Raw genomic sequence first — 113,372 nt, forward strand, 5'->3', positions numbered from 1 at the left:
ATGACCGACCAGCCGGGCGATCTCGGCGCGGTCTGGAACCGGGTCATCGCCGATCTCTCCGGCGCGTCGGCCGAGTCCGGCACACCCGCCCTCTCCCCGCAGCAGCGCGCGTTCCTGCGCCTGACCCGTCCCCTCGGCCTGCTCGACGGCACCGCACTGCTCGCCGCGCCGAGCGAGTTCGCGAAGGACGCCATCGAGCGGATCCTGCGCAGGCCGATCAGCGACGCCCTCGGCCGCCACCTCGGTGTGGCGGTCAACCTCGCCGTCGTCGTCGACGCCTCCGCGGCGTCCGGCGGCACCGAGGTCCCCGACCCGCCCGGGTTCGGCATGCACCGCGGCGTCACCGCGGGGGACAGCGTCCGCGACACCGGCACCGGTGACCGGGCCGGCGACGACCCGGCCGCGTCGGCCGACGGGGACCACGACGCCCGTCCCGCACACGACCGCCCCGCGCGCGAGCACGCCCCCGCCGACGGCGCCGGCCCGGACACCGGGCCGCAGGCGGGCGTCGACGGCGGGTACGGCAACGGCTTCGCCGACGGGGCCCGCCGCGACGACGCCGGCCCATCGGGCATCGACCGCGGCTGGTCGGCCGAGCCGGCGCCGTCGTCGTCCGGGGGGTGGGCGCCGCAGCCCACCGGGCGCCCGGAGCCGGGCTCGCGCGAGGGCCAGACCTCGTGGCCGGCCTACACCGCGCCGCAGGCGGGCGACCCGGTCGCGCCGCGGTCGCAGACCCGGCTCAACGAGCGCTACACCTTCGACACCTTCGTCATCGGTGCCTCGAACCGGTTCAGCCACGCCGCCGCGGTCGCGGTGGCCGAGGCGCCGGCGCGGGCGTACAACCCGCTGTTCATCTGGGGCGAGTCCGGGCTGGGCAAGACCCACCTGCTGCACGCCGTCGGGCACTACGCCCAGCGGCTGTTCCCCGGGATGCGGGTCCGGTACGTCAGTACCGAGGAGTTCACGAACGACTTCATCAACTCCCTGCGCGACGACCGCAAGGTCGCCTTCCAGCGCCGCTACCGGGACGTCGACGTGCTGCTGGTCGACGACATCCAGTTCCTGGAGGGCAAGGAGGGGACGCAGGAGGAGTTCTTCCACACCTTCAACACCCTCCACAACGCGAACAAGCAGATCGTCGTCTCCTCCGACCGGCCGCCCAAGCGCCTCGAGACCCTCGAGGACAGGATGCGCACGCGGTTCGAGTGGGGTCTGATCACCGACATCCAGCCGCCCGAGCTGGAGACGCGGATCGCGATCCTGCGGAAGAAGGCCGCGCAGGACCGGCTCGCCGTCCCCGGTGAGGTCCTGGAGTTCATCGCGGAGCGGATCGAGCGCAACATCCGCGAGCTCGAGGGCGCGCTGATCCGGGTCACGGCGTTCGCGTCGCTGAACCGTCAGGCCGTCGACACCCAGCTCGCCGAGATCGTGCTGCGCGACCTGATCCCGGACTCCGCGGCCTCGGAGATCACCGCGCCGACGATCATGGCGGTCACCGCCGAGTTCTTCGGCCTCACGCTCGACGAGCTGTCCGGGCCCGGCAAGACGAAGGCGCTCGCCCAGGCCCGCCAGATCGCCATGTACCTGTGCCGCGAGCTGACCGACCTGTCGCTGCCGCGCATCGGGCAGACCTTCGGCGGCCGGGACCACACGACCGTCATGCACGCCGACAAGAAGATCCGCAACGAGATCTCGCTCCGGCGGAAGACCTTCGAACAGGTGCAGGAGCTGACCGCGCGGATCAAGCTGCGCGCCCGGCACTGACCTTCGCCGGTGGTCCGCCGAGGCGGGTTGTCCACCGGTCGCACCGCTTCTCCACAGCTCCGGCAGGCCCCACCGTGACCAGGCAGGACGCGTTCCCGGCGGTCACCGCGCGCACCGGGACCGATCCCGTGCAACCCACAGGGGCCACGGCCCCCAGATCGCCGCTGCGGCGCGTTGCGGGCCGTCCCCGGGTGATCGGCACCCCCCGCTGCCGCGGACGCCCGGGACGCCGGGACCGTCCGGCGTGGTGCCGATCGGGTCCGGCATGGCGTCACCCGCGTGTCGGTCCCACCACTCCCGTTCGTCGTCCGGTAGTGAGCACTCGGCGCTTCACCACTCGTCCCGGTGATCGCTTGCGCTCATTCGCCGGTCACGCTCCGTCGACAATCCTGTGACGGGTGGGACGTCTGTGGGTTCATCGTGCAACGCGGGAGTGCCGAACGGCGTGTGCCCGCCATCACCCTGGGTCCACGATCCACCACGTTTCCACCCACATCTGGGGACAACTCTGTGGATGGATCGTCGCAGCCCCGTGGACGGATCGCCCGGGATCCGTGGACAACTCTGTGGTGAACCCGGGATGAACCGGGGACGGATGGGGGTCGACGCCGTCGGTCCACCGCTCCACCGACCTGTCAACGGGTGCCCCCACCGCCGCATCCCCAGCCGACGCGGCCTGCTGACCAGCGGGGATGCGCTCCATCCACACTGTGCACAGGACTTAGTACTACGACGGTTTGTCTCTCTCTATCTCTTCTTCCCAAGAACACCTGTGTGGACCGACCCCCGGACGGGGTCACGGACGGGGACACCGAACGGGCACCGGGGTGGCGTGGAAACTGTCGGGGCGAGGCTCTACCGTGAGCGTCCCGGCGAACCCCGGCTTCCGATCCCGTTCCGGCCACTCCGCTCCGCAGCCCCTCCGGGCCACGGCGCCGGCCGGACCCGGAGGACGAACCGGCCCGCCGCCGCACCGCCGTCCCGTCGACGACCCGGCTCCGCGCCGTGGTCCGAGCCGGGCGCTACCGGGGAAGGTCTCCAGATGAAGTTCCGGGTCGAACGCGACGTCCTCGCGGACGCGGCCGCCTGGGTGGCGCGCAGCCTCCCGGCTCGTCCGCCGGTGCCCGTGCTCGGCGGGGTCCTCATCCAGTCCGACGGCGAGTCCGGCGAGAAGCTGACCGTCTCCGGCTTCGACTACGAGACCTCGGCGCGCGTCGAGCTCGACGCGACGGTCGGGGAGCCGGGCCGCACGCTCGTCTCCGGTCGGCTGCTGGCCGACATCACCCGCGCGCTCCCGTCCAAGCCGGTCGACCTGACCGTCGACGGCTCCCGCGCCACGATCAACTGCGGCAACTCCCGGTTCAGCCTCCCGACGATGCCGGTCGAGGACTACCCGCAGCTGCCCGACATGCCGCAGCGCGCCGGGTCGGTCGCCGCCGACGCGCTCGCCGCCGCCGTCGCCCAGGTCGCCGTCGCGTCCGGGCGGGACGACACGCTGCCGATGCTGACCGGTATCCGGCTCGAGATCGAGGGCTCGCAGCTGACGCTCGCGGCCACCGACCGGTTCCGGCTCGCCGTCCGCGAGCTCGAGTGGTCCCCGGAGGACGCCTCGATCTCGACCGCGGTGCTGATCCCGGCCAAGACCCTGGCCGAGGTCGCCAAGACCCTCGCCGGGTCCGGCACCGTGGAGATCGCGCTGTCGGCCGGGGACGGGATGCTCGGGCTCACCGGTGGCGGCCGCCGCTCCACCAGCCGGCTGCTCGACGCCGAGTTCCCCCGCTTCCGCCAGCTGATCCCGGCCGAGCACACCACCGCGGTCGAGATCGACGTGGCGCTGCTGGTCGAGGCGATCAAGCGTGTCTCGCTCGTCGCGGACCGGGTCGCCCAGATCCGGATGGAGTTCGGCGAGGACGGGCTGCGCCTGGCCGCCGGCGGCGACGACGTCGGGTCCGCCGAGGAGGAGCTGCCCTGCGCGCTCGACGGCAGCCCGCTGACGATCGCGTTCAACCCGGGCTACCTGCTCGACGCCCTCGGCGCGCTGCACACCGACCGCGCCCAGCTGACGTTCACCACGCCGAACCGGCCCGCGCTGGTCCGCCCGGTGCCCAAGCCCGCCACCGACGACGCCGGCGAGGCGCCGTCGCCGGAGAAGTCCGGCTACCTGCACCTGCTGATGCCGGTGCGGCTGCCCGGCTGACCCCCCGCCGGGCGGGTGTCCCGGCGAGGGGGAAGACTCGTCCGCGGTGTGATCGACGAGGGCCACCGGGTGCCCTGCGGGCATGCCGGCGGCACGGACGCGAAGGGGGCCACTGCCGTGCAGATCGGCATGATCGGACTCGGCCGCATGGGCGGCAACATGCGGGAGCGGCTGCGGGCCGCCGGGCACGAGGTGGTCGGCTACGACCCCCGCCCGGAGGTCAGCGACGTGGCCTCGCTCGCGGAGCTCGCGGGCGCACTGGCCGCGCCGCGCGTCGTGTGGGTCATGGTGCCCTCCGGCGAGCCGACCCGGAACACCGTCGCCACGCTGGCGACCACGCTGGATCCCGGTGACCTGGTCATCGACGGCGGCAACTCCCGCTACACCGACGACCAGCCCAACGCCGCGCTGCTCGACGCGCACGGCATCGGCTACGTCGACTGCGGCGTCTCCGGCGGGATCTGGGGCAAGGACAACGGCTACGGCCTGATGGCGGGCGGCGAGCCCGAGCACATCGAGCGCGCCATGCCGATCTTCGACGCGCTGCGTCCCGAGGGCGTGCGCGAGGAGGGGTTCGCGCACGCCGGGCCGGTGGGCGCGGGCCACTTCGCGAAGATGGTCCACAACGGCATCGAGTACGGCCTCATGCAGGCCTACGCCGAGGGCTTCGAGCTGATGGAGGCCAGCGAGCTGATCACCGACGTGCCCGGGGTGATCCAGGCCTGGTCGCGCGGCACCGTCGTCCGTTCCTGGCTGCTCGACCTGCTGGTCGACGCGCTGAAGGAGGACCCCCGTCTCGACCAGCTCGAGGGCTGGGTGGACGACTCCGGCGAGGGCCGCTGGACGATCGAGGAGGCCATCGCGCACGCGGTGCCGCTGCCGGTCATCTCCGCGGCGCTGTTCGCCCGGTTCTCCTCCCGGCAGGCCGAGTCGCCCGCGATGAAGGCCGTCGCCGCGCTGCGCCAGCAGTTCGGTGGGCACGCGGTGAAGAAGTCCGGGCCGGCCGGTGCCCCGGGCGACAAGGCGGGACCGTCGTCCGGCGGCGGTTCGACGCAGCAGTGACCCGGCGCCGAGCCGGACGGGAAGGGTGACCAGGCGGTGTACCTCAGGCGGTTCTCGGTCACCGACTTCCGGTCCTGGCCGGAGGCCGAGCTGGAGCTCGACCCCGGCGTGACCGTGCTGGTCGGGTCCAACGGCGTCGGAAAGACCAACCTGGTCGAGGGGATCGGCTACCTCGCCACCCTCGGCTCGCACCGGGTCTCCTCCGACGCGCCGCTGATCCGGCGCGGGGCCGAGCAGGCCGTCGTCCGCGGCGAGGTGCACCACCACGGCCGGAAGCTCGGCGTCGAGCTGGAGATCAACAACGGCAAGCAGAACCGGGCGCGGGTCAACCGCTCACCGGTCTCGCGGCCGCGCGACGTCCTGGGGATCCTGCGCAGCGTGCTGTTCGCGCCGGAGGACCTGGCGCTGGTGCGGGGCGACCCGTCGGAGCGCCGGCGTTTCCTCGACGAGCTGCTCGTCGCGCGGTTCCCGCGCTACGCCGGCGTCCGCGCCGACTACGACAAGGTCCTGCGCCAGCGCTCGGCCCTGCTGAAGTCCGCGAAGCCGGCACTGCGCGGGGCCCGTGGCCGGTCCCGGGCGCCGGTGGCCGCGGACCCGGAGCTGCCCGACGACCTGGCGACGCTGGAGGTCTGGGACGGGCATCTCGCCCGTACCGGCGCGGCGCTGCTGGCCGGGCGGCGCGAGCTCGTCGTCGCGCTGGCGCCCTACGCCCGCGAGGCGTTCGCGGCGATCGCGCCGTCGTCGGACCCGATCGGCCTGGACTACCGGTCCAGCCTCGGGACGGCGGGGGTCGCGGAGCTGCCGTCGTCGACCGGGGACCTGGAGTCGCTGCTGCTGGACCGGCTGGCCGAGGTGCGGTCCCAGGAGGTCGAACGCGGGGTCTGCCTGGTCGGCCCGCACCGCGACGAGCTGGACCTCGCCCTGGGCGAGGGACCGGCGAAGGGCTACGCCAGCCACGGCGAGTCCTGGGCGTTCGCGCTGGCGCTGCGGCTGGCGTCCTACCGCCTGCTGCACGCCGACGACGTCGAGCCGGTCCTCGTGCTGGACGACGTCTTCGCCGAGCTGGACTCGGCCCGCCGACGCGCGCTGGCCGGCCTGGTGGCCGACGCGGAGCAGGTCCTGGTGACCGCCGCGGTGGCCGAGGACGTGCCCGCGGAGCTCGACGGGGTCCGGTTCGCCGTCGGCGACCGGAGGGTGAGCCGCGACGGCGAGGTGCCCGCGTGATCGCCCCGGCAGGTCTCGAACGTGTCACGGCATTCTGGGGACAAGGCTGTGGATACTGTGGATAACTCAGGAGCACCGGGGGACGGACGCCGTTCCGGAACCGGAAACCGGAGGACAGGACGCCGGGGACTGGGCACCGACGGCGCCGTGCCTGGGGACGGACGCGACACCGGTCCCGGTCACGACGCGGTCACGGGCGGGGACGTCCCGGGCGGCGGTGTCCCGGGGGAGCAGGGCGACCTGCTCGCCGGCGACCGCGCGAACCTGCGCGGGGCCGACCTCGCGCGCGAGGCGCTGCGCGCGGCCCGCGAGGCGTCGGCCCGCAAGGCCGAGGAGCGGGCGCAGGCCGACCGGCCCAAGCTGCGCGTGGTCTCCGGACGGGGGCGTCGTCGTCGCTGGTCGGGGGCGGGGCCCGACGACCGGGACCCGCAGCCGTTCGGACGTCTGGTGTCGCGGGTGTCGGTGGACCGCGGCTGGTCGAACCGGCTGACCGACGCGACCGTCCTCGGCCGGTGGCCGCAGCTGGTCGGGCCGGACGTCGCCGACCACTGCACACCGGTCTCGCTGCGCGACGGCGAGCTGACCCTGCAGGCCGAGTCCACGGCGTGGGCCACCCAGCTGCGGACCCTGCAGCGTCAGCTGCTGACCCGGCTCGCCGCCGCGGTCGGGCCGGACGTCGTGCGCCGGATCCGGGTCGTCGGGCCGAGCGGGCCGAGCTGGCGGCACGGTCCGCGGCACGTCCGCGGCCGCGGCCCCCGCGACACCTACGGCTGATCCGCGCCCTGCCGCCCGCTCCGCCCGGTCACCGCCCCGGCGTGCTCCCAGGGGAACCCTCGTAGCGCTCTAAGCCACGAAAGTTCCCCTGGGAGCATCGGGCAGGGGAGTGGGTGCCGCCGAACGGGTGGTGGGCGCCGGGGTGCACGTGTAGGCGCGTCACGTCGCCCCGGGGGCCGCGGAGGGCCGGATCGGGTGAGGAGCCGCACCCCACCGGCCCGGTGCCTCTCGTCGGCGGTGAGCGCGGGATGACACGGCCGCCGGTCCGCTCGACCCCGCAGGGGCACGTCCGATCCCGCACCGGACGCCGTTCGCCCGTCTGTGGCGCTTCTGGGTGGGTCCTTCCCGTCTTTCCGTCGGTCCCGACGGGTAGGATCGACAGGTGTTTCCCGGGTGGCTCCCCAAAGACATGACCAGAGCGCCCGGTCGGTGGAACCGTTCCGTCGTCGTCGCACCGGTGGTGCGCGCGTCGCGCGGGCGGTTCACGTGGCGAGGAGAAGCAGCTACCCGTGGCTTCCGACAAGGCAGCGAACAACGCCTACGGCGCGTCGTCCATCACGGTCCTCAAGGGCCTGGAGGCGGTCCGCAAGCGGCCCGGCATGTACATCGGCTCGACCGGTGAGCGGGGCCTGCACCACCTGATCTGGGAGGTGGTGGACAACTCGGTCGACGAGGCGATGGCCGGTCACGCCACGAAGGTCGTCGTGACCCTGCAGTCCGACGGCGGCATCCGCGTCGAGGACGACGGCCGCGGCATCCCCGTCGAGATGCACCCGGTGGAGAAGAAGCCGACCCTCGAGGTCGTCCTCACCAGCCTGCACGCCGGCGGCAAGTTCGACGACAAGTCCTACGCCGTGTCCGGTGGTCTGCACGGTGTCGGCGTCTCGGTCGTGAACGCGCTGTCCACCGCGCTCGACGTCGAGGTCCGCCGCGACGGCCAGATCTGGCGCCAGCACTACGAGTACGCCGTGCCCGGCGAGCTCGTCGAGGCCGGCACCACGAAGAAGGCCGACACCGGCACCACGATCACCTACTGGGCCGACCCGAAGATCTTCGAGACGACCAGCTACACGCTGGAGACGATCCGTCGCCGGCTGCAGGAGCAGACGTTCCTGAACAAGGGCCTCACCATGGTCCTGCGCGACGAGCGGCGGCCGGAGAAGCCGGCGGGTGTCCCGTCGTCGGACGCGGTGGACTCCGACGGCAACCCGATCGAGGCGCCCGTCCCGGAGGTCGACGCGGACGACGAGCCCGACGCCGAGGGCTACGTGGCCAAGCCCAAGGAGTACGTCTTCCACTACCCGAACGGGCTGGAGGACTTCGTCGCGCACCTGAACAAGTCGAAGGACCCGATCCACCGCAAGATCGTCAGCTACACCGGCGAGGGCCCCGGCCACCAGGTCGAGGTCGCGATGCAGTGGAACTCGGGCTACTCCGAGTCGGTCTACACCTTCGCGAACACGATCAACACGCACGAGGGCGGCACCCACGAGGAGGGATTCCGCCACGCGCTGACCGCGACGGTCAACAAGTACGCGCGCGACAAGAAGCTCATCAAGGAGAAGGACCCGGCGCTGTCCGGCGACGACATCCGCGAGGGCCTCGCCGCGATCGTCTCGGTCAAGGTCTCGGAGCCGCAGTTCGAGGGCCAGACCAAGACCAAGCTCGGCAACACCGAGGTCAAGTCGTTCGTCCAGCGCGTGTCGAACGAGTGGCTCGCCGACTGGTTCGAGCGCAACCCCACCGAGGCGAAGACGATCGTCACCAAGGCGGTCTCCTCGGCCCAGGCCCGTCTGGCCGCGCGCCGTGCCCGCGAGCTCGTGCGCCGCAAGAGCGCCGGCGACATCGGCGGCCTGCCCGGCAAGCTGTCGGACTGCCGCTCGCGCGACCCGGAGAGCTGCGAGCTCTACATCGTCGAGGGTGACTCCGCGGGCGGCTCGGCGAAGGCCGGCCGCGACTCGATGCACCAGGCGATCCTGCCCATCCGCGGCAAGATCATCAACGTCGAGAAGGCCCGGATCGACCGCGTCCTCAAGAACACCGAGGTCCAGTCGATCATCACCGCGATGGGCACCGGCATCCACGACGACTTCGATCTGGCCAAGCTGCGGTACCACAAGCTGGTGCTGATGGCCGACGCCGACGTCGACGGCCAGCACATCCGGACGCTCCTGCTCACGCTGCTGTTCCGCTTCATGCGCCCGCTGATCGAGAACGGGCACGTGTTCCTGGCGCAGCCGCCGCTGTACAAGCTCAAGTGGTCCGGTCGCGGGGCCGAGCCGGAGTACGCCTACTCCGACCGCGAGCGCGACGGCCTGATCGAGGCCGGCCGGGCCGCGGGCAAGAAGCTCCCCAAGGACCAGGGCGTGCAGCGCTACAAGGGTCTCGGCGAGATGGACGCCAAGGAGCTGTGGGAGACCACGATGGACCCGACGAACCGGCTGCTGCTGCAGGTGAGCCTGGACGACGCCGCCACCGCCGACGAGCTGTTCTCGGTGCTGATGGGTGAGGACGTCGAATCCCGCCGGTCCTTCATCACCCGCAACGCCAAGGACGTGCGCTTCCTGGACGTCTGATCCACACATCTGATCCAGACGCACGTATGAACACGCACGAGGAGACTTCGTGACGGACACGATCGACCCCGCCGCCCCCGCGGCAGGCGGCGGAGAGGGTGGGGGCCGGGTCGAACCGGTCGACATCCAGCAGGAGATGCAGCGCTCGTACATCGACTACGCGATGAGCGTGATCGTCGGGCGGGCGCTGCCGCTGGTGGAGGACGGTCTCAAGCCGGTCCACCGCCGCGTCCTCTACTCGATGGGGGAGAACGGCTTCCGGCCCGACCGCGCCCCGGTCAAGTGCGCCCGCGTCGTCGGCGACGTCATGGGCAACTACCACCCGCACGGCGACTCGGCGATCTACGACGCCCTCGTGCGGCTGGCCCAGCCCTGGTCGATGCGCTACCCGCTGATCCAGGGGCAGGGCAACTTCGGCTCGCGCGGCAACGACCCGGCCGCGGCCATGCGGTACACCGAGTGCCGGCTCTCGCCGCTGGCGATGGCGATGCTCCAGGACATCGACGAGGAGACCGTCGACTACCTGGACAACTACGACGGCAAGACCCAGGAACCGGTCGTCCTGCCGTCGCGGGTGCCTAACCTGCTCATCAACGGCAGCTCCGGCATCGCGGTCGGCATGGCGACGAACATCCCGCCGCACAACCTGCGCGAGGTCGGCGCCGGCGTCGCCTGGTGCCTGGAGAACCCCGACGCCACCGACGACGAGCTGCTCGAAGCGGTCATGGAGCGCATCAAGGGGCCGGACTTCCCGACCCACGGCCTCATCGTCGGGCGCGACGGCATCGAGTCCGCCTACCGGACCGGGCGCGGCTCGGTCCGGATGCGGGCCGTCGTCGAGGTCGAGGAGGACGCCAAGGGCCGCACCACCCTGGTGGTCACCGAGCTGCCCTACATGGTCAACCCGGACAACCTGATCGAGTCGATCGCGGGCATGGTCCGCGACGGCAAGATCGCCGGGATCTCCGAGATCGTCGACGAGTCCTCGGACCGCATCGGCATGCGGATCGTCGTCACGCTCAAGCGCGACGCCGTCGCCAAGGTCGTCCTGAACAACCTGTACAAGCACACCCAGCTGCAGCACAGCTTCGGTGTGAACATGCTGTCGATCGTCGACGGCGTCCCGCGCACGCTGCGCCTCGACCAGATGATCCGGCACTACGTCCGGCACCAGATCGAGGTCATCGTCCGGCGGACCCGCTACCGGCTCCGCAAGGCCGAGGAGCGGGCCCACATCCTGCGTGGTCTGGTCAAGGCGCTGGACGCGCTCGACGAGGTCATCGCCCTGATCCGGGCGTCGGCCACGGTCGACGTCGCCCGGGCCGGCCTGATCGACCTGCTCGACGTCGACGACATCCAGGCCCAGGCCATCCTGGACATGCAGCTGCGTCGCCTCGCCGCGCTGGAGCGCCAGAAGATCATCGACGAGCTCGCCGAGATCGAGCGCGAGATCGCGGACTACCAGGACATCCTGGCCCGTCCGGAGCGCCAGCGGCAGATCGTCCGCGACGAGCTCGCCGAGCTGGTCGAGGCCCACGGCGACGACCGCCGCACCCGGATCGTCGGCTACGACGGCGACGTCACCGACGAGGACCTGATCGCGGTCGAGGACGTCGTCGTCACGATCACCCGCACCGGCTACGCCAAGCGCACGAAGACCGACCTGTACCGCGCCCAGAAGCGCGGCGGGAAGGGCGTGCAGGGGGCGCAGCTGAAGCAGGACGACATCGTCAACCACTTCTTCGTGTGCTCCACGCACGACTGGATGCTGTTCTTCACCAACCGCGGGCGGGTCTACCGGCTCAAGGCCTACGAGCTGCCCGAGGCCAACCGCACCGCGCGCGGCCAGCACCTGGCGAACCTCCTGGCCCTGCAGCCGGAGGAGGAGATCGCCCAGGTCATGCAGATCAAGGACTACTCGGCGCGGCCGTACCTGGTCCTGGCCACCCGCAACGGCCTGGTGAAGAAGTCGCGCCTGACCGACTTCGACTCCAACCGGGCCGGCGGCCTCATCGGCATCAACCTGCGCGACGACGACGAGCTGGTCGGCGCCGTCCTCTGTTCGGGTGATGACGATCTGCTCCTCGTGTCCGCCGAGGGCCAGTCCATCCGGTTCACCGCGTCCGACGACGCGCTGCGCCCGATGGGCCGCGCCACCTCCGGTGTGCTGGGGATGCGGTTCAACGAGGGCGACAAGCTGCTGGCCCTCGGCGTGATCCGTTCCGACACCTACCTGCTCGTCGCCACCACCGGTGGCTACGCGAAGCGCACCCCGATCGAGGACTACCCCGTTCAGGGCCGTGGCGGGAAGGGAGTGTTGACCCTCCAGTACGACCGTCGGCGTGGCACGCTGGTCGGTGCGCTCATCGTCGGTATCGACGACGAGCTGTACGCGATCACCTCCACCGGCGGGGTCATCCGGACCTCCGCCCGCGAGGTGCGGAAGGCCGGCCGGCAGACGAAGGGAGTCCGCCTGATGAACCTGGGCGAGAGCTCCACGCTGCTGGCCGTCGCCCGCAACGCGGAGGAGACCGAGGAGGACCCGGGCCAGCAGGCGTAGTGCACGTCGGGTGGCCGGCCCCGCGGGGCCGGCCACCCGGCACACGCCGTGGGACCGGGGCAGTACCGAGCGACGACCAGCGAGGAGAGCTCCCACTCGTGAGCACCGACGACCGCACCCCGTCGCAGGACGAGGCCCGCACCGTCGCCACCGACGCCGACCACGACCCGTCGACGACGGCGGCCCCGGCCGACCACGTCCCCGGCCCGCGCGACGACGCCGAGCCCGCGGCCGACCCGGCCGCGGCCTCGCCGCCCCCGTGGCGCCGGGTGCCCGACACCCACGACGACCGCGACGGCGGCTCGGTCGCGGACTCGCTGCTGAGCGAGGCCCCGACCGCGTTCATGACCGCCCCCGGCGCCGGTGCGGCCGGCGCGACGACCGCCGTCCGCGACCCGGAGCAGCGCGAGAACGGCACGGCCCCGGCGGACACGCCGCGCGCCTCGGTCCGCAACCGGCCCCCGCGCCAGGCGCTGCTGCAGCTCAAGCGGCTCGACCCGTGGTCGGTGCTGAAGATGGCCCTGGCGCTGGCCGTCGTGCTATGGCTGGTGTGGATGGTCGCCGCGGGCGTCCTCTACGGCGTGCTCGGCGGCATGGGCGTCTGGGACCGGCTCAACGGCACCTACGCCGACCTGGTCACCTCGCAGCAGGAGACCGGGGGCTCGCTGATCAGCGTCGGACGGGTCTTCGGGCTCGCCGCCGTCGTCGGCGCGGTGAACAGCCTGCTGTTCGCGGTGGCCATCACCGTGGTCGCGTTCGTCTACAACGTGGCCGCCGACCTGGTCGGCGGCATCGAGGTCACGCTCTCCGAGCGGGACTGACCGGAGCGTCGTCTCGCACCCCGCACGGGGCCGGGTGGAGGGGGACCCCCTCGTAACCCACCCGACCCCGTGCGGTAGTGTTTCTCCTGTTGCACGGGCCTATAGCTCAGTTGGTTAGAGCGCATCGCTGATAACGATGAGGTCGCTGGTTCAAATCCAGCTAGGCCCACACCTTCCCCCTCCGACAGTCACTCGCGAGGAGACCTCCGATGAAGAAGCTGTTCGTGCTGGCCGTCGCCGCCGGTGCTGCGTACTTCGGCTGGTCCCGCTTCCGCGGCGTCGGGTCCGACGACCTGTGGCACGAGGCCACCACCCGCTGACTCCGCTTCCCGGGGTACCGTGATCGGGACCCACCAGGGGACATAGCTCAATTGGCAGAGCACCGCCTTTGCAAGGCGGGGGTTAGGGGTTCGATTCCCCTTGTCTCCACCAGCTGATACGCACTTCTCGCCGGTGTCCGTGGTCGGGGCGACCCGCCGGACGGCCCGACCGCCACTGTGACGCAGTCGTGGCGGTGTCCCGGTGGGCGACCACCCACCACCTGCGGTTCTCCCGGGTGCCCAGCTGTTCCACGTGGAACACGCCGCTCCGGCGCAGGCCCCGTGCCGGTGGCTGCGGGCCGTGGCGCGGACGGGCCGACCGACTCCGCGAGCCGACCGACCCACCCGTCGTCCGGCCTGCTCAGCCGTCCTCGCGCAGCGGGCCGCCGGCACCCGTCTGCTCCCGCTCGCGCTGCGCGCGGCGCTCCAGCTCCTCGTCGTCCGGCGGGTGCGGAGCCTTGGCGTGCTCACGGTGGTCGGGCGTCGCGCCCTCCTCCGGGTCGATGACCTCGTCCAGGCCCCGTCGGCGTTCGTGGTTGCTCATGTCCTGTGTCGTGCCCGTTCGCGGCCGATCCATGCGCGCTCCGGCACCCCGGCAGCGAGCCGAGCACCCGGGACGGTGCTGACGAGTGGGAGGGCGAGGTCGGTCGCGGCGTCGAGGAGTGGTGGCGGCCCGCCGCCGGGGCCCGACCCCCGTGCTCACCGGGCGTCGCGGTGCAGGACGACCGTGTCCTCGGTCGCGACGGTGTCCCCACCGTCGAACGAGACCCCGGTGAGCTCCTGCGAGACGCGCCAGATGCGCTCGGCGTCGTCGGTGCCGCGCAGGGGCCGGTAGAGGCCCAGCTCGGTGGGCGCACCGCCCAGACCCCCGAAACCGTCGGGCCCGTAGAACCGCCCACCGTGTGCGTCCGGGGAGGTCGCGGCGTACAGCGCGGGCAGCCCGGCGCTCTGCGCGGTCCCGACGAGGATGCCGCGGGCCGAGAGCGCGCCGATCACCCGTCGTCCCCGCGCGGGCTGCTCGCGACCGACCTCGGCGCGCGCGGCGAGCAGGCTGGTCGGGGCGATCCCGGGGTGGGACACGTTGCTGGTGATGCCCCAGCGCCCGGCGCGGCTGCGGCGGTCGAGCTCGAGGGCGAACAGCCCGAACGCGATCTTCGACCGGGCGTAGGCGGCCATGCCGTTGCCGTAGCCGACCTGCGCCTGGAGGTCGTCCCAGGCGATCCGGCCGCGGCGGGCGGCGACGCTGAGCTGGGAGGTCACCCGTGCCCGGCCGGCGCGCAGCAGCGGGAGCAGGTGCGCGACGAGGGCCACGTGACCGAGGTGGTTGGTGCCGAACTGCAGCTCGAAGCCGTCGACGGTCGTCGCCCGCCGGGGCGGGGTCATGACGCCGGCGTTGTTGACCAGGATGTGGATCGGGCGGCCCTCGCCCCGCAGCATGACGCCGAGCGCGGCGACGGAGTCCAGCGACGACAGGTCCAGCTCGCGCAGGGACACGGTCGCGCCGGGGGTGCGGGTGCGGATCGCGTCGACCGCCGCCTCGCCCTTGCGCCGGTTGCGGACGGGCAGCACGATCTCGGCTCCTGCGGCGGCGAGCCGGGTGGCGATACCGAGCCCGATGCCGTCGCTGGCGCCGGTGACGACGGCGAGCCGACCGGTGAGGTCGCCGATGGTGATGTCGCGGGTGCGGGACATGCTGTCTCCCTGGTGGGTGCGGTGCTCGAGGTCGGGCGGTGGTCAGGCGGCGGTGGCGACGTGGGGACCGATCGCGCGGCGGGCGGCGACGAGGGTGCCCGCGGCGAGTACGGCGAAGGCCGGTACGGCGGCGACGCCGAGCGCGGCCAGGACGGCGGGCCGGTCCGCGAGGTAGGCCACGGCGCGCAGGGTGAGGTTGAGCGCGTGGAGCACGACGCCGGCCAGCGTGCTGACGGTGTAGACGCGCATCAGCCGGGGGTGCCCACGCCAGTCCTCGGGGCCGCCGACCAGCCGGTTGAACAGGGCCCCGGTCACCGGGCGGCGGACGAGGACCGAGCCGAGGAACAGCACGCCGAGTGCGGCCGGGATCAGGGTGGGGAGCAGGAAGAACGCCCGGGCCTCGCCGGAGAACGCGGCGGCGGCGGCGCACACGCCGGCCACCGCCAGACCGACGACGGCGGCCCGCAGCGACTCCCGGCGGGCCAGGCGCACCCCGAACGTCACCGGCGCGGCGACGGCGAGCGCGATGAACGCCCAGGTCAGCCCGCCCGCCGCGTCGGCCGCCACGAAGGCGACCGCGGGCGCGGCGGCGAGGAGGATCCCGACGGCGCCGCCGGAGCGGTCCAGGCTGGTCCGCATCGCCGCGGAGAGCGTGGCGGCACCCGCGGCCCGGGCCGGCTCGCCGGTGCGGTGCTCCTCCGGGCGGCCCGGCGGCACGGTGGTGGTCGGGTCGAGCGGGAAGAGTTCGTTCGGCACGCTGGGCTCCTCGGGTCGGTGGCCGTGTGCCGACCACGTTCGCCCCACCGCCGGCCCGCAACCACGGCCTCCCGATCCACCCTTGGGCCGTGCGGCCCCGACCGGGTGGGGCGGATCGACGGTCCGTGGCTCCGCGCCGTGTGTCCCGGTAGGAACGGACGGAGGCGACCGAGAGGCGGTACGGATGATCGACCGGGTGGGTCTGGCCCAGTTCCTGCGGCGGCGCCGTGAGGTACTGCAACCGGAGGACGTGGGGCTGCCGCGGGGGCGGCGCCGTCGTACCAGCGGACTGCGCCGCGAGGAGGCCGCGGCGCTGTGCCACATGTCGACCGACTACTACGCGCGCCTCGAACGGGAGCGTGGCCCGCGGCCGTCGGAGCAGATGATCGCCGCGATCGCCCAGGGGCTGCACCTCTCGCTCGACGAGCGCGACCACCTGTTCCGCCTCGCCGGGCAGCATCCGCCGGCCCGGGGCGCGACCAGCGACCACATCGGTCCCGGCCTGCTGCGCATCCTCGACCGCCTCGTCGACACACCCGCCGAGATCGTCACCGAGCTCGGCGAGACGCTGCGCCAGACCTCACTGGGGGTCGCGTTGACCGGCGACACCACCGGGTTCACCGGCCCGTCGCGGAGCATCGGCTACCGCTGGTTCACCGACCCCGGCGCCCGTCTGCTCCACCCGCAGGAGGACCACGCGTTCCTGTCGCGCCGCTACGTCTCGAGCCTGCGGGCGGTCGCGGCCCGGCGCGGGCCGGGGTCCCGCGCGGCCCACCTCGCCGATCTCCTGTACCCGGAGAACGAGGAGTTCCGCGCGCTGTGGGACTCCCACGAGGTCGGCGTCCGGACCGACGACGTCAAACGCCTCCTCCACCCCGAGGTCGGCCCACTGGAGCTGCACTGCCAGACGCTGCTCGACCCCGACCAGTCCCACCTGCTGCTGGTCTACACCGCCGTCCCGGGCAGCGAGACCCACGAGAAGCTGCAGCTGCTCTCGGTCATCGGGGCACCGTCCGCCGCCTGGTACCGCCACGGCGAGCCGGTCGGCCCGCGGCCGGACGAGACCTGACCCGGGCAGGACGGCCGGTCAGCGCGGACCGGCGCCGACCCCGCGGACGAGGCCGGACAGCAGCACCTTCGACAGTCCCTTCGCGAGCAGCGCCTCGCCCGCCGGCAGCCGCTTGTCGGCCTCGACCGCGTAGGTGATCTCGGTACCGGTGCCGACCGGGCGCAGCGTGACCTCGCCGCGGTAGTTCTTCAGCGGCACACCGGCCAGCGCGCGGTACCCGAGGCGTCGCCCCGGCTCGAACGCGGTGACCTCCTCGACGATCGGACCGGGCGAGCCGATGCCGACCTTGCGGACGGTGCCGACACCGTTGGGCTCCGGCGTCCCGGCCCGCGTCACGGCCACCTTCAGGCCCGGCGCCCACGCCGACATGCCCTCGTGGTCGGACAGCACCGACCACACCGTCTCGGGCGTCGCGGACACGGTGCGGACGGACGTCGCTCTGATCATGTGCGGAACTTACTGACGGGTAGGAGAAAAATCGAGCGGACATGTCGAGAACGCGCGTCCGGTTCCGTCCCCGGGGTGAACGCGGCCAGGATGGGCCGCGACGAGCACCGAGGAGACCCACCATGGCCAAGTACCTGCTGCTCAAGCACTACCGCGGCGCCCCGGCCCCGAAGAACGACGTCCCGATGGACCGCTGGGCTCCCGAGGAGGTCACCGCGCACATCCGCTTCATGCAGGACTTCGCCGAGTCCCTGAAGGAGACCGGCGAGTTCGTCGACGCCCAGGCGCTGGCGCCGGAGGGCACCTTCGTCCGCTACGACGGCGAGGGCCGCCCGCCGGTCACCGACGGTCCGTTCGCGGAGACCAAGGACCTCGTCGCCGGCTGGATGATCGTCGACGTCGACAGCTACGAGCGGGCCGTCGAGCTGACCGGTGGGCTGTCGGCGGCCCCCGGCGCCGGTGGGGAGCCGATCCACGAGTGGATCGAGCTGCGCCCGTTCCTCGAGGCCCCGCCGACCGTCACGGAGTGAGCGGCGAGGTGGCCGGCGCCGACGCCGCGCTGCTGCGCGGCCTCGTCCCGGAGGTACTGGGGATCCTCGGCCGCCGCGGTGCGGACTTCGCGGCGGCCGAGGACGCCGTGCAGGACGCGCTCGTCGAGGCCCTGCGGACCTGGCCCGCGGACCCGCCGCGGGACCCGAAGGGCTGGCTCGTGACGGTGGCCTGGCGCCGCTTCCTCGACGCCACCCGGTCGGAGACCGCGCGTCGTGGCCGGGAGGAACGGGCCGAGGCCGAGCCGGCGCCCGGCCCGGCGCCGGACCGCGACGACGCGCTCGAGCTGTACTTCCTGTGCGCGCACCCGTCGCTGTCGCCGTCGTCGGCGGTCGCGCTCACCCTGCGCGCGGTCGGCGGGCTCACCACCCGGCAGATCGCCGCGGCCTACCTGGTGCCCGAGGCGACGATGGCGCAGCGGATCAGCCGCGCCAAACGCACCGTCGCGGGGGAGCGGTTCGACCGCCCCGGCGACGTCGCGACCGTCCTGCGGGTGCTCTACCTGGTGTTCAACGAGGGCTACTCCGGCGACGTCGACCTCGCCGCCGAGGCGATCCGGCTGACCCGGCGCCTCGCGGCGTCGGTCGACCATCCCGAGGTCGCGGGCCTGCTCGCGCTGATGCTGCTGCACCACGCCCGACGCGCCGCCCGCACCGGCCCGGCAGGCGAGCTGGTGCCGCTGGCCGAGCAGGACCGCGGCCGCTGGGACATCGCCCTGATCACCGAGGGGGTGGCGGTGCTGCAGGCCGCGCTGGCCCGCGACCGGCTGGGGGAGTTCCAGGCCCAGGCGGCCGTCGCCGCCCTGCACGCCGACGCGCCGGCCGCCGGGGAGACCGACTGGCCCCAGATCGTCGAGTGGTACGACGAGCTGGTCCGGCTCACCGGCAGCCCGGTCGCCCGGCTGAACCGGGCGGTCGCCGTCGGGGAGGCCGACGGGCCACGGGCCGGGCTGGCGGCCCTCGCCGATCTCGACCCGGCGCTGCCCCGCTGGACCGCGGTCAGCGCCCACCTGCACGAGCGGGCGGGGGAGCGGGCCACGGCCGCGCGTCTCTATGCCGAGGCCGCGGCACTGGCGTCCTCCACGGCCGAACGGGACCACCTGACCCGGTGTGCCGCCCGTCTCCACACCGGATCGGCGGGCTGAACCGCATCGTCACAATTGACGATCACCCGGCCTCCGAGGCACACCGACAGGACGCCGGCGCGCAGCGGTGCAAGGATCATGCGAATGAGCCTGGTGTCGGATCCCGTTGCGGTCGCGGCACCGTCGCCGCTGACGTCGCCGGCACGGCTGGCCGCGGTCCGGGCCACCCAGCTGCTCGACACCGGGCCGGACGAGGCGTTCAACCGCCTGACCCGGCTGGTCTCGGTGGTCCTCGGCACCCCGGCGGTCATGCTGACCGTCGTCGACGAGGTCCGGACCTTCCTCAAGGGCACGCCCGAGCCCGCGCAGATCGTCGGGCCGGACGGCGTCTGGTCGGCGCCCGTCGAGGACAGCGGGTGCAAGGTCGTCATCGAGTCGGGCGGCGAGATCTGCGCCGGTGACGTGCGGGCCGACCCACGGCTGCGCGACCTCTCGCTGATGACCGACTTCGGTGCGGCCGCCTGGCTCGGCGTGCCGGTGCGCGACCCCGCGGGCCAGGTCGTGGGCAACCTCTGCGCGATGGACGTGGTCGTCCGTGACTGGACCCCGCTGCACCGCGAGACGATCCGCACCCTGGCCGACGCCGTCGAGGGCGAGATCGCGCTGCGTCTGGCCCTGCGCGAGACCGAGCGGCAGGCGGTCGCCGCCGCCCGCGACGCCGCCGAGATCGAGACGCTGGCCCGGACGCTGCAGGAGTCGCTGCTGCCCGCGCAGCCCCCGCGGCTGCCCGGGGTCGACATCGCGGCCCGCTTCCTGCCCGGCGGCTCCGGCGTGGAGGTCATGGGCGACTTCTACGACGCCGTCCCCACCCCGGACGGCGTCGCCGTGGTGATCGGCGACGTCCAGGGCAAGGGCGCCGGCGCCGCCCGGACGACCGCGCTGGCCCGCTCGGCCACCCGCACCGCCGCGCACTTCGAGAACGACCCGGCCGCCGTGCTGCGCACCGTCAACGACGTCCTGCACGTCTGGTTCGACGGCCGCACCAGCTTCGTCACCGCCGCGCTCGCGTCGCTGCGCCGCGGGCCCTCCGACACCTGGCATGCCGACCTCGCCTCGGCCGGTCACCCGCCCGCCCTCGTGCGACGGGCCGACGGCACCGCGGAGTTCCACGGCGGCGGCGGGCTGGTCCTCGGCATCGGCACCACCCCGATGGTGGCCGACGAGGCTGTCACCCTCGCCGCGGGCGACAGCCTGGTGCTCTACACCGACGGCATCACCGAGGCGCACGTGCGCGGGCACTGGGAGCAGCTGGGGGAGGAGGGCGCCCGGCGCACGCTGGCCTCGCTCGACCCGGGCGCCGACGCCGACACGATCGCGCGCGCCCTCACCGACGCCGCCCTCGCGCACTGCGGCGGTCACCTCAGCGACGACGCCGGGGTGGTCGTCGTGCAGGTCGAGGAGCCCGGCACCGGCGACGTCGACCGGGTCGTCACCGAGCACGTCCCGCACGCCGGGGTCGGCCGGGAGACGCGGCGTTCCGCGGAACGCGTCCTCGTCGGCTGGGACCTCGCTCCCGGCACCCTCGCCGACGCGATGCTGGTCATCGAGGAGCTCGTCGCGAACGTCGTCGACCACGCCCGTACCGCGTTCCGCCTGACCCTGGTCCGGGGCCGGGACGCCCTGCGGATCGAGGTCGACGACGAGGGGGCGGGCGGCCCGCTGCTCCAGCCGATCGACCTGCGGGCGGCGCGTGGGCGCGGCCTGCAGCTCGTCGACGCCGTCGCGCAGTCCTGGGGCTGTGACCCCCGGGGCCGCGGCAAGCGGGTGTGGGCCGAGCTCGCCGCGCGCTGACCCCCTAGGACGCGTCCTCGCGCCAGGTCAGGTCGACCTCCAGCTGCCGGCGACCGTCGGAGGCTGTGCCGGTCGCGGACCGGCGGACCTCCGCGCGGCCGTCGCGCAGGGCGCGGGCGGCGTCCTCCAGGTGCGCGGCGAGGTCGCGCGCCGCGGTCGTCGCGTCGGGCCAGGACCATGCGTCGTCGGATGCGGTCATGCGCCCAGTGTGCGACACCCGCTCACACCCGCGTGAGGACCAACCAGGTCAGATAGGCCGCATAGCCCAGCACCAGCAGTCCGCCCTCGGGCCGCGACAGCCGGGAGCCGGTCCGCATCGCCAGCCCCGTCCCCAGGGTCGCGACGACCAGCAGCACCAGGTCGGCGTCGACGACGTCCGGCGGGACCGCGATCGTCGCGCCGGGTGCGGCGAGCACCGTCGCCCCCAGCACGAGCGCGATGTTCAGGACGCTGGACCCGACCAGGTTCCCGACGGCGAGCCCGGTCTCCCGCCGTGCGACGGCGACCAGCATCGTCACCAGCTCGGGCGCCGACGTACCGAGCGCGACGACCGTCAGCCCGATCACCGCCTCGTCGACGCCGAGCACCAGCGCCCCCTGCACCGCGCCGTCGACCAGCCACTCCGCGCCGAGCACGACCAGCGCCAGCGAGACCACCAGCACCAGCAGCTGCACCGGCGGGCCGCCGCGCCCGTCGCCGGCGTCGGCCTCGGCGGTGACGTCCTCGCGCGGGGAGGTGCGCAGCACCAGCACGACGTAGCCGACGGCGGCGAGGAGCAGCACGACCCCGCCGGCCGGGCCGATCGACCCGTCGCGCGACAGGACGAACAGCAGCAGCGCGGCGGCGACCATCGCGGGCAGGTCGAAGCGCAGCGTGCGCCGGTCGAACGCGACCGGTCGCAGCAGCGCGCCCAGACCGAGCACGAGCAGCAGGTTCGCCAGGTTGGTGCCGACGATGTTGCCGGTGGCGATGCCCGGGCTGCCCGAGCGTGCCGCGTCGATGCCGATCGCGAGCTCGGGCAGGCTCGTGCCGACCGAGACGACCGTCAGCCCGATGACCATCGGGGACAGGCCCAGCCGGGTGGCGAGCCTGCTGCCGGACCGGACGAGCAGCTCGGCGCCGACGAGCAGCAGTACGAGACCGCCGACCCCGAGGAGGACCGCCTCCACCGCCGCTACCGCATCCCGCCGGACACCACGGACCCAGCCTCGCCCACCGGGCGCCGCGTGTCGATCTGAGACAGGTCGGTCCGGCGACGTCCCGGATCGGCCACGCTGGGCCGGTGGAGGACGAGCACGACGTCGTGGTCGTCGGCGCGGGGGTCGCGGGTCTGTACGCGCTGCACCTGCTGCGCCGGCGCGGTCTGCGGGTGACCTGCGTCGACGCCGCGCCCGAACCCGGCGGGGTGTGGCACCACCAGCGTTTCCCGGGTGCCCGCATCGACACCGAGGGTGCCGCCTACCAGTACCTGTTCTCCGACGAGCTGTACCGCGACTGGGGGTGGAGCGAGCGCTTCCCGGCCGGCTACGAGGTGCTGCGCTGGCTGCGGTTCGTCGTCGACCGGCTCGACCTGCACCGCGACCTGCGACTGTCCACACCGGTCACCGCCGCCCGCTGGGACGGCGGCCGCTGGCGGATCCGCACCGGCGACGACGAGCTGTCCGCGCGGTTCCTGGTCCGCTGCACGGGGTCGTTCACCGCGCCCCGCACCGACGCCGTCCCCGGCCGGTCGGACTTCACCGGGCCGGTCGTCCACACCGGAGCGTGGCCGGCCGGGGGACCCCGGCTCGACGGGCTGCGGGTCGGCGTCGTCGGCTGCGGGCCGAGCGCGGTCCAGCTGGTCCCGGCCCTGGCCGGGCGGGTCGGCCGGCTCACCGTCCTGGCCCGGACCCCGCGGTTCGTGCTGCCCGCGGCCAACCCGATGTTCGGCTGGCCGGAGCGCGCGGCCTACCGCGACCGGTTGCCCGCGATGCGCGAGGCGGTTCGGTCCACACCGTCCGGCACCGGACACCCGTCTGTCCACAGAGGACTCCACAGTCTGGGGACGGTCCACGACGAGGACCCGCTGGCGCTGCACCCGGCCCGGCTCGCCGGACTCGCGTCCGACCCGGCACTGCGGGCCGCGGCGGCCGCCGTCGTCCGGGACCGGATGCGGGCGCGGCTGGGCGACGACCGCCTCGCGGCGGCGCTGGTCCCGGAGGGCGACGACTACGGCCTGCGGCCCGTCGCGACCGACCAGGGGTGGCTGGAGTCCTTCCACCGCGACGACGTCGAGGTGCTCCCCGTCGCCCGGAACCCGGTCACGCGGATCCGGCCGGAGGGGGTCGGGCTGGCCGACGGGACCGTCGTCGGGCTGGACGCGATCGTGCTGGCCACCGGGTTCGACACGGGCGCGACCCGGGCCGGGATCGACGTCGTCGGCCGCGACGGGCGGCGGCTGGGCACCGGGCCGGGCCTGTTCGGGATGGCGCACCCCGGCTTCCCGAACCTGTTCGCGCCGCTGGCGCCGACCCTCGGGTACGGCAACGACGCGGCCTGCCTGCAGGGGCAGGTCGAGTGGGTCGACCGGGCGATCGGCGCCCTCGACGCCGACGGCCTGTCGACGATCGAGGCGCTGTCGTGCGCGGCGGAGCCGGTCGCGCCCTACGCGGTGCCCGGCGGGGTCGCGGGCGTACTACGCGCCTGCGACGACGAGGCCGCCGCGGGCTACCCGTCGTTCGAGCGGCGCTGACCGTCCAGGCGGACGTCCGGGTCCGGTACGCCGAACAGCATGTTCCGCGACGAGGCCGGTTCCTCGGGGATCCGGTCGACGACGTCGAACAGGTCCATCGCGCCGGTCACCTGGAGTGCGCGTCGGGCGGGACGGCTCGAACCGCAGTACACCCGGAGCCGTTTGCCCTCGGCGCCCAGCATGTCGCGCGACTGGAGCAGCGAGTTCAGCCCCGCCGTCCCCAGGAAGTCCACGCCGGTCAGGTCGAGGATGAGTTCGGGACCCGCCTCGGACCAGATGCCCATCTCGACCCACAGGTCGGGGGAGGTGTCGTCGTCGATGGAGCCGATCGCGTGCAGCACGGTGGCGCCCGCCGGGTGGCTGGACTGCTCGAAGCGCAGCGTCGGCCCGGGAGCGGCGGCCTGCGTGGCATCCGGCACGGAGCGGTCGTCGTCCGCCATGGTCGGGAACCCCCTTCGGCCACCGGGATCACCGGTACGTCCGAGCAGCATTGCAGCGGGTGGCCGTCACCGCATGTGCTGATCGGCGGCGCCCCGGGCGCGTAGCCTTCGCACCCGACCGCCGACCACCCGCGGGGGCGATCCTCCCGCCGGGACCCGAAGGACCACCGTGAGCGCTACGACCCTCTCCGCCGCCGCGATCGCCGGGATGATCGACCACGCGATCCTCAAGCCAGAGCTGACCCGCACCGAGGTCGACGCCCAGCTCGACCTCGCCGCCCGCTACCGCATCTTCAGCGTGTGCGTACGCCCGTCCGACGTCGCGCACGCCGCCGCCCGGCTCGCGGGGACCGGCGTCGCCGTCGGCACCGTGATCGGCTTCCCGCACGGCACGACCAGCACCGCGGCCAAGGTCGCCGAGGCGCGGCAGGCGATCGCCGACGGCGCCGCCGAGCTGGACATGGTGCTGAACGTCGGCCGGCTGCGGAGCGGCCTGACCGACGACGTCGAGGCCGACATCGCCGCCGTCGTCGGGGCCGCCGACGGCCGCGTCGTGAAGGTGATCCTGGAGACCGCGCTGCTGTCCGACGACGACGTGGTCGCCGGCTGCCGGGCCGCCGAGTCGGCGGGCGCGGCGTTCGTGAAGACCTCCACCGGCTTCGCCGGCGGCGGTGCCACGCCCGAGCAGCTCGCGCTCATGCGCGCCACCGTCGGACCGCAGGTCCAGGTCAAGGCCTCCGGTGGGGTCCGGGACCTCTACACCGTGCTGGCCTTCCACGCCGCGGGTGTCACCCGCTTCGGCACCAGCGGTACGGCCACGATCCTCGACGACGCCGCGGCCCGCGACGCCGGCGGCGACGCGGCGGCCCGGGTGGACGACGCGTCGTACTGAGGGAGCTACCGAGCGGTACACCGGGCCGCCGGATCTGCGAAGCTGACCGAGCACGTTCCCGTGAGCCCCGGAGGAGACCGATGGCGAAGCAGCCCCTCCCGAGCTCCTGGTCGCCCGCGGGCGTCACCGGGACCCTGATCGGCGCCGCCCTCGGCACGGTCGGCGCGGCCGTGGAGATCGGCCGCCGGCTGCCCGGCTGGCTGGCCGATGCCCCGCGCGCGGTCGAGGCGATGCCGTCGGTCGCGGCCGACGTCGCCGCGCTGCCGCGGCGCATCGCCGGTGTCGACGCCGCCCTGACCGGCCTCGCCCCGGTGCTCGACGACGTGCTCGGCCGGGTCGTGACGCTGTGGGACGACCCGGTGACCGTCGAGCGGATCGACCGGCTGACCGCGGCCGTGGTCGAGCTGGCCGGGGCCGCCGGACCACTGCGCGAGCTGGCCGGTGCCCGCGACGACCTGCACCAGCTCGCCGGGCTGCGCGAGGACCTGCACCAGCTGGCCGGCGTGCGCGAGGACCTGCACGAGCTGGCCGGGGTCCGGGAGGACCTGCACGAGCTGGCTGCGGTGCGCGGGGACCTGCACGAGCTGGCGGGGATGCGGGAGGACCTGCGGGAGCTGGCCGCGGTGCGGGGCGACCTGCACGAGCTCGCCGCCGCGGTCGGGCCGCTGCGGGAGCTGGGCGGGGCGGTGGCCTCGCTGCAGGAGCTGGCGGGGGCCGTCGAGGCGCTGCGGGAGCTGGCCGCGGCCGTGGGTCCGTTGTCGGAACTCGCCGGCGCGGTCGAGGCGCTGCGGGAGCTCGCCACCGCCGTCGGTCCGCTGACCGAGCTGGGCACGGCGGTCGAGCCGCTGCGCGAGCTCAGCACCGCCGTGGGTCCGCTGTCGGAGCTGGCGGGCGCCGTGGAGTCGCTGCGGGAGCTCGGCGCGGCCGTCGGTCCCTTGTCCGAGCTGGCCGCGGTCCGGGACGACCTGCACGAGCTGGCCGGTGCCGCGGCGCCGCTGCGCGAGCTGGCCCCCGCCGCGGGCGACCTGGCTGCGCTGGCGGGGGCGGTCACCTCGCTGCAGCGCCTCGCCGACGCCGTCGCCCCGCTCCAGGAGCTCGCCGCCACCCGCGCCGACCTGGCGCAGCTCGCCGGCGCCGTCGAGCCGCTGCGGGAGCTGGCCTCGGCCCGCGAGCACCTGGAGAGCCTGACCGGTGCCGTGCCCGCGGTGCACGAGCTGGCCGCGACCCGGGCCGACCTCGCGCGGCTCGCCCAGGCGGTCGGACCGCTGGAGGAGCTGGCCCGCACCCCCGGCGACCTCGCCGCCCTCGCGGGCGCGGTGGAGCCGCTGCGGGTGCTCGCCACCGTGCGCGAGGACCTTGCGACGCTGGCCGCCGCCACCGGCGACCAGGGCGCCGTCCGGCGGATCGCCGCGGCCGTCGCGGACGCCGACGCGGAGGGGACCCCGCGGCTGGCGGCGCTGGACGTCAACCTCGCGCAGGCCGCGAGCCAGTTGACCGCCGTCGCCCCGGACCTGCGGTCGGTCGCGGCCCGGATCGACGCGCTCGACCGGCAGATCGGGGTGCTGGCGGACGCGCTCGCGCCGCTGCAGGGCACCACCGAGCGGATCGGCCGCATCGTCGACCGGCTGCCGGACCGCACCCGGCGCCTGGTCACCCGTCCGGCGACGGAGGGCTGAGCGCCACCACCCGGCCGGCAGGCGCGCCCCGGACACACGAACGGGCCGGCCCGCCCGTCCGCGGACCGGCCCGTTCGCCGGAGAAGCCGGGCTGTGCCCCCGGACCTCGGGTGTCTCAGGACTGGTCGGCGACCTGGTCCAGGACGGTCTTCTGGGCCTGCTCGGAGGAGGCCTTGTTGCCCTGCTCGTTCGACGAGTCGATCGAGTTGTCCTGCACGATCTCCTGGCCGGAGCCGCCGCGGACGTCCTCGTTCGCGAAGTCGCTCAGCGAGGCGATGCCGTCGACGTTCGCCGCCGGGTTCGCCTGGGTCACCGGGGCGCCGTTGGCGTTGCCCTGGGTGCTCTCCGACGACTGGGTGCCGGTGGCCGAACCCGCGGTCTCCTGGGTGCTGGTCTCGCTGCGGTTGCCGCGCTCGTGGTCGGCGAAGGCCATGCCGGCCGCACCGATGGTCATGGGGACGGCGAGCGCCGCGGCGGCGGCGATGCGGAAGGACTTGCGCATGGGGAACGATCCTCTCGGGGAAGGGTCCCGGCCGACCCGGTCGTAGGGGCCGGCACGGGCGGTAGGCGCCGGAGCGGGTGGGTTGTGCCCGGCGGCCGGGGACGACGGCGGATCAGCCCGCGAGGCCGGCGATCTGCTCGACGACGGTCTTCTGGGCCTGCTCGGTGGAGGCCGTGTTGCCCTGCTCGTTCGAGGAGTCGATCGAGTTGTCCTGGACGATCTGCTGTCCGGACCCCTCACCGCCGTCGTAGTCCTCGTTGGCGAAGTCGCTCAGGCCGAGGACGTCGCTCACGTTCAGCGCCGGGTTCGCCTGGGTGACCGGGGCGAACGAGCTGTTGCCCTGCTCGGTGGCGGCACCCTGCTCGGACGATGCGGTGGCCTCGGAAGCCTGGCCCTGATCGACGGTGTCGTCGGCGAAGGCCATCCCGGCCGCACCGAGGGTCATCGGGACGGCGATGGCGGCGGCGGCCAGAGTACGCACGGACTGACGCATGGAATGCGTTCCCTTCATGTGTTCACTGCTGTCGGCTGCACGCCCCGGAATTCGGGGGACGTACTGCGAAAAAAGGTAACCGGCGTTCTCCCGTAATGCGCGCCGACACCGGGTGACGTCATCGACACCCGTCTCGGTGAACCGTTGACGATGTGTCACACGTAGCGATCCGGCTCTGCCGGACAGTAAGCGATCTTGCCTCTGAGCTGCTGGGACATTGGATCCGCGATATCACCCCTTCGAGTGACATCCGACTCGCATCTGCTCTGCGAATAACGCGCGCGAATGCCGTTGCGCGCGGACACGGCGGGGTTACGGTCCGATTTCCCTCTCTTGTGGTGATGATCGTGACCCGGTGATCAATTTCACGACGATCGATTTCCCGGCGGAAGGAACTACGAGCGCAGCAGGGCCAGCCCCGGCCACACCAGCGCCATCAGCGTCGAGGCGAGGTCGTCGGGGTCCCCGCCGTCGCCGGCCCAGTCGGCCAGACCCTCGGCCGCACCCGCCAGCGCCGCCGCGATCGGGGTGGTGACCGTCGCGGGGTCGACCCCCTCGGGGGCGACCAGCTCGGCGGCCAGCAGCTGTGCTACCCGGTCGACGATGCGGGTGCGCGCCGCGTGCACCTCGTCCGCGAGTGCCCCGGTGCGGGCCTGGCGGTAGAGCACCGACCAGCCGTCGCGGTGGGTGGTCACGCTGGCGAAGAACGCCCGGAGTCCGCGGTGCAGGCGCACCTCGGCGTCGGCCGGTGCCCCGGCGGCGGCGCCGGAGACCGACTCCAGCAGCCGGTCGGACTCGCGGCGGATGCACCGCCGCAGCAGCTCCTCCTTCGAGCCCCCGCCGTGCGTGTAGACCATCGGCTTCGACAGCCCCGCCTCGTCGGCGACGGTGTCCATCGACGCGTCGTGGAACCCGTCCCGGGAGAACACGCGCACCGCCGCGTCGAGGACCTGCTTCTCGCGCTGCGCGGCAGGGAGCCTGCGGCGGGGTGGGGGTGCCATCTCGACAGCTTAGCTACTGCTGCGTAAAGTACGCCCCGTCCGAGCCGGTACGGCGAGTACCGGACACTTGTGTGAACCACGGCGAGGTGGAGCGAGCGATGGCCGACACGGTCGACATCAACGAGCTGGGTCGCAGCGTCGACCCGAAGTCCCTGTCCGACGAGCAGCTGATCTCCACCCTCGGCACGGCCCTGCGTGACGGGAACGCGAAGGACGTCGACCCGTCGCTGTTCGCTCGCCTGGTCAAGACCGCGTCGAAGCAGCAGCTGGCGACCGTGATGTCCTCCGAGGTCCGCCGGCCGGTCCTGGAGGCGATCTTCGGCCGGATGAGCGAGTTCTACTCGTCGAAGGGGGCCTCCGGGAACCGGCAGGTCGTGCACTGGCACATCAAGGACGGCTCGACGACCGACAGCTTCCAGACCGTGATGCAGAACGGGACCTGCACCGTCACCGAGGGCACCGACGAGGAGGCCCGGACCGCGCTGACCATGCCGGGCACCGAGTTCCTCAAGGTCGCCACGAACAACGCCAACCCGGTGACCCTGTTCATGACGCGCAAGCTCAAGGTCTCCGGCGACGTCGGCTTCGCGACCGCCCTGCAGAAGATGTTCCAGATCCCGTCCGCCTGACGAGAACCGCGACCGACCAGCGGAGAGCTGAGATGACTTCCTTCGAACTGTCCGAGGAGCACCGCGAGCTGCAGGAGTGGGTGCACGGCTTCGCCGCCGACGTCGTACGCCCGGCCGCCGCCGAGTGGGACGAGCGCGAGGAGACCCCGTGGCCGATCCTGCAGGAGGCCGCGAAGATCGAGCTCTACAACTTCGAGACCCTCGCCTCCTTCTGGGGTGACGAGACCGGCCTGTCCATGCCGCTGGTCAACGAGGAGCTCTTCTGGGGCGACGGCGGCATCGGCATGGCGATCTTCGGCACCACCCTCGCGGTGGCCGGCATCTTCGCCTCCGGCACGCCCGAGCAGATGGTCGAGTTCATCCCGCAGTGCTACGGCGACGCCTCCGAGCCGCAGGTCGGCGCGTTCTGCTCGTCCGAGCCCGAGGCCGGCTCGGACGTCTCGGCGATGCGTACCCGCGCCGTCTACGACGAGGCGAAGGACGAGTGGACCCTCACCGGCCAGAAGGCCTGGGCCACCAACGGCGGCATCGCGAACATCCACGTGGTGCAGGCCGTCGTCGACGCAGACCTGGGCAGCAAGGGCCAGGCCGCGTTCGTCGTCCCGCCGAACACCCCCGGCCTGGAGTCCACCCGCAAGATCAAGAAGATGGGTCTGCGCGCGTCGCACACCGCGGACGTCTTCCTCGACGACGTGAAGCTCCCCGGCTCCTGCCTGCTCGGCGGCAAGGAGAAGCTCGACGAGCGGCTCGCCCGCGCCCGGTCGGGGGAGAGGTCGAAGGGCTCGGCCGCGATGCAGACCTTCGAGCTGTCCCGCCCGACGGTCGGCTCGCAGGCGATCGGCATCGCCCGCGCCGCCTACGAGTACGCGCTGGAGTACGCCAAGGACCGCGTCGCCTTCGGCCGTCCGATCATCGAGAACCAGTCGATCTCGTTCATGCTCGCGGACATGAAGACCGAGATCGACGCCGCCCGGCTGCTCGTGCACCGGGCCGCGTGGATGGGCCGCAACAACGTCCCGTTCACCGCGGGCGAGGGGTCGATGTCCAAGCTCAAGGCCGGCCGGGTCGCGGTGTGGACCACCGAGCGCGCCATCCAGATCCTCGGCGGTGCGGGCTACTCGCGCGAGCACCCGGTGGAGCGGATGCACCGCGACTCGAAGATCTACGACATCTTCGAGGGCACCGAGCAGATCCAGCAGCTCGTCATCGCCCGCGCGATCTCCGGGAAGCACCTGGCGTGACCCCGGCGGGCCGGTCCGCTGCGACGGTCAGCGGGCCGGCCTCGCCGGGCGGGGCGTGGCTCCCGCCGCGGGCGACGCGCCGCTCTTCCGGGACGCCGCGGCGGCCGCCTCGCCGGCCGTCGTCCGGGCTCCGGCCCGTCCGCCGGAGGCGCACCCGTTCGTCGTCGGACCGACGAGAACGCGTCACCGCAGGCCGCCGCCCTCGTTCACCGATCGAGAAGATCGACAACGGGGGACGACATGGCACGGACGACGAGGTCCACCCTGCTCGCGCTGGCCGTCACCGCGGCCTGCCTGACCGGCGTCGCGGGGGTGGCGGCGGCCTCCCCGGAGCGCGACCCCGACCCCGGGCCCGCGCTCACCGCGCCCGGCCTGGACGAGAGCCTCACCTGCCACGGCGACCTCGCCGGCTCCGCGGGCACCCCGGTCCTGCTGGTGCCGGGGACGACGCTGGACCCCGACGTCAACTTCGACTGGAACTACGCCCGCGCCTTCGCGCAGGAGGGCCGGGCCCACTGCCTCGTGCAGCTGCCCGCGCACGCGACCGGGGACATCCAGGTCGCGGCCGAGCACGTCGTCCACGCGATCCGCACCATGCACGACGAGGCCGGCGGACGGATCTCCGTCGTCGGGTTCAGCCAGGGCGGCATGGTCCCGCGCTGGGCGCTGAAGTACTGGCCGGACACCCGCGGCATGGTCACCGACCTGATCGGGATCGACCCGTCGAACCACGGCACGCTCGACGCCTACCCGGTCTGCGGCCCCGGTTGCGTCCCCGCGTTCTGGCAGCAGCGGACCGGCTCCCGGTTCCTCGCCGCACTCGACGACGGGCCGGAGACGTTCGCCGGGATCGACTACACCGTCGTCTACACGGTGACCGACGAGGTCGTGGTCCCGAACCTGCCGCCCGCGGCGAGCTCGGAGCTGCGTCGCGACGGCGCGGGCCGGGTCGCGAACGTCCCCGTCCAGTCGATCTGCCCGGTGCACGTCGCCGAGCACCTGACCATGGGCAGCACGGACCCGGTCGGGTACGCCGTCGTCGCCGACGCGCTGGACCACGACGGCCCCGCCGACGCGGGCCGGATCGACCGCGCCGTCTGCCTGGCCGACGTCATGCCCGCCGTCGACCGGACGCAGCTCCCGGCGAACGAGGCGCGGCTGCTGGGGCAGGTCGCGACCAGCATCGCGACCGAGCCGCGGGTGGCGGCCGAGCCGCCGCTGCGGGAGTACGCGCGCGGCTGACGACCGGCGGGGTGGGCGCGTACGCCGGGCCCCGGGGAGGATGGAGATCCAACCGGGTCCTGCAGCGGGCCCGTCCGTGCTGTGAGGAGACCACGTGCCGAGCGTGACGTTCCGTGGACGTACCTGGAACCGGGACCGGGCGATGGTCATGGCGATCGTGAACCGGACCCCCGACTCGTTCTACGACCACGGCGTCACCTTCGCCGAGCAGGCGGCCCGGGACCGGATCACCGCGGTGGTCCGGGAGGGTGCCGACGTCATCGACATCGGCGGTGTCCCGGCCAGTCCGGGCACCGAGGTCACCGAGCAGGAGGAGATCGACCGGGTCGTGCCGACCGTGGAGTGGGCGCGCCACACGTTCCCCGACGTCGCGATCTCGGTCGACACCTTCCGCGCCGGGCCCGCCGACGCCGTCTGCGCCGCCGGGGCCGACCTGGTCAACGACAACTGGGCCGCCGCCGACGGGGCGATCCTCGACGTCGCCGCCCGGTACGGCGCCGGCTACGTCAGCGCCCACACCGACCACGTCACCCCGCGCACCGAGCCGCACCGGCCCCGCTACGCCGACGTGCTCCGCAGCGTCATCGACCAGACCGTCGCGCTCGCCGAGAAGGCCGTCGCCGCGGGCGTGCCCGCCGGGGGGATCCTCATCGACCCGGCGATCGACTTCTCCAAGAACACGTTGCACAGCCTCCAGGTCCTGCGCGGCATCGACGAGATGGTCGCGACCGGATGGCCCGTGCTGCTGGCGATGTCGAACAAGACCGTCGTCGGGGAGTCCCTGGCCGTGCCGCTCGAGGAGCGGCTGACCGGCACCCTCGCCGCGACGGCGCTGGCCGCGGACCGCGGCGTCGCCATGGTGCGCGCCCACCAGGCCCGGGCCACCCGGGAGACCTGCGAGATGGTCGCCACCGTCCGTGGCGAGCGGAACCCGTCGCGGGCGGTGAGACTGCTGGCGTGAGCATGATCCACCAGATCTTCCCGGTGGCCGACGCCGGCCCGCTGTCGACCGAGCAGCTCGAACGGCTCTACGCCTACCCGGACGACCGCCTCCGGCTGTCGGTCAACTTCGTGTCCAGCGCCGACGGCGCCGTCGAGGTCGAGGGCAGCTCGGCCGGGCTGTCCACCCCGCCCGACCGCGCGGTGCTGGACCTGGGCACCGACCTGGCCGACGTCGTGCTCGTCGCGGCCGGGACGGCCACCGCCGAGGGGTTCACCGGCGTGAAGCACAACGACCGGATGGACGACCGGCGCCGCCGCTTCGGGCTGTCGGAGCTGCCGTCGACGGCGGTCGTCACCTCGTCGGGGCGCTCGCTCGACCCGTCTGCGCCGGTGCTGACCGACACCGTGGTCCCCACGATCGTGCTCACCTGCGAGTCGGTCCCGGCGGACCTGCGCGGCCGGTGGGCCGACGCCGGCGCCGAGGTCGTGCTCACCGGCGACGAGTCGGTCGACCTCGCCGTCGCCGTCGCCGCGCTGGGGGAGCGCGGGCTGCGCCGGATCAACTGCATGGGCGGACCCGCGCTGTTCGGCAGCCTGGCCGAGGCGGGCCTGGTCGACGAGCTGCGGCTGACCCTCGCGCCGTTCCTGGTCTCCGGCGAGGCAGGCCGGATCGCCCGCGGCGCGGGCATGGACCCCGCGCGTCTCGAGCTCGTCAGCGTCGTCACGGGGGACGACACGCTCCTCATGCGCTACCGGGTGCGCGAGGCGCCGTCGTCCTGACGGGGAACCCCGGAGGGGGAGGTCCCGATCACGCACGGCGACGTCTGGGGCAGGATGGTGCCGTGTCGCGTCCCTCGAACATGCTGGCGGACGGCGTCGTCGTCCTCAGTCCGCTCGGCTGGGACGACGTGACGGCCCACCTCGCGGGTGAGGACGCCGAGATCGTCCGCTGGCTCGGTGGCGCACCCGCGACCCCGGCGACCGCCCGCGCCCACGTCCGCCGGGCGATCGAGCGCTGGGCCGACGACGGGCCGAAGCTGAGCTTCGGCATCCGGGTCGACGGCGGCGCCGTCCTCGCCGGGACCATCGACGTCGACCTGGATCCGGCGGGGGACCGGGCCGGTCTGTCCTACGGCGTCTACGCGGCGTACCGCCGTCGCGGCCTCGCGACGCGCGCGGTCCGGCTCGCGGCCCGCTACCTGGGCGAACGGGGTGACGTGCGGTGGATCTCGATCGACGTCGACCCGCAGAACACCGCATCGGTCGGGGTCGCGCGACGGGCCGGGTTCCGGTTCCTGCGCCACGTCGTCGACGACGAGGGGTCCTTCGACCGCTACGAGCTCCTCGTCCGCGCGCCGGTGGTGCCCGCGCCGCCGCCGCGTCCGCGGCACGGCCGGCCCTGACCCCGTCCGCGGTCGCCCGTCCGGTGCCCCGGTCGTGGGGGACACCGGACGGGCGACGTCGCGAGCGCCGGTCGGGGGTCCGGCGCTCGTCGGTCCGCCGTCAGGAGACGGTCGGGGCCTCGAGGTACATCACGCCCGGGACCTCGAACACGGGCAGCGCGCCGGCGTCGTCGGCCGACGGGAGGTCGGCGTCGTCCACGGAGGGGAGCTCGGGGGCGTCGTCGGCGGAGGGGAGCTCGGGCACGTCCGGAGCGGAGGGGACCTCGGGCGCGTCCGCGGACTGCAGCGAGGCGGTGGAGAGGTCCTCCGCGCCCGGCAGCGAGTCCGCCGAGGGCAGTGCGTCGGTGCTCGGCAGCGAGTCGGCCGACGGGAGCTCGTCGGTGCTCGGCAGCGAGTCCGCCGACGGGAGCGCGTCGGTGCTCGGCAGCGAGTCGGCCGAGGGCAGCGAGTCGGCCGAGGGCAGCGCGTCGGCGCCCGGCAGGCCGGGGAGCGCGTCGGCCGACGGCAGCTCCGGCAGACCGGAGGCCTCGCCGTGCGGGGTCTGCAGCTCGCCGAAGGAGACGCTGTTCGCGTCGTTCGACACGGTGCCGTCCTCGTAGGACGGCAGGGCGGAGGTGTCCGGGGCGTCGGGTGCCTCGGGCAGTTCGGCGGCCGAGGCCTGGCCGACGACGCCGGCGCCGAGCGCGGCGATGCCGGCGCCGGCGAGGGACAGCCGCAGGGCGGTACGGGCGAGCGAGGTCATGCGCACGTCCTTCCAAAAGGGGAGCGGGGGAGCGGAGGGCCGACGGACGACCCTCGCCGGGGGACAACGAGATCCACATCGGCCGGTTGCGTTCCGCAGTCGATCGACGGCGATCTTCACTCGTACGAGTGGCAACCTGAGAGGGGTCTCGCACGTACGGCCCCGTCTCGTCACTCCAGCAGGCTTCAGGTGGTCCACTCGCGGCACACGTACGCGGGAGAGCAGGATGAGTGTGTGCGCGCGCCGAGCTCCTCCGTCCGCCACTCCGTCCGTCGTTCGGCGCCCGTCGCGGGAGCGCTGGCCGGGGCCCTGGGCGGGGCGGGCGGCGCCGCCGCGGCCGCGATCGGCTGGCACTACTCGACGATCCTGCTGCACCCGTCGCCGCACCCGGGGCTGCCCGAGCGGGTCGTCGCCGCCGGGGACGGCACCGTCGAGCTGGCGCGGACCCGGCTGTCCGCACAGCCGGGCGTCTGGGGGCTGCGCGGCCCGGCCGGGCTCGCCGTCGTCGGTCCGGTCCTGGACCGCGGGCGCCGCACCGTCGTCCGGGAGCTGCACGCCGGCCCGGTCCCCGCGACCGGCCCCGCGGTGCTCGACGCCGGCCCCTTCGACCCGGACCCGTCCGCGCGCGGGCTGCCCTTCGACGACGTCCGGGTGCCCACCGACCTCGGCCTCGCCCCGGCCTGGCGCATCCCCGCCCCGGACGGCGGTGACCCGGACACCTGGGCGCTGTGCGTGCACGGCCGGGGCGGGACCCGGCGCGAGGCACTGCGGATCCTGCCCGCGCTGCACGCGGCCGGGCTGGCCCAGCTCGTCGTCAGCTACCGCGGGGACGGGACCGCCCCGGAGTCACCGGACGGGCGGTCGCACCTCGGCGACACCGAGTGGCGCGACATCGACGCCGCCGCGGCCTACGCCCTGGTCCACGGCGCGCGCCGGCTGGTGCTGGTCGGCTGGTCGATGGGGGCCGCGGTGGGCGGGGCGTTCCTCGACCGGTCCCCGCACGCCGACCTCGTCGACGCCGTGGTCTGGGACGCGCCGCTGCTCGACTGGCGTCGCACGCTGCGCAGGCAGGCCCGCAACCGCGGTCTCCCGCCGACCCTCGCCGGGGTCGCGGCCCGGTTCACCGCGCGCCGGATCGGGATCGACCTCGACCGCTTCGACCTGGTCCGGCGCCCGCCCGCGGTCCGCCCCCCGACGCTCGTCCTGCACAGCGACGCCGACACCGCCGTGCCGGTCACGCTGAGCCGGGACCTGGCCGCGGCCGCCCCCGGGCACGGCTGGCCGGTCACCTACCGGGAGTTCTCCGGCACCGAGCACACCGGCAGCTGGAACGCCGATCCCGACGGCTACGAGGCCGCCGTGACCGGCTTCCTGCGGACCCTGCGCCCGGCCTGACCCGCTCGCTCCGGGACGGGCCGTGGGTCAGCGACCGCTCGTCTGCGACCGGCCCTGGCCGATCGGCTTGCCGTGGATCTGGTCGTCGGTCGGCGGGGTCGTCGGCACCGGGGTCCCCGGGTCCACCTCGCGCTCGCGCTGCAGGACCGTCGCCCAGCCCCACACCGCGGCCGCGGTCAGCAGCAGGACGGCCACGATCCACGGCGCCCGGCGCACCCGCGCCGGGGTCGGCTCGACCACCTCGGCCAGCGCGTGGCGGGCGTCGTGCACCGAGCCGGACACCACGTCGGACAGGCCGGACAGGCGGGACGAGACCCCTCCCGCCACGGCGTCGGCGACCGCGCCACCGGCGATCCGGCCGGCGTCGGCGAAGGTGTGCACGGCCTCGGCGGCATCCTTGCGGGCACGGGCCCGCGTCCTCTCGGCACTCATGTTCCGGACCTGCTTCCCACGGATGCGGCTGCTTACTGGCACGATGGTAGCCGTGACGGAACCAGGAAACGCCAACACGACGGCCGTCCTGCACACCTCCGAGGGCGTCGTCCGCGTCGTGCTGTTCGGCGACCACGCGCCGAAGACGGTCGCGAACTTCGTCGGCCTCGCGGAGGGCAGCAAGGACTACACGGGCCCGAACGCGAGCGGCGGCGACTCCGGGCCGTTCTACGACGGTTCGATCTTCCACCGGGTGATCAGCGGCTTCATGATCCAGGGCGGCGACCCGACCGGTACCGGTCGCGGTGGCCCGGGCTACCAGTTCGGCGACGAGTTCCACCCGGACCTCAAGTTCGACAAGCCCTACCTGCTGGCCATGGCCAACGCCGGGCCGGGCACCAACGGTTCGCAGTTCTTCATCACGGTGGGCAACACCCCGCACCTGAACCGGCGCCACACCATCTTCGGTGAGGTCGCCGACGCCGAGTCGCGGGCCGTCGTGGACGCCATCGCCCAGACCACCACCGGCCAGGCCGACCGGCCGCTGACCGACGTGGTCATCGAGAAGATCGAGATCGAGCGGTCCTGACCCCGCAGGTCTCCGACCACCGAGTGGACGGGCCGTGGTGAACGGACGACCCGACGACAGCGGATCCGGGACACCCGGCGAGCCCGAGGGCGGGCCGGGTTCCCCCGGCCCCGCGGGCACGCCGTACTACCCGGCGCCGCCCGGCTACCCGCAGCCCCAGTGGCCGCCGCCGGGCGCGCCGGGCGGTCCGCCCCGGGCCGGTCCCGGCGCGCCGTACGGCGGGGCCCCGGACGGCGGCGCCACGCACGGCATCCCGCACGGTGGCCCACCGCCCGGTGGGGTCCCGGGGGCCGGGGCCGGCGCGGTCTGCGTCCGGCACCCCGACCGGCCCACCGGTCTGGCCTGCTCGCGCTGCGACCGGCCCGCCTGTCCCGACTGCCTGCGGCCGGCCCCGGTCGGCCAGCACTGCGTGGACTGCCTCGCCGAGGGCGCGCGGACGACCCCGCGCTGGCGCAACGTCGCCGGTGCGAGCCGCACCGGGAAGCCGGTGATCGTCCCCGGTCTGATCGTCGCCAACGTGGTGGTCTACGTGCTCACCGCGGTCACGGCGGGCAGCGTGATGTCCAACTTCCGCTCGCCGCTGTTCGACGCCGGGGGGCTCGTCCCGCTCCTGGTCGCCGACGGCGAGTACTGGCGCATCATCACCTCGGGCTTCCTGCACATCGGCCCGCTGCACCTGGCGTTCAACATGTACGCCCTGTGGATCATCGGCCGCGAGGTCGAGGCGGTCCTGGGCCGGGCCCGGTTCGTCGCCGTCTACGGCGTCTCCATGCTCGGCGGTGCGGCCGCGGTCATGCTCTTCAGCTCCCCGGTCGGGGCGACCGCGGGCGCCTCCGGTGCGGTGTTCGGGCTGATGGGGGCACTGTTCGTCCTGCTGCGGCGGCTGAAGCTGCCGACCGGGCAGGTCGTCGCCGTCATCGCGATCAACGCCGTGATCAGCCTCAGCATCCAGGGGATCTCCTGGCAGGGGCACCTCGGCGGGCTCGTCTTCGGCGCCGCGGTCACCGCGGCGCTGGTCCACCTCGGGACGGGATCCCCGCAGCGCAGGCGGACCCAGCTGCTGGCGGTCTCCGGGCTGGCCGTGCTGGCGCTCGTGCTGATCGGGGTACGGGCGGCGGGGCTGCTGGCGGCCGTCGGCGTCTGAGCCGGCCCGTGCGCGGAGGGTTCCGGGCGGTGGGCCCACTCGGTGGGTACCTTCGCGCCGGCGAGCTCATCCGGCCGATACCTCTGCGGCGGTGCGGTCCGCCCGGGGTCGTTCCTCGCGCTGCCCCGCCGCCCCTACCGGCGCCTGCCGAGCTCGTCGTCGGGCGCGATGCAGCTCAGGGTTGCGGAGGGCGAGCCGGGACGACCCTGAGGTGCATCCCGACGATGTCCGCCGATCCCGGAGCGCTGGACGCGAATCAGTGCTCGGGCGGGCCCGCGTCGCCGGGGCGGTGGCCCGGGCGCAGGGCGGCGAGGTCGTCGAACACGTCGACCGGGTCCGCGCCCAGCTCGGCCCGGCCGAGGATCACCAGCCGCTCGTGGTCGTCGACGTCGCGCAGCTCCAGTTCCAGCAGCACCGACTCGCGGCCCAGCCTGCGGGTCCGCAGCAGCCGCAGGTCGTCCACCCGCCCCCAGGGCACGTGCCGGGTCCAGGTCAGCCTGCGGACCGTCAGCCCCTCGGGGCCGGCCTCCAGCCGGGGCCGGGCACGGGTCCCCGACGCCGCGGCCAGGGTGAGACCGAGCGCAGCGACGCCCGCGACCAACGCGCCCGCCGCGTCCGCGCCGGAGACGAGCACCGTGACCGACCAGCCGGTCGCGGCGACCGCCAGCACCCAGAGTACGACGACCGTGCCCACCGGCGTCGACCACCGAAGTCGATCACCCTGTGTGGTCATGTGAAGTTGTCCACAGGCTCCATCCACACGGTGGACAACTCACATCCGTGTATTTCTGCTGGTCAACGCCACCGCATCGTCATCAGCAGGCCGATCACGATGAGTGAGAACCCGATGATGAAGTTCCAGTTGCCCAGCGCCAGCATGAACGGGATGGACGGACCGGCCAGATAGTTGATCACCAGCCAGGCCAGGCCGAGGATCCACATCGCGACCATGACGGCGATGTAGGCCGGGTGTGTCGGTCCCGCGACCTTCTGCGGGGTGCGGCTGACCGGGGGCGGGGTGTAGGCCGCCTTCTTGCGGACCTTCGACTTCGGCATCTGACCTCATCGCCTGTCGGAGTCGGACACGGGTCCGGCCGGTGCGCCGGCCGGGGGCGGGACCTGCGACGGGGCGCCGTGGTCGGGGGACGTGGCGACCCGGACAGATCCGCCACCACGGTAGCGCGACCGCCTCGCCGTCCGGGTCACACCGGCGACACAGGCGTCACACGTCACGGGGACGTCGGGTGGTGCGGGGCGGGGATCAGACCCCGGCGACCAGTCCGGCCATCTCGTCGGACAGCCGTACGACCAGGTCCTCCGGCACGTCGTAGCCGGCCTGGCGCAGCCAGTTCGCCAGCATCCGGTGCCCGCCCTCGGTCAGCACGGACTCCGGGTGGAACTGCACGCCGGAGATCGGGAGCTCCCGGTGCCGCACGGCCATGATCAGGCCGGTCTCGGTGTGGCCGGTCGCCTCCAGCTCCGACGGCAGACCGTCGGGCGCGATCGTCAGCGAGTGGTAGCGGGTGGCCGTGAACGGCGACGGCAGACCGGTCAGCACACCGGTGTCGTCGTGGAAGACCTCCGAGGTCTTGCCGTGCAGCAGCTCGGGCGCGCGCTCCACGACCCCGCCCCAGGCGGTGGCCAGCGCCTGGTGGCCGAGGCACACGCCCAGCAGGGGCGTGGCGCGCTCCGCGGCGCGACGGATGACCTCGACGCTGCGACCGGCCCGCTCCGGGGTCCCCGGACCGGGGCTGACCAGGACGGCGCCGACCTCGTCGAGCTCGTCGAGCTCGACCTCGTCGTTGCGCCGGACCACCGGGTCGGCACCGAGCTGGGCCAGGTACTGGACCAGGTTGTAGACGAAGCTGTCGTAGTTGTCGACGACGAGTACGCGCACGGTCCCTCCCGGGAGAATCGTCAGTTGAACGGGAAGCCGTTGCTGCCGTTCTCACCGTCGCTGCTGCTGCCACCGGAGTAGCTGCCGACGGTGAGGGTGACGGTCTGGCCGCTCGAGGCCTCGGACCCGCCGGACGGGCTCTGCTGCAGCACGACGCCGTTCTGCGAGGAGTCCGAGACGTCGACCTGGCGGATCGACGGGCTCAGCCCCGCCTCCTGCAGTGTGCTGATCGCGCTGTCGACGCGCTGGCCGACGACGTTGGGCACCTGGTTCTGGTTCCCACGGCTGATCTGGATCGTGATGGTCTGGTCGGGTGCGACCCGGGTCCCGGCCGACGGGTTCGTGCCGACCGCCTGGCCCGCCGAACCGCTGCTGTCGACCTCGGTCGTGGAGATCGACTGGAAGCCGGCGTTCTGCAGCGTCGCCCGGGCGGCGTCGGCCGACTGGCCCGCCACGTCCGGCACGGCGACGGTCTGCTGCTTGCGGCCCACCACCAGCGACACCGCGGTGTTGCCCGAGACCTGCTGGCCCGGCCCCGGGTCGGAGGTGATGACCTTGCCGACCTGGCCGGAGTCACTGGTGTCGCGTTCGGTGCGGCCGCCGACCTGCAGGCCTGCCTCCCGGAGCTTGGCCTCGGCCTCGTCCGGGGACAGGCCCTCCACGCTCGGCACCGTGACCTGCGCGGGCCCGCTGCCGACGTAGACCGTCACCCGGCTGTTCTCGGCGACCTGGTTGCCGCCGCCGGGGTCGGTCCGGACCACCTTGCCGACCTGGGCGACGTCCGACGGCTGGTCCTGCTGGGAGAACAGCAGCCCGGCCTGGGTGATGGTCTGCCGCGCCTGGTCCGGGGACTGGCCGAGCACGTCGGGCACCGACACCTGGTCCGGTCCCGATGAGGAGAACAGCTGGAAGCCGACGAAGCCGAGCAGGCCGATGACGGCGAGCGCGGCGACCCACAGGAGGGCCTTGCGCCGCCCGCCGCGGCCCTCGTCGTCGGCGTAGTCGGGGTGGTGCGGCGGCATCGTGTGCCGGCCGGTGGGCGGGCCGCCCGCGTCGAGCCGGCGCGTCGCCATGGCCTGGGTCGCGCCGTCGTGGGCCATCATGTGCGTGCGCTCGTGCTCGCTCATGATCAGCGGCGCGTGCACCGGCTCGCCGTTGCGCACGCGGACCAGGTCCGCCCGCATCTCGGCGGCCGACTGGTAGCGGTTGGCCGGGTTCTTGCTGAGCGCCTTGAGCACCACCGCGTCGAGCGCCGGGGGCACCGACGGGTTGAGCTCGGACGGGGACCGGGGGTCCTCCCGCACGTGCTGGTAGGCGACCGCGACCGGGGTGTCCCCGGTGAAGGGCGGCTCGCCGGTCAGGAGCTCGAACAGCACACAGCCCGCGGCGTAGACGTCCGAGCGGGCGTCCACGGCCTCACCGCGCGCCTGCTCGGGGGACAGGTACTGCGCCGTGCCGATGACGGCGGCGGTCTGGGTGACGTTCTGGCCCTCGCCCAGCGCACGGGCGATGCCGAAGTCCATGACCTTGACCGCGCCGACGCCGTTGATCATCACGTTCGCGGGCTTCACGTCGCGGTGGATGATGTTGTGCCGGTGCGAGAAGTCGAGCGCGGCGCAGACGTCGGCCATCACCTCGACGACCCGCTGCTGGGTCATCGGGCCGGTGGTCTTGACGATCTCGCGCAGCGTCTGCCCGTCGACGAACTCCATGACGATGTAGGGCAGCGGCCCGAACTCGGACTCGACCTCGCCGGTGTCGTACACCGCGACGATCGCCGGGTGGTTCAGCGACGCCGAGTTCTGCGCCTCGCGGCGGAAGCGCAGCTGGAACTGGGGGTCGCGGGCCAGGTCGGCGCGCAGCACCTTGACCGCCACGTCCCGGCCGAGCCGGGTGTCGAGGCCGCGGTGGACCTCGGACATGCCGCCGTAGCCGAGCGGGTCGCCCAGCTCGTAGCGCTCGGAGAGCAGTCGTGGTGTCGTCATCGGTTCAGATTCCCGTACTCATCGAGTCCGTCGGAGGCGTGCTCATCATGCCGGTCGGCGCTCACTGCCGGTCCCGTACGGGCGACATGTGCGCTGGAGCGACCGTTCGGTGGGATCACCGGGACATCACCGGGCACCTCCGGTCGATCTTGGGCACGGGGGACGGCGAACGGCTCCGCCGGGACCGCCGGTCCCGTGGACCCGGCCGAGGGGCCGGCCGCGGTCGCCACGGTACCGGGCGCGACCCCCAGCGATCCGGGCCGCATGTCGTCGGGCGAGGCGCCCCTCAAGATCATCACTGCCAGGAGCACGGCGGCGAGCGTCAGGATCACGAACAGCACGGCCAGCCACGCCTTCGACCGTCCGGAGCGCTGCGGGCCGAGATCGAGCGGGCCGGACGGATGCTGCTCGGGCATCCGGTCGGCGGAGGCGTTGCGGCGCACCGGCGGACGGGTCGGCGCCGATCGCTGCTGCCCCGGGACCCCGGGTCCGGTGGGCGGCCCGCCCGGACGACGGCCACCCGGGAGACCGCCGCTGTGCGGCCCGGTGTGCGGCGGCCGCAGCGGGGCACCGTAGGGCGGCGAGCCCGGGGGCACGGGGACCGGCCCGGACCAGGACGGCGTGCCGCCCGGGGTGCGCGGTCCCTGCGGCCGGCCCGGCGCGCCACCGGGGTACGGACCGGTGACCGGGCGGGAGACACCCTGGTCCGGCCCGGTGCGGCGGGCGCCGTCGGGGCCGGGGTCACCGGTGCGCGGGCCGCGGTCGGCGGTGTCGGTGCCGCCCGCCGACGGGCCGTCGTCACCGGTCCCCGGCCCGGACTCGTGCAGGGCGTGCCGCGAGCCGGTGCCGTCGTCGCCGCGGAAGTCGGGTGCGTACCCGGCGGGGGCGGGGATACCGGGCGGCGGCGGCCGGTGCCCGCGCCGGACCGCGGCGACGGCGTCGGCGAACTCGGCGCCGTCGGCGTAGCGCTGCTCGGGGTCCTTGACCAGCACCGAGGAGACCAGCTCGCGCACCCGCTCGGGGATCTCGTCCGGCAGCGGCGGCGGGTCGTCGCGGACCTGCATCATCGCGACCGCGACCGCGCTCTCGGCGCGGAACGGCCGCACCCCGGCCAGGCACTCGTAGCCGACGATACCGAGCGAGTAGACGTCGCCCGACGGCCCGGCCTCCTCGCCGGAGGCCTGCTCCGGAGCGATGTAGTGGGCGGTGCCCATGACCATCCCGGACCGGGTCACCGGGACGGCGTCGGCGGCCTTGGCGATGCCGAAGTCGGTCAGCTTCACGACGCCGTCGGTACGCAGCAGGATGTTGCCGGGCTTGACGTCGCGGTGGACGAACCCGCGCTCGTGCGCGGCGAACAGCGCCCGGCCCGCCTGCTCGAGGATGTCGAGCGCCTCGTCGGCGGGGATGGGCCCGCGCCCGATCCGCGACGACAGCGGCTCACCCCGGACGAGCTCCATCACCAGGTAAGCGGTGCGCCCGCCGCCGGTGGAGCTGTCGTCCTCGCCGTAGTCGTGCACGGCGGCGATCCCGGCGTGGTCGAGCGAGGCGACGGTGCGGGCCTCGATGCGGAACCGGTGCAGGAACTCCGGGTCGTCGGAGAGCTCCGCCTTGAGGACCTTCACCGCGACGCTGCGCCCGAGCCGGGTGTCCGAGGCCTCCCATACCTCGCCCATCCCGCCGACCGCGATCCGCCGGTCCAGCTGGTAGCGCTCGGAGATCAGCTGCCCGGCCGACAGGGCGCTCACGGGGCCGCCGGGGACCTGCGCCGGGCCGGGTCCCGCGGGCTCACTGGGCGTCCCGCAGCGCCTCGGCGATCACGGCCCGCCCGATCGGGGCCGCGACCGAGCCACCGGTCGCCTCCAGCGCCCGGTCGCCGCCGTTCTCGACGAGCACCGCCACCGCGACCTTGGGGTCGTCGGCCGGTGCGAACGCCACGTACCAGGCGTGCGGCGGGGTGTTCTTCGGGTCGGTGCCGTGCTCGGCGGTACCGGTCTTCGACGCGATCTGGACGCCGGTGATCTTTCCGCCGCCCGAGGTCCGCTCCTCCGAGCCGACCATCAGGTCGGTCATCGTGCGGGCCACGTCGGCCGGCATCGACCGCGACATCCGGTCCGGGTCGGTGGTGTCGACGACGTCCAGGGTCTGGCTCTGGATCTCCTTGACCAGGTGCGGGGCCATCGTCTGGCCGCCGTTGGCGATCGAGGCGCCGATCATCGCCAGCTGCATCGGGGTCAGCCGGACGTCGCGCTGGCCGATCGCGGACTGCTGGGTCGAGGGGGTGTCGGACATCGGGCCGACCTGCGACGCCGTGACCGGCATCGGGATCTGCAGGTCGGTGCGGCCGATGCCGAACGCCTCGGCCTGGGCCCGGAGCTTGTCCGGCCCGAGCTCGCCGCCGAGCTGGGCGAATGCGGTGTTGCAGGAGCGTGCCAGCGCCTCGCGCAGCGACGCCGTCGCCCCGCCGCCGCAGGCCGAGCCGTTGTAGTTCTCCAGGGTGGTCGTGGAGTCGGCCAGCTGGATGTTGCGGGCGGCCGTGAGCTGGCTGTCCGGGGTGTAGCCGTTCTGCAGGGCGGCCGCGGTGGTGACGAGCTTGAACGTCGAGCCGGGCGGCTCGATCTCGTTGATCGCCCGGTTGGTCATCGGGTCCGGGTCGGCGGCGCCGTAGCGCTTCCACGCCTCCTGCTGCTGCGCCGGGTCCGGCGAGGCCAGCGGGTTCGGGTCGAACGACGGCGTCGAGGCCATCGCCAGGATCTCCCCGGTCTGCGGCACCAGCGCGACGACGGCGCCGGTGTACCCGCGGGAGGCCAGCCCGTCGTAGGCGGCGCGCTGCACCTCGGGGTCGATGGTGGTCACCACGTTGCCGCCCGCCGGGTCCCGGCCGGTGATGAGGTCCGACAGCCTGCGCACGAACAGCCGGTCGTCGGTGCCGTTGAGCACCTCGTCGGTGGACCGCTCGAGTGCGGTCTTGCCGTACACGGTCGACAGGAAGCCGGTGACCGGCGCGAACATCTCGCCCTGCGGGTACTGGCGGGCGAACCGCAGCCGACCGTCGCTCTCGACGCTCTGCGCGAGGACCTGCCCGCCGGCGACGATCTGGCCGCGCTGACGCGAGTACTCGTCGATCTGCGAGCGCTGGTTGCGGGAGTCGTCCCGGTACTGGCCGGCCATGACCACCTGCACGTAGGTGATGTTGCCGAGCAGGACCACGATCATCACCATCACGGCGAGTGCCACGCGGCGGACCGGGCGGTTCACGTCTCGCTCCTCTGGGCGGCGGTGTCGGCGTGGTTGTCGTCACGGGTGTCGGAGCGGCCCGTCCCGGGACGCTGGACGAGCTCGGTGCTGGCCTCGGCGATCGGCGCCCGCGGCTTGGCGGGCCGGACGGGGAGCGGTGCCCTGGCCACGTGCGAGATCCGCAGCAGGATCGCCACCAGCACGTAGTTCGCCAGCAGCGACGAGCCGCCGTAGGACAGGAACGGCAGCGTCAGACCGGTCAGCGGGATCAGCTTCGTCACCCCGCCGATGACGACGAAGATCTGCAGCGCCACCGAGAACGACAGCCCGGTCGCGAGCAGCTTGCCGTAGGAGTCGCGCACGGCCAGCGCCGACCGCAGCCCACGGGTGATGAGCACCAGGTAGACCAGCAGGATCGCGGCCAGCCCGATCAGCCCGAGCTCCTCGCCGAGCGAGGAGAAGATGAAGTCGGACTCGGCGAAGGGCACGATGTCCGGCCGTCCGGCGCCCAGCCCGGTCCCGCCGACACCGCCGGTGCCGAGCCCGAACAGCGCCTGCGCGAGCTGGTAGCCACCGCCGCTGAAGTCGGCGAACGGGTCCAGCCAGATCCGCACGCGGGTCTGGACGTGGTCGAACAGGTTGTAGGCGACGACGGCGCCGCCGGAGAACGCCAGCAGCCCGATCACCATCCACGACACGCGTTCGGTCGCCGTGTAGAGCAGGACCAGGACCAGGCCGAAGATCAACAGCGAGCTGCCGAGGTCGCGCTGGAGCACGAGCACGCCGACCGACAGCCCCCAGGCGACGAGCAGCGGCGCCAGGTCACGGGCACGGGGCAGCTCCATGCCCAGGAAGCGGCGGCCCGCGGTGGAGAGCAGGTTGCGCTTCTGGACCAGGTAGGCCGCGAAGAAGATGATCAGCAGGATCTTGGAGAACTCGCCGGGCTGGATGCCGGGGCCGCCGGGGATGCGGATCCAGAGCTTGGCCCCGTTGACCTCGGAGATCGACGACGGCAGGAACGCCGGGATCGCCAGGAAGACCAGGCCGACGAAACCGGCGGTGTAGCCGTAGCGGGCCAGTGTGCGGTGGTCCCGGAGGAAGAACAGCACCAGCGCGAACAACGCCAGGCCGGCGACGGTCCAGGTGACCTGGGCGCCGATCAGCCCGCTCGGCACCGGGCTCCCGGTGGCCTCCGCGCGGGCGGCCTTGGCCAGGTCGAGCCGGTGGATCATCACCAGGCCGATGCCGTTGAGCAGCGCGACCGACGGCAGGATCAGGGGGTCGGCGTAGGGCGCGAGGAAGCGCACCGCCACGTGCGCACCCGCGAACAGCACGAGGTACGCCAGACCCACCCACAACAGGTCGGTCGTCAGCGACTGCTCCTGGTTCGCCTCCACCAGCACCAGCGCACCGGTCGTGAGCACGGCGGCCAGGCCCAGCATCAACAGTTCGATGCCGCGGCCGGTGGGCGTGGTCGGCTCCGCGGCGGAGCTGCCCGTGGCCATCAGCCGTCGAGCCGGCAGTTCCGGCCCGGCTCGGGGGTCGCGGTCGGCAGCGGGGTCGTCGTCACCGGCGGGGCGCCGGGTACCTGGACGACCGCGGGCGGCTGCGGCGGGTTCAGCGTGGAGCAGAGCGGGAGCATGCGCTCCCGCAGCCGGTCGACGGTCTCCCGGGCACCGGTCTCGCCCTCGTCGGAGACGATGCCGTCGGTGACCTGGCTGCGGACCGCCTGCGGCAGGTCGTCGAGGCCGATGTCGGTGGACTCGGCCACCCGTTGCAACGGGACACCGAGCACGTTGCCGCGCACACCCTGGTAGATCGCGACCTGGTTCCGGTCGACGGCCACGTAGTACTGCTGCAGCACCAGCGCCCGGGCGACGAACACGCCCGCCACGAGCACCACGAGCACGCCCAGCAGGGCGAGCACCGGGCGCAGACCGCGCCGGCGGCGCGGCTCCTCCGCGGCAGCGGGCTCCAGCCGCACCGGCTCGGTACGGGGCAGCGTGGTGGCCGCGGCGCGCTGCGCCGAGGAGTGCGGGGTCCGCTCGTCGTGGCGGTAGTCGCCGTCGCCGGCGCGCGGGTTGCGGCCCGCGGAGCCCCCGATGATCGGGGCGTCGTCGGCGTAGTCGACGTCCACGACGTCGGCGACGATGCAGGTGATGTTGTCCGGCCCGCCGCCGCGCAGCGCCAGCTCGATCATGCGGTCGGCGCACTCGCGCGGGTCGGCGTAGTCGGTCAGGGTGTCGTGCAGCGTCTCGTCGCTGACCGGGCCGGACAGGCCGTCGGAGCACAGCAGGAAGCGGTCCCCGGCGCGGGCCTCGCGGATCGACAGCGACGGGTCGACGTCCTGCCCGGTGATGGCGCGCAGCAGCAGCGACCGCTGCGGGTGCGTGTGCGCCTCCTCCTCGGTGATCCGGCCCTCGTCGATCAGCGACTGGACGAACGTGTCGTCCTTCGTGATCTGGGCGAACTCGCCGTCCCGCAGCAGGTAGCAGCGCGAGTCGCCGACGTGGACCATGCCCAGGCGCGAGCCCGCGAACAGGATCGCGGTCAGCGTGGTGCCCATGCCCTCGAGGTCGGGGGCCTCGGCGACGTGGCGGGAGATCGCCTCGTTGCCGTCGTGGGTCGCCTCGCGGAGTTCGGCGAGCAGGTCGTCGCCGGGTACGTCGTCGTCGAGCGGGGCCAGTGCGGAGATCACCAGGGACGAGGCGACCTCGCCCGCGGCGTGACCGCCCATGCCGTCGGCGAGGGCGAGCAGGCGGGGGCCCGCGTAGACGGCGTCCTGGTTGTTCTGCCGGACCAGTCCGCGGTCACTGCGGGCCGAGTAACGCAGCACCAGTGTCACGGGGCGGCTCCGGCTTCGGTCGGGGCACGTCGGGCGGATCCCGCGCCGCGGGACCGGTCGGACGGCCGCGGCACCGGGGGAGCGGTCGGTCGCGCCGGGCTCACGGTCGGTACCTCATGGTCGGTCCGTGTCCGTCACGATCGCAGCTCGATCACCGTCTTGCCGATGCGGACCGGTGTCCCCAGCGGGACCCGGGTGGGCCCGGTGACCTTATTACGTTCCAGATAGGTGCCGTTCGTCGACCCGAGATCCTCGACGTACCAGTCGTCACCCTGCTGCGAGATGCGTGCGTGCCGGGTGGAGGCGTAGTCGTCGTCGAGCTTGAGGGTCGAGTCGTCGGCGCGGCCGATCAGGATCGGCCGGGAGTCGAGCGTGATGCGGCTGCCGGCCAGCGGACCCTGGGTGACGAGGAGCTGGCGGGCCACCTTGCCGCGGCCACCGCCGCGGACCCTGGCGGCCCGTCCGCCGCCCGCGCGGCCGGGTGCGGCCGTCCGGAGACCGGACGCGGCGTAGAGGTCGGAGCGGACCACCTGGAGTGCGAGCAGGACGAACAGCCACAGGAGGGCGAGGAAGCCGCCCCGGGTCAGTTGCAGTACCAGTTCCGGCACGTCGTCCTACTCGCCCTTCTCGTGTTCCCGCACGCTCCGCCCGCCCGGTGGATCACCGGGCGGGCGGGGACGCACCGCTGTCGCTGCGCGGACTCCGCTCCGCGGGTGTGGCTCAGCCCTGGGTGCGGAACACCAGGCTGGAGTGACCCACGCGGATCACGTCGCCGTCGGTCAGCTGGCAGGACTGCACCGGGGAGTTGTTCACCGTGGTGCCGTTGGTCGAGCCCAGGTCGTTCAGGGTCGCGACCTGGCCGTCCCAGGTGACCTCCAGGTGCCGGCGGGACACACCGGTGTCCGGGAGCCGGAACTGGGAGTCCTGGCCGCGGCCGATGACGTGGGTGCCCTCGGCCAGCTGGTAGTTGCGGTTCGACCCGTCGTCCAGGATCAGCATCGCGGTCAGCTGCGCCGGAGCGCCCCAGCCGCCCTGGCCGCCGTAACCCTGGCCGTCGTAGCCCTGGTCGTAGCCCTGGTCGTAGCCGCCCTGCTGGTAGCCGGGCTGGGCGTAGCCCTGCTGCTGGCCGTAGCCGCCGTCGTAGCCCTGCTCGTAGCCACCCTGCTGCGGGTAGCCGGGCTGGGCGTAGCCCTGGGGCTGGCCGTAGCCACCCTGCTGGGGCTGGCCGTAGCCGTCGTAGCCCTGCTCGTAGCCCTGCTGGGGGTAGCCACCCTGCTGCGGCTGGCCGTAGCCCTGCTGGCCGTACTGGTCGTAGCCGCCCTGCTGGGGCTGGCCGTAGCCGCCCTGCTGGCCGTAGCCCTGCTGCTGGCCGTACTGGTCGTAGCCGGGCTGTTGCTGGTCGTACCCGGGCTGCTGGCCGTAGCCCTGCTGGGGCTGGCCGTACTGGTCGTAGCCGGGCTGGCCGTAGCCGCCCTGCTGCTGCCCGTACTGGTCGTACCCGCCCTGCTGCTGGCCGTAGCCGCCCTGCTGCTCCTGGTCGTACCCCTGAGGCGCGTAGGTCTGCTGGCCGTACCCGCCGGGTGCGCCCCGGTCGTATCCGTACTGCCCGTTCTCCTCGGGGTGGCCCGGTTGCTGGCTCATGGGTGCTTCTCCTGCGGTGCGTGCTCGGTTGGCGGCCCGACGGGAAGCGTCGGGGTCGACAGCGGAGCGGGTGCGGAATTGTCCCGTGTGCAGCGCCTCGGAGCGCTCCAGAAAGACTACGACCTCACCGTAGGTGTCCCAGCCCTGGTCGGTGAGTTCCTTCGCCACGTGCGACGAGAGGGATCGGACGACCCCGTCCTCGTCGCCCGCCATCCGGTCGAGATCGCTGGGGCTGAGCAGAACGGTGTACCGGTTGGGCGCCAGCTGGCGACCTCCGGCGAGCTGCTCGACGTTGTCCTCGGCTTCCCTCAGCAGTGCCTGTGCGACTTCCTGTGGGACGACACTGCCCCCGAAGACCCGCGCGAAGGCGTCGCCCACGAACCCCTGAAGTCGGCGCTCGAAGCGGTCCACGCGGCCCAAAAGATCTCCTCCATCCGCATCGGCGTGTCGGTGATGTGCGACCGATCGTATCTGTGTTATCCGCCGGGCACGGCGGGGCCCGGCACGAGCGGGCGACCGGCCCCGCGGTGCCACCGACGTGCTCCCCTCCGATCTACCCGGCCCGGAGCCGCGGCGCATCCCGGTGCCCCACCCGCCACGACCCCCTCCAGCTGGTGATCGACGGGCAGGGGACCCCCCTGCGAACGGCTGCCGAGCGGGGTGCTAACTTTCTCGTGTCGCTCGGGCGAGTGGCGGAATGGCAGACGCGCACGGTTCAGGTCCGTGTGTCCGAAAGGACGTGAGGGTTCAACTCCCTCCTCGCCCACCATCTCCCCTCATCGGGGATTCTCCCCCTCCGGCGGTCACCACCGCCATCGCGAGATCGGTTCCGGGTGTAACCCGATCCGGTCTCGCTTGTCGTTTTCCCGGGCTCCGGCCACGCTCCGTGCCCGGACGCCGTGCGCCGATCAGGCGTCCCGCAGCGCCGGGCGGTCGGGATGGTCGGCCATCACGAGCACATCGGCGAACGAACCGGGGTCGCCCTCGCTCTCGTAGCGGGCGTACGCGGCGGCCGTCCAGGCGTCGTCGGGGGGCAGCATGCGGCGCAGCGCGGCCCCGCCGACGCGCAGGTGCACGGTCAGCTCGGCGGCCAGGCCCCGGCCCAGCAGCCGCCCGCCGGCGAGCAGCACCACCCCGTCCGGCCCGAGCGGCACCGGCTCGTCGCGGTAGGCACGGTCGCGCACCGTGTCGCGCAGCCGGGGCAGCACCAGGCCGCTGCCGCCGGGACCCATCGGGGCGAGGACCTCGCGGCGCAGCGCGGGCTCGTCGAGCCAGCCGTCGAGGAACATGTCCGGGTCGGTGCGGCCGAGCTCCAGGCGGACCGACGCCGGTCGCAGGAAGTCGTCGGCGTCCACCGCCAGGGCCGGTCGGCCGCCGGAGCGCAGCCGCTCCGCGACCGCCCGGGCCAGCTCCAGCGGGGCCGCGGGCGGGGCGCCGTCGACGAGCACGCGCACCCGCCCCGACCGCTCCCGGGCGCGTTCCGCCAGGTGTGCCGCGAGTCCCGCCCGGTCGACGGGCCGGAACGCCCCTGCCATGTCGTCCTCCCGGTCCTGGCGTGCCCTCGGTCCCGCAGCGACACTAGGCGGATGGTCGGCGACGGCGCGGGAGCGGTGCTGCGCCGAGCGCTGCGGGTCCTCGAGGCGGTCGCCGAGGCGGGTGACGGGGTCAGCGCCAAGGCCCTCGCCCGCCGCCTGGAGCTGCCGTTGCCGACGGCGTACCGGTTGCTGGGGACGCTCGTCGAGGAGGGCTACCTGGTCCGGCTGCACGCCGAGCGCGGGTACGGGCTGGGCTACCGCGTCGTCGGGCTGTACCGGGGGATGACCGACCCGATCGTGCCGCCCGCCCCGGCCCGGGAGGTGCTCGCCGAGCTGCACACCACGGCCCGCGCGGCGGTGGTGCTGGCCGTGCTGCGGTCCGACGACGTCGTCGTCGCCCACACCGAGACCTGTGCGGCGCACCCGGGGCCGGGCGCGGTGACCGGGGAGCCGCTGCCCGCGCACGCGACCGCGCCGGGCAAGGCACTGCTCGCCGGGCTGGACGCCGGACGGCTGGCCGACGTCCTCGGCGTCGGGCACGGGCCGCTGGCGCCGCTGACCCCGCACACCCTCACCGACCGGCGGCTGCTCGACCGCGACCTGCTGCGGGTCCGCTCGGCGGGGGTCGCGGTGGAGGTGGAGGAGCACGCCCGCGGCCGGGCCGGGCTCGCGGTCGCGGTGCCGCACCCGGGCGGCGGGTCCGCGCTGTCGGTCGTCGTCAGCCGGGCGGACTTCACCGGGCGCCGCTGGGAGCTCGAACGTGCGGTGCGCGAGGCCGCGGTGCCGCTGGCCCGGCACCTGGCCGCGGCGCCGGGGGTCGCCGCGTCCGGCTGAGCCCGCCAGGATGATCCGATGGCCGGCGGGGTGCGCTACGAACGCGACGGACACGTCGTGACGATCACCTACGACCGCCCGGAGAAGCGCAACGCGATCGACGGGGACATGCGGCGCGCGATCAACGCCGCCTGGGACCGCTTCCGCACCGACGAGGAGGCGTGGGTCGCGATCGTGACCGGCGAGGGGCCTGCGTTCTGTGCCGGGGCGGACACGCGCTCGACCACCGGCAACCCGGCGGGCGACTTCCCGGGCAGCTTCTTCGAGCGGCCGACGGTGAACTCGCTGGAGAGCGGCTGGGAGATCTTCAAGCCGATCGTCGCCGCGGTGAACGGACCCGCCGTCGGCTACGGCGTCACGCTGCTGACCTGGTGCGACTTCGTGATCGCCTCGGACCGCGCCACCTTCTCCTTCCCGGAGGCCCGGCTGGGCGTCCCGACGATCGTCGGTGCGCTGCGACTGCCCCGGATGATCGACCGGCAGTACGCGATGGAGCTGCTGCTCACCGGCGAGACGATCGACGCGCGGCGGGCGCACGAGATCGGCCTCGCCGGGTGGGTCGTGCCGCACGAGGAGCTGGGCGACGCCGCCCGGGACCTCGCCCGGCGGCTCACCGCGGGGGCGCCGCTGGCCCAGCGTGCGATCAAGGAGATGGCGGTGCGCGGGCCGGAGATGGGCACCACGGAGGCGATCCGCTTCGGCGAGACGCTGCGGAAGGTCGTCGCGACCACCGAGGACGCGGCGGAAGGTGCCGCCGCGGCCCGGGAGAAGCGGTCCCCGCACTGGCGCGCGCGATAGACCTTCCATTCTCCGGAAGTGACGTCGGCGGACATGCGGACACGGCGATACGTTCGCCCGATGCCGGAGAAGACAGTGGAGTCGCTCGTCCGCACCGTCCCGCCGTTCCGGGCCGACCACGTCGGTTCGCTGCTGCGGCCGCCCGCCCTGCTCGCCGCCCGGGAGCGGCACGCCGCGGGCGAGCTCGACGACGCGGGCCTGCGCGCGGCCGAGGACGCCGCGATCACCGACGTCGTCGCGCTGCAGGAGTCGGTCGGCCTGCGCTCGGCCACCGACGGCGAGTTCCGCCGCACCTCCTGGCACATGGACTTCATCTACGCCCTCGGCGGCGTCACGAAGACCTCCGGCCGGGTCGAGGTCGCGATGCGCAACGCGGCGGGCCAGAACAACTTCACCTCCGCCGGGATGGCCGTCGACAGCCGGGTGCACCTCGACGAACCCGTCTTCGCCTCGGCGTTCGAGTACCTGGCCGCGCAGGTCACCACGGCGACCCCGAAGCTCACGATCCCCTCGCCGAGCATGGTCTACGCCCGCGGCGGCCGGTCGGTCATCTCCGGCGAGGTCTACCCCGACGTCGAGGAGTTCTGGTCCGACCTGTCGACCGCCTACGCCGACCAGCTCCGCGCGATGTACGACCGCGGCTGCCGCTACCTGCAGCTCGACGACACCGCGCTGGCCTACCTGAACGACCCGGCGCACCGCGCGCAGCTGGCCGAGAAGGGTGACGACCCGGAGACCCAGCACCTGCGCTACATCCGCCAGATCAACGCCGCGATCGCCGACCGGCCGTCGGACATGTACGTCACCACGCACATGTGCCGGGGCAACTACCGGTCGTCGTGGGCCGCGGAGGGCGGCTACGACCACGTCGCCGAGGCGCTGTTCGGCACGCTGGGCGTCGACGGCTTCTTCTGCGAGTTCGACGACGAGCGCTCCGGTGGGTTCGCCCCGCTGCGGTTCGTCCCGAAGGGCAAGCAGGTGGTGCTCGGGCTGGTCACGACCAAGTCCGGGACGCTGGAGGACCCGGACGGGCTCAAGCGCCGGATCGACGAGGCGGCGCGGTACGTGCCGCTGGACCAGCTGTGCCTGTCGCCGCAGTGCGGGTTCTCCTCCACCGTCGAGGGCAACGAGCTCACCGTCGACGACCAGAAGCGCAAGCTGGAGCTGATCGTCTCGGTCGCCGAGGACGTCTGGGGCCGCTGAGGGCCATACTCGCCCGGGTGGCCTACGACGAGGGTCTCGCCGCCCGTCTGCGCAGCCTGCTCGCGGACCGGCCGGTGACCGAGAAGACGATGTTCGGCGGGCTCGCCTTCCTGGTCGACGGGCACATGGCCGTCGCCGCGAGCGGACGTGGCGGGCTGCTCGTGCGGGTGGCCGCGGACCGCTCCGCGGAGCTGCTGGAGCGCCCGCGGACCGAGCGGATGGTGATGGGCGGCCGCGAGATGACCGGCTGGCTGTGGGTGGCCGGCGAGCCCGACGTCGACGACCTCGACGGCCCGGAGCTCGCCGGCTGGGTCGCCGAGGCGGTCGCCGTCGTGGAGACACTCCCACCGAAGCGGTGACCGCGGCGCCGGGCCGGACTAGCGTCGGAGCCGTGAGCACCGCTGCCGCATCCCCGCTGTTCGACCGTGTCCTGGCGGGTGCCGGCCCGGGCTCGCGGCTGCTGGACGTCGGCTGCGGGGCGGGGCGGCTGCTCGCCGACGCGGCCGCCGCCGGGCTGGCCGTCACCGGCGTCGACACCGAACCCCGCGCGCTCGCCGCGGCGGAGCGGGCCGCGCCCGGGGCGGACCTGCGGGTCGCCGACGCCCACGAGCTGCCCTTCGCCGATGACGCGTTCGACCTGGTCACGCTGGTGCAGGTACTGGAGCACCTCCCGAACCCGGTGCTCGCGCTGCGCGGGGCGGGCCGGGTGTGCGCGCCGAGCGGCGCGGTGCGGGCCACGGTCTGGGGCACCCCCGACGAGTGCGACGCCGCCGTCATCGGCGCGGCGCTCGCCCCGCTCACCGGGGCCGCGCCCGCGCCTCCGCAGAACAACCCCGGGCCCGACCGCAGCGGCGTCGGTGCGCCCCCGCTGACCGATCCGCGGCGGTTGACCCGGCTGGCGGAGCTGGCCGGGCTCGTGGTGCGGGAGGTCGCCGTCGTCCGGGTCCCGGTGGTGCACCCCGACCCGGACGATCTCGTCGCCGGGGTGCTCGCGTCCGGGCCGGGGCGGCACGCGGCACGCCACGCCGGCCCCGCCGCCGTCCGCGCGGCCCTGCTGGACGCCCTGGCCCCGTTCGCGCACGGGGACGGCTACCGCCTCACCGACACCGTCCGCGTCCTGGACGCCGGTCCTCCCGCGCCCTGATTCGCGGTTCGCGCGCTGATCCGCGGTTCGCGCGTGCCGTGACACGCGCGGACTGCGGGGATGCGCGCGGACTCCGGATCAGCGCGCGGACTCGGGGCGTGCACACGTCCGGGCCGCGTCCCTCGGTGAGGGGCGCGGCCCGGAGGTGGCGTGCGGTGGTCAGCGGCCGGCGGTCGCCGCCGTCCGGCCGGTCTCGTAGCGGATCTTCAGCAGGCCCTTGCAGTACTCCCCGTTGGTCTCGATCCCGACCCGCTGCAACCGCGCGCGACGCAGGTGCAGCGGGACCTGCTCGACGGTCACCGCGGTGCCGTCGGAGTGGACCAGCAGCGGTGCGTCGTCGCCGGCGGGCAGGCCGATCGCCCTGCGGCGGGTCCGCATCCGGGTCAGCTCCTCGGTGTCGGCCTCGGTCCCGACCAGCTCGCCGAGCGTCAGCCCGGCCAGCTCGTCGGGTCCCCGGCCGGCGTCGACGAGCGGGCGGGCCACCCGGTCCTGGCCGGCCAGCGCGGCCTTGGCCAGGAACGTGTGCCGCAGCTCGTCGAGCTCGGCCGCGGCCTGCCCGTTGATCGAGCCCTCGAAGGACTTGACGAACCCGGCGTGCGCCGCGACCCCACCGTTGATCTCGTCGGAGGCGTGGTGGTCGGCCAGCGTCACCTCCGCCCTCGTCACTCCCGGTACCGCGGTCACCGCGTCGTAGGCGTCGGCGACCATCAGGAACGAGAAGTTCGGAGCGCAGAAGAACGTCGGCAGCCGGAGCCCGACGACGACCTCACCGGCGGGCGAGACCGACCACGACTCGACGAAGTCGAGCTCGGTGATCGGCTCGTCCAGCTCCGGGTCGAGCACCGTCCCCAGCGCGGACCACACGGCCTGCCGGAGCGGGCTCTCAGCAGGCCGCGGGGTCACGCCTGCGCCCCGGCCTTGTTGTCGACGAGCTCCTCGCCCGGGGCCATGGGCTCGTCGGCCGTGGTGTCGGGCAGCCGGCAGTCGGCCGGGACCTCCAGGTCGTAGAGCTTCGCCGCGTTGAGGCCGAGGATCTTCTTCTTCGACGCGGTGGTGAGGCGCGGGTAGTCGGCGAACTGGTCGTCGTCGGGCATCTGCCAGTCGACCAGGCCCTCGACCTGCCACTTCGGCGTCCAGATGTTGTAGTCGCTGCCGAAGGTCATCTTGTCCTCGCCGACCCAGAACAGCAGCTCGCCCATCACCTTGGCGAAGAACTTCGGGCGGGCGTGCATCAGGCCGCCGACGACGACCGACAGGCCGGCGTAGACGTTGGGCTCCTGCACCGCCATGAAGCAGAAGTCCTCGATGCGCGGCAGGCCGACGTGCTCGACGATGAAGTTCAGGCCCTGGAAGTCGGTGGCCGCGTGGTCGACGTCGGCGACGTCGAACGCGTCCTTGTCGAGCGGCCAGATCGTCGGGCCCTTGTGGACGTGGACGTTCTTGATGCCCAGCTCCTGGGCCCGCTCCAGGAAGCGGTAGCACTCCGGGTCGGTGAGCTTGAAGCCGCGGGAGCTGCCGTTCCACTCGGCGGTGTAGAGCTTCACGCCCTTGTGCTTGTACTTCGCGCAGTCCGCCTCGAACTGCTTCATGCCCTCGTCGCCGTCACGCGGGTCGAAGCGCCCGTTGACGATGATCCGGTCGCCCCACTTCTCCAGCAGCGCCGCGTTCTGGTCGGCGGTGTTGAAGCCGTTCTTGTACCACTCCTTGAGGTAGGTCGACTGGAAGACCACGTGGTCGACGTGGCCCTCGATGAAGACGTCGCGCTCGAAGTCGTCCTGCGAGACCTTGAGGTAGTGCTCCCAGTCCCAGTGGGTCTCGGGCGGGCCGAGCTGGTGGTAGCCGTAGAAGCAGTCGATCCAGCCCTTGGCGTACTGCTCGCGACCCTCGACCCAGTTCTCCCGGGAGGCGTCCCAGAAGTGGCTGTGGGAGTCGACGATGAAGTACTTCTCGCCGTCCTTCTCGTACATGTGGTTCCTCCTGCGTCAGCAGCTCTGCTGATCGGTGGTGGGTCAGGGAAAGAACGTTCGTCCTGTACGTACGTATGACTGAGTTACGGAACGAGGATCGCCCGGCCGCGGACCTTGCCCGCGTCCAGGTCGTGCAGGGCCTCCAGCGCCTGGTCGAGCTTGTACTGGACGGTGTGCAGCGTGACCTTCCCGGCCTGTGCCAGGACCATCAGCTCGGCGAGGTCGTTGTAGGTGCCGACGATGTTGCCGATGATGTTCTTCTCGCCGGCGACGAAGTCGAGCGTCGGAGCGCTGAGGTTGCCGCCGTAGCCGAGCACGAAGTTGTAGCCGGCCGGGCCGGTCATCGCCCAGGCGTCGTTCTCCGCGCCCTGCTCGGCGACGAAGTCGAAGACCACCGTGGCGCCGCCGCCGGTGAGCTCCTGGACGGCCTCGACCTGGTTCCCGTCGGCGACGACGGTCTCCTCCGCGCCGATCTGCTTCGCCAGCTCGAGCGCGTCCGGGTTCTTGTCGACGACGATGATCTTGGTGGCGGTGAGCGCGGCGAGCGCCTGGATGCCGATGTGGCCGAGCCCGCCCGCACCCTGCACGACCGCGGTGGTGCCCGGGTACAGGAACGGGACCGCCTTGCGGACCGCGTGGTAGGCGGTGATGCCCGCGTCGGCGAGCGCGGCGACGTCGGCCGGGTTGGTGTCCGGGTTCAGCTTCACGCAGGACCGCGCGGTGGTGCGCAGGTACTCGGCCATGCCGCCGTCGTTGTTCGACAGGCCGGGGAAGAACGCGTCCCCGGTGCACTGCATGTCGCGCCCGTAGCGGCACATGGTGCACAGCCCGCACGACGGCTGCGGGTGCAGGATGACGGTGTCGCCGACCCGCACGTTCGTGACGCCGTCGCCGACCGCGTGCACCCAGCCCGCGTTCTCGTGGCCGATCACGTACGGCAGGTCGGGGTTCTGGATGTCGGCCCAGTCCCCGTCGATGATGTGGAGGTCGGTGCGGCACACGCCGGCACCGCCGATCTTGACGATGACGTCGAGCGGACCCTGGATCGTCGGTTCCGGGATGTCGTCGATCCGGGGGTCCTGCTTGTACGCGTGCACCCGCACGGCCTTCACTGGCGGTACCTCCGAGCCTCGGACGCGCGGCGTTGCGCATCGTGGTGGTGGGACTTGGTGTGCCTGCTGTCACACCGATCTCAACCCCGTTGTGCACGACGGACAAGGGGGTTCGTTCTCGCACAGCGAGAATCGTGAGGAACCGGGCGTCGCTTTCCTCGGAGGTTACCGACGAGTAGGGTCGGGCCATGGCTGATGACGCGAGCTGGGTGGCCGACGCGATGACGCAGGCGGTGCCGTGGGTGGGCACCGCCGGGATCACCTTCGGATCGATCACGACCGACCGGGTCGAGGCGTTCCTCCCCGACCGGTCCGACCAGCACAACCACGTCGGCGGGCCGCACGCCGCGGTCATGTTCGGACTGGGCGAGACCGCGTCCGGCGCGGTCGGCCTGGCCGCGTTCGCCTCGGCCGGGGACCGGGCCGTGCCGCTGGTCGTCCGGTCCGAGATCCGCTACCTCAAGCTCGCCAAGGGAGACCTCCGCGCCGAGGCGGTGCTGACCCGTCCGGCCGGTGAGGTGCTCGCCGAGCTCGACGCCGGGACGCGCCCGGAGTTCACCGTCGACGTCACCATCACCGACGCCCAGGGTGTGCAGACCGGGGCCATGACGATCGTCTGGACGCTCAAGCCGAACAGGCGGTGAGCAGCCGTCCGGCCTAGCGTGGCCGCATGGACGTGGTGATCGCCGGAGGACACGGACAGATCGCGCTGCGACTGTCCACACTGCTCACGGGGCAGGGACACACGGTGCGCTCGATCGTGCGCAACCCCGACCACATCGACGACGTGGCGGCCACCGGGGCGAGCCCCGTCGTGGCGGACCTGGAGAAGATCTCCGCGACGGACCTCGCGGGGCACCTGACCGGCGCCGACGCCGTCGTCTTCGCGGCGGGGGCCGGGCCGGACAGCGGGGTGGAGCGCAAGGAGACCGTCGACCGGGACGGCGCCACCCTGCTCGCCGACGCGGCCGCCGGGGCGGGCGTCCGCCGCTACCTGCTGGTCTCCTCACCCGGGGTCGACGCCGAGCCCGACCCCGAACGCGGCGAGGTGTGGGCCGCCTACATCCGCGCGAAGAAGGCCGCCGAGGACGCGATCCGCGCCGACACGCGCCTCGACGCGACGATCCTGCGGCCCGGGAGGCTCACGAACGACCCGGGCACCGGGCGCGTCACCCTGGCCCCGCCGCCGGTGGAGTACGGCGAGGTGACCCGCGACGACTCCGCCGCGGCCGTCGCCGCGCTGCTGGCCGCGCCGGGCACCGCGGGCACGACGCTGGAGCTGCGCGGCGGCGACACCGAGCTGGGTGACGCGGTCGCGGCCCTGGGGTGAGTGCGGAAGGGTCGGCCCCATGAGCGAGCAGAGCTACGACGTCGTCGTGATCGGGGCGGGCCCGGTCGGTGAGAACGCCGCGGGCTACGCGGTGGACGCCGGCCTGTCCGCGGTGCTGGTGGAGGCCGAGCTCCTCGGCGGGGAGTGCTCGTACTGGGCGTGCATCCCGTCGAAGGCGTTGCTGCGCACCCCGCAGGCCGTCGCCGACGCCCGGCGGCTGCCCGGCGTGCGGGCCGAGTTCGACCCGGCGAAGGTCTTCGAACGCCGCACGACGTTCACCTCCGACTGGGACGACAGCGGCCAGGTGCGGTGGGCCGAGGGCGCCGGCGCCGCCGTGCTGCGCGGCCGGGGCCGGCTGGCCGGGGAGAAGCGCGTCGTCGTGACCGCGGCCGACGGCACCGAGACCGTGGTGACCGCGCGCCACGCCGTCGTCGTCGCGACCGGCAGCGTGCCGGTCGTCCCGCACGTCGCGGGGCTGGACACGGTCGAGTACTGGGGCTCGCGCGAGGCGACCTCGGCGCGGGAGGTCCCGCGCCGGCTCGGCGTGCTCGGCGGCGGCGTCGTCGGCTGCGAGATGGCGCTGGCCCACGCCCGGCTGGGCGCGCAGGTCACGTTGTTCAACCACGGCGACCGGGTGCTGCCGGGCGCGGAGCCGCAGGCCTCCGAGCGGGTCGCGGCCGGGCTGCGGGAGGCCGGCGTCGACGTGCGGCTGGGTACCGGCCTGGACGAGGTGCGCCGGAACGGGGACGCGACGGTGCTGGTCGGCGGTGGGGACGAGGTCGAGGTGGACCGGCTGCTCGTCGCGACCGGGCGCCGTCCGGCCACCGACGGGCTCGACCTCGGCTCGGCCGGGGTGGGCCCCGGGCGGCGCGGCGAGATCGTCGTCGACGACTCGGGGCTCGCCGCGGGGGACTGGCTCTACGCCGTCGGCGACGTCAACGGGCGGGCCCCGCTCACCCACCAGGGCAAGTACCAGGCCCGGATCGCCGCGCACGCGATCGCCGCGCGCGCCGCGGGCCGCCCGCTCGACGACAACCCCTGGGGCGAGGACGCGGCGACCGCCGACCACCACGCGGTGCCCCAGGTCGTGTTCACCGACCCCGAGGTCGCCTGGGTGGGCCGGACCGCCGCGACCGCCCGCGCCGAGGGGCTCGACGTGCGGGTGGTCGACATGGACATCGCCGTCGCCGGGTCCTCGCTCACCGCGGACGACTGGTCCGGCCGGGTGGTCGCCGTCGTCGACCCGCGGCGCGAGGTGCTGCTCGGGGTCACGTTCGTCGGGCCCGGGGTCGCCGAGCTGCTGCACGCGGCGACGGTCGCCGTGGTCGGTGAGGTGCCGCTGGCCCGGCTGTGGCACGCCGTGCCCGCGTTCCCCACCATCAGCGAGGTGTGGCTGCGGCTGTTGGAGACGTACCGCGCGGGCTGAACGTCGCCGTGGGCCCGGCCGGAGCCGGGCCCACGGAACGGGTCAGGAGCGGACGCCCAGGTGGTCGAGCAGGCGGACCTCGATGCGGTCCAGGTCGGCGGACACCGTGCGGTACGCGGCCTTGCGGCGGGCGGACGGCATGTTCTCCGCGGCCCGGACGGCGGCGGCGAGGTCGTGCAGCCGCGGCTCGGTCTCGTCGGCGAACCGCTTCGCGGCCTGGTCCCGCTCGACGGTCCCGTCCTCGCGCAGCTCGGTGATGGTGCGCGCGATCCGGGACAGCCGTGCGTGCAGCCGTCCGCCGGGGCCGGAGTAACCGCCCAGCTCGTCCGGGGACACGCCGAGTCGGCGGGACCGGTGGTCGTCGAGGCGGTGGCGCAGCGACCCGGCCGCGGCCATCGCGTACGGCGCCAGCAGCGGCGCGACGATCTTCGCCACGCCCAGGTACCGCTGGACCTTCTTGGCGTTCCACTCGCGGGCGGCGCGGTCCCGCTCGGCCTGCTTGGCGGCCAGGTTCTCGCTCTTGAGCCTGCCCTTCTCCGCGGCGCGCGCGGCCTTCGCCTCGGCCTTGCGGGCGCCGGCGTCGGCCTTCGCCGCCGCCTTGGCGACCTTCCGGTCGGCCGAGCGGGCCTTGAGGTCGGCCGAGCTCAGCAGGCTGTTCGCGGTGGCGGTGCCCTCGCCGACGGCGCGACGCGTGCTGCGCGCGGCCCGGCGGCCGGCCTTCTCCGCCCGCCGCGACGCCGCCTCGGCCTTCTTCCGGGCCTTCACCGCGCGCTGGTGCAGCTTCTCGGCGGCCTTGTCGGCGGTCTCGCGGGTGTACTCGAGGGTCTGGACCGTGGCCGACTGCACCCGTTCCGACGCATCGACCGCCGCCTCCCTGGTCGCCGCCGCGGCGCGCTCGCCCGCGCTCGGCTTCCTGCGCAGCAGTCCCATGTCGTGTCCTCCCGGGTCGGCTCGGCAGATGATCGCCGTGTCGACGCAGCCTAGGGCCCCGCCCACCGCACGCGCAGGACCGACACCACCCGGGTGGGGGAACGGGGCTTCACGCGGATCCGTTCCTGTCGGGGGTGGTCTCTACCCTCGGGAGCCGTGAGCACCTCGACCGGACCGCGTACCGCACCCCGTGTCCTGCTGGACGCGGCGGCGCTGAGCGGGTGCCGCCGCCGGGTGCACCTGGACCACGACCCGTCGGCGGCGGAGCGGCCGCGGGCGCTCCCGGACCCGGCGATCGAGCAGCGCCGGGCCGACGCGGCGGCGCACCGAGTGCGGATCGGCGAGCTGCTCGCGCGCACCTGGGGGGCGGACTGGGCGAGCACCTGGCCGGACGGCGCGGCCGGGCCGACCGGGACCGGCGCCGGTCCGCGGGCGGCTCGGGCGGAGCGCACGGCCGAGCTCGTCGCGGCCGGTGCACCGCTGGTCTGGGGTGCGGTACTGCCCGTCGACGGCGACCGGCGCGGCACCGCGGAGCTGCTCGTGCGCACGCCCACCGGGGGCTACGTCCCGCTGCTCGTCGTGCGCCGCCGGATCACCGATCCGGGCGAGGGCGCGCGCACCACCGCCGTCACCGACCCGTGGCCGCAGCGTGCCCGGCACGACCCGGACCGCAAGGTCCGCTCCCAGCCGCGCGACCTGTTGGCCCTGGCCCAGCTGACCCGGCTGCTGGAGGCCGCGGGCTGGGCGCCGCCGGAGTCGGCCCCGCGGCTCGGCGGGGTGATCGGGCTCGACGCCGACGTGGTCGTCTGGCACGACCTGCGGGCCGGGCACTGGCCCGGCGGGCGGTCCACGCTGGAGGAATACGACGCGCGGTTCACCGACCGGGCCGCCGTCGCCCGGGCCGCGGCGACCGGCGGGCCCGCGCTCGCGGCGCCGTCGCGGATCACCGAATGCCGCCGCTGCCCCTGGTGGCCGACGTGCGAGGCCGAGCTGGAGCAGGTCGACGACGTCAGCCTGGTCGCCCACGGCGAGACGGCGCGGCTGCTGCGGGAGTCGGGCGTCGCGACCGTCGCGGGGCTGGCGGGGCTGGACCCGGCGGACCCGCCCGCCGAGCTGACCGGCACCCTGCCCGGGCCGCCGTTCACCGACCTCGTGGCGCTGGCCCGCGCGCGCCGCCGGGGACTCGCCGTCGCCCGCCGGGTGCCGCGGGTGCCGGTCACGCGCGCCGACGTCGAGGTCGACGTCGACATGGAGAGCTTCGGCGAGTCCGGGGCCTACCTGTGGGGTGCGCTGCTGACGCTGCCCGGCGGTGCGCGTGACGGGGACCCGGAGCCCGGCTACCGGGCGTTCGCGACCTGGGACCCGCTGCCCACCCGCGACGAGGGGCGCTCGTTCGGGGAGTTCTGGACGTGGTTCGCGGGCCTGCGCGCCGCCACGCTCGCGTCGGGGCGCACGTTCGCCGCCTACTGCTACAACGAGCAGGCCGAGAACCGCTGGATGATCGCCTCGGCGCAGCGGTTCGCCGGGATGCCCGGGGTACCGACCGAGGCCGAGGTGCGCGCGTTCGTCGCGGACCCGTGCTGGGTGGACCTCTACGGCGTGGTCTCCACCTGGTTCCTGTGCTCGCAGGGCAAGGGGCTGAAGAAGATCGCTCCCGCCGCCGGGTTCTCCTGGCGGGACCCGGAGGCGGGTGGGGAGAACTCCATGCGCTGGTATCGCGACGCCGTCGCGCTCGACGGCGGCGAGCCCGACCCGGTCCAGCGGGAGCGGCTGCTGGGCTACAACACCGACGACGTGCTGGCCACCCACGCGCTGCGCGAGTGGATGTCCTCGGACCGGGTGCTGGAGGTCCCGCTGGTGAGCGAGCTGCGCGACCTCGCCTGAGGTCCGCGGGTCACACGCGAGCGTGTGAGGATCCGGGTCGTGGCACCCAGAGGACACGACCGGATCGGGCCGCACGGCGCGGTCAGCAGCACCCACCATCTCGGCACCGCCGCCGCGGCCACGGTGCTGGCGCGGGGCGGGAACGCCTTCGACGCCGCCGTCGCCTGCGGGTTCGTGCTGCAGGTGGTCGAGCCGCACCTGTGCGGGCCCGGAGGTGAGCTGCCCGCCGTGTTCGTCACCGCGGCCGACCCCGTCCCGCGGGTGCTGTGCGCCCAGGGCGTGGCACCGGCCGCCGCGACGGCCGACCGGCTGCGCGACCTGGGCCTCACGATCGTCCCCGGCACCGGCCTGCTCCCGGCGACGGTCCCCGGGGCCTGGGAGGGCTGGCTGACCCTGCTCCGCGATCACGGCACCTGGGAGCTCGCCGATGTCCTCGCACCGGCGCTCGGCTACGCCGCGGGCGGGTTCCCGCTGGTCCCGCGGGTGCCCGCGGCCATCGGCACGGTCGCCGACCACTTCCGCACGCACTGGCCGTCGTCGGCGGCGACCTGGCTGCGCGACGGTCGGGTCCCCGCCGCGGGCGAGCTGGTGCGGCTGCCCGCGCTGGCCGCGACCTGGCGCCGGCTGCTCGACGAGGCCGTCGGCCCGAGCCGGGAGGAGCGGATCGACGCCGCCCGCGACGCCTGGTACCGCGGGTTCGTCGCCGAGGAGATCGGCCGGTTCGCCGCGACCCCGGTCCGGGACGAGACCGGGCGCGACCACACCGGTCTGCTCACCGCCGACGACCTGGCCGGCTGGTCGGCGCACTACGAGGACGCGCTCGTCGCCGACGCCGGGACCGGCTGGTCGGTCGCGAAGTGCGGCCCGTGGTCGCAGGGACCGGTCCTGCTGCAGCAGCTGCGGCTGCTGGCGGGCCTGGACCTGGAGCTGCCCGGCGGTGTCGCGACCCTCGACACGGTGCACGCCGCCGCCGAGGCCGCGAAGCTCGCCTTCGCCGACCGGGAGGCCTGGTACGGCGACGGCGCGACCCCCGACCTGCTCGCCGACCTGCTCTCCGACGCCTACACCGACGACCGGCGGGGCCTGATCGGCCCGGCCTCGGACGGCGGGCTGCGACCCGGCGCGCCGGGCGGACGCACGCCGCGGATCGGGGACTACGCGGCGACCCCGGGCGCCGGGCGCGGCTCCGGGACGGAGGGGCCGGGCACCGGCGAGCCGACGGTGTCGCGGGACGGCGTCGCCCGCGGGGACACGGTGCACGTCGACGTCGTCGACGCCGCCGGGAACATGATCTCGGTGACGCCGTCGGGGGGCTGGCTGCAGTCGTCACCGACGATCCCGGCGCTGGGCTTCTGTCTCGGCACCCGCGGCCAGATGTTCTGGCTGGAGGAGGGGCTCGCGAGCACGCTGGCGCCCGGGCGGATGCCGCGCACGACGCTGTCGCCGTCGCTGGCGCTGCGCGACGGCGAGCCCGCGCTCGCCTTCGGGACGCCCGGTGGGGACCAGCAGGACCAGTGGCAGCTCGCCTTCCTGCTCGCACTGATGCACGGCGGGCTGGACCTGCAGGCCGCGATCGACGCGCCGACCTGGCACTCGACGGCGTTCCCCGCGTCCTTCGCGCCGCGCGGCTGGGAGCCGCACGGGCTCGTCGTCGAGTCGCGGCTCGGGGCCGGCACCCTCGCCGGTCTGACCCGTCGCGGGCACGTCGTGGAGGACGCGGGTGCCTGGGCCCTGGGCCGGATGTGCGCGGTCGGGACCGGGGTCGCCGTCCCGGGCGGCGGCGGGCGGGGGACGCTGCACGCCGCGGTCGACCCGCGGTCGGGGGTGGGCGCGGCGATCGCGCTGTAGACGCCGAACGCCCCGGCCCTCCCGTGACGGGGGAGCCGGGACGTTCCACGTGGAACACGGACGGGTGGGTCAGCGGTGCGCCTCGCCCCGCAGACCCTGCTCGCCCTCCCGGACGTGCCGGCCGTTCTGCAGCCCGTTGCCGTCGACCGTCGGGGACGCGGCGCCGTTCCTGGACGCCTGCCCGTCGAGCGGGAGCGGGAACTCCACGTCGGAGTGGGTCACCCGGCCCGGCTCGAGAGCGACCACGTTCGCGACCGGGGCGTAGCCGCTGGTCGCGAGGGTGTAGCTGCCCGCGGGCAGGCCCTCGAACGCGAAGGTCCCGTCCGGGCCGGACAGCCGCGACCCGACGACGGCGCCCTCGGCGTCGATCAGCGTGGCCAGTGCGTGCGCCACCGGGTGCCCGTCGGGCGCCGCGGTGACCCGGCCGGTGAGCCGGGAGCGCTGCGGCAGCCGCAGGTCCTGGACCGCCGTGCCGGAGCCGGGCACCTCGACGCCGACCGCCACCGGGTCGACGCCCTCGCCGGCGGCGGTGAGCGTGTAGCGCCCGGCCGGGACGCCGTCGAGCGCCCAGCGGCCGCCCTCACCGGACCGGCCTGCCGCGGCGACGTCGCCGCCGTGGTCGATCAGCGAGACGGTGACCCCGGGCAGCGGCGTGCCCGCGGCGTCGAGCACGGTGCCGCGGATGCCGCTGCTGACCGACAGCCGCACGTCGTGGCGGACCGGATCGGTGCCGACCGAGACCGTGGCGGCGTGCGGCGGCAGCGCCGCCGAGGCCGCCACCACCAGGAAACGTCCGGGCTGGTCGACGGCGATGCGGTAGTGGCCGTCGTCGTCGGTCGTGGTGCGACCGACCTGGTCGCCGGACAGCCGGGTGACGGTGACGACCGCCCCGGGGACCGGCGCGCCGGCGCCGCCCTGGACCCGTCCGGTGACGGCCGGGCCGTCGTCGCCCGCGGAGTGCAGGTGGTCCAGGCCCGCGGCCGCGGCGGCGTCACCGACGGTGCCGTTGTGCGGCCGCGACTGGGGCTTCGGCCGGGGCGCCGGGTGCGGCGGCTCCTGCCGGGCGACGACGGGCAGCGGCGTGGTGGGCGGCGCGATGTCCGCTCCGCGCCCGCCGTCGACCCGTCCGGCCGGGGCGGGGGCCGGGGCGACCGTCCCGAGCGCCTCGGTCGGGACCGACGCGGCGGCGGCACCCTCGCCCGCGGCCTCGGCCCGGGCGGCCTGCGCACCGGACATGGTGCGCAGCGGCAGCTCCTTGACGAACAGCACCAGGACGAAGGCCACCGCGATCACGCAGGCCGCGATGAGGAACGCCAGCGTCATCGCGCTGGTGAAGCCCTCCTGGAACGGTGCGGCCAGCCGCGGGTCGATCCGCTGCAGGAACGAGGAGTCGGCCAGCACCGAGGTGGACAGGCCGCCGGCCTGACCGGACTGCAGCGCCCCGACGACCTGCGCGTTGGCCGGGTCGGCCGCGACGGCGGGGTCGGTCAGCGCGGCCCGGAAGGAGCTCGTGCCGAGCGCGGCGCGGATGGCGTCGGCGATCTTGTCGCCGGCGGTGGAGAACACCACCGACAGGAAGATCGCGGTGCCCAGCGTGCCGCCCATCTGCCGGAAGAACGTCACCGAGGAGGTGGTGACACCCATGTCGCGGGCGGGCATCGCGTTCTGCACGGCGAGCACGAGGGTCTGCATGCACAGACCCAGGCCGAGACCCAGCAGGGCCATGGTCAGGTCGAGCTGCCAGATCGGGATCGACGGCGTGACGGTCTGCCACAGCAGCACCATCGCGATCGTGATGAACGCGGTGCCGATCACCGGGAAGATCTTGTAGCGGCCGGTGCGCGAGGTCAGCTGGCCGGAGAGGATCGATGCGACCATGATCCCGCCGACCAGCGGCAGCATCATGAAGCCGGCCTCGATGGGCGTCGCGCCGTGCACGATCTGCAGGAACTGCGGCAGCAGCGCGATGCCGCCGAACATCGCCATACCGATGAGCAGGTTGAGCACCGCGGACAGCGAGAAGATGCCGGTGCGGAACAGCCGCAGCGGCAGCAGCGCGGCGTCGCCGTAGGCACGCTCGGCCAGCAGGAACAGCAGCAGGCCGACACCACCGATGACATAGCAGACGATCGACGAGGTGGAACCCCAGCCCCACTCGCGGCCCTGCTCGGCGACGATCAGCAGCGGCACCAGGCACAGCGCCAGCGCCAGCGCGCCGGGCCAGTCGATCCGTGCGGGCCGCGGGACGTGCGGGATGTTCAGCACCCGCTGGACGACGACCAGCGCGACGAGCCCGATGGGCACGTTGACCAGGAAGATCCAGCGCCACCCGTCGATGCCGACGATGGTGTCCACACCGGACAGCAGGCCGCCGATGACCGGGCCGATCACGCTCGAGGTGCCGAACACGGCCAGGAAGAAGCCCTGGTACCGGGCACGTTCGCGCGGCGGCACGATGTCGCCGAGGATCGTCAGCGCCAGCGACATCAGGCCGCCGGCGCCGAGGCCCTGCAGCGCGCGGAACGCGGCCAGGGAGTACATCGACCAGGCCAGGGTGCAGGCCACGGATCCGATCAGGAAGATCGTGATCGCGGTCATGAACAGCGGCTTGCGGCCGAAGATGTCGGAGAGCTTGCCGTACAGCGGCGTGGTGATGGTGCTGGTGATGAGGAAGGCCGTCGTCGCCCACGCCTGCAGGTTGAGGCCCGACAGGTCGTCGGCGATGGTGCGGATCGCGGTCGAGACGACCGTCTGGTCCAGGGCGGCCAGGAACATGCCCAGCATCAGTCCACCCAGGACGGTCAGGATCTGCCGGTGCGTCAGCTCGCCGTCGCCGGAGGTGGCGGCGGGGCGCTGCGCACTGGCGGCAGCGGTGGACATTCTCAGGACTCCTGTGCTTCGAAGGTCTGGTAGTCGTCGAGGAAGCGGCCGAGCAGGCCGGTGAGGGCCTGCCGGTCGTCGGGGCTCCACGCGGCCAGCACGGTGGCGATGACGTGCGCGCGACGGCGTCGCTCGGTCTCGATCACGCGGACGCCCTCGTCCGTCGCGGCGAGGAGGGAGGCGCGTCCGTCGCCGGGGTCGGCGCGCCGCTCGATGAGACCCGCCTTGACCAGGCCGGACACCTGACGGCTGATCGTGGAGGGGTCGGAGTGGAAGGTGGCGGCGACCTCGCCGGCCCGTTGCGGGCCGCCGAAGTGGAGATGGGCCAGCACGTGGTACGCGGCCATGTCGACGATCATCTCGGGGCGGTGCCGTTCACCGGACCGCTTCACCTGGCGGACCAGCAGGAACAGCTCCCGGACGATCGAGTCGGCGAGCTCCAGGTCGGCGTCGGCGGGCTCGGCGGTGGCAGCCTGAGCGGTGCTCATCGCGGACCCCCTCTCGGTAGTGCATGTATCACGCAACTAGTTGACTCGCGCAAGCATGCGCCGATGCGTTGCGCAATGCAAAGCGATTGGCCGTGAGCTGCGCCACCTGATTACGGTGCGGATCGTGAGCACTCCACAGCGGATCCGGCTGCGTCGCACGAAGGGGTGGCGCAAACCGGACGGCGCGGTGCTCGTCACCCGGCCCGGACCGTGGGGCAACCCCTTCGACGTGCGCGAGATGGGGCGGGCACCGGCCATCGCCGCGCACCGCCGCTGGCTGCTCGACGAGCGCCCCGACCTGGTCGAACGGGCCCGGACCGAGCTAGCGGGCAAGGACCTGTGCTGCTGGTGCGCCGAGGACGTGCCCTGCCATGCGGACACGCTGATCGAGGTGGCGAACCGGTGAGCCGCCCCGATGGGGTCGACCCGGTCGGGATCGACACCGATGTGTTCGACCCGCGCGTGTTCGCCCGCGGGGTGCCGCACGATGCGCTGCGGCTGCTGCGCGACGCGGCGCCCGTCTCCTGGCAGGACGAGCACGCCGTCGGCCCCTGGCCGGCCGGACCCGGGTTCTGGGCCGTCACCCGCTACGACGACGTCCGGCACGTCCTGCGCAGCCCGGCCGACTACTCGTCGTCGCTCGGGGCGACGCAGATCCGCGACCCCGACCCGGCCGACCTGCCGTTCCTGCGCCGGATGGTGCTCAACATGGACCCGCCGGAGCAGGTCCGGCTGCGGACGCTGGTCACCGGGGCGTTCACGCGTCGTCGGCTGGAGGGGTTCGCCGCCGCGGTGCAGCGGCGCGCCGACGCGCTCCTGGACGCCGTGCGCGACGACGGCGGCTGCGAGCTCGTCGGGCGGGTCACCGACGAGTTCCCGCTGCAGAACCTGTCCGACCTGCTCGGCGTGCCGGTCGAGGACCGCCCGATGCTGCTGCACTGGACGAACCGGGTGATCGGCTACCAGGACCCGGACCACGCGGCCGAGGGTCCACCGGTGAACCCGCGCTCCCCGGCCGCGCTGGCCGACATGTTCGGCTACGCCGACGCCCTCGCCGAGCGCAAGCGCGCCGAGCCCGGCGACGACGTCATGACCGCACTGGTGCACGCCGAGGTCGACGGTCGCGCACTCACCGGACCCGAGCTGCACATGTTCTTCTTCCTGCTGGTCATCGCGGGCAACGACACGGTGCGCAGCGCGCTGCCGGGCGGGGTGCTCGCGCTCGTCGGGCACCCCGACGCCTACGCCCGCCTGCGCGCGGAACCGGGGCTGCTGCCGTCGGCGATCGAGGAGATCCTGCGCTGGCACCCGCCGGTGCTGACGTTCCGCCGGACCGCCACCCGTGACCACGTCCTGAACGGGGCGGAGATCGCGGCGGGGGACAAGGTCGTCGTCTACCACTGCTCGGCGCACCGCGACGAGCGCCGCTTCGCCGACCCGGACACCTTCGACATCACCCGCTCCCCGAACGAGCACCTGGCGTTCGGGCAGGGGCCGCACCTGTGCCTGGGCGCGCACTTCGCCCGGATGCAGATGCGGGCCTTCCTCACCGCGTTCCTGCGCCTGCCGCCGGCCCGGCTCGACGGGGAGGTGCGCCGCCTGACCTCCAACTTCATCAACGGGACGACCCGGCTGCCGCTCGCGTGGTGATCGGCCACTAGCGTGCGGTGCGATCACGCATCGCGCCCGGAGGGACACCGCCCGTGCCGCTCGCCCGTCACCTACTCGGACCGGCCCTGCTGGTCGCGACCGCCGCCCTGCTCGCGGGGTGTGCCCAGCCGGGGCAGCTCGGCCACGAGTCCGACGCCGCACCCTCCGACGGGACGACCGTCGAGATCCTCCCGGCCGACCGGTCCGCGGCGCCGACCACATCCGCGGCCGCCCCCGGTGGCTCCGAGGTTCCCGGTGCGACCGCGGCCCAGGCGGGTTCCGACGCGGTGGGGCGCCTCGACCGCCCCGTCGACATCTCCACGCCCGGCCCCGCCGAGCTGCTCGTGCGCACCGAGGTGCTGCAGCCGGGCCAGGCGAGCGGCTGGGTCCGCCACCCCGGCACGGTGATCACCGTCGTGCGGTCCGGCACGGTGACCGTGCAGCGCGCCGACTCCTGCGAGCCGCGCCCGTTCGGCCCGGGGGAGGCGTTCTTCCTGGAGGACGGCAGGCCCAACGAGCTGCGCAACGACGGCCCGGACCCGGTCGTGCTGACCCGCTCGGAGCTGCTGGCGCCCGGCGCCCCGGAACGCGAGCCCGCCGAGCCCGCCTGCTGACCCACCGCAGTGCCCTCCTCGGTCGGCTCTCGTGTCCGTCCGAGCGGGCCGTTCGCACGAAAGGTTCGTACGGACGGCCCGTTCGTGGGAGACGGGGGATCGCGACGCGGCGGCGGGCGCGTGAGGTCTCGGTTCTGCCGGTGGCCTGTGGGAACATCGTGGGCGGTACCGGGGCAGGGGAGCGGACACCTTGACGACGAAGACGGTCATCGCGGCGGACTACCGTGAATGGCAGGTGAGCCGGCGGATCGAGTGGACCACGCCGGCGGTCGGTGACGAGTTCGAGCACGACGTCGACGCGGGTAACGGCGCGGTCGTGCTGATCCTCGGCACGCTGGTGTTCTTCTGGCTGGTCCTCGTCGTCTGGGTGCCCGGCGGGGTGGTCTTCCCCTGGTTCTACTGGCTCGTCGTCATCGTCGGACTGGGTTTCTTCCCGTTCCGCTGGCTGCTGCGCAGGCCGTTCACGATCACCGCGAAGACCCAGGGCGGCTACGACCTGCCCCCGGAGAAGTGGACGGGCATGGTGCGCGGGCTCGCCACCGCACGCGAGGAGACCAAGGTGGTCGTGCGCAGCCTCAAGAACCGCTCGACGCCCGGCCACGCGGACAGCCCGCTGCAGCCGATCAACTAGGAGTCGCGGTGCCCGAACTGCCCGAGGTGGAGGCCCTGGCCCACCACCTGCGTGAGCACGCCGTGTACCGCCCGGTGGCCCGGGTGGACCTGGCCTCGATGAGCGCACTGAAGACGTTCGACCCACCGGTGTCGGCGCTGGTGGGCCGGGTGGTGACCGGGGCGTCGCGGTTCGGGAAGTTCCTGTCGGTCGACTTCGACGACCGCCCCGACAGCGGCCCGCTGCACCTGGTCACGCACCTGTCCCGGGCCGGCTGGCTGCGCTGGCACACCACCGCGGGCGTCACCCCGCCCAAGCCGGGCCGCGGCCCGTTGCAGCTGCGGGTGCACCTCGACCAGGTCGGCGGGCCGGGCTTCGACCTCACCGAGCAGGGCACCCAGAAGCGGCTCGCCGTGTACCTGGTGGACGACCCGGCGCAGGTCCCGGGCATCGCGAAGCTGGGTCCGGACGCGCTGGAGCTGGGCCGGGCCGGTCTCGACGAGCTGCTCGACGGCGACAACCGCAGACTCAAGACGCTGCTGGCCGACCAGTCCACGCTCGCCGGCATCGGCAACGCCTACTCCGACGAGATCCTGCACACCGCGCGCCTGTCGCCCTACGCCACGGCGTCCCGGCTCGACGCCGCCGCTCGGGACACCCTGTTCGAGTCGCTGCACGCCGTGCTGTCCGACGCGGTGGCCCGCTCGGTCGGCCAGGGCGCCGCGGAGCTCAAGGGGGAGAAGCGCTCCGGGCTGCGGGTGCACGCCCGCACCGGGCTGCCCTGCCCGGTCTGCGGCGACACCGTGCGCGAGGTGTCGTTCGCGGAGAGATCGTTCCAGTACTGTCCGACCTGCCAGACCGGGGGGAAACCGCTCGCCGACCGCCGCCTGTCCCGGTTGGTGCGCTAGTGGCGGGCGCGGGAACGGGGGTGCTCGCAGTCGTGGACGGATCCACCACGCTCACCCCGTCCATGGCGCTGCTGCTCGTGGTGGCGGTCGTCGTCGGCGTGGTCGCGGTGTTCTTCTTCCTGTGGCAGCGCAACCGGCGCAACACGATGGTCTCGCCGCTGGCCAAGGCCACGTTCTCCGCGCTGCACACGGTCGCGCTGGCCGCGCCGGTGCTGCGCGAGGGGCTGTCGTCGCGTTCGGCGTCGCAGGCGCTGCCGTACCTGCGCCAGCTGCTGGAGACCACGGCGATGGCGATGACCGACTCCCGCGGGACGGTCCTGGGCTGGGACGGCACCGCCGACCAGCACCAGCAGGACGTGCAGACGCTCGCCGACACGGTCGTCCGGACCGGCCGGATGGAGCTGATGAGCCACACCTCCATCAAGTGCAACCAGCCCGGCTGCGAGGTGCGGGGGATCGTCGTCGTCCCGCTGGAGAGCGACGGGAACATCATCGGCACGCTCGCCGCGCTGACCCCGTCGACGGCGGGCCCGCCGGTGCTGCGGGCCACCGGCGAGGTCGCGCGCTACGTCTCCAGCCAGCTGGAGCTCGCCGAGCTCGACGACTCCCGGGCCCGGCTCAACCGCGCCGAGGTCCGCGCCCTGCGTGCCCAGATCTCCCCGCACTTCGTCTACAACGCACTGACCACGATCGCCTCGTTCATCCGGACCGACCCGGCGCGGGCCCGCGAGCTGCTGATCGAGTTCGCCGACTTCACCCGCTACTCGTTCCGCTCGGCCGGCGAGTACACGACGCTGCTCGACGAGCTGAACAACATCGAGCGCTACGTCCGGCTGGAGAAGGCCCGCTTCGGGAACCGGCTCAACATCAAGCTCCAGATCGACCAGGAGGTGCAGAACGTCGTCCTGCCCTTCCTCGCGCTGCAGCCGCTCGTGGAGAACGCGGTCCGGCACGGGTTGTCCGGCAAGCCCAACGGCGGCACCGTCACCATCCGGGCGGAGAACGCCGGGTCGGAGTGCGTGATCGTCGTCGAGGACGACGGCGTCGGCATGGACCCGGCCCGGCTCAACGAGGACCTCGACGACGCCCACCTCTCCGGCGCGCACGTCGGCCTCGGCAACGTCGACGACCGCATGCGCTCGGCCTTCGGCGACAACTTCGGCCTCGTCGTCGACACCAACATCGGCGCCGGTATGAAGATCACGCTGCGGGTGCCGAAGTTCCGGGCGGGCATCCGGGCCTGACCGGCGGGCATCCGTGGGACCCTCCGGCGATCGGCTGGGCCGTACGGGTGAACCAGGTGGTCGCGAGCTGTGCCGATCCGGTCACACCACGTCACCCTGTGCTCGCGCGTACGGTGGGACGGCATGGACGTCCTGCGTATTCCCGCGGCGGTGACCTCCCGTCTGCCCGGAAGGCTGGGTGAGTCGGTCGGCCCTCCGGTGGTGTCGGTCGTGCGGATGCAGGGCGTCATCAGCGCCCAGGCCGCGCCGGTACCGCGGCAGGTGCTGAGCATCTCGTCGATGGAGAAGGTGCTGGAACGGGCGTTCGCGCCCGAGCGGCTCGCCGCCGTCGCGCTGGTGATCAACTCCCCGGGCGGCTCGCCGACCCAGTCCCAGCTGATCGGGGACCGCATCCACTCGCTGGCGGCGGAGAAGGACGTGCCGGTGCTCGCGTTCTGCGAGGACGTCGCCGTGTCCGGTGGCTACTGGCTGGCCTGCGCCGCCGACGAGATCTACGCCTGCTCCACCTCGATCGTCGGCTCGATCGGCGTGATCAGCGCCGGGTTCGGGCTCGACGGCCTGATCGAGCGATGGGGTGTCTCCCGGCGGCTGCACACCGCGGGCGGGTCGAAGTCGCGGCTGGACCCGTTCCTGCCCGAGCGGTCCGAGGACGTCGCCTGGCTCACCGGCCTGCAGGAACAGCTGCACGACCGGTTCACCGGATGGGTGCGCGAGCGGCGTGGCGACCGGCTCGCGACCGACACCGAGCTGTTCGACGGCGAGGTGTGGCTGGGTGAGCGGGCCCGCGAGCTGGGCCTGGTGGACGGCATCGGCAGCGCCCACGACGTCCTGACCGAACGTTTCCCCGACGCCGAGCAGCGCCCGGTGGAGCAGCGCAGGCCGCTGCTCGCCCGCCTCGGCGCCGGCGGGTCCGCGGCCCAGGCCGGCCTCTCCGGCGGCATCGCCGGGGCCGGGCACGAGCTGCTCTCCGCCCTCGAGACGCGGGCGGCGTGGGCCCGTTACGGGCTGTGACACCGGTGACCGTGCGTACCACGGCCGAGCTGCACCCCGTGTCCGGACGGTCACCGATCCGGTTCGTGCCCTGGCATCACGCGCGTCGGCACGTCACCATGGTCGCGGCGCCGGGCGATCATCGAGCGGATGGGCTTCCCGGCGCAGGCCCGGAAGCAGGATGAGGAGATCGTGGACAGCAACGACACCACTCGCGGACTGGTCGTTCTCGCGGTGGACGACGAGCAGCCCGCGCTCGAGGAGATGGCCTACCTGCTCGACGAGGACCCGCGCGTCGCGACGGTCCTCAAGGCTGGCGAGTCCACCGAGGCCCTGCGCATCCTGAACGGCCGCCGGGCCGGGGCGGCCGCGGGAGCCGGCGCGGGGGGCGGCGCGGACGTCGCCGAGCAGACCGACATCGACGCCGTGTTCCTCGACATCCGCATGCCCGGTCTCGACGGCCTGGAGCTGGCCCGGGTGCTGCAGAACATGGCCGTGCAGCCGGCGATCGTCTTCGTCACCGCGCACGACGACCGCGCGGTCGACGCCTACGACGTCGGTGCCATCGACTACCTCCTCAAGCCGCTGCGCACCGAGCGCCTCTCCGCCGCGCTCGACCGGATCCTGTCGACCCGTCGCAGCGGACCGGTCGAGACCGTGCGCGAGGAGACCGGCGGCGACGACGAGGTCATCCCCGTGGAGCTGGCCGGCACCACGAAGCTGGTACCGCGGTCCGCCGTGCGCTACGTCGAGGCGCAGGGTGACTACGCCCGGCTGCACACCACCGAGGGCAGCCACCTCGTCCGGATCCCGCTGTCGGTGCTCGAGGACCGCTGGCGCGACGCCGGCTTCGTGCGCATCCACCGCTCGTACCTGGTGGCGCTGCCGCTGGTCACCGAGCTGCGGCTGGCCGGGTCCGGCTACGTCGTGCGCATCGGATCCGGCCCGGAGACCGCGGAGCTGCCGGTCAGTCGTCGGCACACCCGTGAACTGAAGGACCGCCTCGTCCGCGCGACCAAGCAGGCGTGGAGCCAGAGGTGAGCAGGTCCACCGGCGGCGTCTCGCCGTCGGTGCGTCCGCAGTCCGACCGGGCCGCGGACGATCTCGACGGGTCCGACCGGCCCGGCACCGAGCCCGACGCGACGGCCGCCGGGGCCCGGGCGGACCAGGGCCCCGCCGCGCCCGAGGAGCGTCCGGACCCCGCACGGTCGCGCCCGTACCCCGACGGCGCCGTCGCCGGTCTGGACGCCTGGAACCCGGCGCTCGAGCACCGCAACCGCCGCGTCGCCCTCGCGTCGGAGCCGTCCGGGAACGCCATCCCGGCGCAGCCGCGTGGCTCGTTCGCGTCCGGTCCGCACCCGCGGCCGGCCGGCGGCTACGGCGCGCCCGGGACCGGGGGAGCGCCCGCCGCCGCGTCGCCGCACGGTCCGGTGCCGGGGCCCGGTGCGCCCGACGACCGTGGGCGGCCCGCGCCGGCGCGGTCGGAGGCCGGTGGCACCCCGTCCGGCCGTCCGGCTCCGGGGTCCTCCTCCGGCTCGGCTCGGCCGGTCACCGGTGCGTCCGGCCCCGAGCGGTCCGGGTCCGGCCGCGCCGGTGGCGGCTCCGTGCCGGGAACCGGCCCCCGGCCGACCCCCCGCCCGGAACCGACCGCTGGACCGGGGCCCGCGGCGGCCGTTGCGCGCACCGGGGGTGCTGCTCCGGCCGCGCCTGCACCCGCCGTCGACCCGACGTCCGGCGACCGGACCGTCGGCGACCGGGACGCGACCGCAGCGACCGGGGGCCGCGCCGCCCGCCGGGCCCGCCGCGCGGTCGAGGAACCCGCCGACGACAGCGGCGCCGGCTGGCTCCAGGCCGAGATCGCCCGTCGCGTCGCGGACCGGGCCGGGGGGACCGGCCGGCACGCCCGCGTCGACCCGGCCGGGACGCCGCGGGACAGCGGGCAACCCGACCACCACGACGCTCCGGCCCCCGACCACGGCGACCCGCCCCGCGGTGCGGCCGCCCGTGGCGTCGCGAACCCGGCCGGGGCCGCCGGGGCCGCCGCGCCGTCGCCCGCCGCCCTTGCCCCGGCCGACCCGCGCCCGCAGGACGACACCCGGCACGACGGCGCCCCGCGCGACGGCGTCCGCACCCCCGACGTCCGCGACCCGGATGCCCGCGACTCCGGCGACCCCGACGCGCGTGAGAGCTACGCCCGGCCGGTCCACCCCACCCGCTCCCGGCCAGCCCGGACCCGCGCGAAGCTCGTGCCGGACCCCTACGCCCCGGAGGGTGTGCGTCCCGGCGACGGCTGGCCGTCCGCCCCGGGCGTGACCCCGGCACCGGACGTCGCCGACAGCGGGAAGCAGTGGCCCCCCTCGAGCGGCGGCTCCGGCCTGCCCCAGCGCGTCCCGGGCGCGACCTCGTGGTCGAACACCTGGTCCCCCGACCGCAGCGCGCTCCTGGCGGGCACCACCGACACGACCGGCGCCCCCGGGACCGCGGGCGCGACCGGCACGGCAGGCGCCGCGGACAGCGCGGCCGGCACCGACACGGCCCGCCGCCCGGACACGGCCGACACCCACGGCACGGACGGCGCCGGGATCCCGCCCCGGACCGGGACCGCGGACACGACCGTCGTCGCACCGGCCGACCGGCCGCGTCCCGAGGAGTCCCCCGAGACCCGTCCGGTCCCCACCCGCTGGTCCGCGGCGGGACGACGCGGCCCCGTCGCACCGGCGCCGTATCGCCCCGCGGACCCCGACGACCGTGCCGACGACGAGCTGGACGACGACCTCCCCGACGAGGACGAGCTCGACGAGGAGCTCGACGAGCTGCGCGGCGGCCCCCTCGAACGCACCGAGGTCATCTGGCGCGCCCCCGAGGTCGACGTCGTCGCCCCGGCTCCCGGACCCTCGGTCGAGCCCGCGCCGGAGCCGTTCGCCCCGGCCGCCGCGGCGCCCTACACCGGGGCCCGCCCGCGCCCGTTCTCCGCGGAGCCGACCGACCCGCCCGCGGCCGTCGAGGAGCTCGACGACGCCGACGGCGAGGGGCCCGGCGCCGGGCGCGTCCGCGTCGTGCTCTCCGAACGCCGCTCGACCGCGCAGTCCTCGCGCGGGCTGTCCGACGTGCAGGACCCCGGCGCCGTCGGCACCCTGCTGCGCAACTCGCTGGTCCGCACCCAGCTGCTGCTCGCGCTGCGGGTCAGCGTCGTCGCGCTGATCGGGCTGGGCGTGCTGCCCGCGCTGTTCATCGCGGTCCCGGTGATCGGTCAGGTCGAGGTGCTCGGCATCCGGCTGCCCTGGCTGCTGCTCGGCGTGCTCGTCTACCCGTTCCTGCTCGGCCTGGGCTGGTGGTACGTGAGCTCCGCGGAGGCGGCGGAACAGGACTTCGCCGACGACGTGGCCGATCGATGAGCCTGACCGCGATCCTGTCGCTGGTCGCGATCGTCCTGGTGGCGGTCGCGTCCGCCGTGATCGGCTCCGTCGCCCACCGGACCCGGCTGACCTCGGACTTCCTCGTCGCGTCCCGGTCGGTGCCGTCACGGCTCAACGCCGGCGCGATCTCCGGCGAGTACCTGTCCGCGGCGTCGTTCCTCGGCATCGCGGGGCTGATCCTCGTCCAGGGCGTCGACGCGCTCTGGTACGCCGTCGGCTACACCGCCGGCTACCTGTTCCTGCTGCTGTTCGTCGCCGCGCCGCTGCGCCGGTCGGGCGCCTACACCGTCCCCGACTTCGCCGACGCCCGGCTCGCCTCGCCGATGCTGCGCAAGGTGTGCGCGGCCGTCGTCATCGTCATCTGCTGGCTCTACCTGCTGCCGCAGCTGCAGGGCGCCGGGCTGACCGTCGGCATCGTCACCGGTCTGCCCGACTGGATCGGCTCCGGAGCGGCCGGGGTGATCGTGGTCGCCACCGTCGCGCTCGGCGGGATGCGGTCGGTGACGTTCGTGCAGGCGTTCCAGTACTGGTTCAAGCTGACCGCGCTCGCCGTGCCCGCCGTGATCGGCCTGGCCGTGTGGCTCGGCGACGGCCACACCTTCGCCCGCGACGAGCCGCCGGAGTTCCGCGAGCCCACGACCGTCTCGGTCGCCACGCCGGTGACGCTGGAGGCGCGGCTGGCCGTCGACGTCGTCGCCCGCGGCACCGTCGACGGGCAGGCCGTCGACGGCCCGCTGCGCTGGGTCGCCGGGTCCACCCACGAGGTCACCGCCGGGACCGAGCTGCGCTTCGCGGCGGGCGACCCGGTACCGGTCACCCGCGGCGCCCCCACCGACAACGAGAGCTGGCTGCGCCCGTTCACCGGCTCCGAGCAGCACCAGCTGCTCGCGACCTACTCGCTGATCCTCGCCACGTTCCTCGGGACCATGGGCCTGCCGCACGTGCTCGGCCGCTTCTACACCAACTCCGACGGCCGGGCGGCCCGGCGCAGCGCCGTACTCGTCCTGGCGATGCTGGGCGGCTTCTACGTGCTGGTGACCCTGCTCGGCGTGCTGTCGCGGGTCTACACCCCGCAGCTGCTGGTCACCGGCCGCACCGACGCCGCGGTGCTGCTGCTCCCGACCGCGATCCTGGGCAGCGGGCTGCTCGGTGCGCTGGTGGGCGGCCTCGTCGCGGCGGGGGCGTGGGCCGCGTTCCTGTCGACGGCGTCGGGCCTGCTGGTCAGCCTGGCCAGCGTCGTGTCCACCGACGTGCTGCCCCGCCACGGCCGGATGACCCGGCGCTTCCCGCTGGCGACGGTGCTCGCCGGGGTGCCGCCGACCGTCGTCGCGCTCGTGCCGACCGGCCTGAACTTCGCCGAGGCCGTCGCGCTCGTTTTCGCCGTCGCCGCGTCCGCGTTCTGCCCGCTGCTGGTGCTGGGCATCTGGTGGCGCGGGCTGACCGACGTCGGCGCGATCGCCGGGGTCGTCGTCGGCGGGGTGGTGTCGGCCGGGGCGGTCGTCGCCGCGCTGGCCGGCGCCGACGTCTCCGGGCTCGGCCCGTCGGCCGGTTGGATCGGGGTCCTGCTGTACCGGCCGGCGATCGTCAGCGTGCCGCTGGCGTTCGCGACGATGGCGCTGGTCTCCAGGTTCACCCGCGCGCGCCGCCCCGCCGACGCCGGCCAGGTGCTGCTGCGCCTGCACGCACCCGAACGACTGGGTCTCATGCGGGACCGATTGGACGACAGAGCCTGACGGGTCTCCCCGAACGGATCTACACAGCGTCACCGTTCGGACGGGTCGGTTCGTCCGGACCGGGGTTCTTCGTCGGTAACGGCACGCAACGACGTTCCCCGATGCGATACCCGGTCGTTGTTCCGGGTGAAGTGTGTCCCCCGGGGGCGCGCCGCGGTCCCCCGGCCACGACGCGGCCCGGCTCCCCGCAGCACGACCCGAAAGGAACCGGCGCCATGAGCAGCCCCGCAGAGCGCTCGGCCGGCACGATCTACCAGCAGGTCCAGGCGAGTCCCGAGTTCCGGGCGTACCGCAGCCGTCTCCGGCGCTACGTGTTCCCGATGACCGCGATCTTCCTCGCCTGGTACCTCGCGTACGTCGGTCTCGCCAGCTACGCCCCCGAGTTCATGTCCATCCGGGTCGTCGGGACGATCACGGTCGGGCTGCTCGTCGGCCTCGGCCAGTTCGTCTCCACCTTCCTGATCACGACCCTGTACGTCCGGTTCGCCGAGCGTGAGATCGACGGCCCGACCGCCGAGCTGCGCGCCCGGGTCGAGCAGGCGGAGGTGCGCGCATGACCACGTCGGTGCTGGCCCAGGCCGAGTCGGTCGGCTCGGTCACCGCGAACCTCGGGTTCTTCCTGCTGTTCGTGATCGTGACCCTGATGATCGTGCTGCGGGTCAGCCGCACGAACGCCACGCGCGCCGACTACTACACCGGCGGCCACGCGTTCACCGGCCCGCAGAACGGCACCGCGATCGCCGGTGACTTCCTGTCCGCGGCCTCGTTCCTCGGCATCGCCGGAGCCATCGCGCTCTACGGCTACGACGGCTTCCTCTACTCCATCGGCTTCCTGGTCGGCTGGCTGATGGCGCTCCTGCTCGTCGCGGAGCTGCTGCGCAACACCGGCCGCTTCACGATGGGCGACGTCCTGGCGTTCCGGATGCGCCAGCGCCCGGTCCGCGCGGCCGCAGCGACCTCGACGCTGGTCGTCTCGCTCTTCTACCTGATCGCGCAGATGGCCGGGGCCGGCGGGCTGATCTCGCTGCTGCTGCAGATCCCGAAGACCGACACGCTGTCGCAGGCGCTGGTGATCGTCGTCGTCGGCGGCCTGATGGTCGTCTACGTGCTGTTCGGCGGCATGAAGGGCACCACCTGGGTGCAGATCATCAAGGCCGGTCTGCTGCTCACCGGTGCCGCCGTGCTCACCACCTGGGTGCTCGGCCGCTACGGGTTCAACCTGTCCGCGGTGCTGGAGCAGGCCACCGAGAACTCCGAGCGCGGCGAGGCCATCCTCAACCCGGGCCTGCAGTACACGAACAAGATCGACTTCATCTCGCTGGGGCTCGCGCTGGTGCTCGGCACGGCGGGTCTGCCGCACATCCTGATGCGCTTCTACACCGTGCCCTCGGCCAAGGAGGCCCGGCGATCGGTGGTCTGGGCGATCTGGCTGATCGGCATCTTCTACCTGTTCACGCTGGTGCTCGGCTACGGCGCGACGGCGCTGCTGCCGCCGGGGACGATCACCCGCGCCAACCAGAACGACGCCGCGCCGCTGCTGGCCTACGCCCTCGGCGGCGAGATCATGCTCGGCCTCATCTCGGCGGTGGCGTTCGCGACGATCCTCGCGGTCGTCGCCGGTCTGACGATCACCGCGTCGGCCTCGTTCGCCCACGACGTCTACGCCAACGTGCTCCGCCGCGGCAACGCGACGCCGGAGGCCGAGGTGAAGGTCGCCCGGACGACCGCGCTGGTCATCGGCCTGGTCGCGATCGGCGGCGGGATCGTCGCCAACGGCCAGAACGTCGCCTTCCTGGTGGCGCTGGCGTTCGCCGTCGCCGCGTCGGCGAACCTGCCGACCATCCTGTTCTCGCTGTTCTGGAAGCGGTTCAACACGGCCGGTGCGCTGTGCAGCATCTACGGCGGCGTGATCGTCTGCGTGGGCCTCATCGTGATCTCCCCGGCCGTGTCCGGGTCCCCGACCTCGATGGTGCCGAACGCGGACTTCGCGTTCTTCCCGCTGTCCAACCCCGGTCTGGTGTCGATCCCGGTGTCCTTCGCCCTCGGGATCATCGGCACCTTCCTCGGCGGCCGCGAACGGTTCAACGCCGCCCGCTACGCCGAGATGGAGGTCCGCTCGCTCACCGGTGCCGGTGCGGTGCGCGCGACCACCGCGCCGAAGGAGGCGCCGAAGTCGACCGCCGTGCCCGCCGAGGACCTCATCGGGATCCCCCGGCGCGAGGCCGAGGGATCCGGCCGGCACCGCTCGCAGCCGCGTCCGCAGCCCCGGCCGAACCCGGGGCAGCAGCGGCCGCAGACCAGCCGCCAGGCCGGCGAGCTGTTCGGCAACACCGGGCTGACCGGCACCCAGCCCGCGGTCGGGGCCGACGGGCGTCCGGACCGGTTCGGGACCGGGCGCAGGCCCGGGCCGCAGGGCACCGGCGGGTACCGCCCCGCGCAGGCCACCGGCGGCTACCGGGCCGTCCAGCCGCCGCTGGACCCGAACGAGGTGACGATCCCGCACGGGTCGCTCTACCGCGACGACGGCCGCTGACCCGCGCCGCTCACGGCGGGTTGACGGGGCGGCGTGGCAGGATGGCGCCATGTCCGACCCGGTTCCCGCCGTGAGCGTGTCCGATCTCCCCGCCGACGCCCCGATGCTGGACGTCCGCGAGCTCGACGAGTGGACCGCAGGGCACGCCCCGCACGCCCGTCACCTGCCGATGTCCGAGCTGGCCGGCCGGATGGGCGAGGTCCCCACCGACGACCCGCTCTACGTCGTCTGCCGCTCCGGTGGCCGGTCGGCCCGGGTCGTCGCCTACCTGGCCCAGCAGGGCTTCCCGGCGGTGAACGTCGAGGGCGGCATGCTGGACTGGGCCGCCCAGGGCCGCACGGTCGTGACCGACGACGGCAGCGCCCCCCGGATCGCCTGACCCGTGTCCGCGCCGGCGTCCCGACGGCCGGGCCCGCCGTGCCCGCGCTGCGGCCGGACGGCGCCCCCCGGTGGGGGTGCGTTCTGCCCGTGGTGCGGCCGGTACCTGGCCGCCCTGGACTGGGTGGCGACGACGCCCGGTGGGCCGGCCGCCGAGCCCACGGCCGCCCGGCGGGACCGCTACGCCGGCCCGCCCCGCTACCGCGCCGTCCCGCGCTGGGGTCTCCCGGTGGGGCCCTGGCGGATCGCGCCGGTCCCCGGTGAGGGCCCGCTCCGACCGGTCGACCGGGCCCGCGCGCTGGCCGCGCAGCTCGTGCCCGTGCTGTGGGTGGTCGTCGTCGTGTCGGGGGTCGCCGCCGTCGCCGAGGTGTGGCGGTACGTGCTCCTGCTGTTCAGCCGGTCCGACGCGTTGTCCCCGGAGGCCGTCGGGGTCTCCGACGCGCTGGTGTGGTTCGGCGGCTGGTCCTCGGTGGTGGCGACGATCGCCGCCGGGGTGTTGATGATCTCGTGGAGCCTGTGGACCTACCGGGCCGCCGCGGACCGCGCGGGCACGCGCGCCTGGCGAAGCCGCCGATGGGTCGTCGCGGGCTGGGTGGTGCCCGGCTGGAACCTGGTCGCGCCCGGTTCGCTGCTGGCCGAGACCGAGCACACCGCGCTGGACCTGCCGCCGGAACGGCGGCCGTCGCCGTCGCGGGAGCTGCTGGTCTGGTGGGCGCTGTGGGCGGCGTGCGTGGTCCTCGGCGCGGTCGTCCTGTTCTGGCGGTTCCGCACCGGCACCCAGGCGCTGGCCGACGGGGTCGTCCTGCACGCCTGGGCCGACGTGCTCGCCGCGGTCACGGCGTGGCGCACGATCCGGGTCGTCCGCCTGCTCACCGCTCTGCTGGCGACGCGGCCGCAGGGTCCCCGGCAGCTGCTGGTGTCGGCGACGGCGGGTACGGCCGGCGCGGAGCCGGCAGTCCCGGTGGGAGCGGGGGCCCCGCAGGCAGCGCCGACGGCGGCACCGGTCCCGACCACGGCGGCGGACCGGGCGGGCTGAACCCGGGCGGAGCCGGCACCCGGGGGGCGTCCGGCCGCACCACCGGTGCCGGTGCCGGTGCCGGTGCGGGTGTCGGGGGAACCGGCGGCGGCGCGGGAGCGACGGGCGTGGCCGCCCAGCCCGCCGAGCCGGGGCGGACCGCCGTCGACGGGCCCGCGGTCAGCGCGGCGTCGGAGACCTCCTCCAGCAGCTTGCGGACCCGCCGCACGGCCCGGTCGGGGCCGCGCACGACCACCGACAGGGCCAGCCGCCCGCCGTGCGGGTCGGCGACGGTGCGCAGCACGTGCCGGTCCGGTCCGGCCTCCAGGACGAGCCCGAGCCGCCCGCCCGCGTTCGGGGCGAGGGCCAGCGCGATCCGGACGAGCTCGGCGTGCGCCGCGCCGCGGACCTCGTCGCGGTGGTCGTGGGCCGCGGGGACGCCCCGGCCCGTCCGTCCGACGGCGGTGTCGGGCCCGCAGACGTCGAGGACCATCCCGCTGTCCACGTCGAGCAGGGCCGCCGAGCGGATCCGCGGGTCGAAGAACAGCGGCCCCAGTACGGCGGCCAGCCCGTCGGTGCGTACGGCGACGGCGTGCCGGTGACGTCCCATCGGTCGTGTGGGTCGCGGGGGCCTCAGCGCTGCTGGGCGGGGAAGAACGCCTGGCCCTGCTGCTGCGGCGCACCGGCCTGCGGCGAGGTCATGGCGAACTGCTGCTCGATGACGCGCAGGTCGCGGCGGGCCATCGCCAGGTTGGCCTGGGCGCGGTTGAGCACGAGGTAGAAGAACAGCTGCTCGTCGGTGCCGCGGATGATCCGGATCAGGTGGTACTGGGTGTCGAGGGTGATCAGGATGTCCTCGATGTTCTCGCGCAGCCCGAGCTTCTGCATGACCTCGAGCTTGGTCCGGACGACCTCGGAGTTCCCGGGCGCGGCGACGTCGAGGTCGAACTCGGGGCTGCCCCCGCGAGACCCCAGGGTCATGCCGCTGTCGAAGTCGACGATCGCGACCGCGAACGCGCCCTTGATGTTGGCGGCCATGTCCAGGGAACGATCGATGTTGTTCATCTCAGGAGCCTTCCGCGCGGCAGTCGCCGCGACGATCTCGGGGAGCCCGCGCCGCGATCCCTTTCCGTATTCCGTGGAAAATGATCTCAGTGCTTTCCGGCGCCGGGGCGGACAACGATAACGCGCAATTCCGGAGCGTCAACACCCCGTCGTCACCCTGTGGTCGACGACGGGTCCAGACGGCGCAGCGCGGCGAGGATCCGAGCCATGGTGCCCAGGTCGTCGGCCCACCGGCCGCCCTCGGGGACGGCTCCGGCGTGCGCGTCGTCACCCTCGGCCGCGGCAGGGGGCTCGGACGGCTCGGCGGGGCCGGGCGCGCGTCGGGGGAGCGGGACGGCCGGTCCCGGGGTGCGCTCGGCGTCCGGTACCGGCGACGGCCTCGGTACCGCGATCGTCGCCGGTGCGGTGTCCGCGGGCCCGGGTGGCGACACCACGGGCGCAGCCGGCCGGGCCCGCATCACCGGACGTGCCGGGGCTGCGGCCGGGTCGACAGCAGGCGTCGCGAACTGCGGATCCGTCCGTGCCGGGGCTGTCGCGGGTGGGCGCAGTGCCCGCCGAAGGAGCGCGACCGGGCTGCCGGACCGGTCGAGGTGGGCGTAGGCGAGCAGCGGGGCCGCGCCGTCGCGGGGCAGCGCCCGCAGGAGATGGTGGTCGCCCTCCCGGGTGGTGATCACCGCGTCCTCGAACACCGGTCCGTCGGCGACGACCTGCGCGGCGCCCCAGCCGAGCACCTCGGCGAGGCCGGGTACGGCACGCCCGCCGGCGTCCGCGACGAGCTCGCCCGTGGTGGGGTCGGCGACGCAGGTGTACCCCGTCCCCGGCACGGCGAGAACGGTCCGCAGCAGTTCCGACCACGATTCCATCGTCGTCGATTCCACCACGTCGCCCGAGGGTCGTCGACGTCGGTTCCGGTCGTTCTTGACGCCCCTTTTCCGTCGCTGATTGCGCGGCGCCGTCGACAATTCGCCGACGGCTCCCAGGGCTGGACCGTTCGGCTCTCAGATCATTGCGGCATTCGGTTCATCGGACGGTGTGGGCGGTCAGCCGCAGCTCCGCCCAGCCGCGCATGACGAACCGTGGCCGCCGGGCCGGCGCGCCGTCGACGACGGCGTCGGGCAGGCGTTCCAGCAGTGCGCGCAGCACCTCGGCGATCTCCAGCCGGGCCAGCGGGGCGCCCAGGCAGTAGTGCACCCCGGCCCCGAAGCCCAGGTGGGGGTTGGGGGAGCGGCCGACGTCGAGGCGGTCGGCGTCGTCGCCGAAGACGGACGGGTCGCGCCCCGCCGCGCCGAGCAGCGTCGCGATCCGGGTGCCCGCCGGGACCGGGTGGCCGGCCACCGTGGTGTCGACGACGGCGGTCCGCTCGAACAGCTGCAGCGGTGCGTCGAAGCGGATCAGCTCCTCGACGGCCGTTCCGACCAGTCCGGGGTCGTCGAGCAGCCGCTGCCACTGGTCTGGGTGCCGTAGCAGGGCGTGCACGCCGTTTCCGACGACGTTGACCGTCGCCTCGTGCCCGGCCATCAGGAGCAGCACCGCGGTGCCGACGAGCTCGTCCTCGTCGAGCCGGACGGACGGCGACCCGGCGTCCCGGACGGCGAGCAGGTCGGTGATCAGGTCCGGTCCCGTGCCGGTGTCCCCGGCGGGGGCGGCGCGGCCGGACCGGCGCTCGTCGACCAGTTCCCGCAGCAGCGCCGTGAAGTCGGCCGACGCCCGCTCGGCCGCGCGACGGCCGTCGTCGCCGGGGTCGGGCTCGTACATCCGCACGATCGCGTCGGACCAGTCCCGCAGCGGCGCCCGGCGGTCCTCCGGCACGCCGAGCAGGTCGGCGATCACGGCGACCGGCAGCGGTGCGGCGACGAGCTCCACCAGGTCGGCGGGGACGCCGTCGCGGATGCGGGCCACCAGGTCGTCCACCAGGGCCCCGGCCCGCGCCCGCACCAGCGGGGCCAGCCGCTCGGTGTGGCCACGGGCGAACGCCGAGGCCACCAGGCGTCGCAGCCGGGTGTGCGGCTCGCCCTCACGCTCCAGCAGCGAGTTGCGGTGCAGCAGGTTGAACGCGGCCAGCTCGGCCGCGGGCTCGGCGTCGGACCAGATGCGGCCCAGGCCGCGGTCGCGCAGCACGGCCGAGCAGGCCGCGTGCGTCACCGCGACCGGGACGCCCAGACCGGGGTGGTCGTGGACCGGCCCGGCGGCGCGCAGGGCGGCGTAGGCGGGGTAGGGGTCGGCGAGGAAACCGGGGTCGGCCGGATCGAAGACATGCACGACCCGCTACCTTGCCCGGCGATGGGTAAGAAGACGCGCAACCGTGCCAGCACCGCCGACGCGGGGGACAACCCGCGCCGGCCGTGCCCCTGCGGCTCCGGCAAGCGGTACAAGGCCTGCCACGGCGCCGGTGACGACGTGATCGTCATCCGGCCGTTCGAGGGTCTCGCGGCGGAGCCCGACCTCGTCGCCATGCGGGAGTTCCTCCCGTCGGCGACGGCGGCCCTCCCGGTCCGCTCCGGCGGTCCGGTCACGCTGGCCTCGGTGCTGCCGGGCGCGTCCGCCGCGATCGTGCGCGACAACGGCGAGGTCCTGCTCGGCATGCAGGTCCAGACCCGCTCCGGGGACCTCTCGGCCGACCTGGCCGGGGCGCTCGCCTGGGCGCGCTCGGCCGAGCCGGGATCGTCGCTGCCGGTCGTCGGCGCCGGGCGGCACACCGGCGAGCGGCTGCAGGACGTGCTGGAGCCCGGCACACCGCTGGAGCCGACGGTGCACGCCGACTTCGCGTGGTGGCTGCCGTCGGAGAGCCCGGACCCCGAGGCCCAGGCGATGCTGGAGCGTGCCAACTCGGTGATCATGCCGACCGAGGCGGTCACCGCCGACGGCGTGCGTGGCGCGTACTGGGTCGACACCGGGTCCAAGGCGCACGTGCGCTGGGTACGGACCGAGGACGAGACGACGCTGATGGCGGCGCTGGCGCGGCTGTCCGGCCAGGGCGGCCTGGAGCTGGGCGAGGGTTCCCGCTACGCCGGGTCGTTCCGGGCGCACGGGCTGCTCGTGCCGGTCTGGGACGTCGACCGGGAGATGCACTCCTCGGAGTGGGCGGGTCCCGCCGCGGAGTTCGCGAAGCGGCTCGACGAGGCGGTGGCCGGGCTGGACGCCACGCCGCTGACCGAGTCCGAGCACCGGGCGCGCGACGTGCTCGCGGGCAAGCAGATCACCCTGCGCTAGACGGCCGCGGGCCCCGGCGCTCCCGCGAGGAGCGCCGGGCCCCGGGTCGGACCGACGAGGGGTTCCTACAGGGCGCCGCCCGCGGCGGCCGGGGCGGTCGCGTCGGCGGCGTCGCCGCGCGCGAGCTCGCGGGCCACGAAGTCCTCGACGTGGAACAGGTCGTCGCCGGCGCGGCGGACGATGGTGAGCAGCGTCGTCATCGAGGCGACCTCCTCCACCTGCTCCTTCAGGAACCACTGCAGGAACTGCTCGCCGAGGTAGTCGTCCTCGTCGCGGGCGGTGCGGGCCAGCGTGGTGATCTGCTCGGTGACCTGCTTCTCCTGGGTCAGCGCGAGCTGCACGAGCTCCTCGACCGAGGCGAACTCGTTCTGCACCTCGCCGACCGAGGGGATGGTCGCCGTGAGGTCGTTGTCCAGCTGGTACCGGACCATCATCATCGCGTGGTTGCGCTCCTCGACGGCCTGCGCGTAGAAGTGCGCGGCCAGCTGCGGGAGGTCGGCGTCGTCGAGCCAGACGGCGATCGCGAGGTACTGCTGGGCGGCGGTGAACTCGCTCCGGACCTGGTCGCTGAGCAGGGCGTGGAACTTCGACTCGTCGGTCATGTCATCCAGGTTAGCGACTGGCGGCCTTTCCTGGAACGGCTCCAGAAAGGGTGTCCGTCTCAGTTGGACAGGGTCACCTTTCCGCTGGTGAGGGCCGCTTTCCCGGGTCAGAACGGGAGCACGCCACCGAGCAGTGCGTACCCCACGAACGCCACGACGTCGATCAGCAGGTGGGCGCCGACGAGCGGCCACAGCCGGTTCGTCCGCTGCCAGTAGCGGGCGAACACCAGGCCCATGACGAGGTTGCCGACGAACGCGCCGATCCCCTGGTAGAGGTGGTAGCACCCGCGCAGGACCGCGGCCGCGAACGCCGACCGGTTCTCCGACCAGCCGAGCCGCCGCAGCCGGGTGAGCAGATAGCCGATCATGACGACCTCCTCCGCCCAGGAGTTCGCCGCCGCGGACAGCACCAGCACCGGGATCCGCCACCACTGGTCGGTCAGCGTGCTGGGCGCGACGTCCGGGGTGATCCCGGCGAGCCGTCCGACCAGGTAGAGCCCCAGCCCGGGGAGGCCGATCAGCGCGGCCAGGCCCGCGGAGTGCGCCGCGTCGCGCCACGGCCGCCGCCCGTCGAGCCCGACCCGGCGCAGCGCGATGCCCGCCCGCAGCAGCAGGAAGGCGGCCAGCGCGCCCCATCCGGCCAGCTGCAGCGCGCGGACCAGCTGGAACGCGAGGTCGATCCAGGCGTCGGTGGACGCGGGCGCGTTCAGGGTGACCTGCTGGTCGGCCAGCGGGGCGGGGTTCAGCAGGGCCTCGAGCAGCGACAGCGCGCTGCGCACCGCGGACAGGCCCAGCGTCACGGTCAGGACGACGGCGATCTCCAGGCCGATCAGCCGTCGCTCGCGGGGGTCGGTGGCGACGCCCGGGAACGACGGGGGCGCCGGGCTCAGCCAGTCCCGCAGGGCCCCACGCGGTCGTGCCGGGACCGGTCCGCTCGTCATGGGCCGATCATCGCACCGGGTGCCGGAGGGCTCCGCGGGCCGAGTCGCGGGGTTGCCGGTGGGGCCTGGGCAGCCGATCGGCATCGCGCTGATCGGCATCGCGCGCGCTGATCCGCGGCTCGCGCGCGTCCGGACACGCGCGGTCCGCGGATCACCGCGCGAACCGAGGATCACCGCGCGGAGCCGACCGGGTGGGCGAGACCGCCGGAGGCGTGAGCCCACCGGACGGGCGAGTGACCGAGCGCTCGTCGGGGCCCGGCCGTCGCCACGCCGGGGTGCGTACCCTGGTCGGCGTGATGCGGCTGCTGCTGTCCCCGAGGTGGATGGTCTGGCACGTCCTCACACTCGGCGCGATGGCCGCCTGCACCTGGCTGGCCGTCTGGCAGTGGGGACGGGCGGGATCGGCGATGGGCTCGGCCCTCAACGTGGGCTACGGCCTGCAGTGGCCCCTGTTCGCCGTCTTCTTCGGCGTCATGTGGTGGCGCTTCCTGAGCATGGAGATCGCCGACCTGAAGGCGGCCGGCGCGGCCGGACCCGGCGGGACCGCGGGGCCGCCGGACAGGGCGCCGTCGGCTGCGGAGGCACCCGTCGCCGGGTCGGGGACGGCGGTCGCGGGGACCGTGCCGTCCGCGGCGCCGGCCACTGCGCCGGCCTCGGAGCCGGCCGCTGCGTCGGCCTCGACGTCGACCCCCGAGCCTGCCGTCCCGGCGCCCCCGGCCGGGCCGTCGCCGTTCACGTCCCGCCCGGCGAACGCCGCCCCGCCCCGCAGCACCGACCCGCAGCTGCGGGCCTACAACGAGGAGCTGGCCCGCCTGGCGGCCCGGCACCGGGAGGAGTCCACCCCGTGACCGTCGCGACCGCTCTGAAGGCCTACCGGATCTCCGCCTGGGTCACCGGCGTCGGCCTGCTGCTGCTGACCTTCTACGCGATGCCGGCGAAGTACCTGTTCGGCGACCCGCGGCCGGTCGCGCTGATCGGGATGGTGCACGGCTTCCTGTACATGATCTACATCGTGTGCACGCTGATCCTGGCCGAGCGCTGCCGGTGGAAGCCGGTGTTCGCCGTGGTCATCCTGGCCGCGGGAACCATCCCGGTCGCGTCGTTCGTCGCCGAGCGGAAGGTGACCCGGAAGGTGCAGGCCGAGCACCTGGCACCCGCCGGTCCCTGAGCCCGGCTCAGCGGCTCCCGGCCGCCGGGCAGCCCACCAGCTCGGCGAACCGGCGCTGCAGCTCCTCGGGCGTGTCCGCGGGTGCGGAGAACGCCAGCCGCACGTCCTGGGTGCCGGTCGCGGTGGGCACCCGCACGCGGAGCCCGAAGCGGTCCACGCCGACCGGGCGGACCCGGCCGCCGGTGAACCCCAGCCCGTCGGGCAGGTGCCGGCGCAGCGCGCACAGCATCTCCGGGTGCGCCCGGTCCAGGTGCTCCAGCCACACCTGCTCGACCCGGCAGAACGGGTCGGGCTCGGCGGCAGCGAGCTCGGTCGGGGAGACCGGCGCGCAGCCCTCGGCGTCGGAGTAGACCGCCGACGACGGGTGCAGCCGCAGCAGGGTGGCGCCGCGCCCGGCGTCGAGGAGGTTGGGGTGCGGGGCCTTCTCGGCGAGCCGCAGCGCCCGTTCCCGGCCGGTCGTCGGGTCCGGCTCCTGCAGGGTCCCGACCAGCCACAGCAGCTCCCGGACCGGCTCGTCGAGCGGCACCGGCGTGCTGCCGGTCAGCTCGAGCATCACCGGGAGCCCGTCGAGGGTGAGCCGGGCGCGCTCGCGGAGCACGTGGTCGTCGGGCAGCAGCAGGTCGGTCGTGCCGTCCGGCCAGGTGTGGTGCATCAGCGGCGCACACGGTTCCGGCTCGCCGGTGCCGACGAGTGCCGCGCGGCCACCACGGGTGACGAGGCTGCGGGCTCGCTCGGCGACGGCGGGCGTCGGGGGGCGGCGCACTCGGGTCGTTCCCACTCTCACCTCCGATTAGGTAACCCTTACCTAAGCAGTCGGAAGTATCGCCTGTCCAGTGGCTGCGCACACAGGGGGGCAACCCCCGTTGATGGGTCGCCGTGACCCGACCGTTAGCGTCTGTCGACGTGATGACCGTGCCCTCGGGTTCCTCAGCCGACCCGTGGCCGATCCGTCCGCTGCTCGCCGCGCTGGTCGACGACACCAGCCTGCTGCAGCCGAGGACCGTCGCACCGGGCGTCGACGCCGTCGTGTCGCGCTATCTCGCCGCCCGCGACGGCCACTACGGAGGCCTCGTCGGACGGCTGGTCTGCCCCGCGTCGCAGCTGCCCGCCGTCGTCACCGAGCTCGCCCGTTCCGCGCCGAGCCGGCCGGCGGAGCTGGCCCTCGTCGTCGACACCGGGCTGGGTGCGGTGCCGAAGGCGCTGTCGACCGTGTTCTCCCGCTCCAGCCTGCTCACCCCGAGCACCGTCGAGTGCGCCGCACCGCCGGACGTCGACGGCATCTGGCTCGAGCGCGTCTCGGAGTTCGTGCCGGACGAGGTGACCCCGGTCGTGGAGCCGCGCCGCCCCGTCGAGGGGGACGCCGACGGCACGCTCGCCTGGCTCGCCGCCGTCCGCAAGGTCGCCGAGCACGGCTGCACCCCGAAGATCCGCCTCGGCGGGCCGCGCGCCTCCGACGTGCCGGAGATCGTGGACGTGCACAAGTTCCTGCTGGCCGGCCTGGAGAGCGGCACCGGCGGGATCTCGGCCCAGGGCATCGACCGGATCGTCCGCGAGGACCCGTCCGCGTCGACGCCCCGCGGCCGCCACGGCCTGCTGAACCTGATCGCCGCCGTCGCGCGGATGACCGGGGTCAGCGCCTCGCCCGACCCGGCCGAGGATGCCCTGGCCTGCACCGACGGCGAGAAGCTGGCCCGGGAGCTCGACGAGCTGCCCGAGGCCGCCGTCGAGCAGGTCCGCACCGTCCTGCCGCGCTGCGGCGTCGACCCGGAGCCGGTCCCGATCGCCGACCTCGTCGCCCTCGGGCTGCTGGACTGATCAGGACGGATCGGATGCGGATCGGATTCCTGGGGCCGCACGCCACGTTCACCGAGCAGGCCCTGCTGACCCTGCCCGAGTCGCGTGGCGCGGAGCTCGTGCCGCTGCCCGGCGCCCCCGCGGTGCTGGCGGCGGTCCGCGACGGCTCCGTCGACGCCGGCTGCGTGCCGATCGAGAACACCGTCGAGGGCGCCGTCCCGCCGGTGCTCGACGGGCTCGTCGCCGACCCGCCGCTGGTGATCGCCCGGGAGGCCCGGATCGCGGTCCGGTTCTGCCTGATGGGTCGCCCGGGCACCACGCGTGACGCGATCCGCTCGGTCGCCTCCCACGGCCACGGCATCGCCCAGACCCGCGGCTGGCTCGCCGAGCACCTGCCGGCCGCCGAGGTCCGGGTCAGCTCCTCCACCGCGGAGGCCGCGGCCCAGGCCGCCCGGGGTGAGGTCGACGCCGCCGTCGCCGCCCCGCTCGCAGCCACGCAGCACGGCCTGGAGGTGCTGGCCGACGACATCGCCGACAACGCGGGCGCCGTCACCCGCTTCGTGCTGCTGACCCGCCCCGGCCCGCCGCCGGCGCCGACCGGCTGGGACCGCACCACCCTCGCCGCGACGACGACGAACCGCCCCGGCACCCTGCTCGGCCTGCTCACCGAGATCGCCGTCCGCGGCATCGACCTGACCCGGATCGAGTCCCGCCCGGTGAAGGGCCGCCACGCCGAGTACTGGTTCCACCTCGACTGCTCGGGTCACGTCGCCGACCCGGCGATGGGGGAGGCCCTGGCCGCACTGCACCGTCGCTGCGACCGGCTGATCTACCTCGGGTCGTTCCCGCGATCCGATCCCGCACCGGACGCCCCGGCGGCCGGTGTGGGGAGCCCGGTGGCGGCGCTCGGTGTCGCCACCGCCGACGACTACGCCGCGTCCGAGCGCTGGCTCGCCGCGGTCCGACGGGGAGCCGACACGTGAGCCACCAGACCGACGACGAGCACGACGGCGCGGCCTCCTTCGCGGCCGTCGGCACCGGCACCCGGACCGCGCAGGTCCCGCCGGACGACGGCGCGCTGCGCCTGGTGCTGGTCCGGCACGGCCGTACCCCGTCGAACGTGCGGCACCGCCTCGACACCGCGCTGCCGGGCCCCGGGCTGGACGAGCTGGGTCACGCGCAGGCCGAGGAGGTCGCCGGGCTGCTCGCCGGATGGCCCGTACGGGGCCTGTACGCGTCACGGGCGACCCGGGCGCAGGAGACCGCCGCCCCGATCGGCCGCGCGCTCGGACGCGAGGTGGGGCTGCTCCAGGGCCTGCACGAGGTGTTCGTCGGGGACCTCGAGGGCCAGGAGGGCGACGACGCCCGCGCCGCGTTCGACGAGGTCTTCGAGGCCTGGTGGGACGGTGACGTCGACCGCGCGATGCCCGGCGGCGAGTCCGCCCGCGACGTGTGGGACCGGGCGCTGCCCGACCTCGCCGCGGTGACCTCCGGCGTGGCGGAGGGGGCGGTCGTCGTCGTCAGCCACGGGGCGGCGATCCGGATCCTGTCGCTGGCGCTGCTCGGCGGGCACGACGGCTCCGGACCCGGCCACCCCGACGTCACCTACGGCCGCGAGCGCCCGGTCCCCAACACCGGCCGGGTCGTGCTGCGTCGCGACCCCGGCGGCTGGGTCCCGGAGCTGTGGGACGCGATGCCCGGCGGGCGGCGCGCCACCCACCGGTAGGGGTCAGCCCCAGCCGAGCTCGTGCAGCTTCTCCTCGGAGATGCCGAAGTGGTGCGCGATCTCGTGGACGACGGTGATCGCGACCTCGTCGACGACCTGCTCCTCGTCCTCGCAGAAGTCGAGGACGGCGTCGCGGTACACGGTGATCCGGTCCGGCAGCTCGCCCGCGTAGTCCGCGGTGCGCTCGGTCAGCGCGACGCCCTCGTAGAGCCCGAGCAGGTCCGGCTCGTCGGGGTGGCGCGGCTCGACCAGCACGACGACGTTGTCCATCGCCGCGGCGAGCTCGACGGGCACGAGGTCGAGCGCCCCGCCGACCAGCTCGTCGAACCGGTCGGCGGGCATCGCCACCGGCACGTCAGTTGCCCGACAGCCCGGGCAGGCCGGGCGGGATGTCGAGGTTCGGCCGGCCTGCGCCGGTGTCGGGTGCGGCCGGCTGCTCGCCGTCGGGCTGCTCGACCGGGGCCGGCGAGCTGGGGGCCGGGGTGGCCGTCCCGTCGGCCGGGGCACCCTCCGGGTCGGCGGGTGCACCGGGCGCGGACGGTGCCGGGGCGGCGGGCTGCCCGGAGACGACCAGGTTGCCCTTCACCGAGCCGGTGATCGAGGCGAAGCCGCTGTTGTCCGGCAGCAGGGTGCCGATGTTGCAGTTGACCTTGCGGCTGCCGGCCTTCCAGGACTCCTCGGAGAGGTTGCCCCAGTAGACGGTGAGGCCCTTGGCGCCGATCACCTGGTCGTTGCCGGCGAAGGTGTTGGCGGCCTCGGTGCAGGCGGGCTGGAGGAACTTGTCCTGGTCCTCGACGGCCGGCCAGTCCCCCGTGAACTCGGTACCCAGGTCGACCAGCCCGACGGCCTCGACGGCGTGCGGCCCGGCGCAGTCGGTCGGGTCGCCGACGGTGCGGCCGTCGATGCCGAGGCAGGTGCCCACCGGCTGGACCGCGGACTGGTCCTGCGCCGCGACCTTGCCGGTGATCGGGAACATCTCCCCGCTGCGCGAGGCCATCTGCAGGCCGCAGCGCATGCCCTTGTCGCCGCCGTCCCAGCGTTGCTGCGACGGCTTGAGCGCGCCCACCCGGAACTTCCCGTCCGGGTCGAACTTGCCGTTCAGGTACGTGGTGACCACCGGGGTGCAGCGGTCGGCGACGAGCTTCTGCCAGGCCTCGTCGGCCGGGAACGTCGGCTGGTCGGCCAGTGCGACCCGCCCCGCCTGCTCGAACAGGTGCGGCCGGGCGCAGTCGACGGCGGCGGTGTCGGTCGCGTCGGACCGGGTCCAGTTCAGGCAGGTGCCCGGGGTGTCCGGTGGGGGCGGCAGCGGCGGGGGCTCGTCCACCTTCGGCACCCCGGAGGACGCGAACGAGCCCAGCACCGGCACCTCGGCGCCGAGCAACGAGTCCACCGACGCGACGGTCAGCATCAGCAGTGCGCCGACGAGGATCCCGACGCCGACCCGGCGGGCCCCGAGGAGCCCGCCCCGCCCCGCGCCCGCCCGTCCGGAGGTCTCCGACGACCGTCGCCGACGGGTCGGGACCAACGGGGTGGCCGACGGCCGGGACAGCACCGAGGTCGTGCCCTGCCCGGCGTGGACGGCGGTGCGGCCGGTCGCGTCGGGCCGGTCGGAGCCGGCGGGGGAGCGGGAATCCATGACGTCCCCCATCATGCAGCCGGGGTCGGCGCGGCTTCACCCGGCCGGTGCCCCGGCGCGGCGGTCGGTCGGCCGGATGCTGTGAACGTGCAGGTCCGCCCGGTGCGACGGGGTGCCGCGACCACTCGTCCGGGCCGGCGTGGGTGAAACGCAGCCGAATCGTCATCCGGGAACGGCCGGTGGTCGTCGGCCGGTCCCGGTACGGTGCGCGCGGGGGACGGGAGTGACGATGGGGGACCAGCGATGACCGACGGACCGCGCGCCGGCGGCGGCCCGGACGACAGCACGCCGCCCGCCGGTACGCCGAGGGCGACACCGGGGGGCGCGACACCGGAGCCGCAGTCGACGACGCCGACACCGCAGACCGACGGACCGGCGACGGCGCCGTGGGCGAACGCGCCCGCCGAGCAGCCCGCCGAGGCCCCGCGCGGCCGGATCCGGCAGCAGGACGGCAGCACCGCGCCGCGCGAGCCCACGCTCGCCGAGAAGCGCGCCCGCGAGCAGAAGCTGCGCGCGGACCGCGAGGCGGTGCGGCTCAAGGAGGCCCGCTCCAAGACCACGAAGCGGGTGCTGATCGGCGCCGGGGCGACCGTCGGCGTCGTCGCCCTGATCGCGGCCGTCTACGCCGGGTCCGGTGGCGGCAGCGAGTCGGTCGAGGCGCGCTGCGTCGACGACCAGGGCGTCGTCGTGCCGGACGACAACTGCAGCGGCGCCGAGCGCCAGGGCCAGGTCGCCACCGGTGGCGGTGGTTTCGCCTTCGTCCCGATCTTCCTCGGTGGCGGCGGCCGCCAGTACCACTACAACTACGGCGGGACCGGCGGTGTCGGCCAGGTCGCGACCGGTGGCAACGTGACCCCGCCGCCGAGCGGCACCACGGTCCGCAGCGGCACGACCGGCTCGACCATCGGCTCGGCGAACCGCAGCGGCACGATCTCCCGGGGCGGTCTCGGCGTCGGCGGCGGGTCGTCGTCGTCCTCGGGCGGGTCCGGCTCGTCCAGCGGGAGCTGAGGCGTGCGACGCGAACGCGGCACCCCCCGTCCGGACTGGCAGCGCACGGTCGCCGAGCAGGGCCTGGCCTTCGGCACCCCGGGCCGGGACGGCTCGGGCAACGAGCGGCCGTACTGGGACGAGTCGGTGCACTACGTCTTCGAGATGGACGAGGTCCTGTCCCTCGAGGCCGACGTCGAGGTGCTCCAGTCGATGTGCCTGTCGGCGGTCGACCACGTGGTCACCACCGAGCGTTTCCGGGACTTCGCGCTGCCCGAGTGGTGCTGGGAGCAGGTCGCGCAGTCCTGGCGCCGCTCCGACCCGCACCTCTACGGCCGCTTCGACCTCCGCTACGACGGCTCCGGCCCGGCGAAGCTGCTCGAGTACAACGCGGACACCCCCACCTCGCTGCTGGAGGCCTCGATCCTGCAGTGGCACTGGCTGTCCGACGTCCACCCGGGCGACGACCAGTGGAACTCCCTGCACGAGAAGCTCGTCGAACGCTGGGGCGAGATCAAGGGTCTGCTGCCGTCGTCGGAGGTGCACGTCACCTGGTCCGGCGCCGAGTCCACCGGCGAGGACCACATCACCGTCGGCTACCTGCAGGAGACCGCCGCCGAGGCGGGCCTCGACACCGTCGGACTGTCCATCGAGGACATCGGCTGGGACTCCGCACTGGACCGCTTCGTCGACCTCGAGGAAGCTCCGATGTCGACGGTGTTCAAGCTCTACCCGTGGGAGTGGATGCTGTCCGACGAGTTCGGCAAGCACGTCACCCGCAGCCTGCCCGAGACGCTGTGGCTCGAACCGCTGTGGAAGACCCTGCTGTCGAACAAGGCGCTGCTCGCGGTGCTGTGGGAGATGTACCCCGGGCACCCGAACCTGCTGCCCGCCTCGCTCGGCAACCCGGGCATCCTCACCGAGTACGTCCGCAAGCCCCTGCTGGGCCGCGAGGGCGCCAACATCCAGATCGTCGCCCCCGGCTACGAGACCGCCACCGGCGGCGTCTACGGCGACGAGGGCTTCGTCTACCAGATGTTCGACCCGCTGCCCGAGTTCGACGGGTTCCGTCCGTGCCTGGGCGCCTGGCTGGTCGGTGACACCGCCGCCGGGCTCGGCATCCGCGAGACCGCCGGCCTGATCACCGACGACGGCGCGGCCTTCGTGCCGCACCGCATACCCGAGTCCTGACCCCCGTTCCCGCACCAGTTCCTGCACACCCCCGCTCCCCGGAGGTACCTCCCGTGATCCTCGCCCAGGCGTTCGACGCCACGTACTGGGGCTTCCTCGGCCGCGGTGTCGGCGCGATCCTGCTCTACGCCGTGATCGGCACCCTGCTCATGCTGGTCGGCTTCTGGGCCATCGACCTCACCACGCCGGGCAAGCTCCCGGCGATGGTCCGCGGCGGCCTGCCGAACGCGGTCACGATCACCTCGGCCGGGATGCTGTCGATGGCGTTCATCATCGTCACCGCGATCTACGGCTCGTACGGCTCGCTGCTGCAGGGCGTCGTGTCGTCGCTGGTGTTCGGCCTGATCGGGATCATCGCCCAGGTCGCCGCGGTGCGGCTGCTGGAGTGGGTGACCGGCATCGACATCGGCGAGGTCATCCAGTCCGACGAGCCGCGGGCGGTGGCGAAGGTCGTCGCGGCCGCGCACGTCGCGCTCGGCCTGATCGTCGCGGTCGCCGTCTTCTAGACCCTCGGTCCCGGCGCCGCTCAGGCCAGGGCGGTCAGCACCTCGACCCTGGCCTGCGGCGTCGGCATCGCGGCGATCTCGGCGCGGACGTCGCGGGCGGCGGCCGCGAGCTCGCCGTCGTGCAGCAGCCTGCGCAGGGTGTCGGCGGTGAACGGGCCGCCCAGCCCCGCGCCGCGGGCGGCGACCAGCTCGGCGTTGTGCCGCCGGTCCCCGGGCCCGGGCAGCGCGAGCTGCGGGACGCCCGCGGCGAGCGCGGCCAGCACGTGCGCGGCGCTGCCGTCGTGCAGCACCGCCGCGCAGGCCGGCAGCAGCTCGTCCAGCGGGACCCGCCCGACGGTGCGCACCCCCGGCCCGTGGTGGCGCAGCAGCCGCGCCGGGGGACGGACGAGCACGAGCTCGCAGTCCGTGCCGTCGGCGTGGACGCCCGGCAGCGCGCGCACCGCGGAGGACTGCAGGTCCCCGCGCACCGGTCCGCCGCCGCGCAGCACCAGCACCCGCGGGCGGACGGAGGGGCCGCTCAGCCAGGCGGGCAGCGAGGACCGGCCCGGGCCGCGGGCCCGTCCCGGCCGCACGGCCAGCGCGTCGCGCGCCCCGACCAGGCTCGACGGGGCGATGGTGAGCGCGATCGCCGGTGGCGGGACCCCGCGCAGCCCGTGCCGCAGCCGGGCACGCTGCAGCGGGCGGGAGTCCAGCAGCGTGCGGACCAGCGCGAACCCGTCGAGCAGGCCGTTCTCGTGCAGCACCGCCGGGACGTCGTGCCGGGCGGCCGCGAGCGCCCCCGCGACCGCCAGGGGCTCGTACACCACGACGTCGGGCCGCCACTGCTCGGCGACGGTCACCAGCGCGTCGGTCAGCTCCTCGTTCACCGGGCCGAACAGCGAGCGCACCCCGGCGTCGCCGCCGCGCCCGGCCAGCTCGGCCCGCGCGACCACCGGGTGCGCGACGAGCGAACGCGCGGCCAGCCTGCCCACCCGCAGGCTGCGGGCGACGTCGATGAACGGCAGCGGGTCCGTCCCGGGGAGCGGGTGCGCGTCGCCGCCGCCGGCGAGCAGCACCTCGTGCCCGGAGTCCCAGAGCGCGTGGGCGAGCGGCAACAGTGGTGTCAGGTGCCCCGACAGCGGGGCCGCCACCACCAGAACGCGCACCGTTCGAGGGTAACCGCCACGCGGTCGTCCGGGGGCGGTCTCCGCGCGGTTCCGTACGCTCTGGGTGTGATCGTCGAGAACGCGCCCCGGCTCGTCGCCACCGACGTCGACGGGACCCTCCTCGACGGCGACGGCGCGGTCACCCCGCGCACCGTCGCCGTGCTGGAGCGGGCGGTCGCCGCCGGCGCCGGCTTCGTGCTGGTCACCGGCCGCCCGCCGCGCTGGATCCCGCCGGTGCTCGCGCGGCTGCCCGAGGGCCTGGTGCGGCTGTGCGTGTGCGCGAACGGCGCGGTGCTCTACGACGCCGCCGACGACGTCGTGCTCGGCGCGCACACCCTGGAGCCCGCCACGATCCGCGAGCTCGCCGGCCTCGCCGCGGAGCTGTTCCCCGGCTGCGGGTTCGGCGTCGAGCGCGTCGGGAACGCCGAGGGCGACGGCGGCGTGCGGGGCGTCGTCGACGAGTTCCTCACCGACCCCGGCTACGTGCACGCCTGGGGCGAGCACGACGGCGGCTCCATCAGCCGCGAGGATCTGCTCGGCCGCCCGGCGACGAAGGTGCTGATCCGCTCCCCGGAGCTGACCAGCGAGCAGATGATGGACGCGCTCGCACCGAAGGCCGGCGGGCTGGCCGACCTGACGTTCTCGCACTCGTCGGGGCTGCTGGAGGCCTCCGCCCCCGGGGTCACCAAGGCGACCGGCCTGGCCGAGGTCGCCCGCCGTCTCGGGGTGACCGCGGCGGACACCGTGGCGTTCGGCGACATGCCCAACGACCGGGAGATGCTGCGCTGGGCCGGGCTCGGCGTCGCGATGGGCAACGCCCACCCGGACCTGGTCGGGCTCGCCGACGAGGTGACGGCACCGCACACCCACGACGGGCTCGCCGAGATCCTGGAGCGCTGGTTCTGAGCGCACCCGGCGCCGTTCACCCGCCCGTCGACGAGCGGTCATGCCCGGTCCCACGGGCCGCCCCGACCCGGCCCACGACCCCGCCCGCGCGTACCATCACCGGCTGTCATCGCCCGCGAGCCGGGTGCCAGCGCCCGCGCCAGGAGGCCCCCACCCGTGGCTGACACGGCAGACACCCTGGACCGTTCCGGTCCGCAACCGCCCGCCGACGTCCCGCCCACCGGCGAGGTCGCCGTGCTGGCGTCCGTGCAGGGCGCTCTCGCGAGCGACACCACCGTGCGGGTCGCCCGCGGGATGTCGCTGTTCGGCGAGCACGCCGCGGGCTGGCTGGCGATCGGCGTCGTGGGTGCCGCGCTGGACCGCCCCCGCCGGCGCGAGTGGCTCGGCTCCGCCGCGGCCGTCGCGTTCGCGCACGGCGCCTCGATCGGGATCAAGCGCGTCGTCCGGCGCCGCCGCCCCGACCACCCCGCGGTCCGGGTCCTGGTGGGCACCCCGAGCCGGCTGAGCTTCCCGTCCTCGCACGCCACGTCCACCACCGCCGCCGCCGTGCTCTACGGCGGCCTGCTGGGCAGGCGCTCCCGCCCGGTGGCCGCGGCGGGTGTGGGCCTGATGGCGCTGTCGCGCCTGGTCCTCGGCGTGCACTACCCGACCGACGTCGCCACCGGCACCGCGCTCGGCGCGGTCGTCGCCGGTACCGCGCGTCGCGTGATCTCACGCAACCCCACCACCGGAGGGTGAGCGCATGACCAGCACCGACCCCACGAAGGTCGACCGCGACGACTCCGAGAAGGAGAAGGTCGCCCAGGCCGCCGACCCGCAGACCCCCGTCGTCCCGGACGCCCCCGACGACGCAGGCGCCCCCGAGGGCCACGAGGCCGACGCGGCCCCGGCCGCCGTCGCCGCCGAGCACGCCCCGCACGTGCCGATGGACCCGTCCGAGCGCACCACCACGATGGTCGCCCGCGGCCTGCTCAAGACGATGCGCCCCCGCCAGTGGGTGAAGAACGTCCTGGTCTTCGCCGCGCCGTTCGTCAGCGGCCAGCTGTTCGACGTGCCGATCCTGATCGACTGCGTGATCGCGTTCGTCGCGTTCTCACTGGCCGCGTCCGGCGTGTACCTGGTCAACGACGCGCTCGACGTCGAGGCCGACCGGGCGCACCCGACCAAGCGCCGCCGCCCGATCGCGTCCGGCATCGTCCCGGTGCCGCTGGCCTTCGTCGCGGCGGGCGTGCTGTTCGCCGGGGCGATCGCGCTGTCGTTCGCGGTGACCTGGCAGCTGATCATCGTGCTCGCCGTCTACGTGGCGGTGCAGCTGTCCTACTGCCTGTGGCTCAAGCACCAGCCGGTGCTCGACATCTGCATCGTCGCCTCCGGCTTCCTGATGCGCTCCATCGCCGGCGGTGTGGCCACCGGCATCCCGCTGTCGCAGTGGTTCCTGCTGGTCACCGGGTTCGGCTCGCTGTTCATGGTCGCCGGCAAGCGCTACGCCGAGATCAACCTCGCCGAGCGCACCGGGGCCAAGATCCGCAAGTCGCTGGAGAACTACACGGCGTCCTACCTGCGCTACATCTGGTCGCTCTCGGCCACCGTCATGATCGTCATGTACGGGCTGTGGGCGTTCGAGATCCGCGAGGACCACAACTCGGTGTGGTCGGTGCTGTCGATCGTGCCGTTCGTGATCGCGGTGCTGCGCTACTCGGTGGACGTCGACCGGGGCACCGGCGGCGAGCCCGAGGAGATCGCGCTCGGTGACCGGGCGCTGCAGGTCCTGGCGCTGGCCTGGATCGCGATGCTCACCCTGGCCGTCTACAGCTGATGTCGCCCACCCGGGCCCGGCCCCCCGCACGGGGACCGGGCCCGAGGTGTGTCGGTGCCCGGTGTCTCAGCGCCCGGTGTGCCAGGCCCAGGTGTGCGCGAGGCCCTCGGCGAGCGGGGTCGGCGCGGGCAGACCGAGCGCGGCGATCCCGCGCGACGGGTCGAGGCAGCTGCGGCGCAGCTCCCCGGCCCGGGCCGGGAGGAACTCCGGCGCGAACGCCTCCGGGGCGAGCCCGGCGATCTCCCCGATCGTCGCGGCCAGCTCGACGACCGTGGACTCGGTGCCGGTGCCGACGTTGAACACCTCGCCGGCCAGCTCCCCGGCCGCGAGCCGGTCGGCGGAGGCGAGCGCCGCCCGGGCGACGTCGCCGACGTAGAGGAAGTCGCGGGTCTGGCCGCCGTCGCCGAACACGGTCGGCCGCAGCCCGGTGCGGGCCCGGTCGCAGAACAGCGAGACGACCCCGGCCCCGCCCGCCGGGTGCTGGCGCGGCCCGTAGACGTTCGCGAAGCGCAGCACCAGCGCCGGGAGGCCGTGCGCCCGCACGAAGAACCGGGTGTAGCGCTCCGCGGCGAGCTTGCTCATCCCGTACGGCGACTCCGGCTCGGCCGGCTCCGCCTCGGTCGTCGGCAGGGGGGCGCCGTCGCCGTAGATGGCGCCGCCGGTGGAACAGACGACGACCGCGCCCGCGCCCGCGTCCCGGGCCGCCTGCAGCACGCTCAGCGTGCCGAGGACGTTGACCGAGGCGTCGTGCACCGGGTCCTCCATCGAGCGGCGTACGTCGATCTGGGCGGCCAGGTGGAACACCGCGTCCGGGCGGTACTCCGCGGCCAGCGCGGTGAGCGCGGCGGTGTCGCGGATGTCGAGCTCGGCCACCGTGACACCCGGGGCGAGGTTGTCCCGGGTCCCGGCGGAGAGGTCGTCGACGACGAGGACGTCGTCGCCGCGGGTGAGCAGGGACTCGACCAGGGTGGAGCCGATGAAGCCGGCTCCGCCGGTGACGAGCGCGCGCATGGCATCCCTCTCGAATGGGGCCAGTGGTCCTCAGGGTAGTGAGTCGAGGCTCAGTCGATAGACTGAGACCGGGCCGCTCTGAAACTGCTTCGTGAGTCCCGGCAGCGGCGTGACGTCCAAATCTTCAAGGCCAGGTGGAACCGTGAAGGGGCCGGGATCGGAGACCCAACCGTAGGGCGAGCCGCCCGCCCCGATCCCGGGTGGTGCATCGTCAACGTATACCCAGGCGACGTCGAGCTCGCGGAGCATGCTCCGAATGTCGGCACGCTCCGGATAGTCGCGGAACGACGCGAGAAGCGGGATCGACCAAGGGACCGATCCGGTGCCGAGTGACGTGGTGTTGACAACCGGGATCCCGGCCTGCACGTACAGAAGTGTCGACCCGTCGTTCGCGGAGTTCATGACTCGTTGACCCGGGGCGACGCGACTGCGTAGGAAGTCGATCGCAGCCGCGTCGTGTGTGTCGAACCGCCGGAACTCCGGCTCGCCGTACCTCTCGGCAACGCTGATCGTGTTCGTTCGTGCGCCACTGCTGACGGGTGCGGCGACCAGGGCGGCAGCGGCGGCGAGAACGAGTGCGGGTACGAGGATGGTGGTCCGCAGGGCGACGGGTAGGTGGCGGCGCGTCACCCGGACCACGGCGGCGGAGGACAACACGACGGCGATCGCCGCCAGCGTCGGTACGAACAATGCCGTATGCGCCCAAACCCGCTGCAGCGCGTTGTAGAACAGTCCTGTCACGGACGCTTCGGGTCCGATGCCGGGGCTCAGCATCATCGCGAAGACGATCGCGCTCCAGGTCGCCCATGCGGCGACCACGCCGACGCCCCGACGTGCGCGAGCAACGAGGAACACCCCGACGAGCACCAACGCGGTCAGTCCTGCCTGGCCGGTGAGTCGACCGTTGTCCAGGTAGCCACCGTAGGAGAGTCCGATGGTGCTGCCGAGTGCTTGCGCGAAACCGGTCGCCCCCGTGTCCGGGGGAAATCCTGCGATACCTCCGATGGTGGAGGTGCTACTGAGTAGTAGCGGCAGGATCCCGATCGCCGCCACCGCCCCGGCGCCCAGCAGGACGGGTAGCAGTCGCACCAGACGACGACGCCCGTGGCGATCGAGGAGATCCCCGCACAACCAGGCGACGAGGCTGACCGCGACCGTCGCCACCGCGCTGGGGTGGGTTGTGACCAGCCCGGCGCAGGCGAAACCCAGGACGACGGCGATCGCGCCCCTCGACCGCTCCGCGGGCGCGGCCAGGAACGCGGCGAGTAGTCCCGGTGCGAGCGCCAGGGTCACGGCGTTCGGATAGACGCCGCCGTCGTGCATGAGCTGGAACGTCGGTCGATAGAGGGCTGGGGCGATCACTGCGCCGACCCCTCCGGCCAGTGAGGAAACCAGGGCACCACAACCGAGTTGACGTGCCGTCACCACGGAGAGGGCACATACGCCGATAACGAAACCGACCGCCAGATAGGTGATCGTGAACGCATTCAGCGCCGCACTGGGATCGGCACCCGCTCCGGCGAGGAGGGCTGGGCCCAGATGCCCTCCTGCCGGATAGGTGGAGACCGGCCCGCCTGTCAGGAGATCGACCGGCTGGACCTGCCACGGCGCAGCGCGCCCGGTCCGGCCGATGTAGGCCACCAGGAGTTGGTGAGTGATCATGTCGTGTTCCTGGGCCACCGTCGACAGCCCGCGGAACCCGCGCAGCCAGGTTCGCACAGCGAGTGCGAGTCCTGCGACCACCATGAGGATCGAACACAGCGCAGCGAACGACGGCTTCGCCAATGCGATCTCGAACGGCCGTCTCCTGAAGTACCGAGACGTTGCGCCGCCGAGGCCGACCACCACGATGACCACCCCGACCGTGGCCGGGGTGAACGCGACGTGGAGTGCCCCGGCGAGGGTCGCGATCGCCCCCAGTAGCCCGATCGTCACGGCCGGGCCGGCTGCAATCGTGACGAGCACGGACCGGACCCCGACAGCCCGAGCCAGGAGCATGCCGGGCCCGAACCCGAGCAGGATCGAGCTGACGAGCAGGACGAGGTCGTTCACGCCCCTACTCCGTCACTGTCCCTCTGGTGCGGTACTCGGGGCAGCCGCGGGGAGGGCGACAGCTCCTGCCGACGGATGCACTGCCTGCTGCTCCAGCACGGTCAGCCGCTGCTCGAGGTCGTTCTCCCGCCGGGTCAGCTCCGCGTCCCGGACGGCGATCTGGCGGGCCAGGTTCGTCAGGTGCTGGCTGATCTCGCGGTCCCGCAGGTAGGTGTTCAGCATGCCGAACACGAACGCAACGACGAGCAGGTAGACCAGCAGGTCCGTGCCGCGGCCGATGCCCACCGCCCGGGCCAGGTAGGTGAGGTCGTCGGGGCGCAGGACCGCGTAGATGTTCAGCACGATGAACGCGCCGAAGGCGATCCGCTTGCTCGCCCGCACGCCGACGCTCTGGCCGCTGCGCACGAAGTAGACGAGCGCGCCGACCGCGGCGGCCAGGAGCAGGATCTGCAGGATCACGGTGTTCGCCTCCTGGGTCATCGCTGCCGTACCGACAGGTCGAACAGGATGTTCACCCCGTTGAACAGCGACTGGCCCTTGGATCGTGAGTACTCGGTGTAGCGGATCGTGACCGGGACCTCGCGGATCCGCCACGACGACCGGGCCAGCGACGCGACGATCTCCGACGCGTGCGCCATCCCGTTCATGGTGATCCGCAGGTCCTCCGCGACCGCCCGGTTCATGGCCCGCAGCCCGTTGTGGGCGTCGGTGAGCTTGAGCTTGCGGCTGGCCGGGGACAGCGCCGCGACGGTGCGCAGCACCAGCCGCTTGAGCGGCGGGACCGGTTCGGTCGACTCCAGGAAGCGCGACCCGAGGACGACGTCGGCCTCGCCGCTGCGCAGGATCGCGGCCATCCGGATGGCGTCGGCGACGTCGTGCTGGCCGTCGGCGTCGAAGGTGACGATCCGCTCGGCGCCGCAACGGAGTGCGTAGTCGATCCCGGTCTGCAGCGACGCGCCCTGCCCGAGGTTGATCGGATGCCGCACCAGGTGCGCCTCGGTACCGGCGATGCGTTCGGCGGAGGAGTCCCGGCTGCCGTCGTCGACGCACACGACGTTCGGGAAGCTCGTGCGGATCTCCGCGACGACGTCGGCGATGACGGTGTCCTCGTTGTACACGGGGACCACCACCCAGGTGCCGGTGTCGGCGACCACGTCCCACTCCCTCGTCACTGACCGGCGGCCGTCCACAGCCGCACCGCAGAGGCTATCGGTCCGGGGATCCGGGCCGTGCGACGGTGGGTCACGATCGGGGCGAAGGTGATGTTCCGTACCGTTCGTCACATGGACCCGAGGACGCTGCTCGAGCTGATGCTGGCCGACCTGGACAGCGCGCCGGAGCTGTACCGGCCGACGGACTTCTGGAGGACCGGCCTGGAGAAGGTGGTCGCCGACCTGCGCGAACGCGGGTTCGCGGAGTTCCGCAGGCACCCCTCGGCCACGTTCTTCTACGCCCCGCAGTACGCGCCGGTGTCCCGCCCGGCGGCCGCCCTGTCGCGGGCCTTCGGTCTGGCGGGCGGCCCCGGGACGCTGCTGCGCGAGCGGATCGACCAGGTGCCCGTCGCCCGGGCCCACCACGCCACGGTGACCGCCCTCGACCCGGCCGACCGGTCGCCGTCGCTCGCCGGGTTCAGCGAGTCGGCCGCCGGCGCCCCGGCCGAGCAGCTGGTGTTCGACGGCCGCCGGTTCAGCCGGTCGTCGCTGAACTACCTGCGCGGGCTGGTCATGCTCAAGCGCGCCGTGCCGGACCTCGACGTCTCGACCGTCCTGGAGATCGGCGGCGGGTTCGGCACGCTCGGCGAGATCCTGCTGTCGGGCAACCCCGGGCTGCGCTACATCGACGTCGACATCCCGCCGGTCGCCGCCGTCGCCACGCACTACCTGCGCGAGGCGCTCGGGCCGGAGAAGGTCCTGGACTACGCCGCCACCCGCGAGCGCGAGAAGATCGTGATCGACGAGCTGGAGCAGCCTGCGACGGTGCTCTGCTCCTGGCAGCTGCCCCGGCTCACCGGGACCGTCGACCTGTTCGCCAACTTCATCTCCTTCCAGGAGATGGAGCCCGACGTCGTCGCGAACTACGCGAGCCTGGTCACCGACCTGGGCGCCCGCTGGCTGCTGCTGCGCAACTCCCCGACCGGCAAGCGAGGAGTCCGCGAGCCCATGCTGCGCCACCGCTACCTGGAGATGTTCGACCGGTTCGAGCTCGTCGACTCCGACGCCGGGCTCTACGGCCAGGACTCCGAGGGCACGGTGTCCGAGGTGATGGTGCTCGCGCGGCGCTCGTAGGGTGGCGCGCATGCGCACCCCGGACCCGATCGAGATCGGCGGCCACCGCGTGGGCCCCGGCGAGCGACCGTTCGTCATCGCGGAGGTCTCCGGCAACCACAACGGCTCGCTGGACCGGGCGCTGGAGATCGTCGACGCGATCGCCGGCACCGGGGCGCAGGCGGTGAAGTTCCAGACCTACCGGGCCGACACGATCACCATCGACGCCGACGGCCCGGCCTTCCGGATCCGCGACGACCACGGTCTGTGGGGCGGCCGGAACCTGTACCAGCTCTACGAGCAGGCGCACACGCCGTGGGAGTGGCACGAGCCGCTGTTCGCCCGGGCGCGTGAGCACGGGCTCGTGCCGTTCTCCTCGCCGTTCGACCCGACGGCGATCGAGCTGCTGGAGTCCCTCGACGCGCCGGCGTACAAGGTGGCCTCGGCCGAGCTGGTCGACCTGCCGCTGATCCGGGCGATGGCCGCGACCGGCAAGCCGATGGTGATCTCCACCGGGATGGCGACGCTGGCCGAGATCGACGCCGCCGTCGCCGCCGCCCGGGAGGGCGGTGCGACGCAGATCGTGCTGCTGGCCTGCACCGCCTCGTACCCGGCGGACCCGGTCGACGCGAACCTGCAGACGATCCCTGCGCTGCGCGAGGCGTTCGGCGTCCCGATCGGGCTGTCCGACCACACCCCGGGCATCGGGGTGCCGGTCGCCGCGGTGGCGCTCGGTGCGGTCGCGATCGAGAAGCACGTGACGCTGCAGCGCGCCGACGGCGGCGTCGACTCCGACTTCTCCCTGGAGCCCGCCGAGCTGGCATCGCTGGTCACCGAGACCGACGTGGCACGACGCGCGATGGGCCCCGCCCGGTTCGGCCCGCGCGAGTCCGAGCGCGACACCCTCGCGCTGCGCCGCTCGCTGTGGGTGGTCGCCGACGTCGCCGCGGGCGAGGCGGTGACCGCGGACAACGTGCGGTCGATCCGCCCGGCCGGTGGTCTGCACACCGACACGATCGGCACCGTCCTGGGCCGGACCTTCACCCGCGACGTCGCCCGCGGCACCCCGCTGACCTGGGACCTGATCTGAGCGACCCGCTCAGTGCAGGGTGCCCAGCGCCGCCTTGGTGAAGGGCACCAGCTCGGACTCGCGACCGTCGAGGACCTTGCGGCCCCACTCGGGGTCGGCGAGCAGCGCACGGCCGACGGCGACGAGGTCGAACTCGTCGTCCTCCAGCCGGTCGAGGAGCTTCTCGACGCCGCTGACGTCGGCGTGCGCGTCGCCGCCGGAGAACATCTCCGGGGCGAAGACCTGGTCCAGGCCGACCGAGCCGACGGTGATCGTCGGCAGGCTGGTGACCTTGCGCGTCCACCCGGCGATGTTCAGCTCGGCGTCGGCCTCGGGGAACTCCGGCTCCCAGTAGCGGCGCCCGGACGCGTGGAACGCGGTCACCCCGGCGTCGGCGAGGGGGGTCAGCACGTCGGCCAGCTCGTCGGGGGTCCGGGCGAGCTGCGCGTCGTAGGCACCGGCCTTCCACTGGGAGAACCGGAACACGACCGGGAAGTCGGGGGCGACGCGCTCGCGGACGGCGGCGACGATCTCGGCGCCGAAGCGGGCCCGCTCGGCGGCGCCGCCGGCGTAGCCGTCGGTGCGGCGGTTGGTCCGCTCCCACAGGAACTCGTCGATCAGGTAGCCGTGCGCGCCGTGCAGCTCGACACCGTCGAAACCGATCCGCTCGGCCTGCGCGGCGGCCTCGGCGAACGCGCCGACGATCCGGTCGATCCCGGCGAGGTCCAGTGCGGTGCCGGCACCCTCGGTGCCGTCGAGCGCGATGCCGGACGGGCCGACCGACGGCGCCTCGGGGAACGGCGGCTTCCCGGCCTCGCGGGTGATCCCGACGTGCCAGATCTGCGGCATGATCCGGCCGCCCGCCCCGTGCACCGCCTCGACGACGTCCGCCCACCCGGCCAGCGACGCCTCGCCGTGGAAGCGCGGGACGGCGGCGACGTCGCCCGCGGAGGGGTCGTCGATGTAGGTGCCCTCGGTGATGATCAGGCCGGTACCGGCGGCGGCACGGCGCGCGTAGTAGGCCGCCACGTCGGTGCCGGGGACGCCGCCGGGGGAGAACGCCCGGGTCATCGGGGCCATGACGATGCGGTTGGGCAGCTCCGCGGAGCCGAGGGTGTACGGGCGGCCGAGAAGCCGTGCGGCGCGGGTGGACACGAGGCACTCCTGAGGGGTGGGCCGTCCAGGCACGTCGGCGGGTCCGGGCGGAGGCGTCAAATGGTTCTGATCAAAGATACATATGGCTCCGTGAACTGCAACAGTGACCACCACCTTTTCGGGCGCGACGGGTACGCTGGCGGCCCGGGACGGGAGGTGAGGTCGTGCTGGACATCCGGTTCTCCAGTGCCCTGCAGGCGATGCTGTACCTCGCCGCCGCGGCCGAGGGCGACAGTCCGACCGTCAGCTCCGGACGGCTCGCCGAGGCACTCGGCACGAACGCCAGCGTGGTGCGCAAGCTGCTGGTGCCGCTCGGGGTGCACGGCCTCGTCGAGTCCAGCAGGGGGCGCAGCGGGGGTGCCCGGCTCGCCCGGCCGGCCGGGGAGATCACCCTGGCCGAGATCTACCGCTGCGCGGTGGGGGAGAAGCCGCTCTGGGCGTGCCGCCCGGAGAGCGAGCACGTCTGCCCGGTGACGACGAACGCCGCGGAGTACTTCGCCCGGCTGACCGTCGAGGTGGAGGGGGCGGTGCTGCAGTCGCTGGGGTGCCGGACCCTCGTCGACGCGCTGCGCGAGATGCGGGGCCTGGACCGCGCGGCGCCCTAACCGTCGAGGAACTCCCTGACCAGCGCGTTCACCTCGTCCGGGGACTCCCGGTTGGACCAGTGGCCACGGCCGGGCAGCACCACGAACCGGGCGCCCGGGACGGCCGCGGCCGCCGCGCGCGTCGTCGCGACGGGGACGCCCGCATCCCGGTCGCCCTGCACGAACAGGGCGGGGCAGCGGATCTCCGGGAGCCGGGGGCGCAGGTCGACCCGCATCCGGCGGAACCCGATCGAGTCGTTCTGCCAGTCGGAGCTGCCCGCGTTCCCGGCCCGGGCCTCGCCCAGGATCTGATCGACGATCCCGTCGAGGTCGGCCACGCGGCCTGCGTCGCCGAAGAGCGCGCGCCGGGTGAACGCGGTGACCGCCGCCCGGCTCCGGAACGCCAGGTTCGGCAGGGTCCGCGAGAGCAGCGGCACCCGCGCGGTCAGCCACAACAGCTGGTGCAGCCCCGGCGGGAAGCTCAGTGTCCCGGCCGGAGCGAGCGCCACCACGCGTTCCACCCGCTCCGGGTGCTCGATCGCGGTGGCCAGTGCGAGGGCGCCGCCCTGGGAGAGCCCGACGACCGCAGCACGCTCGACGCCGAGGTCGTCCAGCACGTCGACGACCGTCCGGAGCAGCACGTCGTGGCCGGCCCGGCCCCGCCACGGCCGGCTGCGCCCCTGCTTCGGCCAGTCGGGGCGATGACGCGGTGGTCGCGGGCGAGGTCGGGGATCAGGTGGTGCCAGCTGAGCAGCGCGTTGTCGAGGCCGGCCCCGGACAGCAGCAGCACGGGTGGGCCGGACTCGCCCGCGAGGTGGACGTGCAGGTCGCCCTCGGGGCGGGGGATCACATGGTCGCGCAGTGCGGTCATCGGGTCCTCCCGGTCAGCGGGTCGCGTCGACGACGAAGCTCCGTCCGAGCCCGAGCAGGACCCGGTCCGCGGTGAGCAGCTGCATGCCGTCCTGGTCCGCCTGAGCGATGATGAGCCGGTCGAACGGGTCGTGGCGGACGAGCTCGGGGAAGGCACGCAGGCCCTCGGCGTGGGCGGCCGTCACGTCCAGGACGACCAGCCCCTGTTCCTCCAGCAGCTCCGGGAGCCCGGCCGGGACGTCGAGCTTCCCCAGCATGGCTTTGATGGTGAGTTCCCAGACCGATGCCGCCGAGACGTGGACCGCGGTCGCGGCCCCGACGACCTCACGGGCCTTCGGGCCGAGCCGTTCGCTGTCGGTGAGGACCCACAGCAGGGCCTGGCTATCGAGGAGCAGCATCGTCGCCGTAGAACATGGCCTGGATGTCCTGGTCGACGCCCTCGAAGTCGGCGTCGTCGTAGCGGACGCGGCCGCGCAGCCCGCCCAGGCGCACGGTCCGGCGCTGGTGCGGCACCAGGTCCGCCACGGGCGTCCCGGCGCGGGAGATGACGATGTGTTCGCCCGCGGCGACGCGCTCCAGCAGTCGGGACAGGTGGGTCTTGGCCTCGTGGATGTTGAACTCGGCGGTCACGGTGCCTCCGTCCGTCGGACCTGGTCCAGCTTAGTCCATCCTTCGTGATCCGGGTCGGTCGTCGGGTTCGTCGTCGCCCCACCCGCGCGCCGCCAGTGCCTCCCCGAGCGCGTCCGCGTGCCGCAGCGTCCGCACCAGGAACGGCACCGCGAACGCCGTCGGGGAGCGGTCCGCCCCGCGCGCCTTCGCCGCGGCCCGGACCTGCCCCGCGATGCCGGACAGTGTCCCGATCGACTGCACCGTCAGCCCGACGAGAAGGCCGAGGCGCTCGGGTGCGAGACCGAACCGGCGCAGCGGGCCGAGTCCCCGCTCCACGGCGCCGACCAGGTCGTCCACCCGGGTGGTGAGGGTGAACAGGGTCGCCGCGCCCATCGCGGCGACCAGCCGGAGCACGATCACCAGCGTCCGTTCCGGGCCGAGCAGCCACCACTGGACCGCCCCGAGCAGCACGGCCAGCAGCACCAGCGTGCGCAGCACCGGCCGGGCCCGGTGCCACGGGATCCGGGCGACCAGGTAGCCGGCGGCGACGGCCAGGCACAGCCCGCCGAGCACCCGCGGGTCCTCGGTGAGCACCGCCCCGACCGCGAGGGCCAGCACCACGAGCAGCGACGGCCCGGCGGGCGCCCGGTGCAGCAGGCTGTCACCGGGCGCGTAGAGCCCCAGCGGGGTCACGAGCCGCAGAGCCTGCGGTAGTACGCGACGGCCGGACCGGGCTCGTCGTCGGCGACG

111 protein-coding genes, 3 tRNA genes and 1 pseudogene (1 of these 115 running past the window's edge) are annotated in these 113,372 nt (G+C 74.0%); 67 read left to right on the plus strand and 48 right to left on the minus strand.

Features of this window, described 5'->3' with window-relative positions; all coding sequences use genetic code 11:
• The 11 genes from dnaA to ZF1_RS00055 all read left to right on the plus strand — a co-directional run.
• Positions 1-1,764: chromosomal replication initiator protein DnaA (gene dnaA, locus ZF1_RS00005; RefSeq protein WP_405420715.1), on the plus strand; the 1,764-nt coding region annotated here is incomplete at its 5' end.
• Positions 1,765-2,806: 1,042 nt separating this feature from the next.
• Positions 2,807-3,961 carry a DNA polymerase III subunit beta gene (gene dnaN / locus ZF1_RS00010; protein ID WP_482636173.1) on the plus strand — a complete coding sequence of 385 codons (1,155 nt, stop codon included), beginning with the start codon at positions 2,807-2,809 and terminating at the stop codon, positions 3,959-3,961.
• Between the two features lie 117 nt (positions 3,962-4,078).
• Positions 4,079-5,023: a phosphogluconate dehydrogenase (NAD(+)-dependent, decarboxylating) gene (gnd, locus tag ZF1_RS00015; RefSeq protein ID WP_208820455.1), complete on the plus strand. Its 945-nt coding sequence runs from the start codon at positions 4,079-4,081 to the stop codon at positions 5,021-5,023.
• 36 nt (positions 5,024-5,059) lie between these two features.
• Positions 5,060-6,247 carry a DNA replication/repair protein RecF gene (gene recF / locus ZF1_RS00020; RefSeq protein ID WP_482636174.1) on the plus strand — a complete coding sequence of 396 codons (1,188 nt, stop codon included), beginning with the start codon at positions 5,060-5,062 and terminating at the stop codon, positions 6,245-6,247.
• 147 nt (positions 6,248-6,394) lie between these two features.
• Positions 6,395-7,021: a DciA family protein gene (locus ZF1_RS00025; RefSeq protein ID WP_482636175.1), complete on the plus strand. Its 627-nt coding sequence runs from the start codon at positions 6,395-6,397 to the stop codon at positions 7,019-7,021.
• Between the two features lie 509 nt (positions 7,022-7,530).
• Complete coding sequence (gene gyrB / locus ZF1_RS00030) at positions 7,531-9,597, plus strand: DNA topoisomerase (ATP-hydrolyzing) subunit B (RefSeq protein ID WP_482636176.1); 2,067 nt, start codon at positions 7,531-7,533, stop codon at positions 9,595-9,597.
• Between the two features lie 49 nt (positions 9,598-9,646).
• Entirely contained in the window at positions 9,647-12,157 is a 2,511-nt protein-coding gene (gene gyrA / locus ZF1_RS00035) for a DNA gyrase subunit A (protein WP_476653222.1), read from the plus strand.
• 98 nt (positions 12,158-12,255) lie between these two features.
• Positions 12,256-12,978, plus strand: coding sequence for a DUF3566 domain-containing protein (locus ZF1_RS00040; protein WP_224401041.1), 723 nt, complete (start codon positions 12,256-12,258; stop codon positions 12,976-12,978).
• A gap of 95 nt (positions 12,979-13,073) precedes the next feature.
• Positions 13,074-13,147, plus strand: a tRNA-Ile gene (locus tag ZF1_RS00045).
• Between the two features lie 40 nt (positions 13,148-13,187).
• Positions 13,188-13,298, plus strand: a complete 111-nt coding sequence (locus tag ZF1_RS00050) for a DLW-39 family protein (protein ID WP_208820446.1) — start codon at positions 13,188-13,190, stop codon at positions 13,296-13,298.
• Positions 13,299-13,334: 36 nt separating this feature from the next.
• Positions 13,335-13,410: transfer RNA gene (locus ZF1_RS00055), tRNA-Ala, on the plus strand.
• A gap of 249 nt (positions 13,411-13,659) precedes the next feature.
• Here ZF1_RS00055 and ZF1_RS00060 read toward each other — a convergent pair.
• From ZF1_RS00060 to ZF1_RS00070, 3 genes are all read right to left on the minus strand, one after another.
• The gene (locus tag ZF1_RS00060; protein WP_062399053.1) at positions 13,660-13,842 is read right to left on the minus strand and encodes a hypothetical protein; all 183 of its coding nucleotides are present in this window, start codon (positions 13,840-13,842) and stop codon (positions 13,660-13,662) included.
• A 155-nt stretch (positions 13,843-13,997) separates the two neighbouring features.
• Complete coding sequence (locus ZF1_RS00065) at positions 13,998-14,990, minus strand: SDR family oxidoreductase (RefSeq protein ID WP_482636177.1); 993 nt, start codon at positions 14,988-14,990, stop codon at positions 13,998-14,000.
• Positions 14,991-15,032: 42 nt separating this feature from the next.
• Entirely contained in the window at positions 15,033-15,746 is a 714-nt protein-coding gene (locus tag ZF1_RS00070; protein ID WP_482636178.1) for a DUF3159 domain-containing protein, read from the minus strand.
• A 184-nt stretch (positions 15,747-15,930) separates the two neighbouring features.
• Here ZF1_RS00070 and ZF1_RS00075 point away from each other — a divergent pair, with 184 nt between their 5' ends.
• Positions 15,931-16,815, plus strand: a complete 885-nt coding sequence (locus tag ZF1_RS00075; RefSeq protein ID WP_482636179.1) for a helix-turn-helix transcriptional regulator — start codon at positions 15,931-15,933, stop codon at positions 16,813-16,815.
• Between the two features lie 18 nt (positions 16,816-16,833).
• On the opposite strand, the gene ZF1_RS00080 is transcribed toward ZF1_RS00075, so the two are convergent.
• Positions 16,834-17,262: an SRPBCC family protein gene (locus ZF1_RS00080; RefSeq protein ID WP_346107712.1), complete on the minus strand. Its 429-nt coding sequence runs from the start codon at positions 17,260-17,262 to the stop codon at positions 16,834-16,836.
• A 122-nt stretch (positions 17,263-17,384) separates the two neighbouring features.
• Between ZF1_RS00080 and ZF1_RS00085 the strand changes: the two genes are divergently transcribed.
• The 3 genes from ZF1_RS00085 to ZF1_RS00095 all read left to right on the plus strand — a co-directional run bounded on the left by ZF1_RS00085 (position 17,385) and on the right by ZF1_RS00095 (position 20,746).
• A complete protein-coding gene (locus ZF1_RS00085) occupies positions 17,385-17,792 on the plus strand; it encodes a YciI family protein (protein WP_251783304.1) in 408 nt (135 codons plus the stop codon).
• Positions 17,789-18,955, plus strand: coding sequence for an RNA polymerase sigma factor (locus ZF1_RS00090; protein WP_482636180.1), 1,167 nt, complete (start codon positions 17,789-17,791; stop codon positions 18,953-18,955). Before ZF1_RS00085 ends, ZF1_RS00090 begins: the two co-directional genes overlap by 4 nt.
• An 84-nt stretch (positions 18,956-19,039) precedes the next feature.
• The gene (locus tag ZF1_RS00095; RefSeq protein WP_482636181.1) at positions 19,040-20,746 is read left to right on the plus strand and encodes an ATP-binding SpoIIE family protein phosphatase; all 1,707 of its coding nucleotides are present in this window, start codon (positions 19,040-19,042) and stop codon (positions 20,744-20,746) included.
• A gap of 4 nt (positions 20,747-20,750) precedes the next feature.
• On the opposite strand, the gene ZF1_RS00100 is transcribed toward ZF1_RS00095, so the two are convergent.
• Together ZF1_RS00100 and ZF1_RS00105 are read right to left on the minus strand one after the other, a co-directional pair.
• Entirely contained in the window at positions 20,751-20,945 is a 195-nt protein-coding gene (locus tag ZF1_RS00100) for a hypothetical protein (protein ID WP_482636182.1), read from the minus strand.
• Positions 20,946-20,967: 22 nt separating this feature from the next.
• Positions 20,968-21,915 carry a calcium/sodium antiporter gene (locus tag ZF1_RS00105; RefSeq protein ID WP_482636183.1) on the minus strand — a complete coding sequence of 316 codons (948 nt, stop codon included), beginning with the start codon at positions 21,913-21,915 and terminating at the stop codon, positions 20,968-20,970.
• 113 nt (positions 21,916-22,028) lie between these two features.
• Here ZF1_RS00105 and ZF1_RS00110 point away from each other — a divergent pair, with 113 nt between their 5' ends.
• On the plus strand, positions 22,029-23,477 hold the full coding sequence (locus tag ZF1_RS00110; protein ID WP_405420677.1) for a flavin-containing monooxygenase: 1,449 nt from the start codon (positions 22,029-22,031) through the stop codon (positions 23,475-23,477).
• Here ZF1_RS00110 and ZF1_RS00115 read toward each other — a convergent pair.
• Entirely contained in the window at positions 23,453-23,917 is a 465-nt protein-coding gene (locus ZF1_RS00115; RefSeq protein ID WP_482636184.1) for an STAS domain-containing protein, read from the minus strand. The two genes, ZF1_RS00110 and ZF1_RS00115, sit on opposite strands and share 25 nt — an antisense overlap.
• Positions 23,918-24,086: 169 nt before the next feature.
• Between ZF1_RS00115 and deoC the strand changes: the two genes are divergently transcribed.
• Together deoC and ZF1_RS00125 are read left to right on the plus strand one after the other, a co-directional pair.
• Positions 24,087-24,809, plus strand: coding sequence for a deoxyribose-phosphate aldolase (deoC, locus tag ZF1_RS00120; protein ID WP_482636185.1), 723 nt, complete (start codon positions 24,087-24,089; stop codon positions 24,807-24,809).
• A gap of 80 nt (positions 24,810-24,889) precedes the next feature.
• Positions 24,890-26,485 carry a hypothetical protein gene (locus ZF1_RS00125; RefSeq protein ID WP_482636186.1) on the plus strand — a complete coding sequence of 532 codons (1,596 nt, stop codon included), beginning with the start codon at positions 24,890-24,892 and terminating at the stop codon, positions 26,483-26,485.
• 115 nt (positions 26,486-26,600) lie between these two features.
• Here ZF1_RS00125 and ZF1_RS00130 read toward each other — a convergent pair whose 3' ends face one another.
• The 3 genes from ZF1_RS00130 to ZF1_RS00140 form a co-directional block, all read right to left on the minus strand.
• Positions 26,601-26,987 (minus strand): hypothetical protein, encoded by a 387-nt coding sequence (locus ZF1_RS00130; RefSeq protein WP_482636187.1) that lies wholly within the window; start codon positions 26,985-26,987, stop codon positions 26,601-26,603.
• A gap of 112 nt (positions 26,988-27,099) precedes the next feature.
• On the minus strand, positions 27,100-27,468 hold the full coding sequence (locus tag ZF1_RS00135) for a hypothetical protein (RefSeq protein ID WP_476653230.1): 369 nt from the start codon (positions 27,466-27,468) through the stop codon (positions 27,100-27,102).
• A 407-nt stretch (positions 27,469-27,875) separates the two neighbouring features.
• Entirely contained in the window at positions 27,876-28,481 is a 606-nt protein-coding gene (locus ZF1_RS00140) for a TetR/AcrR family transcriptional regulator (protein WP_482636188.1), read from the minus strand.
• 98 nt (positions 28,482-28,579) lie between these two features.
• On the opposite strand from ZF1_RS00140, the gene ZF1_RS00145 reads away from it, so the two are divergent.
• From ZF1_RS00145 to ZF1_RS00170, 6 genes are all read left to right on the plus strand, one after another.
• Positions 28,580-29,110 (plus strand): SCP2 sterol-binding domain-containing protein, encoded by a 531-nt coding sequence (locus ZF1_RS00145; protein ID WP_208820423.1) that lies wholly within the window; start codon positions 28,580-28,582, stop codon positions 29,108-29,110.
• Between the two features lie 32 nt (positions 29,111-29,142).
• The gene (locus ZF1_RS00150) at positions 29,143-30,351 is read left to right on the plus strand and encodes an acyl-CoA dehydrogenase family protein (protein ID WP_208820421.1); all 1,209 of its coding nucleotides are present in this window, start codon (positions 29,143-29,145) and stop codon (positions 30,349-30,351) included.
• 240 nt (positions 30,352-30,591) lie between these two features.
• Positions 30,592-31,593 (plus strand): esterase/lipase family protein, encoded by a 1,002-nt coding sequence (locus ZF1_RS00155; protein WP_482636189.1) that lies wholly within the window; start codon positions 30,592-30,594, stop codon positions 31,591-31,593.
• 94 nt (positions 31,594-31,687) lie between these two features.
• Complete coding sequence (gene folP / locus ZF1_RS00160) at positions 31,688-32,554, plus strand: dihydropteroate synthase (RefSeq protein WP_083657976.1); 867 nt, start codon at positions 31,688-31,690, stop codon at positions 32,552-32,554.
• A 2-nt stretch (positions 32,555-32,556) separates the two neighbouring features.
• Complete coding sequence (locus ZF1_RS00165) at positions 32,557-33,315, plus strand: dihydrofolate reductase family protein (protein WP_251783695.1); 759 nt, start codon at positions 32,557-32,559, stop codon at positions 33,313-33,315.
• Positions 33,316-33,377: 62 nt separating this feature from the next.
• A complete protein-coding gene (locus ZF1_RS00170) occupies positions 33,378-33,938 on the plus strand; it encodes a GNAT family N-acetyltransferase (protein WP_062399087.1) in 561 nt (186 codons plus the stop codon).
• 100 nt (positions 33,939-34,038) lie between these two features.
• On the opposite strand, the gene ZF1_RS00175 is transcribed toward ZF1_RS00170, so the two are convergent.
• A complete protein-coding gene (locus ZF1_RS00175) occupies positions 34,039-34,680 on the minus strand; it encodes a hypothetical protein (protein WP_482636190.1) in 642 nt (213 codons plus the stop codon).
• 234 nt (positions 34,681-34,914) lie between these two features.
• On the opposite strand from ZF1_RS00175, the gene ZF1_RS00180 reads away from it, so the two are divergent.
• Positions 34,915-36,075, plus strand: a complete 1,161-nt coding sequence (locus ZF1_RS00180) for an alpha/beta hydrolase family protein (RefSeq protein WP_251783291.1) — start codon at positions 34,915-34,917, stop codon at positions 36,073-36,075.
• A 27-nt stretch (positions 36,076-36,102) separates the two neighbouring features.
• Here the strand turns inward: ZF1_RS00180 and ZF1_RS00185 are convergent, their stop codons facing one another.
• Positions 36,103-36,507 carry a hypothetical protein gene (locus ZF1_RS00185; RefSeq protein WP_482636191.1) on the minus strand — a complete coding sequence of 135 codons (405 nt, stop codon included), beginning with the start codon at positions 36,505-36,507 and terminating at the stop codon, positions 36,103-36,105.
• A gap of 43 nt (positions 36,508-36,550) precedes the next feature.
• Between ZF1_RS00185 and ZF1_RS00190 the strand changes: the two genes are divergently transcribed.
• Positions 36,551-37,096, plus strand: a complete 546-nt coding sequence (locus ZF1_RS00190) for a peptidylprolyl isomerase (protein WP_062399093.1) — start codon at positions 36,551-36,553, stop codon at positions 37,094-37,096.
• Positions 37,097-37,130: 34 nt separating this feature from the next.
• Positions 37,131-38,240, plus strand: a complete 1,110-nt coding sequence (locus ZF1_RS00195; RefSeq protein WP_482636192.1) for a rhomboid family intramembrane serine protease — start codon at positions 37,131-37,133, stop codon at positions 38,238-38,240.
• Positions 38,241-38,496: 256 nt separating this feature from the next.
• On the opposite strand, the gene ZF1_RS00200 is transcribed toward ZF1_RS00195, so the two are convergent.
• The 10 genes from ZF1_RS00200 to ZF1_RS00245 all read right to left on the minus strand — a co-directional run bounded on the left by ZF1_RS00200 (position 38,497) and on the right by ZF1_RS00245 (position 50,265).
• Positions 38,497-38,934, minus strand: a complete 438-nt coding sequence (locus ZF1_RS00200; protein ID WP_405420638.1) for a PH domain-containing protein — start codon at positions 38,932-38,934, stop codon at positions 38,497-38,499.
• Positions 38,935-39,035: 101 nt separating this feature from the next.
• On the minus strand, positions 39,036-39,296 hold the full coding sequence (gene crgA / locus ZF1_RS00205; protein ID WP_020626195.1) for a cell division protein CrgA: 261 nt from the start codon (positions 39,294-39,296) through the stop codon (positions 39,036-39,038).
• A gap of 205 nt (positions 39,297-39,501) precedes the next feature.
• Complete coding sequence (locus tag ZF1_RS00210) at positions 39,502-40,137, minus strand: aminodeoxychorismate/anthranilate synthase component II (protein ID WP_062399097.1); 636 nt, start codon at positions 40,135-40,137, stop codon at positions 39,502-39,504.
• Positions 40,138-40,157: 20 nt separating this feature from the next.
• Positions 40,158-42,122 (minus strand): Stk1 family PASTA domain-containing Ser/Thr kinase, encoded by a 1,965-nt coding sequence (gene pknB, locus ZF1_RS00215; RefSeq protein ID WP_482636193.1) that lies wholly within the window; start codon positions 42,120-42,122, stop codon positions 40,158-40,160.
• Positions 42,119-43,870, minus strand: coding sequence for a serine/threonine-protein kinase (locus ZF1_RS00220; protein ID WP_482636194.1), 1,752 nt, complete (start codon positions 43,868-43,870; stop codon positions 42,119-42,121). Before ZF1_RS00220 ends, pknB begins: the two co-directional genes overlap by 4 nt.
• 40 nt (positions 43,871-43,910) lie before the next feature.
• Positions 43,911-45,380, minus strand: coding sequence for a peptidoglycan D,D-transpeptidase FtsI family protein (locus ZF1_RS00225; protein ID WP_073573737.1), 1,470 nt, complete (start codon positions 45,378-45,380; stop codon positions 43,911-43,913).
• Complete coding sequence (locus tag ZF1_RS00230) at positions 45,377-46,864, minus strand: FtsW/RodA/SpoVE family cell cycle protein (RefSeq protein WP_161152735.1); 1,488 nt, start codon at positions 46,862-46,864, stop codon at positions 45,377-45,379. The genes ZF1_RS00225 and ZF1_RS00230 overlap by 4 nt, the downstream gene beginning before the upstream one ends.
• Complete coding sequence (locus ZF1_RS00235) at positions 46,864-48,204, minus strand: PP2C family protein-serine/threonine phosphatase (RefSeq protein ID WP_251783287.1); 1,341 nt, start codon at positions 48,202-48,204, stop codon at positions 46,864-46,866. The genes ZF1_RS00230 and ZF1_RS00235 overlap by 1 nt, the downstream gene beginning before the upstream one ends.
• A gap of 134 nt (positions 48,205-48,338) precedes the next feature.
• Positions 48,339-48,812 carry an FHA domain-containing protein FhaB/FipA gene (locus ZF1_RS00240; protein WP_062399103.1) on the minus strand — a complete coding sequence of 158 codons (474 nt, stop codon included), beginning with the start codon at positions 48,810-48,812 and terminating at the stop codon, positions 48,339-48,341.
• 112 nt (positions 48,813-48,924) lie between these two features.
• Entirely contained in the window at positions 48,925-50,265 is a 1,341-nt protein-coding gene (locus tag ZF1_RS00245) for a DUF3662 and FHA domain-containing protein (protein ID WP_476653245.1), read from the minus strand.
• 263 nt (positions 50,266-50,528) lie between these two features.
• Between ZF1_RS00245 and ZF1_RS00250 the strand changes: the two genes are divergently transcribed.
• Positions 50,529-50,614 (plus strand) — tRNA-Leu (locus tag ZF1_RS00250).
• A gap of 139 nt (positions 50,615-50,753) precedes the next feature.
• Here the strand turns inward: ZF1_RS00250 and ZF1_RS00255 are convergent.
• Positions 50,754-51,380, minus strand: coding sequence for a nucleoside/nucleotide kinase family protein (locus ZF1_RS00255; RefSeq protein WP_476653247.1), 627 nt, complete (start codon positions 51,378-51,380; stop codon positions 50,754-50,756).
• Positions 51,381-51,431: 51 nt separating this feature from the next.
• Between ZF1_RS00255 and ZF1_RS00260 the strand changes: the two genes are divergently transcribed.
• Genes ZF1_RS00260 through ZF1_RS00280 form a run of 5 tightly spaced genes read left to right on the plus strand, consistent with a single transcriptional unit; the run spans position 51,432 to position 55,359 of the window.
• Positions 51,432-52,214, plus strand: a complete 783-nt coding sequence (locus ZF1_RS00260; protein WP_405420617.1) for an IclR family transcriptional regulator — start codon at positions 51,432-51,434, stop codon at positions 52,212-52,214.
• 18 nt (positions 52,215-52,232) lie between these two features.
• A complete protein-coding gene (locus ZF1_RS00265) occupies positions 52,233-53,012 on the plus strand; it encodes an enoyl-CoA hydratase/isomerase family protein (RefSeq protein ID WP_482636195.1) in 780 nt (259 codons plus the stop codon).
• Between the two features lie 60 nt (positions 53,013-53,072).
• Entirely contained in the window at positions 53,073-54,215 is a 1,143-nt protein-coding gene (locus ZF1_RS00270) for a 5-methyltetrahydropteroyltriglutamate--homocysteine S-methyltransferase (RefSeq protein ID WP_251783283.1), read from the plus strand.
• A gap of 17 nt (positions 54,216-54,232) precedes the next feature.
• Positions 54,233-54,574, plus strand: coding sequence for a TfoX/Sxy family protein (locus tag ZF1_RS00275; protein ID WP_161152569.1), 342 nt, complete (start codon positions 54,233-54,235; stop codon positions 54,572-54,574).
• Between the two features lie 32 nt (positions 54,575-54,606).
• The gene (locus tag ZF1_RS00280; protein WP_482636196.1) at positions 54,607-55,359 is read left to right on the plus strand and encodes a class I SAM-dependent methyltransferase; all 753 of its coding nucleotides are present in this window, start codon (positions 54,607-54,609) and stop codon (positions 55,357-55,359) included.
• A 159-nt stretch (positions 55,360-55,518) separates the two neighbouring features.
• On the opposite strand, the gene ZF1_RS00285 is transcribed toward ZF1_RS00280, so the two are convergent.
• From ZF1_RS00285 to ZF1_RS00295, 3 genes are all read right to left on the minus strand, one after another.
• Positions 55,519-56,223, minus strand: coding sequence for an iron-sulfur cluster assembly protein (locus ZF1_RS00285; protein ID WP_238589738.1), 705 nt, complete (start codon positions 56,221-56,223; stop codon positions 55,519-55,521).
• A gap of 35 nt (positions 56,224-56,258) precedes the next feature.
• Complete coding sequence (locus tag ZF1_RS00290) at positions 56,259-57,326, minus strand: amidohydrolase family protein (protein WP_345647999.1); 1,068 nt, start codon at positions 57,324-57,326, stop codon at positions 56,259-56,261.
• Between the two features lie 83 nt (positions 57,327-57,409).
• On the minus strand, positions 57,410-58,438 hold the full coding sequence (locus tag ZF1_RS00295) for an NAD(P)-dependent alcohol dehydrogenase (RefSeq protein ID WP_208820389.1): 1,029 nt from the start codon (positions 58,436-58,438) through the stop codon (positions 57,410-57,412).
• Positions 58,439-58,626: 188 nt separating this feature from the next.
• Here ZF1_RS00295 and ZF1_RS00300 point away from each other — a divergent pair, with 188 nt between their 5' ends.
• From ZF1_RS00300 to ZF1_RS00310, 3 genes are read left to right on the plus strand one after another with little or no spacing between them, the layout of a single operon-like run.
• Complete coding sequence (locus ZF1_RS00300) at positions 58,627-59,082, plus strand: DUF4442 domain-containing protein (protein ID WP_083474440.1); 456 nt, start codon at positions 58,627-58,629, stop codon at positions 59,080-59,082.
• A gap of 26 nt (positions 59,083-59,108) precedes the next feature.
• Positions 59,109-59,768 carry an NAD(P)H-binding protein gene (locus ZF1_RS00305; protein WP_482636197.1) on the plus strand — a complete coding sequence of 220 codons (660 nt, stop codon included), beginning with the start codon at positions 59,109-59,111 and terminating at the stop codon, positions 59,766-59,768.
• A 19-nt stretch (positions 59,769-59,787) separates the two neighbouring features.
• Entirely contained in the window at positions 59,788-61,194 is a 1,407-nt protein-coding gene (locus ZF1_RS00310; protein WP_482636198.1) for a dihydrolipoyl dehydrogenase family protein, read from the plus strand.
• 42 nt (positions 61,195-61,236) lie between these two features.
• Here the strand turns inward: ZF1_RS00310 and ZF1_RS00315 are convergent, their stop codons facing one another.
• Positions 61,237-62,124 (minus strand): DUF6474 family protein, encoded by an 888-nt coding sequence (locus tag ZF1_RS00315; RefSeq protein ID WP_482636199.1) that lies wholly within the window; start codon positions 62,122-62,124, stop codon positions 61,237-61,239.
• 156 nt (positions 62,125-62,280) lie between these two features.
• Here ZF1_RS00315 and ZF1_RS00320 point away from each other — a divergent pair, with 156 nt between their 5' ends.
• The gene (locus ZF1_RS00320; protein WP_482636200.1) at positions 62,281-64,008 is read left to right on the plus strand and encodes a TM0106 family RecB-like putative nuclease; all 1,728 of its coding nucleotides are present in this window, start codon (positions 62,281-62,283) and stop codon (positions 64,006-64,008) included.
• 39 nt (positions 64,009-64,047) lie between these two features.
• Positions 64,048-65,856, plus strand: a complete 1,809-nt coding sequence (locus tag ZF1_RS00325; RefSeq protein WP_482636201.1) for a gamma-glutamyltransferase family protein — start codon at positions 64,048-64,050, stop codon at positions 65,854-65,856.
• Positions 65,857-65,925: 69 nt separating this feature from the next.
• On the opposite strand, the gene ZF1_RS00330 is transcribed toward ZF1_RS00325, so the two are convergent.
• Both ZF1_RS00330 and ZF1_RS00335 read right to left on the minus strand, forming a co-directional pair.
• Positions 65,926-68,736: an MFS transporter gene (locus tag ZF1_RS00330; RefSeq protein WP_482636202.1), complete on the minus strand. Its 2,811-nt coding sequence runs from the start codon at positions 68,734-68,736 to the stop codon at positions 65,926-65,928.
• Between the two features lie 2 nt (positions 68,737-68,738).
• The gene (locus ZF1_RS00335) at positions 68,739-69,224 is read right to left on the minus strand and encodes a MarR family winged helix-turn-helix transcriptional regulator (protein WP_178376572.1); all 486 of its coding nucleotides are present in this window, start codon (positions 69,222-69,224) and stop codon (positions 68,739-68,741) included.
• A 124-nt stretch (positions 69,225-69,348) separates the two neighbouring features.
• Here ZF1_RS00335 and ZF1_RS00340 point away from each other — a divergent pair, with 124 nt between their 5' ends.
• The 14 genes and pseudogenes from ZF1_RS00340 to ZF1_RS00405 all read left to right on the plus strand — a co-directional run bounded on the left by ZF1_RS00340 (position 69,349) and on the right by ZF1_RS00405 (position 84,336).
• Positions 69,349-69,630, plus strand: a complete 282-nt coding sequence (locus tag ZF1_RS00340; protein ID WP_226354515.1) for a DUF4326 domain-containing protein — start codon at positions 69,349-69,351, stop codon at positions 69,628-69,630.
• Positions 69,627-70,874, plus strand: a complete 1,248-nt coding sequence (locus ZF1_RS00345) for a cytochrome P450 (RefSeq protein ID WP_405420583.1) — start codon at positions 69,627-69,629, stop codon at positions 70,872-70,874. The genes ZF1_RS00340 and ZF1_RS00345 overlap by 4 nt, the downstream gene beginning before the upstream one ends.
• A gap of 53 nt (positions 70,875-70,927) precedes the next feature.
• Complete coding sequence (locus tag ZF1_RS00350) at positions 70,928-71,488, plus strand: cupin domain-containing protein (protein WP_226368087.1); 561 nt, start codon at positions 70,928-70,930, stop codon at positions 71,486-71,488.
• A gap of 190 nt (positions 71,489-71,678) precedes the next feature.
• Positions 71,679-72,119 (plus strand): hypothetical protein, encoded by a 441-nt coding sequence (locus tag ZF1_RS00355; RefSeq protein WP_073573757.1) that lies wholly within the window; start codon positions 71,679-71,681, stop codon positions 72,117-72,119.
• A gap of 8 nt (positions 72,120-72,127) precedes the next feature.
• Positions 72,128-73,006 carry a DNA-formamidopyrimidine glycosylase family protein gene (locus ZF1_RS00360; RefSeq protein WP_224401014.1) on the plus strand — a complete coding sequence of 293 codons (879 nt, stop codon included), beginning with the start codon at positions 72,128-72,130 and terminating at the stop codon, positions 73,004-73,006.
• Positions 73,007-73,038: 32 nt separating this feature from the next.
• Positions 73,039-74,250, plus strand: coding sequence for a sensor histidine kinase (locus ZF1_RS00365; protein WP_224401013.1), 1,212 nt, complete (start codon positions 73,039-73,041; stop codon positions 74,248-74,250).
• Between the two features lie 123 nt (positions 74,251-74,373).
• Positions 74,374-75,261: a S49 family peptidase gene (locus ZF1_RS00370; RefSeq protein WP_482636203.1), complete on the plus strand. Its 888-nt coding sequence runs from the start codon at positions 74,374-74,376 to the stop codon at positions 75,259-75,261.
• Between the two features lie 171 nt (positions 75,262-75,432).
• Complete coding sequence (locus ZF1_RS00375; protein WP_476654977.1) at positions 75,433-76,281, plus strand: LytR/AlgR family response regulator transcription factor; 849 nt, start codon at positions 75,433-75,435, stop codon at positions 76,279-76,281.
• Positions 76,278-78,635, plus strand: coding sequence for a DUF485 domain-containing protein (locus tag ZF1_RS00380; RefSeq protein ID WP_482636204.1), 2,358 nt, complete (start codon positions 76,278-76,280; stop codon positions 78,633-78,635). Before ZF1_RS00375 ends, ZF1_RS00380 begins: the two co-directional genes overlap by 4 nt.
• Entirely contained in the window at positions 78,632-80,389 is a 1,758-nt protein-coding gene (locus ZF1_RS00385; RefSeq protein ID WP_482636205.1) for a sodium/solute symporter, read from the plus strand. Before ZF1_RS00380 ends, ZF1_RS00385 begins: the two co-directional genes overlap by 4 nt.
• A 215-nt stretch (positions 80,390-80,604) precedes the next feature.
• Positions 80,605-80,946, plus strand: coding sequence for a DUF485 domain-containing protein (locus tag ZF1_RS00390; RefSeq protein ID WP_062399142.1), 342 nt, complete (start codon positions 80,605-80,607; stop codon positions 80,944-80,946).
• Positions 80,943-82,535, plus strand: a pseudogene (locus ZF1_RS00395) (solute symporter family protein); the annotation flags it as partial. The gene ZF1_RS00390 and the pseudogene ZF1_RS00395, both read left to right, overlap by 4 nt.
• 436 nt (positions 82,536-82,971) lie before the next feature.
• On the plus strand, positions 82,972-83,301 hold the full coding sequence (locus ZF1_RS00400) for a rhodanese-like domain-containing protein (RefSeq protein ID WP_482636206.1): 330 nt from the start codon (positions 82,972-82,974) through the stop codon (positions 83,299-83,301).
• 123 nt (positions 83,302-83,424) lie between these two features.
• Positions 83,425-84,336, plus strand: a complete 912-nt coding sequence (locus tag ZF1_RS00405) for a DUF4328 domain-containing protein (protein ID WP_482636207.1) — start codon at positions 83,425-83,427, stop codon at positions 84,334-84,336.
• A gap of 612 nt (positions 84,337-84,948) precedes the next feature.
• Here the strand turns inward: ZF1_RS00405 and ZF1_RS00410 are convergent.
• From ZF1_RS00410 to ZF1_RS00420, 3 genes are all read right to left on the minus strand, one after another.
• Entirely contained in the window at positions 84,949-85,380 is a 432-nt protein-coding gene (locus ZF1_RS00410) for a hypothetical protein (RefSeq protein WP_178376579.1), read from the minus strand.
• Between the two features lie 152 nt (positions 85,381-85,532).
• The gene (locus tag ZF1_RS00415; protein ID WP_482636208.1) at positions 85,533-86,243 is read right to left on the minus strand and encodes a hypothetical protein; all 711 of its coding nucleotides are present in this window, start codon (positions 86,241-86,243) and stop codon (positions 85,533-85,535) included.
• A 157-nt stretch (positions 86,244-86,400) separates the two neighbouring features.
• Positions 86,401-87,639 carry a cytochrome P450 gene (locus ZF1_RS00420; protein WP_482636209.1) on the minus strand — a complete coding sequence of 413 codons (1,239 nt, stop codon included), beginning with the start codon at positions 87,637-87,639 and terminating at the stop codon, positions 86,401-86,403.
• Positions 87,640-87,660: 21 nt separating this feature from the next.
• Between ZF1_RS00420 and ZF1_RS00425 the strand changes: the two genes are divergently transcribed.
• Positions 87,661-88,590, plus strand: a complete 930-nt coding sequence (locus ZF1_RS00425) for a DUF5926 family protein (RefSeq protein WP_100879147.1) — start codon at positions 87,661-87,663, stop codon at positions 88,588-88,590.
• 65 nt (positions 88,591-88,655) lie between these two features.
• On the opposite strand, the gene ZF1_RS00430 is transcribed toward ZF1_RS00425, so the two are convergent.
• Together ZF1_RS00430 and ZF1_RS00435 are read right to left on the minus strand one after the other, a co-directional pair.
• Positions 88,656-89,192, minus strand: coding sequence for a ferritin (locus ZF1_RS00430; RefSeq protein WP_482636210.1), 537 nt, complete (start codon positions 89,190-89,192; stop codon positions 88,656-88,658).
• A gap of 107 nt (positions 89,193-89,299) precedes the next feature.
• A complete protein-coding gene (locus tag ZF1_RS00435) occupies positions 89,300-90,133 on the minus strand; it encodes a CPBP family intramembrane glutamic endopeptidase (RefSeq protein WP_346102291.1) in 834 nt (277 codons plus the stop codon).
• Between the two features lie 296 nt (positions 90,134-90,429).
• Between ZF1_RS00435 and ZF1_RS00440 the strand changes: the two genes are divergently transcribed.
• Both ZF1_RS00440 and ZF1_RS00445 read left to right on the plus strand, forming a co-directional pair.
• The gene (locus ZF1_RS00440; protein ID WP_482638657.1) at positions 90,430-90,981 is read left to right on the plus strand and encodes a hypothetical protein; all 552 of its coding nucleotides are present in this window, start codon (positions 90,430-90,432) and stop codon (positions 90,979-90,981) included.
• Positions 90,978-91,301 (plus strand): DUF3817 domain-containing protein, encoded by a 324-nt coding sequence (locus ZF1_RS00445; RefSeq protein WP_020625020.1) that lies wholly within the window; start codon positions 90,978-90,980, stop codon positions 91,299-91,301. Before ZF1_RS00440 ends, ZF1_RS00445 begins: the two co-directional genes overlap by 4 nt.
• Positions 91,302-91,308: 7 nt before the next feature.
• Here ZF1_RS00445 and ZF1_RS00450 read toward each other — a convergent pair whose 3' ends face one another.
• Complete coding sequence (locus ZF1_RS00450; RefSeq protein WP_482636211.1) at positions 91,309-92,079, minus strand: DUF2470 domain-containing protein; 771 nt, start codon at positions 92,077-92,079, stop codon at positions 91,309-91,311.
• Between the two features lie 128 nt (positions 92,080-92,207).
• On the opposite strand from ZF1_RS00450, the gene ZF1_RS00455 reads away from it, so the two are divergent.
• Genes ZF1_RS00455 through ZF1_RS00465 form a run of 3 tightly spaced genes read left to right on the plus strand, consistent with a single transcriptional unit; the run spans position 92,208 to position 94,821 of the window.
• The gene (locus ZF1_RS00455) at positions 92,208-93,116 is read left to right on the plus strand and encodes a hypothetical protein (protein WP_208818742.1); all 909 of its coding nucleotides are present in this window, start codon (positions 92,208-92,210) and stop codon (positions 93,114-93,116) included.
• A gap of 14 nt (positions 93,117-93,130) precedes the next feature.
• Complete coding sequence (gene pheA, locus ZF1_RS00460) at positions 93,131-94,078, plus strand: prephenate dehydratase (protein WP_073573768.1); 948 nt, start codon at positions 93,131-93,133, stop codon at positions 94,076-94,078.
• Positions 94,075-94,821 carry a histidine phosphatase family protein gene (locus tag ZF1_RS00465; RefSeq protein WP_405420545.1) on the plus strand — a complete coding sequence of 249 codons (747 nt, stop codon included), beginning with the start codon at positions 94,075-94,077 and terminating at the stop codon, positions 94,819-94,821. Before pheA ends, ZF1_RS00465 begins: the two co-directional genes overlap by 4 nt.
• A gap of 3 nt (positions 94,822-94,824) precedes the next feature.
• Here the strand turns inward: ZF1_RS00465 and ZF1_RS00470 are convergent, their stop codons facing one another.
• Positions 94,825-95,175 carry a metallopeptidase family protein gene (locus ZF1_RS00470; RefSeq protein ID WP_405420542.1) on the minus strand — a complete coding sequence of 117 codons (351 nt, stop codon included), beginning with the start codon at positions 95,173-95,175 and terminating at the stop codon, positions 94,825-94,827.
• 1 nt (position 95,176) lies between these two features.
• Positions 95,177-96,457: a septum formation family protein gene (locus ZF1_RS00475; protein WP_482636212.1), complete on the minus strand. Its 1,281-nt coding sequence runs from the start codon at positions 96,455-96,457 to the stop codon at positions 95,177-95,179.
• Positions 96,458-96,700: 243 nt separating this feature from the next.
• Here ZF1_RS00475 and ZF1_RS00480 point away from each other — a divergent pair, with 243 nt between their 5' ends.
• Genes ZF1_RS00480 through ZF1_RS00490 form a run of 3 tightly spaced genes read left to right on the plus strand, consistent with a single transcriptional unit; the run spans position 96,701 to position 99,141 of the window.
• On the plus strand, positions 96,701-97,465 hold the full coding sequence (locus ZF1_RS00480) for a hypothetical protein (protein WP_482636213.1): 765 nt from the start codon (positions 96,701-96,703) through the stop codon (positions 97,463-97,465).
• A gap of 3 nt (positions 97,466-97,468) precedes the next feature.
• Complete coding sequence (locus tag ZF1_RS00485; protein WP_482636214.1) at positions 97,469-98,635, plus strand: glutathionylspermidine synthase family protein; 1,167 nt, start codon at positions 97,469-97,471, stop codon at positions 98,633-98,635.
• A 53-nt stretch (positions 98,636-98,688) separates the two neighbouring features.
• Positions 98,689-99,141, plus strand: a complete 453-nt coding sequence (locus ZF1_RS00490) for a DUF350 domain-containing protein (protein ID WP_083474448.1) — start codon at positions 98,689-98,691, stop codon at positions 99,139-99,141.
• A gap of 20 nt (positions 99,142-99,161) precedes the next feature.
• On the opposite strand, the gene ZF1_RS00495 is transcribed toward ZF1_RS00490, so the two are convergent.
• Positions 99,162-100,286, minus strand: coding sequence for a nucleotide disphospho-sugar-binding domain-containing protein (locus tag ZF1_RS00495; RefSeq protein ID WP_482636215.1), 1,125 nt, complete (start codon positions 100,284-100,286; stop codon positions 99,162-99,164).
• 66 nt (positions 100,287-100,352) lie between these two features.
• Between ZF1_RS00495 and ZF1_RS00500 the strand changes: the two genes are divergently transcribed.
• From ZF1_RS00500 to ZF1_RS00510, 3 genes are all read left to right on the plus strand, one after another.
• Positions 100,353-101,192, plus strand: coding sequence for an HAD family hydrolase (locus ZF1_RS00500; protein ID WP_482636216.1), 840 nt, complete (start codon positions 100,353-100,355; stop codon positions 101,190-101,192).
• Positions 101,193-101,348: 156 nt separating this feature from the next.
• Complete coding sequence (locus ZF1_RS00505; RefSeq protein WP_139282660.1) at positions 101,349-101,930, plus strand: phosphatase PAP2 family protein; 582 nt, start codon at positions 101,349-101,351, stop codon at positions 101,928-101,930.
• A gap of 4 nt (positions 101,931-101,934) precedes the next feature.
• Positions 101,935-103,008, plus strand: a complete 1,074-nt coding sequence (locus ZF1_RS00510) for a decaprenyl-phosphate phosphoribosyltransferase (RefSeq protein ID WP_073573773.1) — start codon at positions 101,935-101,937, stop codon at positions 103,006-103,008.
• Positions 103,009-103,074: 66 nt separating this feature from the next.
• On the opposite strand, the gene ZF1_RS00515 is transcribed toward ZF1_RS00510, so the two are convergent.
• The 4 genes from ZF1_RS00515 to ZF1_RS00530 are packed head-to-tail and all read right to left on the minus strand — an operon-like array spanning position 103,075 to position 107,225.
• Entirely contained in the window at positions 103,075-104,019 is a 945-nt protein-coding gene (locus tag ZF1_RS00515) for an NAD-dependent epimerase/dehydratase family protein (protein ID WP_482636217.1), read from the minus strand.
• Positions 104,020-104,049: 30 nt separating this feature from the next.
• Positions 104,050-106,071, minus strand: a complete 2,022-nt coding sequence (locus ZF1_RS00520) for a DUF6541 family protein (protein WP_482636218.1) — start codon at positions 106,069-106,071, stop codon at positions 104,050-104,052.
• A 12-nt stretch (positions 106,072-106,083) separates the two neighbouring features.
• A complete protein-coding gene (locus ZF1_RS00525; protein WP_482636219.1) occupies positions 106,084-106,530 on the minus strand; it encodes a DUF2304 family protein in 447 nt (148 codons plus the stop codon).
• Between the two features lie 17 nt (positions 106,531-106,547).
• Positions 106,548-107,225 (minus strand): glycosyltransferase family 2 protein, encoded by a 678-nt coding sequence (locus ZF1_RS00530; protein WP_482636220.1) that lies wholly within the window; start codon positions 107,223-107,225, stop codon positions 106,548-106,550.
• 129 nt (positions 107,226-107,354) lie between these two features.
• Between ZF1_RS00530 and ZF1_RS00535 the strand changes: the two genes are divergently transcribed.
• Entirely contained in the window at positions 107,355-108,356 is a 1,002-nt protein-coding gene (locus ZF1_RS00535; RefSeq protein ID WP_482636221.1) for a putative sugar O-methyltransferase, read from the plus strand.
• Between the two features lie 10 nt (positions 108,357-108,366).
• Entirely contained in the window at positions 108,367-109,425 is a 1,059-nt protein-coding gene (pseI, locus tag ZF1_RS00540; RefSeq protein ID WP_482636222.1) for a pseudaminic acid synthase, read from the plus strand.
• A 9-nt stretch (positions 109,426-109,434) separates the two neighbouring features.
• Here pseI and ZF1_RS00545 read toward each other — a convergent pair whose 3' ends face one another.
• Positions 109,435-110,559, minus strand: a complete 1,125-nt coding sequence (locus ZF1_RS00545; RefSeq protein ID WP_482636223.1) for an NADH:flavin oxidoreductase — start codon at positions 110,557-110,559, stop codon at positions 109,435-109,437.
• Positions 110,560-110,723: 164 nt separating this feature from the next.
• Between ZF1_RS00545 and ZF1_RS00550 the strand changes: the two genes are divergently transcribed.
• Positions 110,724-111,164 (plus strand): RrF2 family transcriptional regulator, encoded by a 441-nt coding sequence (locus ZF1_RS00550; protein ID WP_073573780.1) that lies wholly within the window; start codon positions 110,724-110,726, stop codon positions 111,162-111,164.
• On the opposite strand, the gene ZF1_RS00555 is transcribed toward ZF1_RS00550, so the two are convergent.
• The 5 genes from ZF1_RS00555 to ZF1_RS00575 all read right to left on the minus strand — a co-directional run.
• Positions 111,161-111,889: an alpha/beta fold hydrolase gene (locus ZF1_RS00555; RefSeq protein WP_482638658.1), complete on the minus strand. Its 729-nt coding sequence runs from the start codon at positions 111,887-111,889 to the stop codon at positions 111,161-111,163. The two genes, ZF1_RS00550 and ZF1_RS00555, sit on opposite strands and share 4 nt — an antisense overlap.
• A gap of 138 nt (positions 111,890-112,027) precedes the next feature.
• The gene (locus ZF1_RS00560) at positions 112,028-112,411 is read right to left on the minus strand and encodes a type II toxin-antitoxin system VapC family toxin (protein WP_179761439.1); all 384 of its coding nucleotides are present in this window, start codon (positions 112,409-112,411) and stop codon (positions 112,028-112,030) included.
• Positions 112,395-112,643 (minus strand): type II toxin-antitoxin system Phd/YefM family antitoxin, encoded by a 249-nt coding sequence (locus ZF1_RS00565; RefSeq protein ID WP_179761438.1) that lies wholly within the window; start codon positions 112,641-112,643, stop codon positions 112,395-112,397. The genes ZF1_RS00560 and ZF1_RS00565 overlap by 17 nt, the downstream gene beginning before the upstream one ends.
• A 30-nt stretch (positions 112,644-112,673) precedes the next feature.
• Complete coding sequence (locus ZF1_RS00570; RefSeq protein WP_350589406.1) at positions 112,674-113,315, minus strand: energy-coupling factor transporter transmembrane component T family protein; 642 nt, start codon at positions 113,313-113,315, stop codon at positions 112,674-112,676.
• Positions 113,312-113,372, minus strand: the 3' end of a protein-coding gene (locus tag ZF1_RS00575) for an energy-coupling factor ABC transporter ATP-binding protein (protein WP_251783246.1). The gene runs 617 nt beyond the window's last position; only the last 61 of its 678 coding nucleotides appear in the window; its start codon lies beyond the right edge, outside the window — the gene reads right to left on this strand; it ends in the stop codon at positions 113,312-113,314. The genes ZF1_RS00570 and ZF1_RS00575 overlap by 4 nt, the downstream gene beginning before the upstream one ends.

Source organism: Pseudonocardia sp. ZF1, assembly GCF_056835605.1.

What these genes read in the sequence shown, in the direction of transcription:
- dnaN (WP_482636173.1), top strand. Translation starts at nt 2,807, where the DNA reads ATGAAGTTCCGGGTCGAACGCGACGTCCTCGCGGACGCGGCCGCCTGG.
- ZF1_RS00050 (WP_208820446.1), top strand. Translation starts at nt 13,188, where the DNA reads ATGAAGAAGCTGTTCGTGCTGGCCGTCGCCGCCGGTGCTGCGTACTTC.
- ZF1_RS00060 (WP_062399053.1), bottom strand. Translation starts at nt 13,842, where the DNA reads ATGAGCAACCACGAACGCCGACGGGGCCTGGACGAGGTCATCGACCCG.
- ZF1_RS00065 (WP_482636177.1), bottom strand. Translation starts at nt 14,990, where the DNA reads ATGTCCCGCACCCGCGACATCACCATCGGCGACCTCACCGGTCGGCTC.
- ZF1_RS00075 (WP_482636179.1), top strand. Translation starts at nt 15,931, where the DNA reads ATGATCGACCGGGTGGGTCTGGCCCAGTTCCTGCGGCGGCGCCGTGAG.
- ZF1_RS00080 (WP_346107712.1), bottom strand. Translation starts at nt 17,262, where the DNA reads ATGATCAGAGCGACGTCCGTCCGCACCGTGTCCGCGACGCCCGAGACG.
- ZF1_RS00085 (WP_251783304.1), top strand. Translation starts at nt 17,385, where the DNA reads ATGGCCAAGTACCTGCTGCTCAAGCACTACCGCGGCGCCCCGGCCCCG.
- ZF1_RS00095 (WP_482636181.1), top strand. Translation starts at nt 19,040, where the DNA reads ATGAGCCTGGTGTCGGATCCCGTTGCGGTCGCGGCACCGTCGCCGCTG.
- ZF1_RS00100 (WP_482636182.1), bottom strand. Translation starts at nt 20,945, where the DNA reads ATGACCGCATCCGACGACGCATGGTCCTGGCCCGACGCGACGACCGCG.
- ZF1_RS00115 (WP_482636184.1), bottom strand. Translation starts at nt 23,917, where the DNA reads ATGGCGGACGACGACCGCTCCGTGCCGGATGCCACGCAGGCCGCCGCT.
- ZF1_RS00125 (WP_482636186.1), top strand. Translation starts at nt 24,890, where the DNA reads ATGGCGAAGCAGCCCCTCCCGAGCTCCTGGTCGCCCGCGGGCGTCACC.
- ZF1_RS00130 (WP_482636187.1), bottom strand. Translation starts at nt 26,987, where the DNA reads ATGCGCAAGTCCTTCCGCATCGCCGCCGCCGCGGCGCTCGCCGTCCCC.
- ZF1_RS00140 (WP_482636188.1), bottom strand. Translation starts at nt 28,481, where the DNA reads ATGGCACCCCCACCCCGCCGCAGGCTCCCTGCCGCGCAGCGCGAGAAG.
- ZF1_RS00145 (WP_208820423.1), top strand. Translation starts at nt 28,580, where the DNA reads ATGGCCGACACGGTCGACATCAACGAGCTGGGTCGCAGCGTCGACCCG.
- ZF1_RS00150 (WP_208820421.1), top strand. Translation starts at nt 29,143, where the DNA reads ATGACTTCCTTCGAACTGTCCGAGGAGCACCGCGAGCTGCAGGAGTGG.
- ZF1_RS00155 (WP_482636189.1), top strand. Translation starts at nt 30,592, where the DNA reads ATGGCACGGACGACGAGGTCCACCCTGCTCGCGCTGGCCGTCACCGCG.
- ZF1_RS00165 (WP_251783695.1), top strand. Translation starts at nt 32,557, where the DNA reads ATGATCCACCAGATCTTCCCGGTGGCCGACGCCGGCCCGCTGTCGACC.
- ZF1_RS00175 (WP_482636190.1), bottom strand. Translation starts at nt 34,680, where the DNA reads ATGACCTCGCTCGCCCGTACCGCCCTGCGGCTGTCCCTCGCCGGCGCC.
- ZF1_RS00185 (WP_482636191.1), bottom strand. Translation starts at nt 36,507, where the DNA reads ATGAGTGCCGAGAGGACGCGGGCCCGTGCCCGCAAGGATGCCGCCGAG.
- ZF1_RS00190 (WP_062399093.1), top strand. Translation starts at nt 36,551, where the DNA reads ATGGTAGCCGTGACGGAACCAGGAAACGCCAACACGACGGCCGTCCTG.
- crgA (WP_020626195.1), bottom strand. Translation starts at nt 39,296, where the DNA reads ATGCCGAAGTCGAAGGTCCGCAAGAAGGCGGCCTACACCCCGCCCCCG.
- pknB (WP_482636193.1), bottom strand. Translation starts at nt 42,122, where the DNA reads ATGACGACACCACGACTGCTCTCCGAGCGCTACGAGCTGGGCGACCCG.
- ZF1_RS00230 (WP_161152735.1), bottom strand. Translation starts at nt 46,864, where the DNA reads ATGGCCACGGGCAGCTCCGCCGCGGAGCCGACCACGCCCACCGGCCGC.
- ZF1_RS00255 (WP_476653247.1), bottom strand. Translation starts at nt 51,380, where the DNA reads ATGGCAGGGGCGTTCCGGCCCGTCGACCGGGCGGGACTCGCGGCACAC.
- ZF1_RS00260 (WP_405420617.1), top strand. Translation starts at nt 51,432, where the DNA reads ATGGTCGGCGACGGCGCGGGAGCGGTGCTGCGCCGAGCGCTGCGGGTC.
- ZF1_RS00265 (WP_482636195.1), top strand. Translation starts at nt 52,233, where the DNA reads ATGGCCGGCGGGGTGCGCTACGAACGCGACGGACACGTCGTGACGATC.
- ZF1_RS00270 (WP_251783283.1), top strand. Translation starts at nt 53,073, where the DNA reads ATGCCGGAGAAGACAGTGGAGTCGCTCGTCCGCACCGTCCCGCCGTTC.
- ZF1_RS00290 (WP_345647999.1), bottom strand. Translation starts at nt 57,326, where the DNA reads ATGTACGAGAAGGACGGCGAGAAGTACTTCATCGTCGACTCCCACAGC.
- ZF1_RS00300 (WP_083474440.1), top strand. Translation starts at nt 58,627, where the DNA reads ATGGCTGATGACGCGAGCTGGGTGGCCGACGCGATGACGCAGGCGGTG.
- ZF1_RS00305 (WP_482636197.1), top strand. Translation starts at nt 59,109, where the DNA reads ATGGACGTGGTGATCGCCGGAGGACACGGACAGATCGCGCTGCGACTG.
- ZF1_RS00310 (WP_482636198.1), top strand. Translation starts at nt 59,788, where the DNA reads ATGAGCGAGCAGAGCTACGACGTCGTCGTGATCGGGGCGGGCCCGGTC.
- ZF1_RS00315 (WP_482636199.1), bottom strand. Translation starts at nt 62,124, where the DNA reads ATGGGACTGCTGCGCAGGAAGCCGAGCGCGGGCGAGCGCGCCGCGGCG.
- ZF1_RS00330 (WP_482636202.1), bottom strand. Translation starts at nt 68,736, where the DNA reads ATGTCCACCGCTGCCGCCAGTGCGCAGCGCCCCGCCGCCACCTCCGGC.
- ZF1_RS00335 (WP_178376572.1), bottom strand. Translation starts at nt 69,224, where the DNA reads ATGAGCACCGCTCAGGCTGCCACCGCCGAGCCCGCCGACGCCGACCTG.
- ZF1_RS00370 (WP_482636203.1), top strand. Translation starts at nt 74,374, where the DNA reads ATGGACGTCCTGCGTATTCCCGCGGCGGTGACCTCCCGTCTGCCCGGA.
- ZF1_RS00385 (WP_482636205.1), top strand. Translation starts at nt 78,632, where the DNA reads ATGAGCCTGACCGCGATCCTGTCGCTGGTCGCGATCGTCCTGGTGGCG.
- ZF1_RS00390 (WP_062399142.1), top strand. Translation starts at nt 80,605, where the DNA reads ATGAGCAGCCCCGCAGAGCGCTCGGCCGGCACGATCTACCAGCAGGTC.
- ZF1_RS00400 (WP_482636206.1), top strand. Translation starts at nt 82,972, where the DNA reads ATGTCCGACCCGGTTCCCGCCGTGAGCGTGTCCGATCTCCCCGCCGAC.
- ZF1_RS00410 (WP_178376579.1), bottom strand. Translation starts at nt 85,380, where the DNA reads ATGAACAACATCGATCGTTCCCTGGACATGGCCGCCAACATCAAGGGC.
- ZF1_RS00415 (WP_482636208.1), bottom strand. Translation starts at nt 86,243, where the DNA reads ATGGAATCGTGGTCGGAACTGCTGCGGACCGTTCTCGCCGTGCCGGGG.
- ZF1_RS00425 (WP_100879147.1), top strand. Translation starts at nt 87,661, where the DNA reads ATGGGTAAGAAGACGCGCAACCGTGCCAGCACCGCCGACGCGGGGGAC.
- ZF1_RS00430 (WP_482636210.1), bottom strand. Translation starts at nt 89,192, where the DNA reads ATGACCGACGAGTCGAAGTTCCACGCCCTGCTCAGCGACCAGGTCCGG.
- ZF1_RS00435 (WP_346102291.1), bottom strand. Translation starts at nt 90,133, where the DNA reads ATGACGAGCGGACCGGTCCCGGCACGACCGCGTGGGGCCCTGCGGGAC.
- ZF1_RS00440 (WP_482638657.1), top strand. Translation starts at nt 90,430, where the DNA reads ATGCGGCTGCTGCTGTCCCCGAGGTGGATGGTCTGGCACGTCCTCACA.
- ZF1_RS00455 (WP_208818742.1), top strand. Translation starts at nt 92,208, where the DNA reads ATGACCGTGCCCTCGGGTTCCTCAGCCGACCCGTGGCCGATCCGTCCG.
- pheA (WP_073573768.1), top strand. Translation starts at nt 93,131, where the DNA reads ATGCGGATCGGATTCCTGGGGCCGCACGCCACGTTCACCGAGCAGGCC.
- ZF1_RS00475 (WP_482636212.1), bottom strand. Translation starts at nt 96,457, where the DNA reads ATGGATTCCCGCTCCCCCGCCGGCTCCGACCGGCCCGACGCGACCGGC.
- ZF1_RS00480 (WP_482636213.1), top strand. Translation starts at nt 96,701, where the DNA reads ATGACCGACGGACCGCGCGCCGGCGGCGGCCCGGACGACAGCACGCCG.
- ZF1_RS00510 (WP_073573773.1), top strand. Translation starts at nt 101,935, where the DNA reads ATGACCAGCACCGACCCCACGAAGGTCGACCGCGACGACTCCGAGAAG.
- ZF1_RS00515 (WP_482636217.1), bottom strand. Translation starts at nt 104,019, where the DNA reads ATGCGCGCGCTCGTCACCGGCGGAGCCGGCTTCATCGGCTCCACCCTG.
- ZF1_RS00535 (WP_482636221.1), top strand. Translation starts at nt 107,355, where the DNA reads ATGGACCCGAGGACGCTGCTCGAGCTGATGCTGGCCGACCTGGACAGC.
- pseI (WP_482636222.1), top strand. Translation starts at nt 108,367, where the DNA reads ATGCGCACCCCGGACCCGATCGAGATCGGCGGCCACCGCGTGGGCCCC.
- ZF1_RS00560 (WP_179761439.1), bottom strand. Translation starts at nt 112,411, where the DNA reads ATGCTGCTCCTCGATAGCCAGGCCCTGCTGTGGGTCCTCACCGACAGC.